This window comes from Streptomyces sp. NPDC088246, assembly GCF_044741025.1.
In the GTDB taxonomy this organism is placed as follows: Bacteria; Actinomycetota; Actinomycetes; order Streptomycetales; family Streptomycetaceae; genus Streptomyces.
The window spans coordinates 5,354-115,709 of the sequence record NZ_JBIURV010000012.1; the positions used below are offsets into that span (position 1 = coordinate 5,354).

The following is a 110,356-nucleotide window of genomic DNA, read 5'->3' on the forward strand; positions in this document are numbered from 1 at the left end:
CTTCGACACGACCGGAGGCCCGAAGGCGGAGCCCCCGGTTCGGGAAGAGGCGGGCAGGGGAGAGGCCCTGCGCGGCGACACCCCCGTCTCCGAGGCCATGCCCACCCCCGACACGACCGGAGGCCCGAAGGCGGAGCCCCCGGTTCGGGAAGAGGCGGGCAGGGGAGAGGCCCTGCGCGGCGACACCCCCGTCTCCGAGGCCACGCCCACCCCCGACACCACAGCCCCCACGGACACCCACGACCAGCCCGAGCCCCCGGCCCAGGACCCCGCACCCGAGCCGGCCCCCGACCGCCCCGCCGGAGGCGATACCGCGTGAACGACGCACTGGACGTCGCCCTCCGGCTCGTCATCGTCTTCGCCGTGTTCATGGTCCTCCCCCTCGTCGTGGGGCAGACCGAGCACAAGGTGATGGCCCATATGCAGGGCCGCCTCGGACCCATGTACGCGGGCGGCTTCCACGGCTGGGCCCAGCTCGTCGCGGACGGCGTGAAGTTCGCGCAGAAGGAAGACATCGTCCCGGCCGAGGCCGACCGCCGTATCTTCCAGCTCGCGCCGGCCGTCGCGCTGCTCCCGTACCTCCTCGTGCTCGTCGCCATCCCGATCGGCCCCAGCGAGGGCGCGGTCGGACAGCTCGTCGACGCGGGCATCTTCTTCGTGCTCGCCGTGATGGGCGTCGGAGTGCTCGGCTCGCTGATGGCGGGCTGGGCCTCGGCCAATAAGTTCTCCCTCCTCGGGGGCCTGCGCACCGCCGCCCAGCTGCTCGCGTACGAACTGCCGATGCTGCTCGCCGCCGCCTCCGTCGCGATGGCGGCAGGCACCGTCTCCCTCCCGGGCATCCTCAACGCCTTCGAGTGGTGGTGGCTGCCCTGGCAGATCGTCGGCGCCCTGGTCTTCTTCGTGGCCGGACTCGCCGAACTGCAGCGCCCGCCGTTCGACATGCCGGTCGCCGACTCGGAGATCATCTTCGGCGCGTACACCGAGTACACCGGCCTCCGTTTCGCGCTGTTCCTGCTCGCCGAGTACGCCGGCATCGTCGTCCTGTGCGGACTGACCACCGTCCTCTTCCTCGGCGGCTGGCACGGCCCGTTCGGCGCCGACGGACTCGGCTGGGTCTGGACGCTCCTCAAGGCCGCGGTCCTCGCCTTCGTCGTCATCTGGCTGCGCGTGAGCTACCCCCGGCTCCGGGAGGACCAGCTGCAGAAGCTCGCCTGGACCACCCTCATCCCGCTCGCTCTCGCGCAGATCGCGCTCACCGGCATCGTGAAGGTGGCGATCAACTGATGGCTGCATCGCTCCCGCCGTCATCGCGGCCCCGCATCCCCGGCTCAGGCCTGGCCAAGGGCCTGGCCGTCACCCTGCGGACGATGACGAAGAAGACGGTCACCGCGCAGTACCCGGACGTCCAGCCCGAGCTTCCGCCCCGCTCCCGCGGTGTCATCGCCCTGTTCGAGGAGAACTGCACGGTCTGCATGCTCTGCGCCCGTGAGTGCCCGGACTGGTGCATCTACATCGACTCCCACAAGGAGACGGTGCCCGCCGCCACCCCGGGCGGGCGCGAGCGCAGCCGCAACGTCCTCGACCGCTTCGCGATCGACTTCTCACTCTGTATGTACTGCGGTATCTGTATCGAGGTGTGTCCCTTCGACGCACTGTTCTGGTCGCCGGAGTTCGAGTACGCGGAGACGGACATCCTCGAACTCACTCATGAGCGCGACAAGCTCCGCGAATGGATGTGGACGGTGCCGGAACCGCCCGCACTCGACCCTGGCGCCGAGGAGCCGAAGGAGATTGCCGCCGCCCGCAAGACGGCGGAGAAACTCGAAGCCCAGCGCGCCAAGGAGGCGCAGGAAGCCCAGCAGGCCCAGCAGGCCGAAGAGACCCAGCAGGTTCAGAGGGAAGAAGAGGGGGAGGAGTGACACTCGCAGCCGCCGCGGCCCACTCCGCCCACTCCGGCTTCCTCTCCCCGACCGGCATCGAGATCGCTTTCGTCCTCGTCGGCATTGCCACTCTCGGCGCAGCCCTCGTCACGGTCACGACCAAGCAACTGGTGCATGCCGCGCTCTGGCTGGTCGTGGCGCTCGGCGGTCTCGCCGTCGAGTACCTCCTGCTCACCGCGGAGTTCATCGCCTGGGTGCAGGTACTGATCTACGTCGGTTCCGTGGTCGTTCTCCTTCTCTTCGGGCTGATGCTCACCAAGGCCCCCATCGGCCGCTCCCCGGACGCCGACTCGGGTAACCGCTGGGCGGCCCTCGGTGTGGCGGTCGCCGCCGCCGGCACGCTCGTCTGGGTCGTCGTCGACGCCTTCCGTGCCACCTGGATCGACCTGGACGGACCGGCCCAGGGCTCCACCGAGGTGACCGGCGCCTTCCTCTTCCGGCACTGGGTGCTGCCGTTCGAAGCACTCTCCGTCCTGCTGCTCGCCGCCCTCGTCGGCGCGATCGTCCTGTCCCGCAAGCGCAGTAAGGAGCAGAGCTGATGCACCTCGCCTATCCCGCCGTGCTCGCCGCCCTCCTCTTCTGCACCGGGCTGTACGGAGTGCTCGCCCGACGCAACGCGATCCTGGTCCTGATGTCCGTCGAGCTGATGCTCAACGCCGTCAACCTCAACCTGGTCGCCTTCGACGTCTGGCTCCGCGACACCCTGCACTCCGGCCAGGCCCTCACCCTCTTCACCATCGCCATCTCGGCGGCGGAGATCGGGATCGGCCTGGCGATCGTCCTCGCCGTCCACCGCAACCGCGGCAGCTCGGACGTCGACCGCCTCCGCGACACTGCCGAGACCGACGCCGCCGAAACCCTCCCCGACGACGCGGCCGACGAGACCCACGGCACTGAAGACCAGGCCACTGCTCCGGCAGGGAAGGCAAAGAAGGCAGAGGCCACCGCGTGACCACCACGACCCTCGCCGTCCTCGTCCCCCTCCTTCCGTTCCTGGGCGCCGCGGCCGGTCTCCTGCTCGGACGCATCGCCCCCGGATACGTACGCCCCCTCGCCGTACTGCCCACCCTCGCCGCGTTCGTGCTCGCCGTCGTCGTCGCCTCGGACCAGGGCGGCGGCCGGGCCATCGACGCTGCGACCAGGCTCACCCCCACCGGCTCGGTCCCGATCGACCTCGCCCTGCACCTCGACGGTTTCGCGGTCCTCGTCGCCGTCCTGGTCGGGCTCGTCGCGACCTGTGTGCAGATCTACTCGACCGCCTACCTGCGCGACGACCCCCGCTACCCCTCGTACGCGGCTCTCGTCTCCCTCTTCACCGCCGCGATGCTGCTCGTCGTCTACTCCGGCGACCTGATGGTGCTCCTGGTCGGCTGGGAGATCATGGGCATCTGCTCGTACTTCCTCGTCGGCCACTACTGGGAGACGCCCGAAGCGCGCGCCGCCTCCCTCAAGGCCTTCCTGGTAACCAAGCTCGGCGACGTCCCCTTCCTGATCGGTCTGTTCGCGCTCGCCGCAGATACCGGCACGTTCCGCATCACCGGCATCCTGGGCGCCGTCGCGAACGGCGGCCTGGACCACCCCACCGTCGTAGCCCTGCTGCTCCTCGCGGGTGTCGCGGGCAAGTCCGCGCAGTTCCCCCTGCACACCTGGCTGCCCGACGCGATGGCCGGCCCCACCCCCGTCTCCGCGCTGATCCACGCCGCGACGATGGTCGCCGCCGGTATCTACTTCGTGGCCCGGCTCCTTCCCGTCTTCGCCCAGTCCGGCGCGGCCCTCGTCGTCCTCGCCGTCATGGCGGCGATCACGATGATCGGCTCGGGACTCGCCGCCCTCGCCCAGGACGACATCAAACGCGTCCTCGCCTACTCGACGATCGGCCAGCTCGGTTACATGTCCGGCGCGCTGGCCGTCGGCGACCGCGGTGCCGCCGTCTTCCACCTCCTCTCCCACGGTGCGTTCAAGGCCGTCCTCTTCCTCGCGGCGGGCGTCGTCATCCACGCCGCCGGGACCAACTCGCTGGCCGCCATGTCCCGTATGGGCGGCCTGGTCAAGCGCATCCCGGACGCCTACTGGACGATGACCGTCGCCCTCCTCGCGCTCGCCGCCATCCCGCCGTTCGCCGGCTTCTTCTCCAAGGAAGCCGTCCTCGTCGCCGCCGAGCACACCGCATTCGGGGAACGGCACGTCGCCCCGGCCGCCGCCGGCTGGACCGTCCTCGTCGCCGGACTGCTCGCCGCCGTCCTCACCGCCGCGTACGCCACCCGCCTCTGGCTCCTCGCCTTCCGGGGCCGCGGCGCCGAGGCCCCCGACCACGGCAGGCAGCCCGTCGCGATGACCGCCGTCCTCTGGGTGCTCGCCGTCCCCACCATCGCCTTCGGACTGACCGTCGGCGCGATCACCGACTGGTTCGACGGCCACAGCCTCACCCCGTCCGTGACCACCGCTGTCCTCTCCACGGGCGTCGGCCTCGTCGGCGGCCTCGTCACCTACGGCGCCTGGCGCCACACCTCGGCGCTCGCCGCCCGCACCCCCGTCGGCACCGTCGTCGCCCACCCCGACGCCGAACCCGCCCTCGTCGAGGCCCAGGCCCTCTCGGCGCACACCGCCGCCTACGGCGCCTACGGCGACGCCCCCGACCCGGCCGACCCCGGCCGCCTGCTGCTCGGCCGGCTCCACCGCCACGCCGCCGCCGGCTTCCACCTGGACGCCCTGTACACGACCCTGTTCGTCCGCCCCGTCCAGGCCGCGGCGAGCCTCGTCCGTTTCCTGGACCGCGAGGTCGTCGACACCTACGTACGGGGCTCCGGCACCGGCGCACGCTGGCTCGGCACCGCCGTCCGCCGCGCCCAGACCGGCAATGTGCAGACCTACCTCAGCGCACTGCTCGCCGGTTCCCTGGTCCTGGCGATCGCCGCCGTCGTCTTTGCCAACGTCAACGCCGGGTCGTGAGCCATGATCGATATCAGCGAATCCGTGATGCACTTCCTTCTCGCGTTCATCGTCGTCGCCCCGCTCATCGGCGCCGTGGCCGCCCTTCTGCCGGCCCCGCCCGGACTGAAGGGAACCAGCCCCGACCAGGCCGTGCTCCGCCACGGCGTGACCGTCACCGGTGCGATCCTCATCGCCGCGATCGTGCTGGCCGCCGGCTTCGACCACGACCACCCGTCGAAGATGCAGGCCACCACCGACATCAGCTGGATCCCGGCGCTCGACGTCCGCATCCACCTCGGCATCGACGGCATCTCGCTCCCCCTTCTCGTACTGACCGCGCTGCTGACCTTCCTCTGCGCGCTCTACAGCTACTTCAAGATGCAACATCAGCGGCTGACGCCGCGGGCTGAAGGCCCCTCCCCGAAGGCCTTCGTCGCACTCATCCTCGTCCTGGAGTCCGGCACCCTCGCGACCTTCGCCGTCCTCGATCTGCTGCTGTTCTTCCTGGCGTTCGAGATGGTGCTCATCCCGATGTACTTCCTCATCGCCCGCTGGGGCGGTGCGCAGAAGCAGGCTGCCGCCTGGAAGTTCATCCTCTACACGCTGCTCGGCTCGGTGATCATGCTGCTGGGCCTGCTCCTCATCGGACTGAAGAGCGGCACCTTCGACATGGTGGCACTCGCCACTGACAACGGCCGTGGGCTCACCTCGTCCGTGCAGGTCATCGCCGTTCTGGCGATCGGCATCGGGCTCGCCGTGAAGACCCCGATGTGGCCCCTGCACAGCTGGCTCCCGGACGCCCACACCGCCGCCCCGACCGTCGGCTCGGTCCTGCTCGCGGGCGTCCTGCTGAAGATGGGTACGTACGGATTCGTCCGCATCCTGCTCCCCATCACCCCCGACGGCATGCACACCTTCGCGCCCTACCTCGCTGCCTTCGCGGTCGTCGGCATCGTCTACGGATCGCTCGCCTGCCTGGCGCTGGCCCGCCCAGGCTCCAAGGGCGACCTCAAGCGCCTGATCGCGTACTCCTCCGTCGGGCACATGGGCTTCGTACTCCTCGGCATCGCGAGCATGACCCCCACCGGAGTCAACGGCGCGCTCTTCGCCAACATCGCCCACGGTCTCATCACCGGCCTGCTCTTCTTCCTGGTCGGCGCGGTCAAGGAGCGGTACGGCACCGCCGACCTCGACACCCTCTCCGGCGCCACCGGGGCCGCGCTCTACGGCCGCGCCCCCCGCCTCGGCGGCCTCCTCGCCTTCGCCGCCGTCGCCTCCCTGGGCCTGCCCGGGCTCGCCGGGTTCTGGGGCGAGATGCTCGCCCTGTTCGGCTCCTTCGACCCCGCCGACGGCCTCAGCCGCCCCGCCTTCCTCACTTTCATGTCGATCGCCGCGTTCGGCACCCTGCTCACCGCCGCGTACATGCTGATCGTCGTACGCCGGGTCTGCATGGGTGAGAAGCGGGCAGAGCCGCAGCAGCTCGCCGACATCCAGACGTACGAATTGGCCGCCTGGACCCCGCTCGTCGCCCTCACCGTTCTCGCCGGACTGTGGCCCGCCGTCCTCCTCGGCCTCACCGACCCGGCCGTGCAGAAGCTCCTCGCAGGAGGCAAGTCGTGACCACAGCCGTCGTCACCCCGGGCGTCGTCACCACAGCGGCCGACAGCACCACCAGCCTCGTCCAGTCCGTCGACTGGCTCGCGATCGCGCCCCCGGTCGTCGTCGCGGCCGTCGCTCTGATCGTCCTGGTCGCCGACCTCTTCCTCCCCGCAGAGCGCAAGCAGCTCCTCGGCTGGGTCACCATGGCCGGACTCGTCGCCGCACTCGCCCTTCTCGTCCCACTGCGCGACGGAGACCACTCCACCTTCTGCCTCACCGCGGCAACCACCGGCACCGGTGCCCCCGGGGCCTGCAGCTACACCGCCGACCACTTCGCCCTCGTCATCCAGGCACTCGTACTCGGCGGCGCCCTGCTGACCGCCCTGCTCTCCCTCGGCGACATCCGTAGGTTCCCCGCGGGCGAGTTCTGGTTCCTCCTGCTGTCCTCCGCGTCCGGCGCCGCGCTCCTGCCCGCCGCCCGCGACCTCGCCACCCTCGTCGTCGCCCTCGAACTCGCCTCGCTGCCCGCCTTCGCCCTCGTCGGCATCAAGCGCGGCGACAGGCGCTCCTCCGAAGCCGCGCTGAAGTTCTTCCTCTCCTCCGTCGTCGCGACCGCCGTCATGCTGCTCGGCGTCAGCTTCGTGTACGCCACCACCGGCACCCTGCACCTCACGGAGATCGCCGCCCGGCTCGACGACGTACCCGGTCAGCTCGACACCCTCGCCCAGGCGGGTGTGGTCCTCACCCTGGTCGGCTTCGCCTTCAAGACGGCCGCGGCGCCCTTCCACTTCTGGGTTCCCGACACCTACGTCGGCGCACCCCTGCCGGTCGCCGCCTACCTCTCGGTCGTCGGCAAGGCGGTCGGCTTCTCCGGGCTCATCCTCGTCACCGTGATCGCGTTCCCGGCGTACGCCGACGTCTGGGGACCGGCCCTCGCCGTCCTCGCCGCGCTCACCATGACGACCGGCAACGTCGCCGCCCTGCGCCAGAACGCCACCCGCGCCCGCAGCGCCGTGCGCCTGCTCGCCTGGTCGTCCGTCGCCCAGGCCGGCTACCTCCTGGTGCCGATCGCCGCCGCCGCGTACTCCAGCGACGAGCACATCGGCTCCACCGTCGCGTACGCCCTCATGTACGCCGTCGTGAACCTCGGCGCATTCGCGGTCGCGGCCCTCGTCGCGCGTACGAACCCCGGAAACCGGATCTCCGACTACCGCGGCCTGTACGCCACCCGCCCCCTGACCGCCCTCGCGATGGCCTTCTTCCTGCTCTGCCTGGCCGGCCTGCCGCCCGGCATCGTCGGCCTCTTCGCCAAGGTCACGGTCTTCTCCGCGGCCGTCGACGCGGGACTCGGCTGGCTCGCCGTCGTCATGGCCGTCAATGTCGTGATCGCGCTCTACTACTACCTGCAGTGGACCGCGGCGCTCTTCCGCGCTCCGGAAGAGACCGCGGCGGACGAGGCCGCACCCGCCCCCACCAGGCACCGCGTCCCGGCCTCCCTCACCGCCGCGATCGCCCTCACCGCAGTCGTCGGCGTCGTACTCTCCGGTGCCCCGCAGACGGTCCTCAGGTTCGCCGCCGTCAATCTCTTCTGATGTACGCAAGATCGGTTTGCCCGGGACGGCCCGTACAGGGCAAGGTCATGCCCGCACATCCCCACGAACGTACGCATGTCCCAGAGGAGCAAGAGCAGTGCTGAACGGGTTCAAGGACTTCATCCTGCGCGGAAACGTCATCTCCATGGCCATCGGGCTGGCCGTCGGAGCCGCGTTCACCGCAGTCGTCACCGGATTCAGCACCGCCTTCATCACCCCGCTGATCGGCCTCGCAACCGGTTCCGTCGGAGACTTCAGCGCGGCGGAGTTCTCGATCGAGGGCGCCATCTTCCCGTACGGGAAGTTCCTCGCCGCCGCCATCGCCTTCCTGATCACCGCGGCGGTGCTCTACTTCTGCGTCGTCGTCCCCATGACGAAGGTCCAGAACCGCTTCTCCAAGGCGGACGAGAAGGTCGACATCAAGGCCGCCGTGCGCGACTGCCCCCGCTGCTACACCGAGATCCCGGCCATCGCCTCCCGCTGCGCCCACTGCACCAGCGAGATCAAGCCGGACCCCGAGGCCCTCGCACTCGCCGGCCTCCCCGCCCAGCGCTGAGCCGCCCGGCGCCGACCGGCACACGCAGATCCCTCCACCCGTACGGCCCAGGGCCTGATCCGGCCGCCAATGCCGGACAGGCCCTGTCCCCGCGGCCGCGCGCACAAGGGAACTAGCTCTCCTCGCCTGGCGTTGACCAGTACGGGAGGCTCCACTGAGGGAGTGGAGACCACCAAGCAAAGGGTTCCCCTGCCGCACCACTTGGAGGGCGTACCGTGCACCGCCGGCACAACGGGCTGAGAACCGCCGTACTCCTCGGGGGCCTGTCCGCACTCATCATCGTCATCGGAAGCTTCTTCGGACGTACAGGCCTGATCGTCGCGCTCCTCGTAGCCGTCGGCACCAACGCCTACGCGTACTGGAACAGCGACAAGCTGGCGCTCAGGGCCATGCGCGCCCGCCCCGTCAGCGAATTCGAGGCGCCACAGCTCTACCGCATGGTCCGCGAGCTCTCAACAGCAGCCCGCCAGCCCATGCCCCGGCTCTACATCTCCCCGACACAGGCGCCCAACGCCTTCGCCACCGGCCGCAATCCGCGCAACGCGGCGGTCTGTTGCACCGAGGGCATCCTGCAGATTCTGGACGAGCGAGAGCTGCGCGGAGTCCTCGGCCACGAGCTGAGCCATGTCTACAACCGCGACATCCTGATCTCGTCCGTCGCCGGAGCGCTCGCCTCCGTCGTCATGTTCCTGGTCAACTTCGCCTGGCTGATCCCGGTGGGCCGGTCCGACGACGACGAGGGCCCCGGCATCCTCGGCATGCTGCTGATCATGATCCTCGGCCCGCTGGCCGCCTCCGTCATCCAACTGGCCGTAAGCCGCTCCCGCGAATACGAGGCGGATGCCTCGGGCGCCCAGCTGACCGGCGACCCACTGGCCCTCGCCAGCGCCCTGCGGAAGCTCGAAGCCGGTACGAAACAGCTCCCTCTGCCCCCCGAGCCGAGGATCGAGACCGCGAGCCACATGATGATCGCGAATCCTTTCCGCCCCGGCCAGGGCATCTCCAAGATGTTCTCGACACACCCGCCGATGGCGGAGCGCATCGCACGCCTGGAGCGGATGGCAGGTCGTCATCAGTGAGGACGATCCGTGCGGACGCCCCTAGGAGACCGCTGAAGATCTTGCTCCGGCCGCCCGGCTCATCCCGGATTGCCGGTAAATGTCAATCGCCATGAACCAGGGCAAGTCGGGCACGACTTCAAGATCTTCAGGACACTTCTAGTGGAAGTCGGAGAAGAGCAGACCGAAGAAAATCCACAGGGGGATACCGAGCACAGCGAGCACAGCGATCGCCAGCCCGGCCAGGCAGCCGCACCCCGTCAGCCGGTTGCTGGTCCTCGCGTACTCATCGTCGTCCCCCACACCGTCATCGAACCGCATCCCCTGCCAGGGCACGACGACAGCTCCCAGGACCTGTCTGACAGATGCTCATGGGGCCCGACGCGTCTGCACGGCAGCAGATGTGTGCGCCCCGAGCGCGCCAGCGGTCGTCAATGTCGACGCGTTGACCGGCGGGAGGGCGGCGGCAGGGCATGCGGGTGACAATGACGAGCACTGCGGCGCGGACCGGCCGCGCGAACGAGGACTTCACCGGCGCCCTGCCGACGGCAGCGGTGCTGATCGACGGCGCCGGCATCTCCGGTACCGAATCGATCTGCCGGCACGGCGTGGCCTGGTACGCCGGCCGTCTGGGAGGCAGCCTCCTCGGCCTCCTGTCACTCGTACGGGACCGCAGTCTTCCGGCGCTGCTCGCCGAGGCCATCAAGCAGGTGACGGACGATCACCGGGACACCTGCGACGTCGCCGACCCCATCAGTCCGTCGGCAACCGTAGCCGTCCTGCGCCTGTACGACGGCCTCATCGAGTACGTGGTGCTCGGTGACTCGACCCTCGTGCTCGACAGAGCAGACGGCGGGCCGCTCGTCGTCTCCGATCCCCGGGAGGTCGTCATCAGCCGGCCGTACCGGTCCGCGCTCGAGGCCGCCACCGAGGGGACCGATGAGTACCACCGAGTCCTCCGGGACCTGCGCGCCAACCGGAACCAGCCGGGCGGCTTCTGGGTGGCCAAGGACGACCCACGGGCGGCGGACGAGGCGATCACCGGAAGCTGTCCGATCTCCGAGCTGACCGGTGCCGTCCTGCTCAGCAATGGAGCCAGCCGCATCGTGGACCGGTTCCGGCTCGCCGACTGGCCGGAGGTCATGACGGTCCTGGCGTCGAGCGGACCCGCCGAAATCATCCGCCGTGTCCGACAGGCGGAGGCCCGCCACGCGGTGGCGGCGGACGACGCGACGATCGCACACTGCACCGGCCTCGGCGAGGCCTGACCGCCGCCGGCGGAGTGCGCCCGGCTGCCTGGCGTGGTAGCACCTACTGCCGTCGGCGCCCCTGGGGGCTGTGATGGACGGCCTGGGGCCTGGCCGATCATCGATCCTCAGCGAGGTGATGCCGAACGGATTCGCTCCTCGACTCTCCGGATCGGGCCACAAGCCCTATTCGGTTCCGTCTGTCCGTCGCCAGGACCGATACTGGCTCTGAGCAGCGCTGACAAGTGGAACTCATGGGAGGCTAGTGATCATGAAGCTTCTGCAGTTGATCCTGAACGTCTTGTGGGTGGTGTTCTGTGGGTTCTGGATGGCCCTTGGGTACCTGCTCGCTGCAATCATCTGCTTCGTGTTGATTGTGACAATTCCATTTGGCATTGCCTCCTTGAGGATCGCGGGCTACGTGCTGTGGCCGTTCGGGCGGACCACCGTGGAGCGGCCCGACGCGGGGGCGCCCTCATGCGTCGGCAACGTGATCTGGCTCGTCTTCGCCGGGTGGTGGCTCGCACTGGGGCACCTGATCACGAGCATCCCGCTGTTCGTGTCGATCATCGGAATCCCCTTCGGCTGGGCAAACCTGAAGATGATCCCCATCTCGCTCATGCCGCTGGGCCGAGAGGTGGTCACGACCGACGAAGCGTTCGGAGCACGGTGACGTCGAAGGTCTCTCGCTGCTCATCGCGGTACCCAACAGCCCCCGGCATCAATGCCGGGGGCTGTCGTATTCCCGAACCCCACGCCTGGCCGGCCGCCCGGGGCCAGGACCTCAGCCGGGGCGAATGGCGGTGCAACTGATGGTCAGTCGACGGAGGGGGAGGTCTCTTCCGGCGTCTCCATGCCAACGTCTGTTCTCCACTCTGGGGACTGCGCGTTGGGCGTGGACACATCCGGTTCACCGCCGATCTACGAGGTGGAGTGCACGTCCTGTCACGAGAGCTGCGACGCATCCAACGATGCAGATCCTGCCGGGCGAGACCAGCCGTGCATCCGGCATGCGCGGGAGACGGACCACACGAGGTCAGTGAGTCAGCCGGGGTGAAGCCGAATGGGCATTCCTCGTAGTCAGGCTTCGCGATGACGGGAGGTGGGGCGACGCGTCTGCTCTGTAGGCGTCGAACCTGGCCGTTGCGCATGCGACGGTCAGGCAACGTCTGATTGAAACCCGATGCGGGCAGTCGAGACCTGTCCCTGATCACTCATGCTTCCTGGCGCTGAGGGCGTGACTTCGCGATGGCGTCGGGGCAGGGGCGTCACACGTCAGTCGTTCTCCTACCATGTCGGCGGCGGACGCGGACGCCGGCGATCAGGAGGGCGGTACACAGCAGGAGGATCCCCGGGACCAGCGTTTTGAGCTCGACACCGCCGGACGCTTCGGCGTCCACGGCTGCTGCCGGGGAAATGCCGTGGGTGTGCGGGAACTTGATCTTCGCGTGGAACTTCTTGACGATCAGTCCGCTTTTCAGTTCAAGGGTGGCCTTCCAGGGGCCGTCGGCTACTTGGTCGGTTACCGGAATCCTCACCGGCTCGGACTGACGGGGTGCCAGGCTTGTGCCCAGCTGTACCTGGTAAGGCCCCGCGCTCAGACTCCCCGACACCGAAGAGAGCTTCAGGGTGCCGGACAGATCCAGAGCGCGGCCCCCGGTGTTGAAGACCTGGGCACGCACGATCGCGCGCCCATCCGAGCCGCGTTCGGCCGTCATCGTGCGCGCGGTGAAGTTCGGGGCCGGAGGGTTGTGACCGCCGACTGACAGATACACCCTGATGCCGGTACGGCTCACCAGCGCGACGCCGCCCCCTTCACCGCCGGTGACTTGCGCCCAGACCACGGCATACCTCTCGCCCGGGGCCGCGTCTTTGGGCACTGCGATCGTCACGGTGTCGCGGGCGGTGTCGTGGGCGGGAACATCGAGCGTCCTGTGTTTCAGCGTCGTCCAGGTCGAGAGGTCATTCCTCGTGGTTCCGGCTGCCCCCACGAAGGAGCCGTGTGTGATGGTGGCGGCGGCCGGATACACATCGACGTGCAGGGTGGAATCGGTGGTGTTCAGCACTTCGATGCGGCGGTGCACGATTGTGCCCGGCGTCAGATTGTCGACGATGTAGTGCCGTGCTCGCGGATCGTCGATCAGGTCGGCCGGGATATCCACGAGACGCACGCCTACGCTCCCCCGGCCGGAGTCCGGCGATCGTTCCTGAGCCGCTGCGTCGGCCGCAGGGGAAGCGGCGCCGGTGGTCGCGATGAATACCGCGGCCACCAGAGCCGACACGGAAATGAAACTGCGCATGACGGGGACCCCCCCTGGTGATTTCGGTGCTGTGATCAGGCCACGGAATGGGTGATCGTCGAGCTGTAGGTGCCGGCCAGGGCGTCCGCCGGGACCGTGACGGAGATGGTCGGGTTCCAGACGGCGGTGTTGATCCCGGATACCGAGGTAGCGGTCTGCACGGGGCCCGGCGGGTACAGGGGATTCAGGTTGCTGGCGTTGACGGTGGCGGTGCCGGTGACTGTGGCAGATGGAGTGTTGTAGCTGCTGGAGCCGGGGGCGGAGACCGAGATGTTCTGGGGCCCCGTGAAGTCGGTTCCGTTCGCGGTGACGACCCAGCCCGTCGTACCGCCCCGATTGTCCGTCACGGTGACGTTCCCGAGCTGTGCGCTGACCGTCTGGGGGGAACTGCTGGCGGCGACCGTTCCCAGACTCACAGGCCCTGTCGGCACGGTGATGTCGATGGTGCCGGTGGTGACCGAGAGCGTCACCGGAGTGGTTCCGCTCTGATCGGCCGATGCCGGTAGGGGGTAGGCCAGAGCCGTCGCCAGGCCGACTGCGAGTGAAGCGGCCGCGATACTTCTGCGCATCTTGATCCTCCATCGGGGGGTCACAGGTGCAGGTGTAATTCACCTCCCCTCCGCTATCGGCAGAAGACCGCGTTCATGATCGCCCTCTTTGCCATTTTCACCGAATCGGCTCATTCGCTCTTTAGGATGCTTTTTACGACACTCCGCGGCTTTGCCCAGTGGGCCGTGTTGTGAGCTGCCAGGGGGGACGCGGGATGGCCCAACTGCCACACCGTCCCGTTCCATGGGCCGTGTGCTCAGGTGATGTCCCGGCAAACAGCGTGAACATGTCCGCGCCGATCCGCGAACGGGCCCCGGACGGGGAGGAGTCCGTCGACGCGCAGTATCTCGCCCACCGTCGGAGCGCGACCGAGGAGGGCGAGTGGCCGTGGCCGGAGGGCGTGCTGCCGATATGCAGCCCGGGCTGTGGGATGTACTCCTGCGTGGACTGCCGCAGCGAACACACCACGGTGCTGCTCTTCGAGCCGAACGCCGACGAGCCGGAGCACGCCTGGTACGTGGACCAGCCCGGCCTCGCCCGGTGGCTGCGCAGCTGGCTGGACGGCACCGCGTGGTACTCCGAGGAGTCCGAGGACGAAGGGGCCGACATGGCGCCCTGGCCGGATTTCAGCGCCCGCGTATGACCCATGGACGGGCAGGTGTGCCCCGTTCGCGGACCGCGCACCGCAACCGCCCGACCGGCAGGAACGTCTTGGATTCCAAGACCGAGTGACGGGTAGGTTCGCACGCATGAGCATCATTGGCTGGATCATTCTCGGACTGCTTGCCGGCGCCATCGCCAAGGTCCTGCTCCCGGGCCGAGACCCGGGCGGCCTGGTCGGCACCACCCTCATAGGGATCATCGGTGCCTTCCTCGGCGGCTGGATATCGTCGCGCTTCCTCGACCGACCGATCTCCAACGACTTCTACGACACGGCCACTTGGGTCGCGGCCATCGGCGGTTCGCTGGTCCTGCTGATCGTCTACCGGCTGCTCTTCGGGAACTCCCGCGAACGCCGCTGACGTCCGTCAGCGCCTGGCGTGCCCAACCCGGTCTCGCGCAGGGTCAGATTGAGCCGGCCACGGCTGATCCCCGTCGCAGGACCGGCCGTCCCCGGACGGACCTTCGGTACACCGTGGAACGCGAAGCGTGAAGGCCCGCCGAAGACGAACAGGTCACCGGAGGCCAGCTCCACATCCGTATAGGGCTTTCCGCGGTTCTCCGTGTTCCCGAAGCGGAAGACACAGGTGTCGCCGATGCTGAGTGACACCACCGGAGCGCCGGACCGCTCCTCCTTGTCCTGGTGCATGCCCATCCGCGCCGCGCCGTCGTAGAAGTTGATGAGGGCGGCGTCCGGCGCGTACATCCGGGCCGTGCTCTCGTCCCCGTACGCCTCTGCCAGCGCCTCCCGCCCCAACTCCGCCAGCCAGACGGGAAAATCGGCGACCCGCGCACCGTTCACATCGTCGGCCGTGCGTGAATACCGGTACGGCTGCCAGTGCCACCCCAGGCAGACCGTCTGTACGGACATCACCCCGCCACCCGGCACCACCGTGTGCCGCAACGGCACGGGCCCGCGCACCCATTCCCGGCAGGCCGCCACCAACTCCCGTTGGCGCTCCGGCGGAAGCCAATCGGGCACATGCACGGCCCCCGGCGCGACGACGGCCCGCGACCTCGGAAAGAGCCCGGACATGTCAGCGCACCGCCAGGGCGCCTTCCAGCCCCAGAAGCTGTTCCTTGCGCTCCAGGCCGCCCGCGTACCCCCGCAAGGTGCCGTCCGCGCCGATCACCCGATGGCACGGCCGCACGACCAGCAGGGGATTGCGCCCGATCGCCGTACCCACGGCCCGCACGCCCGCCCCGGGCGTACCGATCCGTTCGGCGATCTGCCCGTACGACACGGTCTCCCCGTACGGGACAGTGTCCAGCGCCGCCCAGACCCGGCGCTGGAAGGCGGTGCCCAGGCCGTCCGCGTACACGATGTCGAAGTGGGTCAGCCGCCCCTCGAAGTACTCCCGCAGCTGTGCGGCGATACCCGCGAAGGCTTCCGGCGCGTGGATCCACCCGTCCTGGACGACTGCGGCGCCCTTCTGGCCGGGCAGCGAGAGCGAGGCGAGCGCGACTTCGCCATCCGTGCCGGTGGCCTCCTCGCCGACCAGCAGCAGCTCACCCAGCGGGCTGTCGACCGTTGCGTGCATGGTCATGACTCGTCCCTCTCCTTGCCCGTCATGCCGGAAATCGACAGGATCGTCGTCCGGCATGGACAAGTCTGCGTCCCCCGCTCCGCCGCGACCGGCGGTATTCGGACATCGCGTCCCGGGTGCGGGGCAGAGCGGCGCATCCCGCTCCGTACCACCCCGCGCCCGGAAGACGCACGGCCTGCCGGAGGCCTACCGGTAGTTCACGAACTGCACGGCGAAGTCGAAGTCCTGGCCCTTCAGCAGCGCCTGCACGGCCTGCAGATCGTCCCGGCTCTTCGAGCTGACCCGCAGTTCATCTCCCTGGACCTGCGCCTTGACGCCCTTCGGGCCTTCATCGCGAATGATCTTCGCCACCTTCTTGGCGTTCTCCTGGGAGATGCCTTCCTCGATCGTGGCGAAGATCTTGTACTCCTTGCCGGACAGCTGCGGCTCGCCCGCGTCCAGAGACTTCAGCGAGATGCCGCGCTTGATCAGCTTGGACTGGAAGATGTCGAGGATCGCCTTGACCCGCTCCTCGCCGTTCGCCTCCATCAGGATCTTCTCGCCGGACCAGGAGATCGAGGCGCCGGTGCCCTTGAAGTCGTAACGCTGCGAGATTTCCTTGGCGGCCTGGTTGAGGGCGTTGTCGACCTCCTGCCGCTCGACCTTCGAGACGATGTCGAAACTGGAGTCGGCCATGACGTGTGGCTCCTTGTATCGGGGGTGCTGGGAAACGGGGTGCATACGGGCGGTTGCGGGCCTGCCGGCCCCGCGCCGCCGATCAAAGCCTAGCCACCCACGCCCGATCGGGCCGCTGATCAATCCAGTGGCGTAGCACCCCCGGGCATCGGGTATCGTTTACGTCGTTGCCACGGAGCATCGCCGAAAAGCGGTTCTCACGGCAGCAATCCCCGGCGGTGTGCCCGAGTGGCCAAAGGGAGCAGACTGTAAATCTGCCGGCTCAGCCTACCCAGGTTCGAACCCTGGCGCCGCCACATAGCAAGGCCCCTGTCCCAGGACAGGGGCCTTCTTTGTTTCTGATGCGAGGGGTCGTGAAGAGGCTCGTGAACATGGAACCTGTGCTGGTCAGCGCCTGTCTGCACGGCGTGCCCTGCCGCTTCGACGGCCGCGGCAAGGCCTCCGCCGCAGTGACCGAGGCCATCGGGGACCGCCACCCCGTCGCCTTCTGTCCCGAGGTCGCGGCGGGACTGCCCACCCCGCGCCGTCCCGCCGAGATCGTCGGCGGCGACGGCCACGACGTGCTGGACGGTCGCGCCCGCGTCGTCGACGACACCGGGCACGATGTGACGGAGAAGTTCGTGGACGGCGCCCGGCGAGCGCTGGAGGCCGCGCGCAGGGCCGGGTGCACCGAGGCGCTGCTGATGGCGCGCAGCCCTTCCTGCGGGCGCGGCACGGTCTATGACGGTACGTTCACGGGCGAACTCCGCGAGGGCGACGGCGTCACCGCCGCCCTGCTGGAGCGCCACGGCATCACGGTCCGCCCGGCGCCGGGCGGCTGAACCGTGGCGGCGGGCCGCCGCCACGGACCAGGCGTGCAGTCGTCAGAAGGCCGAACCAACGGCTCAGTTCCCCGCCACGTCCTTCACGGCGACCGACACCGGCATGTTCCCCGAGATGAGTTCCAGGGTCAGCCCTGCCGTCGCCGGGGTCTCCAGCAGCTCCAGCAGCGCCGCCGCCACATCGTCGCGCGGCACCGGTCCGCGGCCGGTCGAGGCGGTCAGGAGGACCATCCCGGTGCCCGCGTCGTTCGTCAGCATTCCGGGGCGCAGGATCGTCCAGTCGAGTGCGGTCCTGGAGCGCACGTACGCGTCCGCGGCGCCCTTCGCCCGCAGGTAGGCGTCGAAGACCTCGTCGCCCGGGTGGTCGGGGTCGGCGCCCATCGACGAGACCACCACGTAGCGCCGTACGCCTGCCCGTTCCGCCGCGTCCGCGAACAGCACCGCCGCGCCGCGATCCACCGTCTCCTTGCGTTCCGGGCCGCTGTTCGGGCCCGCACCGGCCGCGAAGACCGCCGCGTCGGCGCCGCGCAGCACCTGTGCCACCTCCTCCACGGAGGCCGATTCGAGATCCAGGACGACCGGCTCGGCGCCTGCCGCCCGGAGGTCCTCGCTCTGTTCCGGATTCCGGATGACGCCTACGGCCTCGTCCCCGCGCGCGGCGAGCAGCCGCTCCAGCCGCAGCGCGATCTGACCATGTCCACCTGCGATGACAATGCGCATGGTCACGACCGTACGCCGCGGCGGGCCCACGCGCTCAGGGCCCGCCGCAGGGACCGGAATCCGGCCGGGCCTGGCGGGGCAGACCGAGGGCGACGACGGTCTCCGAGTCGCAGTACTCGCGCACCGCACTCGTCCGCGTCACGACCCGGCCGCGATGCACCACGACCCGGCTGTAGGCGAGCGACAGCACGCCCGAGAGCTGCTCCCCGCGTACGGCGAGCAGCTCGGCCGGGAAGCCGGCCTCGACCCTGACCTCGGGCAGCCCCATCGCCTTCCTCGCGACCGAGGAGACCGCCTCGTACGCCTCATCGGCCCGCATCCCGCTCTGCGAGGCCAGCAGGTAGGCGGCCTCCAGCGGATCCCCGCGGCCCACAGGGTTTGCGACGTCCCGCAGCGCTCCGCTGCCCGCCGCGACCCGTACTCCGGCCGCACGCAGCAGCCGTACGGGGGCGGTGCCCCGGCCTTCCACCCCGCAGCAGCCGCCCTGGGGGAGGCAGATCACCGTCACTTCGGCCGCGGCGAGCTGGTCGGCGGCGCGGGCCGCGGCCTGAGGGGGAAGCCGCGAGAGGCCGGCGCACGGGCCGATGGAGACGCCGGGCCGTAGCCCGCCCGCCATGGCGGCCAGTCGGCCGAGCCGGGCCGGATCGCCACCGTCCGTGTGCAGATCGACGGGGCAGCCCTGTTCGGCGGCGATCTCCAGGACGGCTTCCGCGTACCCCGCCGGATCCGGGTCGAGGTCGGGGCAGCCGCCGACCGCGCCGGCCCCCATCTTCACGGCGTCACGCAGCATGGCCAGGTTGTCGGCGCCCGCGACGCCGGTGAGCAGTCGGGGTACGGCGACGGGGGTCAGCTCGGCGAGTCCGCGGAGCGAGCGGCGCGCCTGCAGTACGGCTTCGAGGGAGGTGAGGCCCTGGACGTCCCCGATCCGCACGTGTGCGCGCAGCGCGGTGGCGCCGTGCCCGAGCTGCAGCAGGGAAGCCTCGGTGGCACGGCGCTGGATGTCCTCCCGGCGGTGCGACACGGGTCCCGGACCGTCGGGGCCCGCACCGTGGGCGGTGAGCGCGGTGTCGCTGTGGGCGTGGGGCTCGGCGGGGGCAGGGAGCAGCAGATAGCCACGCAGGTCCACCCGTGGACCCGGTGCGGTCAGGCTGCCCGCGGTGCCGACGGCCTCGATGCGGCTGCCGCCGAGCCGTACGTCCACGATGCGGCCGTCGGTGAGACGGGCGCCGCAGAGCACCAGGGTGCCGGTCTCGGCGGTGGCGGGGCTGCTGGTCGCATCGGCCGCGTCGGCGGCGTCGTCGTCCGGCCGCCGCGGCTGGCTGTCGGGCATCGCGCTCCTGGGAAGGGGTACAAGATCACGCAGAGTGAGTCGAGCCTAGGGGCGTGTTCGGTCCGGTTCGAGGAGGAGCGAAATAGTCGTACCGGTGTGGCCCTGAGGGGTATCCGGGGCACGGGTGTACGGCTGGGGCCGCGGTGGCTCGACCGGTGACCGAGGCGCTGTTCAAGTGGCTGGTGGGCGGGCCGGAAGGCCGCCGGTCGGGGGATCGGCGGTGGCTCGATCAAGGGTGCAGGTCGGGGCTTCGAAACGGATTTGGGCGATCGGCGACCGACCGTGTAATGTCTTCATCGCTCGCCCCAATAGCTCAGTCGGTAGAGCGTCTCCATGGTAAGGAGAAGGTCTGCGGTTCGATTCCGCATTGGGGCTCTGGTGATCGGGAAACCCCGCTTCGGCGGGGGGACTCATCATCAAAGCGGTGTAGCTCAGTCGGTAGAGCAAGCGGCTCATAATCGCTGTGTCACCGGTTCAAGTCCGGTCACCGCTACTTACGGTAGCCGATTGTGGGGTCGGTCCTTCGATCGGCTACTCTTTTTTGCGTTCATCCGTTCATCCGTCCGTCCAAGGAGCACTCACGTGGCTGCCACCGACGTCCGCCCGAAGATCACGCTGGCCTGCGTGGAGTGCAAGGAGCGGAACTACATCACCAAGAAGAACCGGCGTAACAACCCGGACCGTCTTGAGATGAAGAAGCACTGCCCGCGCTGCAACTCTCACACTGCGCACCGCGAAACGCGCTGAAACAGGCTCGTACACGAGGCCGTCCCCACTGGGGGCGGCCTCGTGTCGTTGTATGGAGGCTGTCCTTCGGCCTTTTCAACTTTCATCAGGAGGTAGCGAGCTCATGGCGCTCGACCAGTCCTTCGTGGGGCGGATCTATCCGCCCACCCCGCCGTACGAGGTCGGCCGGGAGAAGATTCGCGAGTTCGCCGAGGCGGTGGGCGACACGAATCCGGTGTACGTCGACCCCGAGGCCGCCAAGGCGCTCGGCCACAGCGATGTGATCGCGCCGCCGACGTTTGTCTTCTCGATCACCTTCAAGGCCGCGGGGCAGGTGGTGCAGGACCCGCAGCTGGGCCTGGATTACAGCCGCGTGGTGCACGGTGACCAGAAGTTCGCCTATGTGCGCCCCGTGCGTGCGGGGGACCGGCTGACGGTCACCTCGACGATCGAGGGCATCAAGTCCCTGGCGGGCAACGACGTCCTGGACATCCGTGGCGAGGTCCACGACGAATCCGGTGAGCACGTCGTGACCGCGTGGACGAAGCTGGTGGCGCGCGCCGCCGAGGAGGCGTGATGACGGCGAAGGTTGCTTACGAGTCGGTCGAGGTCGGTACGGAGCTGCCGGCGCAGTCCTTCCCGGTGAGCCGGGCGGCGCTGGTGCAGTACGCAGGCGCTTCCGGTGACTTCAACCCGATCCACTGGAACGAGAAGTTCGCCCGCGAGGTCGGACTGCCGGATGTGATCGCGCACGGCATGTTCACCATGGCCGAGGCGATCCGGGTGGTCACGGACTGGGTCGGCGACCCGGGTTCGGTCATCGAGTACGGGGTGCGGTTCACCAAGCCGGTTGTCGTGCCGAACGACGACAAGGGCGCCCTGATCGAGGTCGGCGCCAAGGTGGCCGCCCTGCTGGACGACAAGCAGGTGCGGGTGGACCTGACGGTCATGAGCGAGGGCAAGAAGGTGCTGGGCATGTCCCGTGCGGTGGTGCAGCTCGGCTGAGGCCGTCGAGTGCGGGTGAGGGGCACTGTCCATAGGGCGGTGCCCCTTACGCGTTTCTTGCACCTGCCCTTCCCGGCGTACCGGTTGACGAAGTTAGTGATTGAGTACTAACTTCGTGGCATGGCAAGGATGACTGCGGAAGAGCGGCGCGAGAGCGTCATTCGCGCGGCGATCACCGAGTTCGCCCGAGGCGGTTACGCCGCCACCTCCACCGAGGCGATCGCCAAGCGCGTCGGCGTCTCGCAGCCGTACCTGTTCCGCCTCTTCCCCAACAAGCAGGCCATGTTCCTCGCCGCCGCCGACCGCTGTCTCGCGGACACCCGGAAGGTTTTCTCCGATGCGGCCGAAGGGCTTGAGGGTGAAGAGGCGCTTCATGCCATGGCCACCGCGTATCAGCGTCTGATCGTCGACGATCCGGACAAGCTGCTCATGCAGATGCAGATGTACGCGGCCGTCGCGGCGGCCGAGGCCTCGGGGGATCACGAGTTCGGCGAGTCGGCTCGCGCCGGCTGGCTGCAGATGTGGGACGAGATCCATCCCGTGCTCGGCGCCGATGTCAGTGAGACGACGACGTTCCTCGCGTACGCCATGCTCGTCAACACGCTGACCTCGCTCGGCTTCCCGGCCGGCCACAGGGTCTGGTCGGGGTTCTACGACTCGGCCAGGCCGATCGCCTGAACAGTGCGACCCGGGTTCTGCCCGGTTTTCTGCCCAGAGAAGTTAGTAATTGATAACTAACCCACAGGGGGAGCAGTGAACCAGCACACGACAGGCCGCTCAGGAGCGGTCTGGGCCCTTGTCATCACCAGCGTCGCCGGATTCATGGCGGCCCTCGACAACCTCGTCGTCACCACCGCCCTGCCCTCCATCCGCAAGAGCCTCGGCGGCGAACTGGCGGAGCTCGAATGGACGGTGAACGCGTACACCCTCACCTTCGCCGTCCTGCTGATGTTCGGGGCTGCCCTCGGCGACCGGTTCGGCCGGCGCCGGCTCTTCCTCGCCGGGCTCACCGTCTTCACCGGCGCCTCCGCCGCGGCAGCGCTCTCGCCCGGGATCAACGAACTGATCGCCTTCCGGGCCGTCCAGGGCGTGGGTGCGGCCATCATGATGCCGCTGACGCTCACGCTGCTCACGGCCGCCGTGCCGCCCGCACGCCGCGGTGCCGCGCTCGGCATCTTCGGTGCCGTCACCGGACTGGCCGTGGCCAGCGGACCGCTGATCGGCGGCAGCCTCACCGAGCACCTGTCCTGGCAGTGGATCTTCTGGCTGAACGTTCCGATCGGTCTGGTCCTGCTGCCGCTGGCGCGGCTGCGCCTGACGGAGTCGTACGCGCCGGACTCACGGCTCGACATACCCGGCACGCTCCTGGTCAGCACCGGACTCTTCGGCATCGTCTACGGCCTGGTCAACGCCAACTCCGACGGCTGGACCAGCCCCACCGTCCTCACGGCCCTGTTCGCCGGCGCCGCGCTCATCGGCGGATTCATCCACCACGGCTTCCACGCGAAGAACCCGATGCTGTCCATGCGGCTCTTCCGCAGCCGTGCGTTCTTCGGGATCAACATGGCCGGCCTGCTGATGTTCCTCGGGATGTTCGGGTCGATCTTCCTGCTCAGTCAGTACTTCCAGGGCGTGCTGGGCTACTCGCCCACCGAGGCCGGTCTGCGGATGCTGCCCTGGACCGGAATGCCGATGCTGGTCGCGCCCGTCGCGGGGGTGCTCTCCGACCGGTTCGGCGGCCGCCCCGTGGTCGTGACCGGGCTGGTTCTCCAGGCGGTCGGCCTCGCCCTCTTGGCGATGGTCATCGGGCCCGACGCCTCGTACTCCTCGCAGCTGCCCGGCCTGATCGTCGGCGGCGTCGGCATGGCTCTGTACTTCGCGCCCGCCGCCAGCCTCGTGATGTCCAGCGTCCGCCCCGCCGAGCAGGGCATCGCCTCCGGTGCCAACAACGCCCTGCGCGAGGTCGGCGGAGCCCTCGGGGTCGCCGTGCTCGCCACGGTCTTCTCCTCGCAGGGCGGCTACGACTCCGCGCAGTCCTTCACGGACGGGACCGTTCCTGCGGTGTGGACAGGTTCCGGTGTCGTGGCGCTGGCCGCCCTCGTCGCCCTGCTCATCCCGGGCCGCCGCAACGCCTCGGCCCCGGAGCCCGAGGCGGCCGAGGGGCGCGTCTCCGTCGCCGCCTGAGCCACGGCTGCGCGCGTGCGGTCCGTGGCCCCGCCCGAGCGGCGGCGCCGCGGACCGTACTCTTGTCCCCGTGCAGGAACTCCACGACGCCCCCCTCGCCCCCCTGACCACCTTCCGGCTCGGCGGCCCCGCCGCCCGCCTTCTCACGGCGACGACCGACGCCGAGGTGATCGAAGCCGTGCGCGAGGCCGACGAGAGCGGCACCCCGCTCCTCGTCATCGGCGGCGGCAGCAACCTGGTCATCGGCGACAAGGGCTTCGACGGCACCGCACTGCGCATCGCGACCGAGGGCTTCGCCCTGGACGGTACGACGCTGGAACTGGCCGCCGGGGAGGTCTGGACGGACGCCGTCGCCCGCACCGTCGAAGCCGGTCTCGCAGGCATCGAGTGCCTGGCCGGAATTCCGGGCTCCGCGGGGGCGACACCGATCCAGAACGTGGGCGCCTACGGCCAGGAAGTGTCCTCCACCATCACGGAGGTCGTCGCCTATGACCGGTACACCCGCGAAACGGTCATCATCCCGAACGCCGAGTGCGCATTCTCGTATCGGCACAGTCGCTTCAAGGTCGAACCCGACCGCTTCGTGGTGCTGCGTGTCCGCTTCGAGCTGGAAGAGGCGGGTGGTCTGTCCGCGCCCCTGAAATACCCCGAAACGGCCCGCGCCATGGGCGTCGAACAGGGCGAGCGCGTGCCCGCCGCGGCCGCCCGCGAAACGGTGCTCAGGCTCCGCGCCGGCAAGGGCATGGTGCTGGACCCGGAGGACCACGACTCCTGGTCGGCCGGTTCCTTCTTCACCAACCCGGTCCTGGAGGAGGCGGAGTACGAGGCGTTCCTCGCCCGTGCCAAGGACCGGCTCGGCCCCGAGGTGACGCCCCCCGCCTTCCCCGCGGGCGGGGGACGCACCAAGACCTCCGCGGCCTGGCTCATCGACAGGGCCGGTTTCACCAAGGGCTACGGCACAGGGCCGGCCCGTATCTCCACCAAGCACACCCTCGCGCTCACCAACCGCGGCGGCGCGACCACCGAGGACCTTCTCGCGCTCGCCCGTGAGGTCGTCGCCGGGGTGCACGAGGCATTCGGCGTCACGCTCGTCAACGAACCCGTGACGGTCGGCGTCAGCCTGTAGAAGGCGCGTGGCTCAGTACGCCACGCCCACGCCCTGCTTCACCGCGGCCGGATCGTCGATGAGTGCCAGCATCGCGTGTGCCACATCGGCCCGTGAGATGGTCCGGCCTCCGCGGGGGCTGCTGCCGAAGGCCGTCCGGTACTTCCCCGTCAGCGGCCCGTTGGTGAGCTTCGGCGGCCGTACGGACGTCCAGTCCGTCGCACTCCTGGCCAGCGCGGCCTCCATCCGCGTCAGGTCCCCGTAGACCTCCTTGAGGATCGCCCCGACCACCTTGCGGAGCATCCGGTCCAGCAGCGGGTCGTCGGCGGGCCGGGGGCCGACCGGGGCCGCGCTGACCACGAGCAGCCGCCGCGTCCCCTCGGCCTCCATCGCCTGCAGCACCGACCGTGTCAGCCGCTCGGCGACACCGTCGGCCTTCCGGCCGCGCGAGCCGAGCCCGGAGAGCACCGCGTCCCGGCCCGCGACCGCCTCGCGCAGCGCCTCCGGATCGTCGATGCGCGCCGCGGCGTGGACCTGTACATCCGAGAGCGGGACGGGCAGCCGCGCCGGATCGCGGACCACCGCGGTCACCTCATGGCCCGCCGCCACCGCCTGGCGGACGATCTCCTGGCCGACACCGCCCGTCGCACCGAACACTGTGATCCTCATTGCGCACCCTCCCAGGGTGGGTAAGTATTCACTCACCTCTACAGTGAGTGGATACTCACCGCATCGTCAAGCTTCATTGGAGTGCACATGGAGCAGAAGCCGGCCCGCGTCCGCATAGTCGATGCCGCCCACCAGCTGATGCTCACCATCGGCCTGGCCCGCGCCACCACCAAGGAGATCGCCCGAGCCGCCGGCTGCTCGGAGGCCGCGCTCTACAAGCACTTCCCGAGCAAGGAGGAGCTGTTCGTGGCCGTACTCAAGGAACGGCTGCCCAAGCTCAACCCGCTGCTGAAGCGACTCATCGTGTCACCGGGGGCGGGGGAGCGGACCGTCGAGCAGAACCTCACCGAGATCGCCCGCCAGGCCGCCCTCTTCTACGAACAGAGCTTCCCGATCGCCGCCTCGCTGTACGCCGAGCCCAGGCTCAAGGAACGCCACAACGCGGCGATGAGGGAGCTGGGTACCGGCCCCCACATGCCCATCCGCGGCCTGGACGCGTATCTGCGCTCCGAACAGGCCGCCGGGCGGGTGCGGGCCGACGCGGACACCTACGCGGCCGCGTCGCTGCTCCTGGGCGCCTGCGCGCAGCGGGCCTTCGCCTACGAGGCCACGGAGGACGGAGGACCGCCGCAGTCCCTCGACGCGTTCGCCGCGTCCGTGGCCGGGGCACTGATACGAGGACTCGTGGCGTAGACCGCCCCCAACGCCGGTCGGTCTCAGCCCGCCGGCTTCGACAGCCAGTCGTCGATGCCCGTCAGGAGCTCGGTCCGAACCGCGGCCGGAGCCGCGGAGCCCCGCACCGACTGCCGGGCCAGTTCCGCGAGCTCCTCGTCCGTGAACGCGTGGTGGCGCCGTACGAGGTCGTACTGCGCGGCCAGCCGGGAGCCGAAGAGCAGCGGATCGTCCGCGCCCAGCGCCATCGGCACCCCGGCCTCGAACAAAGTGCGCAGGGGTACGTCTGCGGGCTTCTCGTAGACGCCCAGCGCCACGTTCGACGCCGGGCACACCTCGCAGGTCACTCCCCGCTCCGCCAGCCTGCGCAACAGCCGGGGATCCTCGGCGGCCCGTACGCCGTGCCCGATCCGGGCCGCGTCGAGATCGTCCAGACAGTCCCGCACGCTCGAAGGGCCGGCCAGCTCGCCGCCGTGCGGGGCCGCCAGCAGACCGCCGTCGCGGGCGATGGCGAAGGCCCGGTCGAAGTCCCGGGCCATCCCGCGCCGCTCGTCGTTGGAGAGCCCGAATCCGACCACGCCCCGGTCCGCGTACCGCACCGCGAGCCGGGCCAGGGTCCGGGCGTCCAGCGGGTGCTTCATCCGGTTCGCCGCGATCACCACCCGGATCGGCAGACCGGTCTCGCGCGACGCGCTGTCCACCGCGTCCAGGATGATCTCGATCGCCGGGATCAGCCCGCCGAGAAGCGGGGCGTACGAGGTGGGGTCGACCTGGATCTCCAGCCAGCCGGAGCCGTCCGCGACGTCCTCCTGGGCCGTCTCGCGCACGAGCCGCCGGATGTCCTCGGGGGTCCTCAGGCAGGACCGGGCGATGTCGTAGAGCCGCTGGAAGCGGAACCATCCGCGCTCATCCGTGGCCCGCAGCCTGGGCGGCTCGCCGCCGGTCAGGGCCTCCGGCAGATGCACGCCGTACTTGTCGGCGAGTTCGAGCAGGGTCGTGGGCCGCATCGACCCGGTGAAATGCAGGTGCAGGTGGGCCTTGGGCAACAGCCGGACGTCACGATCCATGTCCGATCACCTTCTGTAGCTGCTACGCTCCGCACTGTGCCGAAAGGCATCGGGCAGGGCTTGTCCGTCACGAGGCCGATCATCAGGCCGAATGAGAAGCCCCCAGTTGTCGGGGGAGGAGTCACTCGAAGATCCTGCCGCAAGGATCTCTGCCCAGGCAGCCGGATTCATCGAACGAGCGCTTGCCTGAACGCATAAGCGGGCTCCCGGCTCAGCCGGGAGCCCGCTTATGCGCAACACGAACGTCAGGCCTTGGCCTCGCCCAGCAGCTTCTGGAGCCGCGAGACGCCCTCGACGAGGTCGTCGTCACCCAGGGCGTACGAGAGCCGCAGGTAGCCCGGCGTGCCGAAAGCCTCGCCCGGTACGACCGCGACCTCGGCCTCGTCCAGGATCAGCGCCGCCAGCTCGACCGAGGTGGCCGGGCGCCTGCCGCGGATCTCCTTGCCGAGCAGCTCCTTGACCGAGGGGTACGCGTAGAACGCGCCCTCGGGCTCCGGGCACAGCACGCCGTCGATCTCGTTGAGCATCCGGACGATGGTCTGCCGTCGCCGGTCGAAGGCGGCACGCATCTCGGCGACCGCGTCCAGGCTCCCGGAGACGGCGGCCAGCGCTGCGACCTGGGCGACGTTGGAGACGTTGGACGTGGCGTGCGACTGCAGGTTGGTCGCGGCCTTGACCACGTCCTTCGGGCCGATGAGCCAGCCCACGCGCCAGCCGGTCATCGCGTACGTCTTGGCGACGCCGTTGACCACGATGCACTTGTCGCGCAGCGCGGGAACGAGTGCGGGCAGCGAGGTGAACTTCGCGTCGCCGTAGACCAGGTGCTCGTAGATCTCGTCGGTGAGCACCCACAGGCCGTGCTCGACGGCCCACTCGCCGATCGCCTTGGCGTCGGCCTCGCTGTACACCGCACCGGTCGGGTTCGACGGGGAGACGAACAGGACGACCTTCGTACGCTCGGTGCGCGCGGCCTCCAGCTGCTCGACGGAGACCCGGTAGCCGGTCGTCTCGTCGGCCACGACCTCCACCGGGACACCGCCGGCCAGCCCGATCGACTCGGGGTAGGTGGTCCAGTACGGCGCCGGGACGATGACCTCGTCGCCCGGGTCGAGGATCGCGGCGAACGCCTCGTAGATGGCCTGCTTGCCGCCGTTGGTCACCAGGATCTGGGAGGCGTCGACCTCGTAGCCGGAGTCGCGCAGCGTCTTCTCCGCGATGGCGGCCTTGAGCTCCGGGAGCCCTCCCGCCGGGGTGTAACGGTGGTACTTCGGGTTGCGGCACGCCTCGACCGCGGCCTCGACGATGTAGCCGGGGGTCGGGAAGTCGGGCTCACCGGCCCCGAAGCCGATCACCGGACGGCCGGCGGCCTTGAGGGCCTTGGCCTTGGCGTCGACGGCGAGGGTGGCGGACTCGGAGATGGCACCGATGCGGGCGGAGACCCGGCGCTCGGAGGGAGAAGTTGCAGCGCTCATGGCCCCCATGGTCCCAGACCGTGATCCCTGTCGGCACAGGGGTTTCAGGGACCGGACAGGACTCGGACAGCATGTGGACAACATGCGACGAGGAGTTGTCGGGAGCTATCTGTTCGACGCCGGGCCGCTGAACACGTACACTCACCTGTCGTTGGCCTTCACCAGCCGCACCGTTCCTGCACCCGGAGCATCGGGGAAGATGCGGTAGGTTGGTGGAAACCACAAAGGGTCGTAGCTCAATTGGTAGAGCACTGGTCTCCAAAACCAGCGGTTGGGGGTTCAAGTCCCTCCGGCCCTGCTACACACTCCTCCGCCAGGATGTGTGCGCATGTACGTACTTCAATGCACCGCCGTGCGGCTCCACCGGGCGCGGCACGGCCATGACCCGGAATCAGGTGAGAAGCGTGACGGACGCCGTGGGCTCCATCGACATGCCTGATGCCGAGGATGAAGTGCCCGAGTCGAAGAAGAAGGCCCGGAAGGGCGGCAAGCGCGGTAAGAAGGGTCCTCTGGGCCGCCTCGCGCTGTTCTACCGCCAGATCGTCGCCGAGTTGCGCAAGGTTGTCTGGCCGACTCGAAATCAGCTGACGACATACACCACCGTGGTGATTGTCTTCGTCGTCGTCATGATCGGTCTGGTGACCGTGATTGACTTCGGGTTCCAGCGGGTCGTGAAGTACGTCTTCGGCTGATCCCGCGGAGGGCGCCTCATGGGCGCCCCTTTCGCATGTTCCACCCATTTGTATCCAGGAAGAAGCAGCCACCGTGTCTGACCCGAACCTGAACGACGCCGTTGAGCCGACGGCGGGCGCCTTCGAGTCCGCCGAGGACGAGCTCGACATCGTCGAGGCGGCGGACGCCGAGGAGCCGGACCAGGCTGAAGCTGCCGACGCCGCCGCAGGTGAGCCCGCCGAGCAGGCGGCCCTGCACACCGAGGACGACGACGAGGCCGCCGAGGCCGACGCCGGTTCCGAGAGCGACGACGAGGAAGCCGAGGCCGACGACGAGGAAGCCGGGGAAGAGGCCGAGCCGGCCGCCCCCGTCGACGCCGTCACAGCCCTGCGCGAGGAACTGCGCGGCCTTCCCGGCGAGTGGTACGTCATCCACACGTACGCCGGTTACGAGAAGCGCGTGAAGGCCAACCTGGAGCAGCGCGCCGTCTCGCTCAACGTCGAGGAGTTCATCTACCAGGCCGAAGTGCCCGAGGAAGAGATCGTCCAGATCAAGAACGGCGAGCGCAAGAACGTCCGCCAGAACAAGCTCCCGGGCTATGTCCTGGTGCGCATGGACCTGACGAACGAGTCCTGGGGCGTCGTCCGCAACACCCCCGGTGTCACCGGCTTCGTGGGCAACGCCTACGACCCGTACCCGCTGACGCTCGACGAGATCGTCAAGATGCTCGCCCCGGAGGCCGAGGAGAAGGCCGCCCGCGAGGCCGCCGAGGCCGAGGGCAAGCCGGTTCCTTCCCGCAAGGTCGAGGTGCAGGTGCTCGACTTCGAGGTGGGCGACTCGGTCACCGTCACCGACGGCCCGTTCGCGACGCTGCAGGCGACGATCAACGAGATCAACGCGGACTCGAAGAAGGTCAAGGGTCTCGTCGAGATCTTCGGCCGCGAGACGCCGGTCGAGCTCAGCTTCGACCAGATCCAGAAGAACTAGCGGCTTCCCGCCAGTTTCTGGACACATGCCTACCCAGCAGGTCAGACCGGCTTCACAGCCGGTCTGACCTGCTCGGTTTTTGGTCGCGCAGCTATACCCGTTATCGTTGTGCGGTATGCCTCCATCCGGATGACCGGACGGCGGCGAAAAACTCTCACTAGGACCCGGAGAGAGCAATGCCTCCCAAGAAGAAGAAGGTCACGGGGCTTATCAAGCTCCAGATCAACGCCGGTGCGGCCAACCCGGCCCCGCCGGTCGGCCCCGCGCTCGGCCAGCACGGCGTCAACATCATGGAATTCTGCAAGGCCTACAACGCCGCGACCGAGTCGCAGCGTGGCATGGTCGTGCCGGTGGAGATCACGGTCTACGAAGACCGTTCCTTCACCTTCGTCACCAAGACTCCGCCGGCCGCGAAGCTGATCCTCAAGGCCGCGGGCGTGGAGAAGGGCTCCGGCGAGCCGCACAAGACCAAGGTCGCCAAGCTGACGGCTGCCCAGGTCCGTGAGATCGCCACGACGAAGCTCCCCGACCTGAACGCCAACGACCTCGACGCCGCGTCGAAGATCATCGCTGGCACCGCCCGTTCCATGGGCATCACGGTCGAAGGCTGATTCAGCCCCTCACGTCCTCAGTGGTAGGGCCAAGCGCTGGCCCGCACCACGACTCCACACCCTGAAACCACAGGAGTAGAAGTGAAGCGCAGCAAGAACCTCCGCGCTGCGGACGCCAAGATCGACCGGGCGCGCAACTACGCCCCGCTCGAGGCCGTCCGTCTCGCCAAGGAGACCGCCTCCACCAAGTTCGACGGCACCGTCGAGGTCGCGTTCTGCCTGGGTGTTGACCCTCGCAAGGCCGACCAGATGGTCCGTGGCACCGTGAACCTCCCGCACGGCACCGGCAAGACCGCCCGGGTCCTGGTCTTCGCGACCGGTGACCGTGCTGCGGCCGCGGAAGCCGCGGGCGCCGACATCGTCGGCGCCGACGAGCTCATCGACGAGGTGGCGAAGGGCCGTCTGGACTTCGACGCCGTCGTCGCCACCCCGGACCTCATGGGCAAGGTCGGCCGCCTCGGCCGGGTGCTCGGTCCGCGTGGTCTGATGCCGAACCCGAAGACCGGCACCGTCACCCCCGATGTCGCGAAGGCTGTCAACGACATCAAGGGCGGCAAGATCGAGTTCCGCGTCGACAAGCACTCGAACCTGCACTTCATCATCGGCAAGGCCTCGTTCGACGACACCAAGCTGGTGGAGAACTACGCAGCGGCGCTGGAGGAGATCCTCCGTCTGAAGCCGTCCGCCGCCAAGGGCCGCTACATCAAGAAGGCCACCCTGGCCACCACGATGGGCCCCGGCATCCCGCTGGACGCCAACCGCACCCGTAACCTCCTCGTCGAGGAGGACCCGGCCGCCGTCTGAGCCTCAGCGCTCGGCAGCAAGCCGCGTCACGTGTGACATGGACGGGCCCCGCAACCTTTCGAGGTGCGGGGCCCGTCCTCGTATCCGTATGTAACCGGTGGCTGTGTCGGAGCTGTGCGTTAGCGTGAGGCTTCGAGAGCCGAACGAGGGGTGGAAGCGGACATGAGGACCAGTACCGTGCGACGTTTGAGTCTGTCGATAGCGGCGGCGGCGGCGCTGACGTCGGTCGCGGCCTGCGGGGGATCGGACGGCAGCGGCGCCAGCCGCGGCAGCGCCGTGGTGAAGGCCGACCCCATCGCCGCGTTGCGCGACGTGCAGAAGAAGACCGGTGGGGAGAACTCGGCGAAGGTCGAGGGCACCACCCAGATGGGCACCACCATGTCCATGAAGCAGAGCGGCACCATCGACTGGACCGACGGTCTCACCGGCACCATGGAGATCACGTACACCGGCGGCAGCATGGCGGACGCCATGAAGCAGAACGGTGGCAGCGGCACGATGCAGGCCCGCTATTTCAAGGACGGCTACGTCGTCAACATGGGCGAGGCCTTCGCCAAGCAGGCCGGCGGCAAGCACTGGATCAGCTACGGCTACGCCGACCTCGCCAAGCTCGCGGGCGCCTCCGGCGAGGCGATGAAGCAGCAGATGCAGAACACCACCCCCGACCAGGGTGTGAAGTCCCTGCTGGCCTCCGGTGACGTGAAGAAGGTCGGCCAGGAGGACGTACGCGGGGTCTCCGCCACGCACTACTCCGGCACCGTCGACGTCGCCGAACTGACCGCGAAGAACTCCGCGCTCGATGCCGACCAGCTCGCTCAGCTGAAGAAGCAGCTGAGCGACGCCGGGATCACCACGGAGAAGGTCGACATCTGGGTCGACGAGAACAACCTGCTGGTCAAGAAGACCGAGCGCGGCCAGATGAAGACCGGCGAGCTCAATTCGACGGTGTACTACAGCGACTACGGCACCAAGGCCTCGGTCGAGAAGCCCCCGGCCGGCGACACGGTCGACTTCACCGATCTCGTGAAGCAGCAGGGGGCCGGTTCGGGCACGAACTAAACCTCCCGCACCGCCCGAAGAGGGACGGATTTGCTCGGCGCGACCCCGGTCGCGTACTCTCCTACAGAAGCCAAAGACCGCTGGTCGTTGCTGTGCTCTCGCAAGAGGGAACAGCAACCGAAGGATCCGTTGAGTACGGGCGACCTGCGCAGGTGACTGTGGAAAGCTCCCGGACTTCGTTCGGTCGAGCTACGCCCTGGCGCCTGCGCCGGGGCGTTTCGTCTTTCCCGGCCCCTTCTGAGCGGTCCTCATCACCCGGAAGGAGGCCGACGCTCATGGCAAGGCCCGACAAGGCTGCCGCGGTAGCCGAGCTCGCGGATCAGTTCCGCAGCTCGAACGCCGCTGTGCTGACCGAGTACCGGGGTCTCACCGTGGCACAGCTCAAGCAGCTGCGCCGTTCGCTCGGTGAGAACGCCCAGTACGCCGTGGTGAAGAACACGCTGACCAAGATTGCGGCCAACGAGGCCGGGATCAACACGCTGGACGACCTGTTCGCAGGTCCGACGGCGGTTGCCTTCGTCACCGGTGACCCGGTGGAGTCGGCGAAGGGTCTTCGTGACTTCGCCAAGGACAACCCCAACCTCATCATCAAGGGCGGTGTCCTTGACGGTAAGGCGCTGACCGCGGATGAGATCAAGAAGCTCGCGGACCTCGAGTCCCGCGAGGTTCTGCTCGCCAAGGTGGCCGGTGGAATCAAGGCGTCGATGGCCAAGGCCGCGGCGACTTTCCAGGCCCCGCTGTCGGAGTTCGTCCGCACCGCGGACGCGCTTCGCGCCAAGGTCGAGCAGGGCGGTGCCGGTACGCCGGCTCCCGCCGACGCCGAGGTGGCGGAGTAACCCTCCGCTCCACGGCTCGCAGCGGGCCCGTACGCCCGCCTTCATATACACCCGGCACCTGCCGACTTAGTGGAAGGACGCCATCATGGCGAAGCTGTCCCAGGACGAGCTGCTCGAGCAGTTCGAGACCCTGACCCTCATCGAGCTCTCCGAGTTCGTCAAGGCGTTCGAGGAGAAGTTCGACGTCAAGGCTGCCGCTCCGGTCGCCGTTGCCGCCGCCGGTGGCGCTGCCGCCGCCGCTGAGGCCGTCGAGGAGCAGGACGAGTTCGACGTCATCCTCACGGGCGCCGGCGAGAAGAAGATCCAGGTCATCAAGGTCGTGCGTGAGCTGACCTCGCTGGGTCTGAAGGAGGCCAAGGACCTCGTCGACGGCACCCCGAAGCCGGTCCTCGAGAAGGTCGCCAAGGAGGCCGCCGAGAAGGCTGCCGAGTCCCTCAAGGCCGCCGGCGCTTCCGTCGAGGTCAAGTGACTCAGGGAGTCTGCTGACTCCTTCTGACTGCCTGTGCCGCACGGCACGGACGTCAAAACGCGAAGGGCGATCACCCATCCGGGTGGTCGCCCTTCGGCGTACCCGCAGCGGCTGCCTTGCTCTTCCGGCGGCGACGAGTATGGTGATCTTCGCCGTTGCCTCTGGGGGGCGGCCGGACGGCGCCGGGAGGCGGTCGGGTGAGGACCGCGCGGGGCTGTCCCGGCAGGGGGGCCTTGACGAACCGCACGCGGCGCGCAATTCTCAGGACGCGTCGTCACATCGATCCGAATCCGAGGCATGGATCGTGGGCGAAGAGGGCAGTAAAGAAGAGCGCACCGCGCGCAAGGACTATCCATAGGTGTTGAGAACAGCTGTTGAGAGCAACGTGGGTCTCTGAGAACCCCGACTGGACATCAGTGTGCCGTTTGGCTACACTGACCCTTTGCGCTGCCTGTTAGCTGCCTCCTGCCCGTCACCAGGGGCATGCCCACGCTTGAGCACCGATGGCCGATCCTCCCTGACCTGGGATTTCTGTCTCCGTGTCCAACTTGGGACCGGTACGCGCGTAGTGAGTCCGAGCCCTCGGAAGGACCCCCTCTTGGCCGCCTCGCGCAACGCCTCGACCGCGAATACGAACAACGGTGCCAGCACCGCCCCGCTGCGCATCTCTTTTGCAAAGATCAAGGAGCCCCTCGAGGTTCCGAACCTCCTCGCGCTGCAGACCGAGAGCTTTGACTGGCTCCTCGGCAATGCCGCCTGGAAGGCTCGCGTCGAGGCTGCTCTGGACAGTGGACAAGACGTCCCCACCAAGTCCGGCCTGGAGGAAATCTTCGAGGAGATTTCACCGATCGAGGACTTCTCCGGGTCGATGTCGCTTACGTTCCGCGACCACCGCTTCGAGCCCCCGAAGAACTCGATCGACGAGTGCAAGGAGCGCGACTTCACATTCGCCGCCCCGCTCTTCGTCACGGCCGAGTTCACCAACAACGAGACCGGCGAGATCAAGTCCCAGACGGTCTTCATGGGCGACTTCCCGCTCATGACCAACAAGGGCACCTTCGTCATCAACGGCACCGAGCGTGTCGTCGTGTCGCAGCTGGTCCGCTCGCCGGGTGTCTACTTCGACTCCTCCATCGACAAGACGTCCGACAAGGACATCTTCTCCGCCAAGATCATCCCGTCCCGGGGTGCCTGGCTGGAGATGGAGATCGACAAGCGCGACATGGTCGGTGTCCGCATCGACCGCAAGCGCAAGCAGTCCGTGACCGTTCTCCTGAAGGCTCTCGGTTGGACCACCGAGCAGATCCTCGAGGAGTTCGGCGAGTACGAGTCCATGCGCGCCACCCTGGAGAAGGACCACACCCAGGGCCAGGACGACGCGCTGCTCGACATCTACCGCAAGCTCCGCCCGGGCGAGCCGCCCACGCGCGAGGCTGCTCAGACGCTGCTCGAGAACCTCTACTTCAACCCGAAGCGCTACGACCTCGCGAAGGTCGGCCGCTACAAGGTGAACAAGAAGCTCGGCGCCGACGAGCCGCTGGACGCCGGCGTTCTCACCACCGACGACGTCATCGCGACCATCAAGTACCTGGTCAAGCTGCACGCCGGTGAGACCGAGACGGTCGGCGAGTCCGGTCGTTCGATCGTCGTCGAGACCGACGACATCGACCACTTCGGCAACCGTCGTCTGCGCAACGTCGGCGAGCTCATCCAGAACCAGGTCCGTACGGGTCTGGCCCGTATGGAGCGCGTCGTGCGTGAGCGCATGACGACCCAGGACGTCGAGGCGATCACGCCGCAGACCCTGATCAACATCCGGCCGGTCGTCGCCTCCATCAAGGAGTTCTTCGGTACCAGCCAGCTGTCCCAGTTCATGGACCAGAACAACCCGCTGTCGGGTCTGACGCACAAGCGTCGTCTCTCGGCTCTGGGTCCCGGTGGTCTGTCCCGTGAGCGGGCCGGCTTCGAGGTCCGTGACGTGCACCCGTCCCACTACGGACGCATGTGCCCGATCGAGACCCCTGAAGGCCCGAACATCGGTCTGATCGGTTCGCTCGCCTCGTACGGCCGCGTCAACGCGTTCGGCTTCATCGAGACGCCGTACCGCAAGGTCGTCGACGGTCAGGTCACCGACGAGGTCGACTACATCACGGCCGACGAGGAAGACCGCTACGTCATCGCTCAGGCGAACGCGACCCTCTCCGAGGAACTGCGTTTCGTCGAGCCCCGCGTCCTGGTCCGCCGCCGTGGCGGAGAGGTCGACTACGTGCCCGGCACGGACGTCGACTACATGGACGTCTCGCCGCGCCAGATGGTGTCCGTCGCCACCGCGATGATCCCCTTCCTGGAGCACGACGACGCCAACCGTGCCCTCATGGGCGCGAACATGATGCGTCAGGCGGTGCCGCTGATTAAGTCGGAGGCCCCGCTCGTCGGCACCGGCATGGAGTACCGCTGCGCCACCGACGCCGGTGACGTGCTCAAGGCCGAGAAGGACGGTGTGGTCCAGGAGGTCTCCGCGGACTACATCACCGTCACCAACGACGACGGCACGTACACCACGTACCGCATCGCCAAGTTCATGCGCTCCAACCAGGGCACCTCGGTCAACCAGAAGGTTGTCGTCTCCGAGGGCGACCGGGTCGTCGCCGACCAGGTCCTCGCCGACGGTCCGGCCACCGAGAACGGTGAGATGGCCCTCGGCAAGAACCTGCTCGTGGCGTTCATGCCGTGGGAGGGTCACAACTACGAGGACGCGATCATCCTGTCGCAGCGCCTCGTACAGGACGACGTCCTTTCCTCGATCCACATCGAGGAGCACGAGGTCGACGCCCGTGACACCAAGCTCGGCCCGGAGGAGATCACCCGGGACATCCCGAACGTCTCCGAAGAGGTCCTCGCCGACCTCGACGAGCGCGGCATCATCCGTATCGGTGCCGAGGTCGTCGCCGGTGACATCCTCGTCGGCAAGGTCACGCCCAAGGGTGAGACCGAGCTGACCCCCGAGGAGCGCCTGCTCCGCGCGATCTTCGGTGAGAAGGCGCGCGAGGTGCGCGACACCTCGCTGAAGGTGCCGCACGGTGAGATCGGCAAGGTCATCGGCGTCCGCGTCTTCGACCGCGAAGAGGGCGACGAGCTGCCGCCGGGCGTGAACCAGCTGGTCCGCGTCTACGTCGCGCAGAAGCGCAAGATCACCGATGGTGACAAGCTCGCCGGCCGTCACGGCAACAAGGGCGTCATCTCGAAGATCCTCCCGATCGAGGACATGCCGTTCCTGGAGGACGGCACCCCGGTCGACATCATCCTCAACCCGCTGGGTGTCCCGTCCCGAATGAACCCGGGACAGGTCCTGGAGATCCACCTCGGCTGGCTCGCCAGCCGCGGCTGGGACGTCTCCGGCCTCGGTGACGAGTGGGCCAAGCGCCTGCAGGCCATCGGCGCCGACCAGGTCGCCCCCGGCACCAACGTCGCCACCCCCGTCTTCGACGGTGCGCGCGAGGACGAGATCTCCGGTCTCTTCGAGGCCACGATCCCGAACCGCGACGGCGACCGCCTGGTCCAGCCCTCCGGCAAGGCCAATCTGTTCGACGGCCGCTCCGGTGAGCCGTTCCCGGACCCGGTTTCGGTCGGGTACATGTACATCCTCAAGCTGCACCACCTCGTCGACGACAAGCTGCACGCTCGTTCGACGGGCCCGTACTCCATGATCACCCAGCAGCCGCTGGGTGGTAAGGCTCAGTTCGGTGGACAGCGCTTCGGTGAGATGGAGGTGTGGGCCCTTGAGGCTTACGGCGCCGCATACGCCCTCCAGGAACTGCTGACGATCAAGTCCGACGACGTGACCGGCCGCGTGAAGGTCTACGAGGCGATCGTCAAGGGCGAGAACATCCCCGAGCCCGGCATTCCCGAGTCCTTCAAGGTGCTCATCAAGGAAATGCAGTCGCTCTGCCTCAACGTGGAGGTGCTGTCCTCGGACGGCATGTCCATCGAGATGCGCGACACGGACGAGGACGTCTTCCGCGCGGCGGAGGAGCTCGGTATCGACCTGTCCCGGCGCGAGCCGAGCAGCGTCGAAGAGGTCTGACGGGTTGGCCGGCCGGATCCTCGTGATCCGGCCGGCTCTCCCCGGACCCGTTCAGACCATTGCTGAAGTGCCCCGATTTCTCGCGTGACGCGAGGGGGCTCGAACCCCCGAAAGAGGGATTGACGACAAGTGCTCGACGTCAACTTCTTCGACGAGCTGCGGATCGGCCTTGCCACCGCGGACGACATCCGGACCTGGTCCCACGGCGAAGTGAAGAAGCCGGAGACCATCAACTACCGCACGCTCAAGCCCGAAAAGGACGGACTCTTCTGCGAGAAGATCTTCGGTCCGACCCGGGACTGGGAGTGCTACTGCGGCAAGTACAAGCGTGTCCGCTTCAAGGGCATCATCTGTGAGCGTTGTGGCGTCGAGGTCACGCGCGCCAAGGTGCGCCGTGAGCGCATGGGCCACATCGAGCTTGCCGCTCCCGTCACCCACATCTGGTACTTCAAGGGCGTCCCGTCGCGCCTCGGCTACCTGCTCGACCTCGCGCCGAAGGACCTCGAGAAGGTCATCTACTTCGCCGCGTACATGATCACGTTCGTGGACGAGGAGCGCCGTACGCGTGACCTGCCCTCGCTGGAGGCGCACGTCTCCGTCGAGCGTCAGCAGGTCGAGAACCGTCGCGACGCCGACCTCGAGGCCCGCGCCAAGAAGCTCGAGACCGACCTGGCCGAGCTCGAGGCCGAGGGTGCCAAGGCCGACGTGCGTCGCAAGGTGCGCGAAGGTGCCGAGCGTGAGATGAAGCAGCTGCGCGACCGTGCGCAGCGCGAGATCGACCGTCTCGACGAGGTGTGGAGCCGCTTCAAGAACCTCAAGGTCCAGGACCTGGAGGGCGACGAGCTGCTCTACCGCGAGCTGCGTGACCGCTTCGGCACGTACTTCGACGGCTGCATGGGTGCCGCTGCTCTGCAGAAGCGCCTGGAGTCGTTCGACCTCGACGAGGAGGCCGAGCGCCTCCGCGAGATCATCCGTACCGGCAAGGGCCAGAAGAAGACCCGTGCGCTCAAGCGCCTCAAGGTCGTCTCCGCGTTCCTGCAGACCAGCAACAAGCCCAAGGGCATGGTGCTCGACTGCGTGCCGGTCATCCCGCCGGACCTGCGTCCGATGGTGCAGCTGGACGGTGGCCGCTTCGCGACCTCCGACCTGAACGACCTGTACCGCCGTGTGATCAACCGCAACAACCGCCTCAAGCGTCTCCTTGACCTCGGCGCCCCCGAGATCATCGTGAACAACGAGAAGCGGATGCTGCAGGAGGCCGTCGACGCGCTGTTCGACAACGGCCGCCGCGGTCGCCCGGTCACCGGTCCCGGTAACCGCCCGCTCAAGTCCCTCAGCGACATGCTGAAGGGCAAGCAGGGTCGTTTCCGTCAGAACCTTCTCGGTAAGCGTGTGGACTACTCCGCGCGTTCCGTGATCGTCGTCGGTCCGCAGCTGAAGCTGCACCAGTGCGGTCTGCCCAAGGCCATGGCGCTGGAGCTCTTCAAGCCGTTCGTGATGAAGCGCCTGGTCGACCTGAACCACGCGCAGAACATCAAGTCGGCCAAGCGCATGGTCGAGCGTGGCCGCACCGTGGTGTACGACGTCCTCGAAGAGGTCATCGCCGAGCACCCGGTGCTGCTGAACCGTGCACCGACCCTGCACCGCCTCGGCATCCAGGCCTTCGAGCCGCAGCTCGTCGAGGGCAAGGCCATCCAGATCCACCCGCTCGTCTGCACCGCGTTCAACGCGGACTTCGACGGTGACCAGATGGCCGTGCACCTGCCGCTCTCCGCGGAGGCGCAGGCCGAGGCCCGCATCCTGATGCTGTCCTCGAACAACATCCTGAAGCCGGCCGACGGTCGTCCCGTCACCATGCCGACCCAGGACATGGTGCTGGGCCTGTTCTTCCTCACCACGGACGAGGAGGAGCGCAAGGTCGTCGGCCAGGGCCGTTCCTTCGGTTCCACGGCCGAGGCGATCATGGCCTTCGACGCCCGCGAGCTGTCGCTCCAGGCGAAGGTCGACATCCGCTTCCCGGTGGGCACCATCCCGCCGCGTGGCTGGGTGCCGCCGGTCGCCGAGGAAGGCGAGCAGGAGTACCAGCAGGGCGACACGTTCCGGCTGCGTACGTCCCTGGGCCGCGCGCTCTTCAACGAGCTGCTGCCCGAGGACTACCCGTTCGTCGACTACTCCGTCGGCAAGAAGCAGCTCTCCGAGATCGTCAACGACCTCGCCGAGCGCTACCCCAAGGTCATCGTGGCGGCGACGCTCGACAACCTGAAGGCGGCGGGCTTCTTCTGGGCGACCCGTTCCGGTGTCACCGTGGCCATCTCCGACGTCGTGGTCCCCGAGGCCAAGAAGGCGATCGTCGCCGGCTACGAGGCGCAGGACGAGAAGGTCCAGAAGCAGTACGAGCGCGGTCTGATCACCAAGGACGAGCGCACGCAGGAACTCATCGCGATCTGGACCAAGGCGACCAACGAGGTTGCCGAGGCGATGAACGCGAACTTCCCCAAGACGAACCCCATCTTCATGATGGTTGACTCGGGTGCCCGAGGAAACATGATGCAGATGCGTCAGATCGCCGGTATGCGTGGTCTGGTGTCCAACGCCAAGAACGAGACGATCCCGCGTCCCATCAAGGCGTCCTTCCGTGAGGGCCTCACCGTTCTGGAGTACTTCATCTCCACGCACGGTGCCCGTAAGGGTCTGGCGGACACCGCCCTGCGTACCGCCGACTCGGGTTACCTGACCCGTCGTCTGGTGGACGTCTCGCAGGACGTGATCATTCGCGAGGAGGACTGCGGCACCGACCGTGGCCTCAAGCTGAAGATCGCCGTCAAGGGTGCGGACGGTGTGCTCCGCAAGACGGAGGACGTCGAGACCTCGGTCTACGCCCGCATGCTCGCCGAGGACGTCGTCGTCGACGGCAAGGTCATCGCACCTGCCAACGTCGACCTCGGTGACGTCCTGATCGACGCCCTGGTGGGCGCCGGCGTCGAGGAGGTCAAGACCCGTTCGGTCCTGACCTGTGAGTCCGCGGTCGGCACCTGTGCCTTCTGCTACGGACGCTCGCTCGCCACCGGCAAGCTGGTCGACATCGGTGAGGCGGTCGGCATCATCGCCGCCCAGTCCATCGGTGAGCCCGGTACCCAGCTGACGATGCGTACCTTCCACACCGGTGGTGTGGCCGGTGACGACATCACCCAGGGTCTGCCCCGAGTCGTCGAGCTCTTCGAAGCCCGTACGCCCAAGGGTGTCGCCCCGATCTCGGAGGCGGCCGGCCGCATCCGTATCGAGGAGACCGAGAAGACCAAGAAGATCGTCGTCACCCCGGACGACGGCAGCGACGAGACGCCGTTCCCGATCTCGAAGCGTGCCCGTCTGCTCGTGGGCGAGGGCGACCACGTCGAGGTGGGCCAGAAGCTCACCGTGGGTGCCACCAACCCGCACGACGTGCTGCGCATCCTCGGTCAGCGCGCGGTCCAGGTCCACCTGGTCGGCGAAGTCCAGAAGGTCTACAACTCGCAGGGCGTGTCGATCCACGACAAGCACATCGAGATCATCATCCGGCAGATGCTGCGCCGTGTGACGATCATCGAGTCCGGCGACGCGGAGCTGCTGCCGGGCGAGCTCGTCGAGCGGTCGAAGTTCGAGACCGAGAACCGTCGTGTGGTCACCGAGGGCGGTCACCCCGCCTCCGGCCGTCCGCAGCTGATGGGTATCACCAAGGCCTCGCTCGCCACCGAGTCGTGGCTGTCGGCGGCGTCCTTCCAGGAGACGACCAGGGTTCTGACCGACGCGGCGATCAACGCCAAGTCGGACTCCCTGATCGGCCTCAAGGAGAACGTCATCATCGGTAAGCTCATCCCGGCCGGTACGGGTCTGTCCCGCTACCGCAACATCCGGGTCGAGCCGACCGAGGAGGCCAAGGCCGCGATGTACTCGGCCGTCGGCTACGACGACATCGACTACTCGCCGTTCGGCACGGGCTCCGGCCAGGCCGTTCCGCTGGAGGACTACGACTACGGTCCGTACAACCAGTAAGCGAGTCGCTTGATCGACCGGAGGGCGGTCACCCCGTTGTGCACGGGGTGGCCGCCCTCCGGCGTGTGCCAGCAGGCGTAAAGTCGATCCCGTCACGCATGGGGGAAGCAGGGGGAGATGCTTGTGTCGTATCCGTCGAGGCAGCCCGACCGGCTGTCCGCGCAGAGCCCGTCGATGCTGGCCTCGCACGCGGAGCGCGAGCGCGCTGTCGATGTGCTGCGGGCCGGTTTCGCGGAGGGGCGTCTTGAGAGCGACGAGTTGGAGAAGCGGGTTGCGCGGGCCCACGCGGCCCGTACGGTCGGGGAGTTGACCCTTCTCGTCGGAGACCTGCCGCAGGGTCCCGCGTTCGCCCAGCCCGCACCCGCCGGACATCCCGGCGCCGCGGTGCCGGCGACCTTCCTGTCCGCGCCGCAGCCCAGGACGAACGGCAAGGCCAAGGGTGCGCTGCTGTTCGGCGTACTGGCTCCGGTGACCGTGGTGACGGGCGTGCCCGCGGTGGTTCTCGGGCACATGGCCCGCAAGGAGATACGCCGCGGCGACGAGCAGGGCGACGGCCTGGCGGTCGCCGGGCTCTTGCTGGGCTGGGTGTCGATCGTCGGCTGGACGTTGCTCTTGGCAGGGTTCGTCGCAGCGGTGCTCGTCACGCGCTGAGACGGCCGACGCACGGCGTGTACCGGTGCATGGCATTTGTTTTGACCGGAGTGGATGCGATAGGTACGCTCAGACCTTGTGCCTGGGGTGTGCCTGGGCTCGTGTGCGTGTCCTCAACCGCATGGCGAGTCCGTCAGTGGCCACCGCAATCTGCGCCCCCTTCTGCCTTGCGGCAGGGGCCCGCAGTATTCGACACACCCGACCGCGTGGGTCGGTGACGTTCCAGGTTAGTTTCACGAACGGCACACAGAAACCGGAGAAGTAGTGCCTACGATCCAGCAGCTGGTCCGGAAGGGCCGGCAGGACAAGGTCGAGAAGAACAAGACGCCCGCACTCGAGGGTTCGCCCCAGCGCCGCGGCGTCTGCACGCGTGTGTTCACGACCACCCCGAAGAAGCCGAACTCGGCACTCCGTAAGGTCGCGCGTGTGCGTCTGACCTCCGGTATCGAGGTCACGGCCTACATCCCGGGTGAGGGACACAACCTGCAGGAGCACTCCATCGTGCTCGTGCGTGGTGGCCGTGTGAAGGACCTGCCGGGTGTTCGTTACAAGATCATCCGCGGCTCCCTTGACACTCAGGGTGTCAAGAACCGCAAGCAGGCCCGCAGCCGCTACGGCGCCAAGAAGGAGAAGTAAGAATGCCTCGTAAGGGCCCCGCCCCGAAGCGCCCGGTCATCATCGACCCGGTCTACGGTTCTCCTCTTGTCACCTCGCTGATCAACAAGATCCTGCTCAACGGCAAGCGTTCCACTGCCGAGCGGATCGTGTACGGCGCCATGGAAGGCCTCCGCGAGAAGACCGGCAACGACCCGGTCATCACGCTGAAGCGCGCGCTTGAGAACGTCAAGCCCTCGCTCGAGGTCAAGTCCCGCCGTGTCGGTGGCGCCACCTACCAGGTGCCGATCGAGGTCAAGCCCGGTCGCGCCTCCACCCTCGCGCTGCGCTGGCTCGTGGGTTACTCCCGCGCCCGCCGCGAGAAGACCATGACCGAGCGCCTCATGAACGAGCTGCTCGACGCCTCCAACGGTCTTGGCGCTGCCGTCAAGAAGCGCGAGGACACCCACAAGATGGCCGAGTCCAACAAGGCCTTCGCGCACTACCGCTGGTAGTCGCTACCCACATCGAGACCGAGAGAAGATTGAGCCTTATGGCCACCACTTCGCTTGACCTGGCCAAGGTCCGCAACATTGGGATCATGGCCCACATCGACGCGGGCAAGACGACCACCACTGAGCGGATCCTGTTCTACACCGGCGTTTCGTACAAGATCGGTGAAGTCCACGACGGCGCTGCCACGATGGACTGGATGGAGCAGGAGCAGGAGCGCGGCATCACGATCACGTCCGCCGCGACGACCTGTCACTGGCCGCTCAATGATGTTGACCACACCATCAACATCATCGACACCCCGGGTCACGTCGACTTCACCGTCGAGGTGGAGCGTTCGCTCCGCGTCCTCGACGGCGCTGTCACCGTGTTCGACGGTGTGGCGGGCGTCGAGCCCCAGTCCGAGACTGTCTGGCGTCAGGCGGACCGCTACGGCGTGCCGCGTATCTGCTTCGTCAACAAGCTCGACCGCACGGGTGCCGAGTTCCACCGCTGCGTCGACATGATCGTCGACCGCCTCGGTGCGGTCCCGCTCGTCATGCAGCTCCCCATCGGCGCCGAGGCCGACTTCAAGGGCGTCGTCGACCTCGTGTCGATGAAGGCCTTTGTGTGGCCGGAAGAGGCCGCCAAGGGTGAGATGTACGACACGGTCGACATCCCGGACACCCACATCGAGGCAGCTCAGGAGTGGCGCGGCAAGCTGCTCGAGGCCGTCTCCGAGAACGACGACCAGATGATGGAGCTGTACCTGGAGGGCGTCGAGCCCACCGAGGAACAGCTGCACGAGGCGATCCGTCGGATCACCCTCGCATCGAAGGGCAGTGCCGACTCGGTCACCGTCACCCCGGTGTTCTGTGGCACGGCGTTCAAGAACAAGGGCGTCCAGCCCCTGCTCGACGCGGTCGTCCGCTACCTGCCTTCCCCCCTGGACGTCGAGGCCATCGAGGGCCACGACGTCAAGGACCCCGAGGTTGTCATCAAGCGCAAGCCCTCGGACGACGAGCCGTTCTCCGGCCTGGCGTTCAAGATCGCGAGCGACCCGCACCTCGGCAAGCTCACCTTCGTCCGGATCTACTCCGGCCGCCTCGAGGCCGGCACCGCGGTGCTGAACTCGGTCAAGGGCAAGAAGGAGCGCATCGGCAAGATCTACCGCATGCACGCGAACAAGCGTGAGGAGATCTCGTCGGTGGGCGCGGGCGACATCATCGCCGTCATGGGCCTGAAGCAGACCACCACCGGTGAGACGCTGTGTGACGACAAGAACCCGGTCATCCTGGAGTCCATGGACTTCCCGGCGCCGGTCATTCAGGTCGCCATCGAGCCCAAGTCCAAGGGCGACCAGGAGAAGCTGGGTGTCGCCATCCAGCGCCTCTCCGAGGAGGACCCGTCCTTCCAGGTGCACTCCGACGAGGAGACCGGCCAGACCATCATCGGTGGTATGGGCGAGCTTCACCTCGAGGTGCTCGTCGACCGCATGAAGCGCGAGTTCCGCGTCGAGGCGAACGTCGGCAAGCCGCAGGTCGCGTACCGCGAGACGATCCGCAAGGCCGTCGAGCGCATCGACTACACGCACAAGAAGCAGACTGGTGGTACCGGCCAGTTCGCGAAGGTGCAGATCGCCCTTGAGCCCATCGAGGGTGGCGACGCGTCCTACGAGTTCGTCAACAAGGTCACCGGTGGCCGCATCCCCCGTGAGTACATCCCCTCGGTGGACGCGGGTGCTCAGGAGGCCATGCAGTTCGGCATCCTGGCCGGCTACGAGATGGTGGGCGTCCGCGTCACCCTTCTCGACGGTGGTTACCACGAGGTCGACTCCTCCGAGCTCGCCTTCAAGATCGCCGGTTCGCAGGCGTTCAAGGAGGGTGCCCGCAAGGCGTCCCCCGTGCTCCTCGAGCCGATGATGGCCGTCGAGGTCACCACGCCCGAGGACTACATGGGCGATGTCATCGGCGACCTCAACTCCCGCCGTGGCCAGATCCAGGCCATGGAGGAGCGCAGCGGCGCTCGCGTCGTGAAGGGCCTCGTGCCCCTCTCGGAGATGTTCGGCTACGTCGGAGACCTCCGCAGCAAGACCTCGGGTCGCGCAAGCTACTCGATGCAGTTCGACTCCTACGCCGAGGTTCCGCGGAACGTCGCCGAGGAGATCATCGCGAAGGCCAAGGGCGAGTAACTCTCCCGAGCTCACGCTTTAGGCTTGTCACCGGAGCCTGGTGGGGCATTCGTCGCAGAGCGCAAGCAATGCGGTGAATGCCCCCGGCCCCGGCATCCCAGCAAAGATCACCTGGCGCCGATGAAGCAAGGCGTACAGAACCACTCCACAGGAGGACCCAGTGGCGAAGGCGAAGTTCGAGCGGACTAAGCCGCACGTCAACATCGGCACCATCGGTCACATTGACCACGGTAAGACGACCCTCACGGCCGCCATTACCAAGGTGCTGCACGACGCGTACCCGGACCTGAACGAGGCCTCGGCCTTCGACCAGATCGACAAGGCTCCCGAGGAGCGCCAGCGCGGTATCACGATCTCGATCGCGCACGTCGAGTACCAGACGGAGTCGCGTCACTACGCGCACGTCGACTGCCCGGGTCACGCCGACTACATCAAGAACATGATCACGGGTGCGGCGCAGATGGACGGCGCCATCCTCGTGGTCGCCGCCACCGACGGCCCGATGCCGCAGACCAAGGAGCACGTGCTCCTGGCCCGCCAGGTCGGCGTTCCGTACATCGTTGTCGCCCTGAACAAGGCCGACATGGTGGACGACGAGGAGATCCTGGAGCTCGTCGAGCTCGAGGTCCGTGAGCTCCTCTCCGAGTACGAGTTCCCGGGCGACGACCTTCCGGTCGTCAAGGTCTCGGCGCTCAAGGCTCTTGAGGGCGACAAGGAGTGGGGCCAGACCGTCCTCGACCTGATGAAGGCCGTCGACGAGTCGATCCCGCAGCCCGAGCGCGACGTCGACAAGCCGTTCCTGATGCCGATCGAGGACGTCTTCACGATCACCGGTCGTGGCACCGTCGTCACCGGTCGTATCGAGCGTGGTGTCCTGAAGGTCAACGAGACCGTCGACATCGTCGGTATCAAGCAGGAGAAGACCACCACCACGGTCACCGGCATCGAGATGTTCCGCAAGCTGCTCGACGAGGGCCAGGCCGGTGAGAACGTCGGTCTGCTCCTCCGTGGCATCAAGCGCGAGGACGTCGAGCGCGGCCAGGTCATCATCAAGCCCGGTTCGGTCACGCCGCACACCGAGTTCGAGGCCCAGGCCTACATCCTGTCGAAGGACGAGGGTGGCCGTCACACCCCCTTCTTCAACAACTACCGCCCGCAGTTCTACTTCCGTACCACGGACGTGACGGGCGTTGTGACCCTTCCCGAGGGCACCGAGATGGTCATGCCGGGCGACAACACCGTCATGAACGTCACGCTGATCCAGCCGGTCGCCATGGAAGAGGGCCTGAAGTTCGCCATCCGTGAGGGTGGCCGGACCGTGGGCGCCGGCCAGGTCACCAAGATCGTCAAGTAATTACCTGACTGTCTGACCTGGTTGCTCCGCACAGAGCACCAAGAAGGGCCCCGGCCCGCCGCGCAAGCGGTGGACCGGGGCCCTTCGGCGTCGACCGACGTCATGCGGGCCCCGAGTCAGCCCACGGTGTCCCGTCGAGTTGCGGGGGCTCGTGGCGTGTCCGGGCGTCGGGTTCGGCCCGTGGTGCGGCTGCCGCCACGTCGGGCCGGGCGGCCGACGCGGTGGCGAGGACCTCGTCCCCGTGGGCGGCCCGGGCCACGACCTCGACGCCGGGTTCGCGCGTCAGTACGGAGACCAGTCCCTCCCGTACGACCGTCATGTCCTCGGCGATCATCACCTTGAGCGTGATCAGAGGATGACAGCCGCTGTCCTTCGGCCTGTGCCCGCCTGCGTCGTCAGGCCGGCCGGGGGCGCCAGAGCCAGGGGTGGGCGTCGATCCCCAGCGCCACCACCACCGCCGGCCGCCCGTCCCTGCCGACATGCAGCGCGGGCCCGTCCAGCGCCACCGGCCCGCGCTCGCGTACGGAGATCCCTTGGGACGTACGGAGCTGGATCAGGCCCTTCTCGGTGCGGCCGAGCAGCACCGGGCCGCGCGGCGACCCCGCGGCGGACACCGGCCCGTACCCGTCGAAGCCCACCCGGTCCTTGATCAGCCGCCCGTACCCGTCGATGCCGGTCTCGTCAGCCGTCTCCCCGGTCATCACGGTCGTCAGGCGGGCCTTCGCCGCCGCGCGGTAGAACAGTTCGACGGTCCCGTCCGCACGGGCCAGTGCGGCCGGGCCGTCCCCCGGCACCGGTACGCCGCTGATCTGGGTGCGTGCGGTGACCTCGTCCCCGGGCGCGTCCTGGGTCCAGTGATGCACCGCGTAGCGGCCCGCCGCGAAGACATGGACACGTCCCGCGTCGTCCACCACAGCGGTCAGCCCGTCCTGGACCTCGCCCCCGCCGGTGTCCCGCCACCCGCTCCACCGGCCGTCCGTGTCCCGTACCCGGGTGCTGAGGCCCTTCTCCGCGTTCCGTACGAAGAGATGGACCCGCCCGTCGGGTGCGGCGACCACGACCGGGAGACCGATCCGGCGCCCGGCGTCATGGGCGCGCTCCGGGTTCCCCAGCCCCTGCCAGGGACGGAAACCGCCGCCCGGAGAGCGCTGCTCCAGCGCGACGATCTCGCGCTCGTTGTCCGCCCCGTGCCCGCTGAGCGCCGCGAACCGCAGTCCGAAGAGCAATTGCCGCCCGTCAGGCAGGGTCGCGCTGCCCAGGATCGGGGCGAGCGGGCCGCCGCCGAGGTCGTCCGGCGTGTCCCACACCCCGCTGCCCGGGGCGCTCTCGCGCCAGCGCACCGCCCGCAGCCCCAGCACCCCGTATGCGACGAGCCTGCCGTCCGGGTCGGTGGCGACGGCGGGCCGAGGGCCCGGGTATCGGTAGTGGGTGGACCGTACCCAGCCTTTCCGGTTGGTCAGCGGCCGGTTGCCGCCCACGCCGTAGTCCCCGCAGCCCGCGGAGTTGCCGCAGCGCCAGTGGATCGAACCCCCGTACGGCACCAGGTGCGAGGCCTTCTCCGCCAGCACGGCGGGCGGCAGATTCTTCGGCCAGTGCCGGTTGTAGTAGCCGCGGAACGCCGTGGTGGCGAAGCTCGGCACCTCACCGCCGTCCTCGGTGGCCTGAGCCACCCACCGGATCAGCGCCGTCCAGGTGAACAGCGCGGCCGCGGTGTGGTCGGGGTGGTCGGAGTAGCCCGGCTGCTCGCTGTCCCGGCGGCGGACGAGTTCGCTGCTGTGCTGGACGTCGGGGTCCGGGTCCATGGTGTGCACCGTGCTGGGCCGGAACCGGTCGAACAGCCCGACCAGGACGTCGATCAGCCCGTCGTACGTGTACGAACCGGCCCGCTTCAGCGGGGAGTTGTCGGCGACGACGGTCGGCAGGACGAGCCTTCGGTCCTGCCAGAGGCTGGGCAGCCCGAGACGCCCGTACGAGGTGTGCATGGCGGTGTTGATGAAGATCAGCTCGACCTTGCGGCCGCCGTTGCTGAGGCGGTTGATCTCGGCGCGGTGGTTGCCGTGCAGGTCGATGACGGACTTCTGCCAGTCCGTGAACCTGTCGAGGCCCAGCAGCGTCGCGTATGCCTGCCGGAGCCCCTGATGGCGGGAGGAGGAGTACGCGGCCTTGTCGGGGGCGGGCTGCGGGCGGCCGGGCGCGCGGTTGATGCCGGTGGCCTCGCCCGCGGTCAGATAGACACAGACCAGCGGCGTTCCGGTGTCGAGGGCCTGTTGCGTGTCCGGGTTCATGAAGTACAGGTCGTCGTCCGGGTGGGCGAGGATCTGCATCATCAGGGCCTGGTGCGAGGTGCTGATCGGCAGGCCGGGCGTCGGGTCCGCGGTGGGGTTGCGGCGGCGGGGCGGCGAAGGCGCGGTGCAGGCGCTCAGGACTGCCGGGCTCATCGCACCGGCCGCCGCCATCAGCAGAGTGCGCCGCGACACTCCCGTGCGAGATGCGCGCAGCGCAGGTTCGTCCGTCACACCGTGCTCCGTCCACTTCCCCCGCAGCGGGCGGCTGTGCGGCCCTGTGCTGCGTACCGAATCCGTGCAGACGGCGGCGGGGGGCCGACCGCTGCTGCGGGGGGATAGACGGAGATTCCCAGGGGTGGGTTGCCTGGGTTTCTACGGGTGTGGGCCGAGGGGCCCGGACGGCCTAGCGTGTGGGTGTGCGCACCATGAACACGTCGATCGGGTCCTGTCGTTCCTCGGTGAACCCGTGCCGTTCATAGAGCGCGCGGGCAGCGCTGCCCTGCAGTACGTCCAGGCGCACGGTCACGCCTTCCTCGTCGGCCCGCGCGAGCAGCGAGCGCAGCACGGCGGTGCCGATGCCGCGGCCCTGGAGGGCGGGGGAGAGGTAGAAGTTCTCCAGCCACAGCCCGTCCTCGACCGGCCGCAGGGTGACGCAGCCCGCGAACCTGCCGTCCGCGACGACGACCGAGGTGTACTCCGGTGCGTAGACGTCCCGCAGCCGCTGCCGTACGCGGTGCTCGTCGTAGCGCCCGAGCCGCTCCAGGTCGGGGCGCATCACGGTGGCCCTGAGCCCGGCTATGACCTCGACGTCCTCCGGTTCGGCGGGGCGCAGAGCCCAGGCCGCAATGGCGCTCTCGTTCACGGCTGGATTCTCCCAGGCGGGTTGCCGCCGGTTTCCGTCACCGCAGCTCCGGCGCCGCGCCCCGGCCCGTCCGGCGCAGGCCCGCCTCCGGGATGCCTCGCAGCAGCCGGGCGCCGATCTCCGCGAGCCGGGCCTCGTCCGGCGGGGTCCGTCCCAGGCCGATGGCGTACTGGATGCGGGACGCGTCCGCGCCGAACGGGCGGGGCCAGGCGTGGGCGTCCGGGGAGCCCGCTTCGGCGAGAGCGGCGAGCAGGGCCAGGAGCCGGCCCCGGAAGCGGCCCTCGTCGGGGCCAGGGCGTACGGAGACGATCGCCCAGGCGGCGTGACGGAGGTGCAGGGGCGGCGGGGCGCAGAGCAGGGCGTGCGGTACGGGGTCGGAGACGGCGGCGGACTCCAGGATTTCCCAGGCGCGGAAGAGTTCCCCGGCGATGAGGTCGCGGCCTGTGGGGGAGACCTGCGAGGTGCAGGAGCGGACGGGGGCGGTCGGAGTCAGCACGGTGAGGGGGAGTTCGCCCGCCTCCCCGGAGCCGACCGGCCGGTTCCAGTCCCACGCGGCCCAGGTTGCGAAGAAGTGCCGGAGCAGGGGGAGCGGCGGCAGATCACCGGCCTCGTGGGCGGTGCGGGCCGCCAGTACGGACCAGGCGAGGCCGGGCAGTCCGCCGCACGGTGCGGAGTCCAGGCCGCGTGCCCGGGCCCAGGCCTTCACCTCGCGCGCGAGGCGGGTGAACGCGGCCCGGTGCGGGTCCGCCGCCGCGAGCACCGCGTCCGCGTCGCTCACCGCGCTGAGCGCCGTGGCCGCCGCCTCGCCCAGTTCGCTGCGGCGGGCGACCGCCACGTCCGGGGAGAGGTCACCGGTCGCGACGATCACCAGGTCGACCCGGAGCCCGTCGAGGCAGAAACGCAGACCGGGTACGCGCGCACCGGTCACCTCGCGCAGACCGACGGCCTCCGGCAGGGCAGCGGTCAGCCGCTCCCGTATCCCCGGGAGACCCCCGTCACCGGACAGCGCCGCGACCAGGTCCACATCGGCGCCGGGCAGCGCACAGCCCATCCGCCGCGAGCCGACCGGATGGACGCGGCCCTCGGGCAGGGCGGCGGCCACCCGGCGGACGATCTCTGCCGCGTCGGCCTCCGGTCCGTCCGCCGCCGCCCCGGACAGTTCCACCCGTACCCCGAAGTGGTCCGACACGTACAGCCCGTCCGGCGTCGGTACGTCGCCCAGCAGCGCCGCCGACACGGGCCGCAGCCGCTCCGAGCGGACCAGCACCCGGTCCAGCCGGGACACACGCCCCGTCAGTGAGGAGACGGCGGCCAGCGGATTGACGGACGGATCGAAGGTCGGCGTCCGGTCGCCCGCGCCGTGCACCCGGCTCCAGGCGTCCGCCATCCCCAGCCGGTCCTGCGGGGTGTCCCCGCCGTCGTTGAAGTCGCCGAGCAGCGTCACATCGCCCTCGACTGCCGCCAACCCCGTTGCCAGATCGGCCAGTTCGGCATCGCGCCGACCGGCGCCATTCGCCGAGTGGTCGCTGCTGAGATGGGTGACGGCGACCGTGACCGGTCCTTCCGCGGTCTCCACGACGACGGCCGCGACCGCCTTGTGCGGGCCGAGGGCATGCAGGCCCGCCTCCCGCACGGGGACTCTGCTGAGCAGCAGCAGACCGCAGTCGGCGACATCCCGGCCGGCCGGGTCCGACCAGAGGATGTAGCTCTCGCGGACCCAGGGCGTGGCCAACAACAGGCCGAGCAGGGCGGGTTCGGCCTCCTGGAGAGCGATGACATCCGCGTCCGCCGCGCGCAGGGCGTCGAGGAGCAGCGGCCGGCGCCGGGCGGTGTCGATGCGGTCGCTGTCGTAGCGGTCCCAGAGGGTGTTCCAGGTCAGCAGCGCCAGGGAAGCGGACTGCGCGGTCGCCGGTGCGTCCTCGGGCACGGGTGTCCAGGCGGCCTCCGCCACGGAGTACGCGTGCGGCGTGCGGGAGACGAAGTACGGGGACGGCAGCCGGCGCGGGGCGCGCACCCGCCCGGCGTCCGTCGCGTCGATCCGGTCCACGCCCGAGGACCGGTCCCACACCAGCTCACCGTCCGCCTCGAAGAACAGCACCCGGTGCCAGGGGATGTCCCCGCCGGGCGTGAAGCGGGGCAGCGGCACCCGCTTGGGCACGGTCCCGCGCTGCGCCACGCCCAGTACGAAGCGCGCCGGGTCGAACCGGGCGTCCCAGCGGACCCGGTGGTAGATCTCCTCGCTGGTACGCATCTACGCCCTGTCCTCCACGGTTCCGCTCGCGCCGATGTACCAGGTGCGGTGTGCCTGGCCGGGGTACGGGGGCACGAATCTGTGCAGCTGCGAGGTCAGTACCTCGGCCGGTACGGGGTGGCTGCGACGCCCGTTGCGGCGGATCAGCTCCGCCTCGCCGACCAGGGCCACGGCGTGGGTGAGCAGCGCGTCCCTGCGCCGGGCGACCGCGTGCACCAGGGAGCGCTGGTGCGCGTTGAGCGAGGTGGCGTCCCAGACGACCGTGGAGCCCGCCGTGAGCGCCGCGTCCAGCCGGTCGAGCCCCTCGCGCAGTACGTCCCCGTTGGCCTTCTGGTCGGCGCGCGAACCCCGGGCCAGGCGCAGATCGTCGAGCGAGAGGTAGGTGTCGACGCCGGGCAGCGCACGCCCGAAGGTGCTCTTGCCGCTGCCGGACGGGCCGACCAGATGGACCAGGCGCGGGAAGTCCCCGGCCCGCCACCGCCAGGTCGCGGCGACCGCCTCCTCGGCGGTGGTGACCCGGCCCAGGGCATACGCCTCACGGGCCTGCGCCCGGCAGCGGTCGGCGCTCTCCGGGTCCAGCCCCGCGAAGGCCTCCCGCAGCCCGGCCGGTTCCGCCAGGCCCTCCGCGTGCAGCGCCGACCACTCCACCTGCTCGCGCGCCCCGGCGGTGTCCGCCACCGTGGCGGCCAGCGCGTGCAGCAGCGGCAGATCGGCGGCGAACGACATCCGGACCAGCCCGGTGCGGCGCTCCTCGTCCGGGTACGGGCGGTGCAGCGCGGGGTGCAGTCCGACGAGGTCCGCGACGCGGCGGGCGAGCGGCATCCCCAGCGCCGGTGCCAGCGCGGGCACGAGTCCGGTGCGGCGGGAACGGTGCAGCAGCGCGGCCAGCACCCCGGTCAGCCGGTCCTCGCCCGTCCGGCCCAGTGCGTCGAGGGCGTCGCCCATCGCGCGGGCGGCCCCGGCATCTCCCGCGTCCGTGCCTGCGGCGGTGGCCAGGGCCGCCGCGTCGACCGGCGCTCCGGACCGTACGGCCCACAGGGCGGCGGCCGGGCCGAGCCCGTTCTCCACGACGCGGGCGTGCATCCAGTGCGTATCGGTCTGTACGTGGCCGGGCCGCACCCACTTCGCCACCCGGCGCCCGAAGTCCGGTGCGTCGAAGCCGTCCGCGGGCCGTACGACGTACCCCTCCTGCCGTCCGGTGTCCGGCCTCAACGCCCGCAGCGCCTTCTCGGCCCGCGCGTCGAACACTCCGCGCCACAGCACCGGCGGCACCGGAATCCCCAGCTCGCGCAGGAGGACGACGGTCCGGTCCCAGCCCAGGCAGTGCTCCCCGTCCCAGACGGAGAAGCCGTAGAAGAAGCTCTCCAGGCCGTCGTACGGGATCGAATGGCGCGCGAACATGTTCTCCCCGCACACCCGCCACCCCTCGGGTATACGGGCCCCGATACGGCTCTGCAGCGCCTTCACCCACCCCCGCGAGGGGTGATGGGCGGAATCGAGCGAGCGGGCGTGGAGTCCGTCGGCGTAGAGCGTGGTGTTCTCGCCGTCCAGCTTCTCGGTGACGACGACCTCGCGACCGGTCAGTCCGGAGAGGTCCGCGATCCGTACGTCGTCCGAGGTGGCCCCCGGGGACCAGGGCAGATGCGCGGTGCGCGGATAGTGCGTACGCATGATCGATGCCCCTGATGACGACGGCGTGCCCGGCCGGTCACTGTAGGGGCGGGGGCGCAGGACGCTCGACCGAATTACGATGAGCGGTGCCCGGCACGGCTCCCGGTGCGCGCCCGCGTTTGACCCGGCGATCACGCGGGGTAAGATCCTCCGCCCGATTGGCCAGGCTCACGCCCCGTATGGCACACTGACCAGGTTGCTCGGTTGAGTGTCAATGCTGCGCGCCTCCCGCCGGGAGGACCGGAAGCGAGTCCCACAGTACTCGTCGACCCCTTGCGGGTCGGACGTACGGGAATCTTTCGGGAAGCGTCAGTGGGGCACAGGCCAGGCACCCGGTGGGTGTTCCGCCCCCGGTCTCGCGGTCCTCGGGCCCGCACCCCCTTGGTTGGGAAATCCTTCGGGAGATCTGCGTAGAGGGGATGCGACACGCCCGACCGCGTGGGTCGGAGACGGAGTCCTTAGAACCCCCGGGTTCCAGAGCGTTACGAGAGACAGGACTACTAGTAGCCATGGCGGGACAGAAGATCCGCATCCGGCTCAAGGCCTACGACCACGAGGTCATCGACTCCTCGGCGAAGAAGATCGTCGAGACGGTGACCCGCACTGGTGCGTCGGTCGCGGGCCCGGTGCCGCTGCCCACTGAGAAGAACGTGTACTGCGTCATCAAGTCGCCGCACAAGTACAAGGACTCGCGCGAGCACTTCGAGATGCGCACGCACAAGCGCCTCATCGACATCCTCGACCCCACGCCGAAGACGGTTGACTCGCTGATGCGTCTCGACCTGCCGGCGGGCGTCGACATCGAGATCAAGCTCTGAGGTGACGCGCGAGATGGCTAAGAACATTAAGGGCGTCCTGGGCGAGAAGCTCGGCATGACCCAGGTCTGGGACGAGAACAACCGGGTCGTCCCGGTGACCGTCGTCAAGGCCGGGCCCTGCGTCGTCACCCAGGTCCGCACCAACGACAGCGACGGCTACGAGTCGGTCCAGATCGCCTTCGGCGAGATCGACCCGCGCAAGGTGAACAAGCCCCTCAAGGGCCACTTCGCCAAGGCCGACGTGACCCCGCGCCGCCACCTGGTGGAGCTCCGCACCCCTGACGCCAGCGAGTACACGCTGGGCCAGGAGGTCACTGCCGAGGTGTTCGAGTCTGGCGTCAAGGTTGACGTCACGGGCAAGAGCAAGGGCAAGGGCTTCGCCGGTGTGATGAAGCGTCACAACTTCAAGGGTGGCAAGGCGTCCCACGGTGCCCACCGTGTGCACCGCATGCCCGGCTCCATCGGTGGCTGTGCCACCCCCGGCCGTGTCTTCAAGGGCATGCGCATGGCGGGTCGCATGGGCAACGAGCGTGTCACCACCCAGAACCTGACCATCCACGCGGTTGACGCGGAGAAGGGTCTGCTCCTCATCAAGGGTGCAGTCCCCGGTCCGAACGGCGGCCTCGTCCTGGTCCGTACCGCGGCCAAGGGGGCTTGAGGTAATGAGCACCATTGACATCCTTTCGCCGGCAGGCGACAAGGCCGGTACCGTCGAGCTCCCCTCGGAGATCTTCGACGCGAAGACCAGCGTTCCGCTGATCCACCAGGTCGTTGTCGCACAGCTGGCAGCTGCCCGTCAGGGCACGCACAAGACCAAGACCCGCGGCGAAGTCCGTGGTGGTGGCCGCAAGCCGTACCGCCAGAAGGGCACCGGCCGCGCGCGCCAGGGTTCGACCCGTGCGCCGCAGTTCGCCGGCGGTGGCGTCGTCCACGGCCCGCAGCCGCGTGACTACTCGCAGCGGACCCCGAAGAAGATGAAGGCCGCCGCCCTGCGCGGTGCCCTCTCCGACCGGGCACGCCACTCCCGTATCCACGTCGTCACCGGCGTGGTCGACGGTGCAGTCTCCACGAAGGCCGCGAAGACGCTGTTCGGCAAGATCTCGGAGCGCAAGAACCTGCTCCTGGTCGTCGACCGCGCCGACGAGGCCGCGTGGCTGTCCGCCCGCAACCTGCCCCAGGTGCACATCCTGGAGCCGGGCCAGCTGAACACGTACGACGTGATCGTCTCTGACGACGTGGTCTTCACCCAGGCCGCCTTCGAGTCCTTCGTGTCTGGCCCCCAGACCGCTGAGACCGAAGGGAGCGACGCCTGATGAGCGAGGCGACCGTTACCAGCAAGACCTACTCGGACCCGCGCGACGTTCTCGTCAAGCCGGTTGTTTCCGAGAAGAGCTACGCGCTGCTCGACGAGAACAAGTACACGTTCATCGTCGCGCCCGGCTCCAACAAGACCCAGATCAAGCAGGCCGTGGAAGCGGTCTTCTCGGTCAAGGTCACCGGGGTCAACACGATCAACCGGCAGGGTAAGCGCAAGCGCACCAAGACCGGTTTCGGCAAGCGCGCTGACACCAAGCGCGCCATCGTGACCCTCGCCGAGGGCGACCGTATCGACATCTTCGGCGGCCCGACCTCCTGACGGAGGTCGAGTCGTCCGGAATCGGACGAGGACTGAGAAATGGGTATCCGCAAGTACAAGCCGACGACCCCGGGCCGTCGTGGCTCCAGCGTCGCCGACTTTGTCGAGATCACGCGGTCCACGCCGGAGAAGTCGCTGGTCCGCCCCCTGCACAGCAAGGGCGGCCGTAACAACGCCGGTCGTGTGACCGTTCGCCACCAGGGCGGTGGCCACAAGCGCGCCTACCGAGTGATCGACTTCCGTCGTCACGACAAGGACGGCGTGCCGGCCAAGGTCGCGCACATCGAGTACGACCCGAACCGCACCGCGCGCATCGCGCTCCTGCACTACGCGGACGGCGAGAAGCGCTACATCATCGCGCCGCGTGGCCTGACGCAGGGCGACCGTGTCGAGAACGGCCCGGCCGCCGACATCAAGCCCGGCAACAACCTGGCGCTGCGCAACATCCCGGTCGGTACGACCATCCACGCCATCGAGCTGCGGCCCGGCGGCGGCGCGAAGTTCGCCCGTTCCGCGGGTGCCTCCGTGCAGCTGCTGGCGAAGGAGGGCACCATGGCCCACCTTCGTATGCCGTCGGGTGAGATCCGCCTGGTCGACGCCCGCTGCCGCGCCACCATCGGTGAGGTCGGCAACGCCGAGCAGTCGAACATCAACTGGGGCAAGGCCGGCCGCATGCGCTGGAAGGGCGTCCGCCCGACCGTCCGCGGTGTCGCGATGAACCCGGTTGACCACCCGCACGGTGGTGGTGAGGGCAAGACCTCCGGTGGTCGCCATCCGGTCTCGCCGTGGGGACAGAAGGAGGGTCGTACTCGCTCGCCGAAGAAGGCATCGAGCAAGTACATCGTCCGCCGCCGCAAGACGAACAAGAAGCGCTAGGAGCGGGTTTAGATGCCGCGCAGTCTCAAGAAGGGGCCCTTCGTCGACGGCCACCTCATCAAGAAGGTGGACGTACAGAACGAGGCAGGCACCAAGAACGTCATCAAGACCTGGTCCCGTCGCTCGATGATCATCCCGGCCATGCTGGGTCACACCATCGCGGTGCACAACGGCAAGATCCACGTCCCGGTGTTCGTCACCGAGTCGATGGTCGGCCACAAGCTCGGCGAGTTCTCGCCGACTCGCACCTTCCGCGGCCACGTCAAGGACGACCGGAAGTCGAAGCGCCGCTAGCGCGGGGTGGAAACGACTATGACTCACACCGAAGGGACAACCATGGAAGCCAGGGCCCAGGCGCGGTACATCCGCGTCACGCCCATGAAGGCCCGCCGAGTGGTGGACCTCATCCGTGGCATGGATGCCACGGAGGCTCAGGCGGTCCTGCGTTTCGCCCCGCAGGCCGCGAGCGTGCCGGTTGGCAAGGTGCTGGACAGCGCCATTGCCAACGCCGCACACAACTACGACCACCCCGACGCCTCTTCGCTGGTCATCAGCGAGGCGTTTGTGGACGAGGGTCCGACCCTGAAGCGGTTCCGTCCGCGTGCTCAGGGCCGTGCCTACCGGATCCGTAAGCGGACCAGCCACATCACCGTGGTCGTCAGCAGCAAGGAAGGAACCCGGTAATGGGCCAGAAGGTTAACCCGCATGGGTTCCGGCTCGGCATTACCACGGACTTCAAGTCCCGTTGGTACGCCGACAAGCTGTACAAGGACTACGTCAAGGAAGACGTTGCCATTCGTCGCATGATGACGAAGGGCATGGAGCGGGCCGGCATCTCGAAGGTCGAGATCGAGCGCACCCGCGACCGCGTCCGCGTTGACATCCACACCGCCCGCCCGGGCATCGTCATCGGTCGCCGTGGCGCCGAGGCCGACCGCATCCGTGGCGAGCTGGAGAAGCTGACCGGCAAGCAGGTCCAGCTGAACATCCTCGAGGTCAAGAACCCCGAGGTGGACGCTCAGCTGGTGGCCCAGGCCGTCGCCGAGCAGCTCTCCTCCCGCGTCTCCTTCCGTCGTGCCATGCGCAAGAGCATGCAGAGCTCGATGAAGGCCGGCGCCAAGGGCATCAAGATCCAGTGCGGTGGCCGCCTCGGCGGCGCCGAGATGTCCCGCTCGGAGTTCTACCGCGAGGGCCGTGTGCCCCTGCACACGCTCCGCGCGAACGTCGACTACGGCTTCTTCGAGGCCAAGACGACCTTCGGCCGCATCGGTGTGAAGGTCTGGATCTACAAGGGCGACGTCAAGAACATCGCCGAGGTCCGCGCCGAGAACGCTGCTGCCCGCGCTGGCAACCGCCCGGCCCGTGGCGGCGCTGACCGCCCGGCCGGCCGTGGTGGCCGCGGTGGCGAGCGTGGCGGTCGCGGTCGCAAGCCGCAGCAGTCCGCGCCGGCAGCCGAGGCCCCCAAGGCCGAGGCTCCCGCCGCCGCTGCTCCGGCTGAGAGCACCGGAACGGAGGCCTGACCGAAATGCTGATCCCCCGTAGGGTCAAGCACCGCAAGCAGCACCACCCGAAGCGCAGCGGTATGTCCAAGGGTGGCACGCAGGTTGCGTTCGGCGAGTACGGCATCCAGGCGCTGACCCCGGCGTACGTGACGAACCGCCAGATCGAGGCAGCTCGTATCGCGATGACCCGCCACATCAAGCGTGGCGGCAAGGTCTGGATCAACATCTACCCGGACCGCCCCCTGACGAAGAAGCCTGCCGAGACCCGCATGGGTTCCGGTAAGGGTTCTCCCGAGTGGTGGATCGCGAACGTCAAGCCCGGTCGGGTGATGTTCGAGCTGTCCTACCCGAACGAGAAGATTGCTCGTGAGGCGCTTACCCGCGCTGCTCACAAGCTTCCGATGAAGTGCCGGATCGTTCGGCGCGAGGCAGGTGAGTCGTGATGTCGGCCGGTACCAAGGCGTCCGAGCTGCGCGAACTGGGCGGCGAGGAGCTTCTCAACAAGCTCCGCGAGGCCAAGGAAGAGCTGTTCAATCTCCGCTTCCAGGCGGCGACGGGCCAGCTCGAGAACCACGGTCGGCTCAAGTCCGTCCGTAAGGACATCGCCCGGATCTACACCCTGATGCGCGAGCGCGAGCTGGGCATCGAGACGGTGGAGAGCGCCTGATGAGCGAGAAGACTGTGACTGAGACGAACACCGACCGCGGTTTCCGCAAGACCCGTGAGGGTCTGGTCGTCAGCGACAAGATGGACAAGACCGTCGTCGTCGCTGTCGAGGACCGTGTCAAGCACGCGCTGTACGGCAAGGTCATCCGCCGTACGAACAAGCTCAAGGCGCACGACGAGCAGAACGCCGCAGGCGTCGGCGACCGCGTCCTCCTGATGGAGACCCGGCCGCTGTCCGCCACGAAGCGGTGGCGCGTCGTCGAGATCCTCGAGAAGGCCAAGTAATTCCTGAGGGGCATTCCCCTCAGGCAAGTTCCGCCAGGCTCGGTGGGGGTCCGCTCCGGTAACGGAGTGGCCCCCGCCGGGAACCGGCAGACGATCAGGAGATAGACGTGATCCAGCAGGAGTCGCGACTTCGCGTCGCCGACAACACGGGTGCGAAGGAAATCCTCACCATCCGTGTTCTCGGTGGTTCGGGTCGCCGCTACGCGGGCATCGGTGACGTCATCGTCGCCACCGTCAAGGACGCGATCCCCGGTGGCAACGTGAAGAAGGGTGACGTCGTCAAGGCCGTCATCGTTCGCACCGTCAAGGAGCGTCGTCGTCAGGATGGCTCGTACATCCGCTTCGACGAGAACGCCGCCGTCATTCTGAAGAACGACGGCGACCCCCGCGGCACCCGTATCTTCGGCCCGGTGGGCCGTGAGCTGCGCGAGAAGAAGTTCATGAAGATCATCTCGCTCGCGCCGGAGGTGCTGTAAGCATGAAGATCAAGAAGGGCGACCTGGTTCAGGTCATCACCGGTAAGGACAAGGGCAAGCAGGGCAAGGTCATCGTGGCCTACCCCGCTCAGGACCGCGTCCTCGTCGAGGGTGTCAACCGGGTCAAGAAGCACACCAAGGCCGGTCAGACCGCTCGCGGTTCGCAGACCGGTGGCATCGTCACGACCGAGGCCCCCATTCACGTGAGCAACGTTCAGCTCGTCGTGGAGAAGGACGGCAACAAGGTCGTCACGCGCGTCGGTTACCGCTTCGACGACGAAGGCAACAAGATCCGCGTTGCCAAGCGGACGGGTGAGGACATCTGATGGCTACCACCACCACTCCGCGTCTGAAGACGAAGTACCGCGAGGAAATCGCCGGCAAGCTGCGTGAGGAGTTCTCGTTCGAGAACGTCATGCAGATTCCCGGTCTGGTCAAGATCGTGGTCAACATGGGTGTGGGCGACGCCGCCCGCGACTCCAAGCTGATCGATGGCGCCGTGCGCGACCTCACCACGATCACCGGCCAGAAGCCGGCCGTCACCAAGGCCCGCAAGTCCATCGCGCAGTTCAAGCTGCGCGAGGGCCAGCCGATCGGCTGCCACGTCACCCTTCGTGGTGACCGGATGTGGGAGTTCCTGGACCGTACGCTGTCGCTCGCGCTGCCGCGTATCCGTGACTTCCGTGGCCTGTCGCCGAAGCAGTTCGACGGCCGTGGCAACTACACCTTCGGTCTCACGGAGCAGGTCATGTTCCACGAGATCGACCAGGACAAGATCGACCGGGTCCGGGGCATGGACATCACCGTGGTCACCACGGCGACCAATGACGACGAGGGTCGTGCCCTCCTTCGTCACCTCGGCTTCCCGTTCAAGGAGAACTGACCGTGGCGAAGAAGGCTCTGATCGCTAAGGCCGCCCGTAAGCCGAAGTTCGGCGTTCGCGGGTACACCCGCTGCCAGCGCTGCGGCCGGCCCCACTCCGTCTACCGCAAGTTCGGCCTGTGCCGCGTGTGCCTTCGTGAGATGGCTCACCGTGGCGAGCTGCCGGGCGTGACCAAGAGCTCCTGGTAATTCTCCTTCGCCCTCTGGGCGTTGGGAATTGACGGAAGCTCTCGGTAAGCATCTGGTCGGCAGGAGCCCGCCCTCACATGCCGTAGGCTTGTGGGGTTGGGCGCCTGCCGCCCTAGACCGACTTACTACGCCGTAGGTCCCCGCACCGCACCCGTCCCGCCACTGAGTGGGGAGAGGGATGGCGCATACAGGAAACCCCGGCGAGAGAGGCCGAAGGCCAATTCATGACCATGACTGATCCCATCGCAGACATGCTCACGCGTCTGCGTAACGCGAACTCGGCGTACCACGACTCCGTCGTGATGCCGCACAGCAAGATCAAGTCGCACATCGCGGAGATCCTCCAGCAGGAGGGCTTCATCACCGGCTGGAAGGTCGAGGACGCCGAGGTCGGCAAGAACCTCGTCCTCGAGCTGAAGTTCGGCCCGAACCGCGAGCGCTCGATCGCCGGCATCAAGCGAATCTCGAAGCCGGGTCTGCGTGTATACGCAAAGTCCACCAACCTGCCGAAGGTCCTCGGCGGCCTGGGCGTGGCGATCATCTCCACGTCCCACGGTCTCCTGACCGGCCAGCAGGCCAGCAAGAAGGGCGTAGGTGGGGAAGTCCTCGCCTACGTCTGGTAGTCGGGAACGGAGGAATAGCTCATGTCGCGAATCGGCAAGCTCCCCATCCAGGTTCCCGCCGGTGTGGACGTCACCATCGATGGCCGTACGGTCGCAGTGAAGGGCCCCAAGGGCACCCTCTCGCACACCGTTGCGTCGCCGATCGAGGTCACCAAGGGTGAGGACGGCGTTCTGAACGTCGTCCGCCCGAACGACGAGCGTCAGAACAAGGCCCTTCACGGCCTGTCCCGCACGCTGGTGGCGAACATGATCACCGGTGTGACCCAGGGATACACCAAGGCGCTCGAGATCAGTGGTGTCGGTTACCGCGTCCAGGCGAAGGGCTCCAACCTGGAGTTCGCCCTGGGCTACAGCCACCCGATCCTGATCGAGGCCCCGGAGGGCATCACCTTCAAGGTGGAGTCCCCCACGAAGTTCTCCGTCGAGGGCATCGACAAGCAGAAGGTCGGCGAGACCGCGGCCAAGATCCGCAAGCTGCGGAAGCCTGACCCGTACAAGGCCAAGGGCGTCAAGTACGCCGGCGAGGTCATCCGCCGCAAGGTCGGAAAGGCTGGTAAGTAGCCATGGCATACGGCGTGAAGATCGCCAAGGGCGACGCCTACAAGCGTGCCGCCCTCAAGCGTCGCCACATCCGCGTCCGCAAGCACATCTCCGGTTCGCCGGAGCGTCCGCGCTTGGTCGTGACGCGGTCCAACCGCCACATGGTGGCTCAGGTCATCGACGACATCGCGGGCCACACGCTCGCGTCGGCGTCGACCCTGGATGTCTCCATCCGTGGTGGCGAGGGCGACAAGAGCACCCAGGCCAAGCAGGTCGGCGCCCTGGTCGCTGAGCGTGCCAAGGCCGCAGGCGTCGAGGCCGTCGTGTTTGACCGCGGTGGTAACCAGTACGCCGGGCGGATTGCCGCTCTGGCTGACGCCGCCCGTGAAGCCGGGCTGAAGTTCTAAGCCCCGGTTCCTACGCACAGCGGACGTAACAGAGAGAGGTAAATCCAATGGCTGGACCCCAGCGCCGCGGAAGCGGTGCCGGTGGCGGCGAGCGGCGGGACCGGAAGGGCCGTGACGGCGGCGCAGCTGCCGCCGAGAAGACCGCGTACGTTGAGCGCGTTGTCGCGATCAACCGCGTCGCCAAGGTTGTGAAGGGTGGTCGTCGCTTCAGCTTCACCGCGCTGGTCGTGGTGGGCGATGGTGACGGCACCGTCGGTGTCGGCTACGGCAAGGCCAAGGAAGTTCCCGCGGCCATTGCCAAGGGCGTGGAAGAAGCCAAGAAGAACTTCTTCAAGGTTCCGCGTATCCAGGGCACCATTCCTCACCCGATCCAGGGCGAGAAGGCTGCGGGCGTCGTCCTGCTGAAGCCTGCTTCCCCCGGTACCGGTGTTATCGCCGGTGGCCCGGTGCGCGCCGTTCTGGAGTGCGCCGGCGTTCACGACATCCTGTCGAAGTCGCTCGGCTCCGACAACGCGATCAACATCGTGCACGCGACCGTGGCGGCCCTCAAGGGCCTGCAGCGTCCCGAGGAGATCGCGGCTCGCCGTGGTCTGCCCCTCGAGGACGTCGCCCCCGCGGCTCTGCTTCGTGCACGTGCGGGAGCGGGTGCGTAATGGCTCGCCTCAAGATCACGCAGACGAAGTCGTACATCGGCAGCAAGCAGAACCACCGCGACACCCTTCGTTCGCTCGGGCTCAAGCGCCTGCACGACGTGGTTGTCAAGGAGGACCGCCCCGAGTTCCGCGGAATGGTGCACACCGTCCGCCACCTCGTGACGGTTGAGGAGGTCGACTGACATGGCGGAGAACAAGCCGCTGAAGGCCCATGACCTCCGGCCCGCCCCGGGCGCCAAGACCGCCAAGACCCGTGTGGGTCGTGGTGAGGCGTCCAAGGGTAAGACCGCCGGTCGTGGCACCAAGGGCACCAAGGCCCGTTACCAGGTTCCGGAGCGCTTCGAGGGTGGGCAGATGCCCCTCCACATGCGTCTCCCGAAGCTCAAGGGCTTCAAGAACCCGTTCCGCACCGAGTACCAGGTCGTGAACCTGGACAAGCTCGCGACGCTCTACCCCGAGGGTGGAGAGGTCACCGTGGCCGACCTGGTCGCCAAGGGTGCGGTGCGCAACAACCACCTCGTCAAGGTCCTCGGACAGGGCGAGATCTCCGTGGCGCTGCAGGTTTCGGTTGACGCCGTCTCCGGCTCCGCCAAGGAGAAGATTGCCGCCGCCGGCGGCACCGTCACCGAGCTCGTCTGAGACAACTCGATGGCCTGAACATCCGACCGGGGATGCCTCTCATTTGGGGCATCCCCGGTTGGTCGTTCCTAGGTGGGCATGGTCGCCGGTAAGGTGGCGTGCGTTGTTGTGTGGTAACCCCCCGGGCGCCTGCCCGGGGACCTTTGACTGTTACGTATTCGTCGATCCTCAAGACCGTCACCTCTACGCATTGCGCGGGGGTCGCAGGAGGCACCGTGCTCACCGCGTTCGCCCGGGCGTTCAAGACGCCCGACCTGCGCAAGAAGCTGCTCTTCACGCTCGGCATCATCGTGCTCTACCGGCTCGGGGCACACATCCCGGTACCGGGAGTGAACTACGAGAACGTCCAGACCTGTGTTGATCAGGCCAGCAAGGGCAACAACAGCCTCTTCGGCCTGGTGAACATGTTCAGCGGTGGTGCACTGCTGCAGATCACGATCTTCGCGCTCGGCATCATGCCGTACATCACGGCCAGCATCATTCTTCAGCTGCTGACCGTGGTGATTCCCCGACTCGAGGCGCTCAAGAAGGAGGGGCAGTCCGGGCAGGCGAAGATCACGCAGTACACGCGTTATCTGACCGTCGCGCTCGCCATCCTCCAGGGCACCGGCCTGGTGGCCACCGCCACCAGTGGCGCGCTGTTCAGCGGCTGCCCGGTCGCCGACCAGATCGTGCCGAACCAGTCGATCTTCACGACCATCGTCATGGTGATCACGATGACCGCGGGTACCGCGGCCGTCATGTGGCTCGGTGAGCTCATCACCGACCGCGGCATCGGCAACGGCATGTCGATCCTGATGTTCATCTCGATCGCCGCCAGCTTCCCCGGCGCCCTCTGGGCCATCAAGACCAGCGGCAAGCTGGCCGACGGCTGGATCGAGTTCGGCACCGTCATCCTGATCGGCTTCGTGATGGTGGGCCTCGTCGTCTTCGTCGAGCAGGCCCAGCGCCGTATCCCGGTGCAGTACGCGAAGCGCATGATCGGCCGCAGGTCGTACGGCGGTACCTCGACGTACATTCCGCTGAAGGTGAATCAGGCGGGTGTGATTCCCGTCATCTTCGCTTCTTCGCTGCTCTACATCCCGGCCCTGATCGTCCAGTTCTCCAACTCCACTGCGGGCTGGGCGACCTGGATCAAGGACAACTTCGTCAAGGGCGACCACCCGTACTACATCACGGCGTACTTCCTGTTGATCGTCTTCTTCGCCTTCTTCTATGTGGCGATTTCGTTCAACCCCGAGGAAGTCGCCGACAACATGAAGAAGTATGGTGGCTTCATCCCGGGTATCCGGGCTGGTCGACCTACTGCCGAGTACCTGAGCTACGTGCTCAACAGGATCACTTGGCCGGGCTCGCTGTACCTGGGTCTGATCGCTCTCGTGCCGACGATGGCGTTGGCAGGCTTCGGTGGTGCCAACCAGAACTTCCCGTTCGGCGGGACAAGCATCCTCATCATCGTGGGTGTGGGTCTGGAGACCGTGAAGCAGATTGAGAGTCAGCTCCAGCAGCGCAATTACGAAGGGTTCCTCCGCTGATGCGAATCGTCCTCGTCGGGCCGCCCGGTGCCGGCAAGGGAACGCAGGCTGCGTACCTTGCCAAGAACCTGTCGATTCCGCAGATCTCCACGGGCGATCTCTTCCGTGCCAACATCAGCCAGGGCACCGACCTTGGCAAGCAGGCCCGCGCCTTCATGGACGCGGGGCAGTTGGTGCCGGACGAGGTCACCATCGGGATGGCCAAGGACCGCATGTCCCAGCCGGACGCCGAGAACGGCTTCCTGCTGGACGGCTTCCCGCGCAATGTGGGTCAGGCCGAGGCTCTTGACGCCATGCTCAAGGACGAGGGCACCAAGCTGGACGCGGTCCTGGACCTGGAGGTCCCCGAGGACGAGGTGGTCAAGCGCATCGCCGGCCGCCGGATTTGCCGGAACGACGGCTCGCACGTCTTCCACGTGACGTACAACCCGCCGAGGACCGAGGGCGTCTGCGACACCTGCGGCGGCGAGCTGTACCAGCGCGACGACGACACCGAGGACACGGTTCGTACTCGGCTGGAGGTCTACCACACGCAGACCGAGCCGATCATCGACTACTACAGGGCCCAGAACCTGGTGGTCACCATCTCCGCGCTCGGCAAGGTCACCGATGTGACCGAGCGGGCGATGGAGGCTCTCAAGTCCGCCAAGGACTGAGAGAAAACCCCGCAGTACTTGTGCAGTCGGCCGCGGCGTCCATGGGCGCCGCGGCCGACTGTTTGCGCCGTATCGTTGAGTACGGCCGCACCCGTCACCGTTCCATGCAGTCCGACGCAGAGAGGCGCCGCGCAATGGTGCAGATCAAGACCCCCGAGCAGATCGCGAAGATGCGTGAGGCGGGGCTGGTGGTCGCTGCCATTCACGCGGCCACCCGCGAGGCGGCGGTCCCCGGCGCCACCACGCTGGACCTGGACCAGGTCGCCCGCAAGGTGATCGCCGATCACGGTGCGAAGTCGAACTTCCTCGGGTACGGCGGGTTCCCCGCGACCATCTGCACCTCGGTCAATGAGGTCGTCGTCCATGGCATCCCGGACGACAAGACCGTCCTCAAGGACGGCGACATCATCTCCATCGACGCCGGCGCGATCGTCGACGGCTGGCACGGCGACGCCGCATACACGGCCTTCGTGGGCACCGGTCACGCTCCGGAGCTGATCGAGCTCTCGCGGGTCACCGAGGAGTCCATGTGGGCCGGTATCGCCGCGATGAAGGTGAACAACCGCCTCGTCGACATCTCGAAGGCGATCGAGTCCTACATCCGCCGCCAGCCCCGCCCCGCCACCGGCAAGTACGGGATCATCGAGGACTACGGCGGCCACGGCATCGGTACCGAGATGCACATGGACCCGCACCTGCTGAACTATGTCGCCCGCAAGCGCGGCAAGGGCATCAAGCTCGTGCCCGGCGTCTGCCTGGCCATCGAGCCGATGGTCTCGCTCGGTACGGCGCAGACCGAGGTGCTCCAGGACGACTGGACCGTGATCACGACGGATGGCACCTGGTCCTCCCACTGGGAGCACTCGATCGCCCTCACCGAGCAGGGCCCGCTGGTCCTGACGGCCCCCGACTGCGGCAAGGCGAAGCTGGCCCAGTACGGGATCGAGGCCGCGCCGGACCCCCTGGGCTGATCATCCGCCCGGCGGACGGAGTGCGCGCAGCCGGCCGAAGTCTGCCGCCCTGGCGCCGAGCCCGCGAGGGCTGTGCGAAGGAGGGGCCGGGACCGGGGCGGCGCCGGACCCTTCCTCAAGGTCCTTCAGGACCAGGGGAGGCCCCCCATGGGCCGATTTGACCCCCTTGTGGAGGTCTAAGGATCTCCCGGGGTGGGCAAACTTGACGGATTCGTCTTTTGGAGTCCGCTGACGTAGACTGACTCGTCGGCTCTCGTGCATCCGTGTGTCCACATGTCCACATGTGATGCCGAAAGTCGATCAAGGTAGCCGATTCGAAAGGCGAAGCGTGGCCAAGAAGCAAGGTGCCATCGAAATTGAGGGCACCGTGATCGAGTCCCTCCCGAACGCCATGTTCAAGGTGGAACTCCAGAACGGTCACAAGGTCCTCGCGCACATCAGCGGCAAGATGCGGATGCACTACATCCGAATCCTTCCGGATGACCGGGTCGTCGTGGAGCTCTCCCCGTACGACCTGACGCGTGGCCGGATCGTCTACCGCTACAAGTAGATCTTGCCCGCACCCCGCTTCGGCGTGGTGATGGCACTGACCCGGAGAACCTGACATCCCATGAAGGTCAAGCCGAGCGTCAAGAAGATCTGCGACAAGTGCAAGGTGATCCGCCGTCACGGTCGGGTCATGGTCATCTGCGACAACCTGCGCCACAAGCAGCGCCAGGGCTGACGCACGACCCCCTGCATCTCGCAGTACTTCGCGCGACGCACGTAATACGTACATACGCAGAGTCCGTCCAAGCTTCGGTTGACGACACCTCCGGCGGGGGCCGGGGACCCGGGCGTACCACCTCTCGTCACGAGAGGTCGGCGATCGGGAGCGGCACTGCGGAAGACCCCCGAAATAACAACTGGAGCCATTGAATGGCACGCGTTTCAGGTGTTGACATCCCGCGCGAAAAGCGCGTGGAGGTTGCCCTCACCTACGTCTTCGGTATCGGGCGCACCCGGTCCAAGGAGATTCTCGCCACCACTGGCGTGAACCCCAACACTCGCGTTCGCGACCTGGCCGAAGAGGACCTGGTCAAGATCCGCGAGTACGTGGACGCCAACCTCCGCACCGAGGGTGACCTTCGTCGCGAGATCCAGGCCGACATCCGCCGCAAGGTCGAGATCGGCTGCTACCAGGGCCTGCGTCACCGCCGCGGCCTGCCGGTCCACGGCCAGCGCACCAGCACGAACGCTCGTACCCGCAAGGGCCCGCGTCGCGCGATCGCCGGTAAGAAGAAGCCGGGCAAGAAGTAGTCCTCAGCGGACGCACTGCGGGCGTCCGGGACACCGGCCATCCGCAGCAACCAGCGGTCTTCGCTGTAGGACCGATCACCTCCCCTCTCCATCTGGAGTCAAGACATGCCCCCCAAGGGTCGTCAGGGCGCAGCCAAGAAGGTGCGTCGCAAGGAAAAGAAGAACGTCGCTCACGGCCACGCGCACATCAAGAGCACGTTCAACAACACGATCGTCTCGATCACGGACCCCTCGGGCAACGTGATCTCCTGGGCCTCCGCCGGCCACGTCGGCTTCAAGGGCTCGCGCAAGTCCACCCCCTTCGCCGCGCAGATGGCCGCCGAGTCGGCCGCCCGCCGCGCGCAGGAGCACGGCATGCGCAAGGTTGACGTCTTCGTCAAGGGTCCGGGCTCCGGCCGCGAGACCGCGATCCGTTCGCTCCAGGCCACCGGCCTGGAGGTCGGTTCGATCCAGGACGTCACCCCCACTCCGCACAACGGATGCCGGCCGCCCAAGCGTCGCCGCGTCTGATTCCGTCTGAAGCAACGGAGACAACTGGAAAATGGCGCGATACACCGGGGCCGACTGCAAGCGTTGCCGTCGGGAGAAGCAGAAGCTGTTCCTCAAGGGCAGCAAGTGCGAGAGCGCGAAGTGCCCGATCGAGATCCGTCCTTACCCCCCGGGTGAGCACGGACGCGGGCGCACCAAGGACAGCGAGTACCTTCTTCAGCTTCGTGAGAAGCAGAAGTGCTCGCGGATCTACGGTGTTCTTGAACGACAGTTCGTGAACTACTACAAGGAAGCGAACCAGAAGACCGGCAAGACCGGTGAGAACCTTCTGCGCATCCTTGAGACCCGCCTCGACAACGTGGTCTACCGGGCAGGCTTCGCCAAGTCCCGCGACCACGCCCGTCAGCTGGTGCGTCACGGACACATCGCCGTGAACGGCACGAAGACCGACATTCCGTCGGCCCGCGTCGCTGCGAACGACGTCATCGAGGTTCGCCAGAAGTCCAAGGCCCTGACCCCCTTCCAGGTGGCCCAGGCCGAGGCCGGCGAGCGCACCGTACCGGCGTGGCTCGAAGCCGTGCCGTCGACGATGCGGATCCTCGTGCACTCCCTGCCCGAGCGCCAGGCGATCGACACCCAGGTGCAGGAGCAGCTGATCGTCGAGCTCTACTCCAAGTAGGAGCTCGTGGGTCCGGGCGGTACGGCTCTTTCGGGTCGTGCCGCCCGTACCCTTGTCAGTATCTGGGGGCGTCAAATAGTGGGCGCCCACGACTGAAGGAACGCAACATGCTTATCGCTCAGCGTCCGTCGCTGACCGAAGAGGTCGTTGACGAGTTCCGCTCCCGGTTCGTCATCGAGCCGCTGGAGCCGGGCTTCGGCTACACCCTCGGCAACTCTCTTCGCCGTACGCTCCTCTCCTCGATCCCCGGCGCTGCTGTCACCAGCATCCGGATCGACGGTGTCCTGCACGAGTTCACCACCGTGCCGGGTGTCAAGGAGGACGTCACCGACCTCATCCTCAACATCAAGCAGCTGGTCGTCTCCTCGGAGCACGACGAGCCGGTCGTGATGTACCTGCGCAAGCAGGGTCCCGGCCTGGTCACCGCTGCTGACATCGCCCCGCCGGCCGGCGTCGAGGTCCACAACCCGGACCTGGTCCTGGCCACGCTGAACGGCAAGGGCAAGCTGGAGATGGAGCTGACCGTCGAGCGCGGTCGTGGCTACGTCTCCGCCGTCCAGAACAAGCAGGTGGGCCAGGAGATCGGCCGTATCCCGGTCGACTCCATCTACTCGCCGGTGCTCAAGGTCACGTACAAGGTCGAGGCGACCCGTGTCGAGCAGCGCACCGACTTCGACAAGCTGATCGTCGACGTCGAGACCAAGCAGGCCATGCGTCCCCGTGACGCCATGGCTTCGGCCGGTAAGACCCTGGTCGAGCTGTTCGGTCTGGCGCGCGAGCTCAACATCGACGCCGAGGGCATCGACATGGGCCCGTCCCCGACGGACGCCGCGCTCGCTGCCGATCTGGCGCTGCCGATCGAGGAGCTCGAGCTCACGGTCCGTTCGTACAACTGCCTCAAGCGTGAGGGCATCCACTCCGTGGGTGAGCTCGTGGCTCGTTCCGAGGCCGACCTGCTCGACATCCGCAACTTCGGTGCGAAGTCGATCGACGAGGTCAAGGCGAAGCTGGCCGGTATGGGCCTGGCGCTCAAGGACAGCCCGCCCGGATTCGACCCGACGGCCGCGGCCGACGCCTTCGGCGCCGACGACGACGCGGACGCCGGTTTCGTGGAGACCGAGCAGTACTGAAACGCCTCCGGCTGGGGTGCTCGGGTTTAGTCGGGTGCCCCGGGCCGGAGTGAGGCTTTGTCCTCAATCGCCGGACGGGCTTGAGTCTGGCTCGGGCGTGAGGCTTTGTCCTCAAACGCCGGACGGGCTTGAGTTTCGCTCGGGCGTGAGGCTTTGTCCTCAAACGCCGGACGGGCTTGAGCCTGGCTCTTGCCTGTTCGGATCTGATCTTCTGTGTGGCGTCCGCTGCACGGGAACTGACACCGGTACCTGATACGGCCGGTGCAGCACACAAGGAGAAAAACCATGCCGAAGCCCGCCAAGGGTGCCCGTCTGGGCGGCAGCGCTGCGCACGAGAAGCTTCTTCTCATCAACCTTGCGAAGGCGCTGTTCGAGCACGGCCGCATCACCACGACCGAGGCCAAGGCCCGCCGCCTGCGTCCGGTCGCCGAGCGTTTCATCACCAAGGCGAAGAAGGGCGACATCCACAACCGTCGCCTGGTGCTGCAGTCGATCACGGACAAGGGCATCGTGCACACGCTCTTCACCGAGATCGCCCCGCGGTACGAGAACCGCCCCGGTGGTTACACCCGCATCACCAAGATCGGCAACCGTCGTGGCGACAACGCCCCGATGGCCGTCATCGAGCTGGTCGAGGCGCTGACCGTGGCCCAGCAGGCCACCGGTGAGGCCGAGGCCGCGACCAAGCGTGCGGTCAAGGAAGACGCCCTCAAGAAGGACGAGGCCCCGGCCGAGTCCGCCGAGGTCGTCGAGGACGCCAAGCCGGCCGAGGCCGACGCGGAGTCCAAGGACGCCTGAGCGTTCTGAGACCACTGGACGGGCCCGCATCACCCTTCGGGGCGGTGCGGGCCCGTTCCGTATGTACTGGCAGAAAAGGATCCTTCGGTGAGTGACGAGGTAGAGCCCGGCTTCGTACGGGTGCGGCTGGACCTGGCGTACGACGGCAAGGACTTCTCCGGCTGGGCCAAGCAGACCGGCAGGCGGACCGTCCAGGGGGAGATCGAGGATGCGCTGCGGACCGTGACGCGGTCCTCGCGGACGTACGACCTGACCGTCGCCGGTCGCACCGATGCCGGGGTGCATGCCCGGGGCCAGGTCGCCCATGTCGATCTGCCGGACGAGGTGTGGGCCGAGCACGCGGACAAGCTGCTGCGGCGGATGGCCGGACGGATGGCGCCCGATGTACGGATCTGGCGGATCGCGGAGGCTCCGGCCGGGTTCAATGCCCGGTTCTCGGCGCTGTGGCGTCGTTACGCGTACCGTGTCGCCGATCGTCCCGGTGGGGTGGATCCGCTGTTGCGCGGTCATGTGCTGTGGCACGACCGGCCGTTGGACATCGACGCCATGAACGAGGCGGCGGCCCGGATGGTCGGGGAGCACGACTTCGCGGCGTACTGCAAGAAGCGCGAGGGTGCGACGACCATCCGTACGCTGCAGAAGCTGAGTTGGGTACGGGACGAGCCGTCCGGGATCATGACGGCGACCGTGCAGGCCGACGCGTTCTGCCACAACATGGTGCGGGCGCTGATCGGGGCGGCGCTGTTCGTCGGGGACGGGCGCCGTCCGGCCGAGTGGCCGGCACAGGTGCTGGCGGCGCGGCTGCGGGACCCCGGCGTGCACGTGGTGCGTCCGCACGGGCTGACGCTGGAGGAAGTGGCTTACCCCGCCGACGAGTTGCTGGCCGCACGCTCCAAGGAGGCGCGCAACATGCGCACGCTTCCCGGGGGCGGTTGCTGCTGAGAGCCGCGGGCGGGATTCCCGTTCACTCAGGGGCCGGTGCCGCTCCACCGGCGGCCAGGCGCCGCTGTCGCCAGGCGCCCGTCAGCCGGGCCGCCACGTACAGGGCCGAGATCGTGACCACCGTCGCGCCGGCCGGACTGACGTCGGAACCCAGCCAGCCGCGGACCGCGGACGCCGTGAACAGCAGCAGGGCCAGGACACGGACCAGCCACCAGCGTGGTGAGCGGTGCTCATGGCCGTCCGGGGACGAGGGATGTTCACCGTCCTCGGCGGCCATCGTGGACCGCATGCCGGCCAGCAGGCCGCGGCGGGTGAGGACCCGGGCATCGGGGAGGGTGTCGAGGACTTCCGGCCGGTCGCCGAAGCCCGGGGGCAGCGGGGGCAGGGACAGGGCCGCCAGGAGGTCGGACTGGTGGCGGGGCGGGTTGCCCGTGGAGCGGAGGATGTGGGTCAGCGGGCGGGGATCGGCGAGGGCGAAGGCGCGGGACAGGGCCTCGGCCGTGGCGGTGACCGCGGCGTGGTCGGGGGCCGGGGACGTGGCGTTCCACTCGTGGGTGGCCAGGGGCCTGCCCTTGAGGAACAGGGTGAGCCCGCAGCGCTCGGGCATGCGGCGCAGGACCAGCGTGGGCCACTTCTCGCCGGTGGTGAAGTTGTCGGCCGCCGTGGTCAGCGGGTCCTCCGTGGAGAGGATCGAGCGTTTGGCGTGCCGGGCTTCCGGGACGGCCTCGACGTAGGTGTGCGTGGCGGTGGCCGGGGCGGTGCGGAGCGAGACGCCGCACATCAGTGCCGCCTGTGCCACGTCCGCCGGGCGGGCCGCCGCTATCGCGACCGCGCACGGGGCGCCCGGCGCCCAGGCAGGGGGCGTGCGGGGCTGCGGGGGGCGGCCGAAGAACGGGGTCCGGGTCGCCACGTGGATACGGACGCCCGAACGGGTCTCCAGGAACTCCTGGCGCGGGTCGTCGCCGAAGTGCGCCCAGGGGTACTTGGTGGCATGGACGCCGATACTGCGGAACGCGTCCAGCGCTTCGTCCCAGCGCTCCGTACGCAGCAGCATCAGGGCCAGGTGGTTGCGGAAGCCGGCCGCCTCGTGGCTGCCCGGTTCGTACGCGGCCGAGAGGTCCAGTGCGCGGGCGACCGCCGCCGCGACGCGGGGCGCGTACGGGTCGGGGCCGGCGGGTGTGCCGGGGGAGGGGGACAGGACCACGTACTCCAGCGCCGCGGACAGCGGCAGCGCGTGCAGTTTCGAACCGGGCGGGGCCGTATCGGCCGCGCTCTCGGCGAAGCCGAACATCTCCTCGTGCGACCCGCACCACTTCGCGCACAGGTACTGGAGGGCCGCGGCATGGCATCCGTAGTGGTGCGGGTCGCGTGCCAGGGCCTGCGCCCAGTACTCGTCGAAGACATCGCGCGGGGCCTGGCTGCCCCTGGCATGGGTCAGGGCGATGCGCCACGGCACGGGGTCGGCGGGGTTGAGCTCGGCCGCCCTGCCGATCACCGGGGCCGCGTCCTCCAGCAGCGCGAAGAAGGCCCGGAACTGCTCGCGCGAGACATGCTTGGCGCGTTCTGCCGTACGTATCTCCCAGGCCCGGTCGATACAGAGGTCCGCCCGGACCAGAGCCGCGTCCGGGTCCCCGGGGGATTCGGCCAGCCAGGCGTCCAGCCAGCCGGGGTTGTGCAGGGCGGCCTCGGCGAGACGGGACACGTAACCGTCCCTCAACTCCCACTGCGTGTGCTCACGGGTCCCGGCGAGCAGTTCGCGAGCGGGGCCGTGGTCGCCCTCGGCGGCCGAGGTCAGGGCGGTGCGGAGTGCGGCGTCCGGGGCGTCGACGACCACGGCCTCGTCCGGCGGCAGATCGGCGCCGATGGCCGCGCTGTGGCGCAGCACGCGGGGCAGGGCGAGGAGGAACGGAAGGCGCACGAGATCCCCGCCGTGTCAGGCGGCGGGTGCGGTGGCCGCCGCCGATGCCTGGAGCTCGCCGCGGTGGTGGATCTGACGGAACGTGAAGTTCGTCAGGTCGTCACCGGTGGTGAAGGCGTTCTTGTCGGCCTTGGTGACGTTCTTGCCACTGGTGTACCCGGTGATGGCGAAGTAGGCATAGCGGCCGTAGGAGTTGGCGGTAAGGCGGCAGACCGATCCGGTGGGGCAGAAGGCCGGCACACCCGCGCCGCTCAGTGTGGCGATGCTGCCGCTCGACTGCTGGGCCGCCTTCTTCGCCCGGGCTTCCGTCTCGAAGACCGCGAGGCCGACGGTGACGGCGACGCCGTCCTTGCTGTATGTGGCCCGGATGACCTGGTCGCAGCCGTTGTTGACGAGGATCGAGCCGAGCGCGCCCTTGGTGGTGGCGGCGCAGTTCTTCGTCTGCTGCGTCGCGCCCCTGGCGTAGACGCGGTCGCCCATCGTCAGCTTCTTGCCGGGGAAGAACGCGTCGACGGTGATCGGCGCCCTGTCCTTCTTGACGTCGGATATGTAGTCCTTCGGGTCCGGCGGGGGCGGTGGTGCCACCGAGGAGAAGGACGGCTCGGGCTCGGCGGTGTTGTGCGGCAGGTCGGTCGGTGCCGGCAGCTCGCTCGCGTTCTTGCCGGAGCCGGTGGCGCTCTTGTTGTTGGTCGAGATGACCGCCGTCGCCACGATGGCGCCGACCGCCGCGGTGGCGAGCACGCCGCCGCCGATCAGCAGCCACTTCTTGCGGCGGCCGCGCGCGGCGGACTCGTCGGCCAGCGCTGCCCAGTCCGGAGTCTGTGTGCCCCCGGGCCCCCAGGAGGGTTCCCCTTGCCCAAAGCTCATGCGGCGAATCCTAGACGGAACATAAACCGGTTGGGCCAGGGCTTCGCGGCCCGTGACAATGCTGTGCATGGGACATCTTGAAGCAGGCCATCTGGAGTACTACCTACCGGACGGGCGGGTGCTGCTCGGCGATGCTTCGTTCCGGGTCGCGGACGGGGCCGTGGTCGCCCTCGTGGGGGCGAACGGCGCCGGGAAGACCACGTTGCTGAGGCTGCTCGCCGGGGAGCTCCAGCCGCACGGCGGGTCCGTGTCGGTGAGCGGCGGGCTCGGGGTGATGCAGCAGTTCGTGGGCTCCGTGCGGGACGACCGTACGGTCCGGGATCTGCTGGTCTCCGTCGCCCAGCCGCGCATCCGGGAGGCGGCGCAGGCCGTCGACAAGGCCGAGGAGCTGATCCTCACTGTCGACGACGAGGCCGCGCAGATGGCGTACGCGCAGGCCCTCAGCGACTGGGCGGAGGCCCGTGGGTACGAGGCCGAGACCGTCTGGGACATGTGCACCATGGCCGCGCTCGGTGTCCCGTACGAGAAGGCGCAGTGGCGCGAGGTGCGCACGCTGTCCGGCGGTGAGCAGAAGCGGCTGGTGCTGGAGGCGCTGCTGCGCGGGCCCGACGAGGTGCTGCTGCTCGACGAGCCGGACAACTACCTCGACGTGCCCGGCAAGCGGTGGCTGGAGGGGAAGCTCAAGGAGACCCGTAAGACGGTCCTCTTCGTCTCGCACGACCGGGAGCTGCTGTCCCGGGCCGCGGAGAAGATCGTCAGCGTGGAGCCCGGTCCGGCGGGCAGCGACGTGTGGGTGCACGGCGGCGGTTTCGACACGTACCACGAGGCCCGCAAGGACCGGTTCGCCCGGTTCGAGGAACTGAAGCGACGCTGGGACGAGAAGCACGCCCAGCTGAAGAAGCTGGTGCTCAGCCTTCGGCAGGCGGCGTCCGTCAGCCACGAGCTGGCCTCGCGCTACCAGGCGGCGCAGACCCGGCTGCGGAAGTTCGAGGAGGCCGGACCCCCGCCGGAGCCGCCGCGCGAGCAGGACATCAAGATGCGGCTGCGCGGCGGCCGGACCGGCGTACGGGCGGTGACCTGCAAGGGGCTGGAGCTGACCGGGCTCATGAAGCCGTTCGACCTGGAGATCTTCTACGGGGAGCGGGTCGCCGTCCTCGGCTCGAACGGCTCAGGGAAGTCGCACTTCCTGCGGCTGCTCGCGGGCGAGCCGGTGGCGCACACGGGGGAGTGGAAGCTCGGGGCGCGTGTCGTACCGGGTCACTTCGCGCAGACGCACGCCCATCCGGAGCTGCTGGGCCACACGCTCGTCGAGATCCTGTGGACCGAGCATGCCAAGGACCGCGGCGGGGCGATGTCCGTGCTGCGGCGGTACGAGCTGGAGAGGCAGGGGGACCAGCCGTTCGAGAAGCTGTCCGGCGGGCAGCAGGCACGGTTCCAGATCCTGCTCCTGGAGCTGGCCGGCACGACGGCACTGCTGCTGGACGAGCCGACGGACAACCTGGACCTGGAGTCGGCCGAGGCCCTGCAGGACGGTCTTGAGGCGTACGAGGGGACAGTGATGGCCGTCACGCACGACCGCTGGTTCGCGAAGTCCTTCGACCGGTATCTGGTGTTCGGCTCGGACGGCGTCGTACGGGAGGCGACGGAGCCGGTGTGGGACGAGCGGAGGGTGGAGCGGGTGCGGTGAGGGGTCGGTGGGGGCGCCGGGGCGGCGCTCACCCGTCCGGGTGAGCGGTCCAGGAAGAGCCGACGTGTCCGATGCGTGGAGTCGCGGTGTCGGAGCAGGCGCGGGAGCGGATCGTTTCGTGTGGTGATCCGGATGTGTTGGGTCACTGGCTCGACCGGCCGTTGGCCGCCGAGGTCGCCCCAGGAGGGTGCTGAAGATCTTGGCCGGGCTCGCGACGCCCGGCACGCACATCTGCGGCGTTGCCGAAACGCCCTGATAGCTCCTTCCCCGAGCTCTCAGCTTCGTTCGAGCAGGGGAGACCCATTCGAGGACACTCCGGCGCCTTGCAGCTGCACGCACCGAACGCCGCTCCCTGATCCGGCCAAGACCTTCAGCACCCTCCGAGGACTTGCCCGCGGCGGCCGAGGCCTGGCTTCGAGGCGCCTGAACGCCGGGCTTCGGGGCGGCCGGAAGCCTGGCAGGGCCGGGATCCGGGGGCTGTTTTGACCCGCGCGGGGGAGCGACGGTATTCTTCTGGTTTGTTATGCGTATTGGCTTGGTCGTTCTCACGCGAGGGGCCCTTACGCCGGTCCACCGGGCCGATGACCAGCGGCAGGCACTCGGGTTGCGTCCCCGCAGCGCCGCCAAGGCTGGTGTGATCGTCCGGGTGGCCTTGTCAGGACTCACTCACTGAAGAAGCGAAGGCTACGACCGTGCGTACGTACAGCCCCAAGCCCGGCGATGTGACGCGCCAGTGGCACATCATTGACGCGCAGGACATCGTCCTGGGCCGTCTGGCCACCACGGCTGCGAACCTCCTCCGCGGCAAGCACAAGGCGATTTACGCCCCCCACATGGACATGGGCGACTTCGTCATCATCATCAACGCCGAGAAGGTTCACCTCTCCGGCAACAAGAAGACCCAGAAGATGGCGTACCGCCACTCCGGGTTCCCGGGTGGTCTCCGCTCCGTCCGTTACGACGAGCTGCTCGCCAAGAGCCCCGAGAAGGCTGTCGAGAAGGCCATCAAGGGCATGATCCCCAAGAACAGCCTGGGCCGTCAGATGCTCTCGAAGCTCAAGGTCTACGCGGGCGACCAGCACCCGCACGCTGCTCAGCAGCCGGTCCCGTTCGAGATCACCCAGGTCGCGCAGTAGTTCCGGCCTCCCCCTAAGACCAAAAGAAAGATCTGAGGAGAATCGTGGCCGAGACCACTGTTGAGAACCCCGTCGAGGGCACCGAGGGCGAAGAGGTTTTCGCTGAGGTGACCACCTTCGAGTCCGAGGTTCCCGTCGAGGGCGAGTACACCAGCGAGTCGCTGGCCTCCCGCTTCGGCGACCCGCAGCCCGCCGCCGGCCTTGGCCGTCGGAAGAACGCCATCGCCCGCGTCCGGATCGTTCCGGGCACCGGTAAGTGGAAGATCAACGGTCGCACCCTTGAGGACTACTTCCCCAACAAGGTGCACCAGCAGGAAGTCAACGAGCCCTTCAAGGTGCTCGAGCTCGACAACCGCTACGACGTCATCGCCCGCATCTCGGGTGGCGGCGTCTCGGGTCAGGCCGGCGCCCTGCGCCTCGGTGTGGCCCGTGCGCTGAACGAGGCGGACGTGGACAACAACCGCGCCCCGCTGAAGAAGGCCGGCTTCCTCTCCCGCGACGACCGTGCGGTCGAGCGCAAGAAGGCCGGTCTCAAGAAGGCCCGTAAGGCCCCGCAGTACAGCAAGCGCTAAACCGCCTGCTCATTTGCTTTACACGTTCGCCCCGGCGGCACACCTTGTGCTTGCCGGGGCGTTCGTCTATCGGCACCCCCGGGCGTATAACGGCATAAGACGTTCATACGCTTGCATACGCAGCGTTGTGTTGCGCTGCCCGGCGACGGACGCGCCGCATCGTGTTGCTGCGTTGCGTCGGTTTGCTTTGGTTTGGTTTGCGGTTTCGGAGCATCTTCGGAGGACACCAGTGGGACGACTCTTCGGCACGGACGGTGTGCGCGGTGTCGCCAATGCGGATCTGACGGCTGAGCTGGCGCTCGGTCTCTCGGTCGCTGCGGCGCATGTGCTTGCCGAGGCGGGCACCTTTGAGGGGCATCGGCCGACAGCCGTGGTGGGACGCGACCCACGTGCGTCCGGAGAGTTCCTGGAGGCCGCCGTCGTGGCAGGCCTCGCCAGTGCGGGCGTGGACGTCCTGCGGGTCGGTGTGCTGCCCACCCCTGCGGTGGCGTACCTCACCGGCGCGCTGGGCGCCGACCTCGGTGTGATGCTCTCCGCCAGCCACAACGCCATGCCGGACAACGGTGTCAAGTTCTTCGCCCGTGGCGGTCACAAGCTCGCCGACGAGCTGGAGGACCGGATCGAGACGGTCTACGAGCAGCACCGCACCGGTGAGCCCTGGGCGCGTCCGACGGGCGCCGGGGTGGGCCGGGTCACCGACTACGCCGAGGGCTTCGACCGGTACGTCGCCCATCTCATCGCCGTCCTCCCGAACCGGCTCGACGGGCTGAAGGTCGTCCTCGACGAGGCACACGGCGCGGCCTCCCGGGTCTCGCCCGAGGCCTTCGCACGGGCCGGCGCCGAGGTGATCACGCTCGGTGCCGAGCCGGACGGTCTGAACATCAACGACGGCTGCGGCTCCACCCACCTGGATCTGCTGAAGGCCGCAGTCGTCGAGCACGGCGCCGACCTCGGCATCGCGCACGACGGCGACGCCGACCGCTGCCTGGCCGTGGACGCCACGGGCGCGGAAGTCGACGGCGACCAGATCCTGGCCGTGCTCGCCCTCGCCATGCGCGAGGCCGGGCAGCTGCGCAAGGACACCGTGGTCGGCACGGTCATGTCCAACCTCGGCTTCAAGATCGCGATGGAGCGGGAGGGCATCCAGCTCGTCCAGACCGCCGTCGGCGACCGTTACGTACTGGAGTCGATGAAGGCCGAGGGCTACGCGCTGGGCGGCGAGCAGTCCGGTCATGTCATCGTCCTGGACCACGCCACGACCGGCGACGGCACGCTGACCGGCCTGATGCTGGCGGCCCGGGTCGCGGCCACCGGCCGTACGCTCGCCGAGCTGGCCGGGGTCATGCAGCGGCTGCCCCAGCTGCTGATCAACGTCCCCGACGTCGACAAGTCCCGGGTCGAAACCTCCCCGGAGCTGGCCGCGGCGGTTGCCGAGGCCGAGCGCGAGCTGGGCTCCGCCGGGCGCGTACTGCTGCGCCAGTCGGGCACGGAGCCGCTGGTACGGGTGATGGTCGAGGCGGCCGACATCGACCAGGCACGGGCGGTCGCCGAGCGGCTGGCCGATGTGGTGAAGTCCGCACTCGGTTAGGACCTCTCCGGGCCTGGCCGGCCTGTGGTCGGCTGGGCCCGCAGCCGGCAGGTCCCGGCTCGGCGGGGCCGTTCGCCGGACCGGACGGGTCCGGTTGTGTCGGCCGCGCCGCTCGCTATTCGCCGGACGGGCTCGCAATGGAGCCCGTCCGGCGGCGGTGCGCCGCCCACAGGGTCTTCTGGACCAGCAGCGTCAGTGTCCCGGCGACCACGATCCCGCCGAGGTTCGCCAGCAGCTGGGCCGTGGAGCCCGACATCTGGCTGTAGTCGCTGTAGCTGAATGCCACCGCCGCATTGGCCGCGGCCGGCACGGTGGTCACCGAGATGGCGACGCCGATCAGCGCACCGGACTTCGCCGAGGTGAGCGACAGCGTCCCGGCGATCCCGGCCAGGAACGCCACCACGAACGACATCGCGTCCGGCTTCCAGATGAACGCCGTGTTGGGCCGGGCCGCCTCGATCATCGAGCGGTTGAACAGCCCGAAGGCCTCCATCAGCCAGGCGAACCCGGCGGTCATTATCATCGCGACGGCGAAGCCGCCGATCAGCGCCACCAGCGACCGCCACACCAGTCGCGGAGCGCGCTGCACCAGGGCCGTGGAGATCCCGGCAAGCGGCCCGAACTCGGGACCGACCGCCATCGCGCCCACGATCAGGATCGCGTTGTCGAGCATCACACCGCAGGCGGCGAGCATCGTCGCGACCGCGAGGAACGCCACATAGGTGACGCTGAACGTCGACTCCTCGTGGGTCGCCTCCGTCAGCTCCTCCCACAGCACCGCGTCCGCGCCCTCGCCCGGCGCCTCCTCCTCGGCCTTGTCGGCGTGCGCGGAGAGCGTCAGGTCCATGTTCTCGACGGTGATCGAACCGGACTTGTCGATACCGAGCCCGCGCAGCGCGCTGATCAGCTCGTCGCCCGCCTCGCGGGCCACATCGCACAGCACCATGTCGCCCGCCGGGTCACGGGCGACCCCGGACATCACCACGAGATGCGTCGTACCGACGGTGCTCTCCAGCAGGTGCACCACCTCGTCCGTACGGTCGGCGGGGACGATCAGGCGCAGATGCAGCACGCGGCCACTCCCAGGAGGCTCGGAGAATCAGAGTTTGCGCAGGGACAGCCGCTGGACCTTGTGGTCCGGCCCCTTGCGCAGCACCAGAGTGGCACGGCCCCGGGTGGGCGCGACATTCTCCACCAGGTTGGGCTTGTTGATGGTCCGCCACATCGTCGCCGCGTACTCCATGGCCTCCTCCTCGGAGACCTGGGTGTACTTGCGGAAGTAGGAGAACGGGTTCTGGAACGCCGTCTCGCGCAGTTTCCGGAACCGGTTGAGATACCAGGTCTCGATGTCCTCGGTCCGCGCGTCCACGTACACACTGAAGTCGAAGTAGTCGGCGAGCCCGACCCTGGTCCGCCCGTCCTTTCCGGGCAGCGCGGGCTGAAGCACGTTGAGCCCCTCGACGATCAGGATGTCGGGGCGGCGTACGGTGAGCCGCTCGCCCGGCACGATGTCGTAGATCAGATGCGAGTAGACGGGCGCCGTCACCTCGTCCTTGCCGGCCTTGATGTCGGCGACGAAACGGGTCAGGGCACGCCGGTCGTACGACTCGGGGAACCCCTTGCGCGACATCAGCCCGCGCGACCGGAGTTCCTTCATCGGCAGCAGGAACCCGTCCGTGGTGACGAGCTCCACCCGGGGATGCTCGGGCCAGCGGGCCAGCAGCGCCTGGAGGATACGGGCGCTGGTGGACTTGCCCACCGCGACACTGCCCGCGACCCCTATGACGAACGGGGTGCCCCGCTGCGCACCGTGCCCGTTGCCCGCGTCCCCGAGGAAGGTGTTCAGGGCGCCGCGCAGGCCCGAGGTGGCCTGGACATAGAGGTTGAGGAGCCGGGAGAGCGGCAGGTAGACGTCCCGTACCTCGTCGAGGTCGATGACGTCGCCGAGCCCGCGCAGCTGCTCCACCTCGTCGGCGGTCAGCGGCAGCGGAGTCTTGTCGCGCAGGGCGCTCCACTCGGCGCGGGACAGGTCGACGTACGGCGTCGACGCGTGCTCGGTGCGTCGGTGGGTGCTCCGTGGCGGCGAAGTGATCACGTGTTCATTGTTGCGGGAGTTCTGACGCAGTGGGGGGTGGGGTCGGTCACGTGGGGCCTGGCTGCTGGGCCGGTGGGCTGACATCCGGCAGCGACATGATGCACCCGCTGGTACCTGCCGCTGTCGGTGGGGCCGGTGTCCGCACCGAGCGGGATGCCCAGCGCCTCGGCGACCTCCTGGTACCCGAGGTCGGCCCAGGCGACGAGCAGCAGCACATGGCGGTCGCCGGGCGAGAGCGAGGCGAGCGCCCCGGCCAGCGGCGCCTGCGCGGCGATCCGGTCGTCGGAACGGTCGCTCCAGGACGCGGCCACCGGGTCATGGCCGGTACGGGCCAGGGCCCGCAGTCCCCTCTCCTCGCTGCGTCGCTGCTTGCCGATGAGGTTCGCGGCGATGCCGTACAGCCAGGGGCGGGCGTTGCGATGCGTGCGGTCGTATCGGCGCCGGGAGCGGAAGGCGATGAGAAAGGTCTCCGCCGTGATGTCGTCCGCCGCGCCCTCCCCGAGGCGGCGGGCGGCATAGCGGTGGATGTCCGGGGCGTGGCGGTCGTAGAGCCCGGCGAAGATCTCGGGATGCTCCAGCGACTGCGCGACGACCTCGGCATCGTCGTCGGGGCTGGCTGGTGGTCCGGTCACATCGGCTCCTGGGGGCTCGGCGGGTGAGCGTGTCACCCCTTGTTGCCCGCAGGGCGCGGAAAGGTTCACAGGATTTTGGAGCGCCTTGGCGCGAGGACTCCGGTGCGGCGGTCCGGTGCCATGCCGGTGTCGACCGGTCGCGGGCCGGCGGCACCGCAGGCGGTTCTCCCGGCACACCCCACCACGGGGTGTGCCGGGAGAACCGCCGTGCGAGCCGCGGGGTCAGACGTCCCGCTTGCCGCGGCCCCTGCGCAGGGCGATGAGCAGGACCAGCGGCGGGACGATCAGCAGCCAGATCAGGATGATCGTGACCGCGTCCGGGTTCGGTTCCTCCAGCTCCATGAGCATGGCCACCGTGGCGATCAGGCCCCAGATCGTTGTCGTGATGCCGGACAGCCAGATGAGGACCGTCCGGGCCAGCCGTGCGCCCTTGGACCGGGGTCTGCCGCCCGGGCGTTCGCCCTGCCGTTGGGGGCGGGGGATGCGGTCCGGGTCGCGGGGCGGCATGCGGATCACTGCCGAGGGCGGTACGCCCGCGTCGATCAGGGCCAGGCGGTCCGGTGTGAGGCCCTTGTGGAGCGTGGGCTCGACGCGGATCTGGAAGCCATCGAGGCCCGTGAGGTGGCGGCCGCCGTCCGGGTGGACGAGCAGGGCCGCGCACGCGTCGTACCGGACGACGACCGTGCCGGAGGCGGTGGCCAGGGACACGGCTTCGGGGGACACCGTCAGCAGGACGGAGTCGTCCTCCAGCGAGCTGTGCCGGCTGCCCGCGCTCGTCCTGGTCCAGCTGGACCATTGGGGGGCCTCGGTGAAACCGGCCCAGTCGGCGCCCCGGCCGGGGACCTGGAGCAGTGCCGTGGAGTGCAGCTCGCGGGCGACCTCGCGCAGGTCGTCGAGGGTGACGGCGGCGATTTCGGCCAGGTGCTCGTCGGGGGTGAGGTTGCGATGCCCGGTCAACAGGTTCAGGGCGTACGAGGGCAGCCGGGACGCGCCGACGTCCGGGGCGTCGTACTGCTTGAGGAACTTGGCGCGGGCCGAGTCGAGTTCGGACTGCTCGATGCTGCCGGACCGCAGGCGGGCCAGTGCGTCGACGAAGCCGCCGACCACCGCGCCGTGCTTCTTCGGGAGCGCGTCGGCGAAGGCGGTGATGGTCGCGAAGCCGTTGTCGCGGGGGCTGTACCCGGCGTCGGCGGTGTACGAGTAACCGCCCTTCTGGCGCAGGTCCGTGAAGAGCGCGCGGCTGAGCACCTCGGTGAAGAGCGACGCCGCTGTCGAGCGCCGGACGATGCCGTCCAGAACGACGCCGCCGCTGTCGCCCGTGATGTACGCGGGCGTGACGGGGAGCGCCGATGTCGGGGCGGGCAGCGGCTGCGGCACGCCTGCCGGGAGGGCGAGGTCGAGGCCCTCCGGCACGGTGTCGGCGGTGATCCACAGGACGGCGTTGTCACGGGTGAAGCGGGTACGCGCCCAGTCGCGTACGGCCTCGGCCGTCAGATGCCAGGTGCCGAGTTCGCTGTAGCTGCTGAGCCCGTAGCCCTGGGCACCGTAACGCCACAGCGGCAGCTGGTGGTTGGGGCCGGCGCTGCGGCCCGCCGCCTCGGTGCGCAGGATCTCGCGCTCGGTCTCCAGCCGCTCCACCGGCAGATCCCGCAGGGCCGCGCAGACACCGTTGAGGTAGGTGGTGACCTCCGCAGGGGTGCCGGTGACGTGGAAGAGCGTGTACGTGGCGGCGGTGGCGCCGTTGTAGTGCAGGTCGGACACACCGTGGCGGTGCAGAGCGAGGTGTTCGACGAGGTGCGTGATGCCGGAGGTGGCGAGGGTCTCGTCGGCGACTCCGACGCGGAAGAAGAGGCCCGCGGTGACCGGGCCGGGGGCCGCGGCGAGCACCGTACGGATGCCGTCGACCTCGGTCTCACGAATGTGCGGGTCGGGGGCCGTGCCGGGTCTGTGCGCGGAGATTTCCTGGGACATCGGCTCAGCCCTTCGACAGTGCGGTCTTGCGGTGCTTGAGGAATTGAACCTCTTTGTCACCGGTGTAGCCCCAGGGCGTTGTGGTGGCCTTGTCGCCGAGGGTGCGGAAGAACGGCGCGGCTTCGCGGTGGTGGCCGCCCAGGCTCAGCGCCCCGGCGAAGTCGTTGTGGTCGCCTATCCAGTGGAAGCCGGGCCGGTAGTCGGGGTGCTGTACGGAGAGGGCTGCGGCGGCCAGGATGTCGTCCCGGACCTCGGTCGAGCGCAGGTAGTCGTTGTGGCCGTTCTCGGCGCTGTCCAGCCAGCGCTCCAGGTGCAGCTCGGCGATGAGCCGGCCCGCGTGGCTGCCCGGGGGCGCCGACTCCAGGCAGGCGCGCGCGAACCCCTGCGCCTCCTCCCAGCTGCCGCCCCACTTGGGGCACAGCTGCTGGAGCAGCAGGGTCTGCCCGTGGATGTGGTGCGGGTGGTGCTCGGCCAGCCGGTCGTACCGACGCCGAGCCTCGCTCTGTCCGAGTTCGAGCCCTCGTGCGCTGTTCAGCCGGGTTGTCCAGGCCAGCGCATACGTGGGGTGCTCGGCGCACACGTCGATGAGCAGCTTCTCCGCGCGCCGCAGCCACTCGTGGAACTGCCGGAACTGGTCGCGCGAGACGTGTTCGGCGCGGTAGGAGCTGCGGATGTCCCAGCCGACGCCGATGTACCGAATGGCCAGCAGCGTCCGGGCGAGGGCGGAACCGGGGTGCTCGGCGACGGCTCGCTCCAGGAAGCGCTCGGAGGAGCTGAGGTCGTAGAAGATGCCTGAGGCGATCGCCCGGTCGTCCTCGTGGTCGAGGAAGTCGAAGAACGCCTCGGTGGACGTCCAGTCGTCGTTGCGTACGGCTGCCCGGAGATCGGCGAGCGAGGGGATGTTGACGCACGGGTCGAACTCCGCGCGTATCGGGGGAGCGGTGGGAGGCAAGACAATCCTCGGAGCGGACGCGACCGGCTGCCGTACGGGCTCGGTGTTCCGAGCGCGCGTGGGCACGCAGGTGGGACGGAAAGAAAGCGGTCGGGCGAACGCGTGTGCGTGGGGTGCACGCGAAGAAAACGCAGGTTAGCAGCCCGTACTGACAGCGAGACACCGACTTCCGTGGGCCGGGACCGGGCCGCCCATGGCTACTCCATGGCTACCCCGTGGCTACCCCGTGAGCGACAGCCCGCTCTCGCAGTCGTGGCAGTTGCCGGGGGTGGGTGAGCGGAAGGCGCGGTCGCAGTGGTCGCAGTTCTGGAGTGGGGTGGGTTGGTGGGTGGGGGTGGTTGGGGGTGGGAGGAGGTGGGTGAGGCGGTGCCGGAGGAGTTTGGCGGGGTGTCTGAGGGGGTGGGGGAGGTCGTTGGTGAGGGTGTGGCGGATGGTGGTGGGTGTGGCGCCTCGTTCGAACCAGGTGGCTACGGCGGGGGCGAGGTCGTGGATGTCGCGTTCGGTGAGGGTGAGCTGGGGTGTGTTGTGGTGGAGGTCGGTGAGGAGGGTGATGGCGGCGTGGTGGCGTTGGGGGAGGGGGTTGTCGGGTTGAGGGAGTGGCGGGAGTGGGGGTTTGGGTGCGGTGCGGGCGGGGACGTGGGGCGGCTGCTCGGGTGGCGGGGGTACGGGGGCTGGGGCCACCGGGGCCGGGGCCGGGGCCGGGGCTGGGTGGCTGGGCTTGGGGCGTCGTTTGGGTGCGGTGACGGGGCGGGCGTTGGTGGAGCCCGGCTGGTTGTAGGAGCAGGTGCGGGTGATGACGCGGCCGTTGGGAAGGCGTTCGCGGGTGCGGCGCAGGTAGCCGTGGGTTTCCAGTTCGCGTAGTGCGGCGGCGATGCGGGCTTCGCTGTCCGGGAAGCGTTCGGTGAGAGGTTTGATCCCGACCTTCGTCCCGGCGGGGAGCGACTGGATATGGGTGGCGAGGCCGATCGCGAGGAGGGAGAGCTCACGGTGCTGGGCGAGGTGGTTGCCGACCACGGTGAAGTGGCTGGTGTGGCGGGAGTTGATGTGCATGACGCCGGACGAGGGCGTGGCGTCCCCGGGAACGGGAGACGGGGCGCGCAAGGGCGCGCTAACCTGCTGGGTATCCATCGGGAAGGCTCTTCTTCCTCGGTGGTCAGGCCCTCGATCGGGATTGCGAGTCCCGGCCGGGGGCCGACGCATGTCTGTGGTTGTGAGGGCGAGCATATGCCTGCCAACCGATCAGAAATCCAGTCGAGTTGGTGATCCTCACTCGTGTGAGTGACGGGCTTCTGCGTGTGCCCCTGCGTGAGACCGGGGGTTGGGTTGGGTTGGGAAGTTTCTTCTCTCCAAAGCCTTAAAAGCCTTTTACGTCGGGGCCCGCCGGGTCGCGGTCCACCGGGACGTGGCAGACCGGGTCGCGACTGTCACGATCCGGTGAGGGCCACCTCCGCCCAGACGGTTTTGCGCGGGAAGGGGCCGACCTGCACGCCCCACCGGATGGCGATCGCCTCGACGAGCAACAGCCCGCGACCCGCCTCGGAGTCGTCGTTCCGCTCCGGTACTCGGGGCAGCACGTCCCCGCGAGCATCGGCGACCTCGATACGGAGCGTGTCCCCGGTGACGGTCAGCATGATGTGGAAGTCCCGCCCCGGCACGTACCCGTGCAGCGCGGCGTTGGACGCCAGTTCGGCGATGACATGTCCGGCGTCCTCCAGCGGCAGCCCCCAGGAACGGAGTTGCTCGGTCGCGAGGAGCCTGGCGAGTCGGGCACCTCGACGGGTGGCGGAGAGCTGCACGGCGAACTGGCCGCTGCGGGCACGCGGTTGGGTGATTTCTCGGTTCACGTCACTCAGCGTGGCCGGAGATGCCTACTCTGAACAGCAATGACGTGCGTACGGACAGTGACTGTCCAGCGGTTGTACGGGTCTGTCCATCCGGTACGGCGTCCAACGCGAAACGGTGCGGGCACGGGTGGAGGCGGGTGTCGTATGGCGAGCGAGGACGACCGGGACAACGGAGACAACACGGCGGACGGCCCTGACTGGGAGTTCGACGTCGAGGACGACTCGGGCGCGGTGATCGCGGCGGTCGGCCGGCAGATCCGGTTGTGGCGTGAGGCGGCCGGCCTGCGTGCGGCAGAACTGGGCAGGGCGATCGGCTACGGGGAGAACCAGGTCTACAAGGTGGAGGCCGGGAAGCGCATCCCCAAGCCGGAGTTCCTCGACAAGGCGGACGAAGTCCTGGGTGCGGGCGGCAAGCTCGCCGCGATGAAGAAGGACGTGGCGGAGGCGCGGTACCCGAAGAAGGTCCGTGACGTAGCGAAGTTGGAGTCGGGGGCGGTCGAGATGGGCGCGTACGCCGGCGATGTCGTGGACGGCCTCCTACAGACGGAGGAGTACGCCCGCGCTTTGTACAGGGAGCGGCGTCCCCTGTACACCGAGGACCAGATGGATCGCCTGGTTGCCGGGCGCATGGCTCGCCAGTCGGTGTTCGAGCGACGCCCTGCCCCGCTGCTGACGTTCGTCCAGGAAGAGGCGACGCTGAGGCGGCCGACCGGAGGCAAAATGGTGTTGCGCAGGCAGCTCGAACACCTGCTGGAGCTGAGTGCGTTGAGGCATGTCGAGATCCAGGTCATGCCGACGGATACGGAGGAGCATGCAGGGCTGGCCGGCTCGCACCGGGTGCTTAAGCTGAGTGATGGAACGGCTGTGGGGCTCAACGAGGTTCAGCTCACCAGCCGACTGATCGCTGATCCGAAGGAAGTCCAGATCCTTGAGATGCGGTACGGCCTGGTCCGATCCCAGGCGCTCACGCCTCGGTTGTCGCGGATCTTCATCACGAAACTGCTGGGAGAGACATGAGTGCCAAGCCCTCGGCCGGGGAGCTGCCCGGGCTGACGTGGTTCAAGAGTAGCTACAGCACCAACGATGGCCCCTCCTGCGTCGAGGTGGCGGAGACCGCGAGCACGATCCACGTACGCGACTCCAAGAACCTGCCGGGCGGTCCCCAGCTCGGTTTCGCGCCCTCGGCGTGGGAAGACTTCGTGACGTACGCGTCGGGAAGCTGACCCACCGGGGAGACGTATGGACACCGAACTGACCTGGTTCAAGAGCAGCTACAGCACCAACGACGGCCCTGAGTGGGTCGAGGTGGCGGCAGTCGCGAGCGCGATCCATGTACGCGACTCCAAGAACATCCCCGGCCCGCACCTCGGCTTTGCGCCGCGCGCCTGGGCTGAGTTCGTCACGTACGCCTCCGGCAACTGACCACCGCGCCCACCAGCGCCCGCCCCGCTCCCGGTCGTCCTGGGGGCGGGGCGGTCACGGTGCCGACAGAGCCTCTGACTTGACTGCCGTCACCGCCACGCCGCGAGCACGTCTTCGGGACCCCAGTGGGCGGCCAGCCCCTCCGCTGCCGCACCTGTCGGCGGCCGGCGGCTGACCGCGATCAGGGCCGCGCCTTCCGCGCCCGGCACCTGCTGTACCGCTGATGCGAGCTCCGTAAGATCCCGTACACCAAAGGGTGTCTCGTCACGCCACTTCACCGATCCGGCGAAGAAGAGGCGACGCGCCACAGGCTGTGCGTCCGCGCCGATGAGGTCGATCTCAGGGTTGTTCTGGCGGTTCCACCAACCGCCCACCTCGGTCGCCTCGGGGAACAGACCGTCCGGCACTCTGCGGGCCAGTGCCTCCCTGATCACCGGCTCCACCGCACGGCCTCGCCAGGACGGCCACGACCGCTGAATTCGTGCAGCCGATACGTCCCCTCTGCCTCTCTCCGCCTGCGCAACGGCGTTCTCCAGATGCGCCAGCCAGAAGCGCAGGTAGGTGTCGGCGATCCGGTAGCGCTTGAGTTTCGGGGCGGCCCGGATGGACAACGGAAGCTCCGCGGCCACGATCTTCTTCGCTTCGATGAGTTCGGTCAGTATCGGGGCGAGCGTGCCGTGCGCCAGTGGACGTCCATCGACTCCTCCCGTACTTGCGGCGATACCGGAGAAGGTCCGCTCACCGGAACCGATCGCACGCAGCACCCTGCCGGCCTGCAACCGTGCGGGAAACTCCGCCGCGAGGGAACGCTCGCCCGTCGTCAGCAGCACCGATGAAGGGTCCTCCACCTGACGTGCCAGATAGTCGGCCACCGACTCACCGGTCCGCCAGTCGGTCACGACCTCGGGGAAACCTCCGGTGACCAGGTACGCGTCCAGCGCGCCCGCGGCATCGAGTGCGGTGGAATCCTGCACGTCCGCAGGGTTGAGCGGACCCACGGTGTACTGGCCCGCTCGCCCGTAGAAGGGATGCTCGTACGACGTCAGCCGGTCCATCATCGCGAGATCGGAGCCGAGGATCAGCAGGAGCACGGGCTTCGCGGACAAGTGCATGTCCCAGGCGGTTTTGAGTGCCGCATCGAATCCCGCATCGGCCTCGGCCAGCCAGGGGACCTCGTCCAGCACGAGAATGACCGGCTCGTCCGCAGGCAGTGTCGCAGCCACCGCGGCAAGCGTCCGGACCCAGTCCTCGGGAGCGGCGTCCTGTCCCAGGGCGGCCCCGTGTTCCCTCATGCCGTGCGCCCCGGCGACCGCGTCGAACAGTGCCCGCCGGGCCAGTGGCGCGGGCTGGCCGCGGGTCGCCTGGAAGAACACGTACGGCAGTCCCGACCGTGCACAGAACTCCTGCGCCAGCCGGGTCTTGCCGATCCGTCGCCGCCCCTTGATCACCAGCGCCTGCCCCGCGCTGCCGCCTGTAGCGGTCCTGACCTTGTCCAGCCAGGATCCGAGGATGCGCAACTCGCGACTGCGTCCGGTGAAGGCCATCAGCATCCCTGAAGTAGGAGTGGTTCAAAGTATGTGTCATTCCTACTTTACGGCTCGCGGTCAGGCCCTGCCTGAGCTCGCTGTCCCAAGCCCCTGAAGGCGCGGTGCGGACGTCGTGGCCGCTGAGCGAGATGGGCCCCGCCCGAGGCGGCGTGGTGCCGCGCCCGGAACGACGGGCGCGGCCGGCGGGTCCCCACCGTTCCGATTTGCGGCTCGGGAGCCCGGCCGCACTCTGGACTGGGGGCCCGGCAGTACATCCGAGAGGACAACACGCATGCCCACGGTGACCACACGTGACGGTGTCGACATCTTCTACAAGGACTGGGGCCGCGGCCGCCCCGTCGTCTTCATCCATGGCTGGCCCCTGAGCGGGGACGCCTGGCAGGACCAGCTCAAAGCGGTCGCGGACAACGGGTTCCGCGGCATCGCCCACGACCGTCGCGGTCACGGCGGCTCCACCCCGGTCTGGGACGGCTACGACTTCGACACCTTCGCGGACGACCTCAACGACCTGATCACCCAACTGGACCTGCGGGACGTCACGCTGGTCGCGCACTCGATGGGCGGCGGCGAACTCGCCCGCTACATCGGCCGCCACGGCACCGACCGGATCAGGTCCGCGGTGCTGCTCTCGGCGATCTGTCCGCTGATGCTCCAGGGCCCCGACAACCCCGAGGGCGTACCGCAGCCGGTCTTCGACGGCATCAAGAACGGCATCCTCGCCGAGCGTTCGCAGTTCTGGAAGGACACCGCGGTCGCCTTCTTCGGCGCCAACCGCGACGGCAACAAGGTCACACGGGGCAACCAGGACGCCTTCTGGTCCATGGCCATGGCCGAGACCATCGAGGGCGGCGTCGCCTGCGTCGACGCCTTCGCGGCCACGGACTTCCACGAGGACCTGAAGAAGTTCGACATCCCCACGCTCGTCGTGCACGGTGACGACGACCAGATCGTCCCCATCGACGCCACGGGCCGCAAGACCGCCCAACTCATCCAGGACGCGACCCTCAAGGTGTACGAAGGCGGCCCCCACGGCATCGCCGTCGTCCCGGGCTACAAGGAGAGGTTCAACAAGGACCTCCTGGAGTTCCTCAAGCGCTGAACCACAGGGGGTGTCCCGTACACGGCAGGGTTCGCCGAATCCGTCGGCAATCTTTTCGAGCCCTGCCGATATGCAGTGAAGCGTGGCGGCGGCAAGGGCTACATCACGCCGAATAAGCGGGGCGCCGTGCGGAGCGGCCGGATGGTGACGGGTGGGACCCTGCCACGCCGTGATTTCGGGCGCCGAATTCCGCCCGGGGCGTTGATCGCGTGGCGCGGGCGGCAGGAGAAGCTTCTGTCCACGGGGGCGGATTCCGTCGTTCCGAGCGCACGAGGGCCCGTACTGCCCCGTTCTTGTCGCCTGGACGGGGCCGTTTCGTTGTTCTTCCGGTTGGCTGAAAACGGGCTCCCCGATCAGTGGTGCCGCAGTGAAAAGTGAGCACGAGAGAGCCGAACAGGCACTCGGGTATTCCAATCATTTGTTCGCTTCACTGACCCTTTGGGGGTACACATGCGCACCGAAATGATTCTCGCCAACGACGTCTCCGCCGACCTGGACCTCGACCTCCGCATCTCGGAGGTCTCCGACGAGACCCAGGAGTTCGGCGCCGGTACGTACTCCTCGCCGAGCAGCTACGCGATCGGCACCCGTTGTCCCATCTGCTGCTGACGCAGCACACGCGTCGGCTCGACCGGCGCGGGACCCGGCTGAAGTGAGGCGAGGCGAAGCGGGCTCAGCCCGCTTCGCCTCGCCGTACCACCGCATCGCATTCCCGTACCGCCGCACCATGGGGGGCTGCCGACGTGCGACCAGACCTGGAACCGGACCTGGACCTCTTCGAGGTCCGCGAGCCGGTGCTCGTGCGGATGGCGAGTGCGCCGCGCGACCGCGCCGAACCCCGCATCGACCCCGACGACCCCGTTCCGGGGCTCCGCCGCCTGGCCGACGACCCGCTGCTCCGCCAGGCCGTCGAGGTCGCCAGCGGCAGCCTCTCCCTCAGCCTCCAGCGCCTCGCCACCGCCGAGGGCGCCGCCGCCCTCGGCCGGAAGCGGACCCTCAGTGCGGCCAGGACCCTCACCCGGTACGCGCGCCGCGCCGGCGGCCGGCCAACCCCCTTCGGCCTGTTCGCGGGCGTCGGCCGGGCCGCCTTCGGCCCCGCCGCCAAGGCCGCGCTCACCGGCCCCGGCGAGGTGTCGGTCCGGCTCGACGGCCTCTGGCTGCACCGCCGGGTGCTCGGCTGGCTCGCCGTCCCCGAGGTCCGCCGCCGGACCGATGTCGTCCTGAACGACCTGTGCGTCCGGCGCGACGGCCGGATCACCCTGCACACCGGCGAGCGCGAGATCTCGGTCCGGGACAACGCGCTGGTCGCCGTCGTCCGCGAGGCCGCCGCGCGGCCCGTCCCGTACGGGAAACTCGTCGACGACCTGAGCGCCCGCTTCCCCTCCGTCGAGCAGGGCCGCATCGACGGCCTTCTCGCGGGTCTCGTCCAGCACGGCTTCCTGCTCACCTCCCTCACGCCGTACCGCATCGACGCCGGACTCCTCGACCGCATCGAGGCCGCCGTCGACGGGGTCGTACCGGGCGCCGCCGAAGGACTGCGCGCCGTCCGCGCCGCCGCCACCACCCACGAGGCGGACCCGCCCGGCCGGGGCCGGGACTCCTGGCGCGCGCTGCTCGCGGCCGTCCGCACCCTGGACGGCGACGACGCGGACAGCGGCCGACGGCCCCCCGTCCATGTGGACCTGCGGATGCCCGCCGACATCGTGCTGCCGGAGACGATCGGCGAGGAGGTGCGCCGCTACGCCGCCGCGATCTGGGCGATGACCCCGCAGTGGACCACGCTCGCGTACCTGCGGGACTACCGCGACCGGTTCATCGAGCGGTACGGAACCGCCTCCGCCGTCCCGCTCGCCGACCTCGTCGACCCGCACCGCGGCCTCGGTCTGCCGCCCGAGTACGGCACCCCCGCGCCCGCCCACTCACGCGTCGGCCCCGGCGAGGACGCCGACCGCCCCCGCCGCGCCGCGATCGCCGAACTCACCCAGCAGGCCATCCTCGACGGCGGCGACATCGAACTCACCGACGCCGACGTGGCGCGCCTGGCCAAGGCCGTCGGGCAAACCCCCGGGGGCCGCGCGCCGCGCACCCTCGAACTCTGCTTCCAGATCCTCGCCGACAGCCAGGAGGCCATCGACCGGGGCGAGTTCCTGCTCCTGGGCAGTCCGCACATCGGCTCCTGGACGGCCGGCGCGACCGCGGGCCGCTTCGCCGCCGTCGCCGGTCTCACCGACGAACTCGCCGAGCTGGCCGCGGGCCCCGCCCCCGGACCCGCCGACGAGGACGTGCTCGTGGCCCAGGTCGACCTCATGCCGACCGACCCGCGCTCGCTGAACATCGTGCAGGTGCCGCCGCTGCTGCCGTACCGCATACCGGTCGGCGTCGCCGACGACCGCGGCGACCCGCACTGCCTGGACTGGCGGACCCTCCTCGTCGCCGTGGGCGAGGACGGGCTGCGGCTGCTGCACGGGCCGACCGGCCGCCAGGTCGTCCCCGTCTTCCCGCACATGCTGGCCCTCGACGCTCAGGCCCCGCCCGTCGCCCGCTTCCTCTCCGACCTCGCCGCGGCCCGGCCCCGGGTCTGGTCCGGCTGGGACTGGGCGGGGCTCGACGTCCTCCCGTACCTCCCGCGCGTCCGCTACGGCCGTGTGCTGACCTCGCCGCGCCGCTGGCTCGCGGGGCGCCGGCTGATGGATGCGGCACGCTCGGGGAGCACGTCCGTATGGGAGGAGGGGCTGCGCGAGTGGCGCCGCCGGGGCCGGGTACCCGACCGGATCCAGATCGCCCGCAACGACCAGATGTTCCCGATCGACCTGCGCGAGCCGTGGGACCAGGGGCTGCTGCGCGCCGAACTGACCGCCAGGGAACCCCGGTTCCAGCTGTACGAGGACCTCACCGCGGACGGCGCCGGGCTCGGCTGGAACTCCGGGTACAGCACCGAGATCGTCGTCCCGCTCGTCCGCGCCGCGCGTACCCCGGCGGCCGACGCGCCGGGAGAGGCCGCACCGGCGCTCGCCAAGTCCCCGCTCCGGTACGCGCCCACGGCGTTCCACCTGCCCGGCGAGGACTGGCTGACCGTCAAGCTGTACGCCGAGCAGACCGCCCACGACACCCTGCTCGCCGAACACCTTCCCGTGCTGCTGACCGACATCGACGCGGACATCGACCGGTGGTTCTTCCTGCGCTACCGCGACCCCGACCCGCATCTGCGGCTACGTCTCCACGGCGACCCGGCCGCACTGAACGGACGGGTCCTGCCCGCCGTCGCCCGGCACGTGCGGCGCCTGGCCGAATCAGGCGCGGTACGGGGGATGACGGTGGACGTGTACCGCCCGGAGACCGACCGCTACCTCGGTCCCGCCGCACAGGAGGCCGTCGAGAGGCTTTTCCTGACGGACAGTCAGTCCGCGCTGGTCCAGCTCCGGGCCCGCCGCGCCGGTGCGGCGGCCGTGCCCGACGACGTCCTCGCGGCCGCCGGGCACGCGGTGCTGCTGGACTCGCTCGGCGACTGGGACTGGTGCGCCTGGGCGGTCCACATGTTCACCAAGGGCCCCGACCACGAGGTCTACCAGCGCCATCGCGCCCTGGCCGACCGGCTGATCTGCCCCGGAGACATCCCCGGCGACACCGCCCGCCGCGCCGCGGCCGAACTCCGTGTCCCCGCGCTCGCGGAGCTGTGGGCAAACGCGCCCGAACCGGCGGCCTACGGAAAGCTGGTGCTGGCCGCCTCGGAGGCCGACCGCGACGAGGCCGTGCTGTCGCTGCTGCACATGCGGCACAACCGGCTGTTCGGCATCGACCAGGCGGCGGAGGCCCGTGCCTACGCGGTCCTGCGCGGAGCCGCCCGAACCGGTATCGCCCGCCGCGAACACGCGGCCCGTTCCACCGCCGCAGCCGTCAGGAGCGCCCGATGACCGCCCTCGACCGAACCGGACTGCGCGAGCGCGCCGGACAGGTGTCGGAGCAGATCCTCGACCGGCTGGCCGACCCCGCCGCCACCGTGGCCGCGACCCGGATCCCGGCCGAGGCCAACGACACCGGCGAGACCGAGGCCATCTGGGCCGAGATGACCCTCGGCAGCGGCAGCCCCGGACTGGCCATCGCCTTCAGCGGCGCCACCCGTCCCGGCACCGACCGCACCGCCCGCGCGCACGGGTACCTCGCGGCCGCCACCTCGGCCGCGGCCCTCGGGGACACCACCCCGAGCGGCATCTTCAAGGGGCCGGGGGCCCTCGCCTTCGCCGTCCTGATCGCCCACCGCACCACGGGTGGCTACGTCTCCGCGCTCCAGCGGCTCGACGGATACCAGCGGGACCTGGTCCGCAGCGCGCTGCCCGCCGTCCCGGAGAACTCCCCGCTGCCCACCATCGGGCACTACGAGGTGGTGCGCGGGATGACAGGGGTGGGCCGCTACCTGCTGGCCCGCGCCGAGACCTGCGGTGAGGAACTGGAGACCACGCTCACCTACCTGACCCGCCTCTCGCTGGGCGAGGTGGAGCACCGCGGCCACAAGGTGCCGCGGTGGTGGGCCCTGGACGCGCCCCGGATCGGCTCGGAGGACCAGCTGCCCGACGGCCACCTCAACCTCGGGATCTCGCACGGGGTCGCCGGGCCGCTCGCGCTGCTGTCGCTCGCCTGGCGGCAGGGGGTTCGCGTACCGGACCAGCGGGAGGCCATCGAGTCGTCCGTCGAACTGCTCACCCGGTGGGCGGTGCGCGACGAACACGGGCTGTACTGGCCCCCGTACCTGAGCCTCACCGAGTGGCTGGCGGGCCCCGGCGCCTTCGCCGCCCCCGCCGGACGGCCCGCCTGGTGCTACGGCGCCCCCGCGGTCTCCCGCGCGCTGCAACTGGCCGGGCTGGCACTGGACCGCGCGGACTGGACCGGCACGGCGAAGGCGTCCGTGGAGCGGCTGCTGACGCTGACCCCGGACCGGTGGGGCATCGACGACAACGCGCTGTGCCACGGCTGGGCGGGGGCCCTGCACCAGCTCGGGCGGCTCAACGAGCACTTCGGCGACGGCCGGATCGAGGAGGTCCGCGACCGGATCGCGGCCCCGCTGGTCGACGCCTTCGACCCGGAGCTGCCCTTCGGCTACCGCTTCACCATGACGAAGGTGCCGTACGGGTCGGACGTCTCCGGGTACCTCGACGGGGCGGCGGGCCTGGCCCTGGCCCTCGACGCGTACTCCGCAGGGGGCTCCCCCTCGGACTGGGACATGCCGCTGCTGCTGGCCTGAGACGACGTGGTGCCGACGGCGTTCCCTGCCGCCTTGTTCACCTTCTGCGACGATGCGAAGAAGAGGGGAGAGCGACCAGGAAGGGAACGGTATGTGCGGAATCGTCGGATATGTCGGTGGGCAGTCGGCGCAGGACGTCGTCGTCGCGGGTCTCAAGCGCCTCGAATACCGGGGCTACGACTCGGCGGGAATCGCCGTCCTCGCGGACGGCGGGCTGGCTGCCGCCAAGAAGGCCGGGAAGCTCGTCAATCTGGAGAAGACGCTGGCCGAGGCGCCGCTCCCGGCCGGGACCACCGGGATCGGGCACACCCGCTGGGCCACTCACGGGGCCCCCACCGACACCAATGCCCACCCGCACCTCGACAATGCGGGCCGCGTCGCCGTCGTGCACAACGGGATCATCGAGAACTTCGCCGTCCTGCGCGCCGAACTCGCCGAGCGGGGCCACGATCTGGCCTCCGAGACCGACACCGAGGTCGTCGCCCATCTCCTTGCCGAGGCGTTCTCGTCCTGTGCGGACCTGGCGGAGGCGATGCGGCAGGTCTGCCGGCAGCTGGAGGGCGCCTTCACCCTTGTCGCCGTGCACGCGGACGCGCCCGACGCGGTGGTCGGGGCCCGGCGCAACTCGCCGCTCGTGGTGGGGGTGGGGGAGGACGAGTCGTTCCTGGCCTCCGACGTGGCCGCGTTCATCGCGCACACCCGCTCCGCGATCGAGCTGGGGCAGGACCAGGTGGTGGAGCTGCGCCGGGAAGGTGTCACGGTCACGGACTTCGACGGGCGGCCCGCCGAGGTCCGTAAGTACCACGTGGACTGGGACGTCTCCGCAGCCGAGAAGGGCGGTCACGCCTCCTTCATGCTCAAGGAGATCGAGGACCAGCCCAAGGCCGTCGCCGACACGCTCCTCGGGCGGATCGACGGCGCGGGCCGGCTCCATCTCGACGAGGTACGGATCACGCCCCGCGAGCTCCGGGAGGTCGACAAGGTCGTCATCGTCGCCTGCGGTACCGCGTTCCACGCAGGGATGATCGCCAAGTACGCCATCGAGCACTGGACCAGGATTCCCTGCGAGACCGAACTGGCCAGCGAGTTCCGCTACCGCGACCCGATCCTCGACCACCGCACCCTCGTCGTCGCGATCTCCCAGTCCGGCGAGACGATGGACACCCTGATGGCCCTGCGGCACGCCCGCGAACAGGGCGCGAAGGTCCTCGCCATCTGCAACACGAACGGCTCCACCATTCCGCGGGAGTCCGACGCCGTGCTCTACACGCACGCCGGGCCCGAAGTCGCCGTCGCCTCCACCAAGGCGTTTCTCACCCAGCTCGTCGCCTGCTACCTGGTCGCCCTGTATCTCGGACAGATCTGCGGTACGAAGTGGGGCGACGAGATCCGGACCGTCATCCGCCAGCTCTCCGAGATCTCCGGGGCGGTCGAACGGGTCCTTGCGACCATGGAACCCGTACGCGCACTCGCCCGCTCCCTCGCCGACCACGACACCGTGCTCTTCCTGGGCCGCCATGTCGGCTATCCCGTAGCCCTGGAGGGCGCGTTGAAGCTCAAGGAACTCGCGTACATGCACGCCGAGGGCTTCGCCGCCGGTGAGCTCAAGCACGGGCCGATCGCGCTCATCGAGGACGATCTGCCGGTCGTCGTGGTCGTGCCCTCACCGCGCGGCCGGTCGGTGCTGCACGACAAGATCGTGTCGAACATCCAGGAGATCCGGGCCCGCGGCGCCCGCACCATCGTCATCGCCGAGGAGGGAGACGAGGCGGTCGTCCCGTACGCCGACCATCTGATCCGGATTCCCGTTACGCCTACGCTGCTTCAGCCGCTGGTGTCGACCGTGCCGCTTCAGGTATTCGCCTGCGAACTGGCGACGGCCCGCGGCAACGACGTGGACCAGCCGCGCAATCTGGCGAAGTCCGTGACCGTGGAGTAGCGAGCAGTGAAGGAACAGGCGTGATCATCGGGGTCGGGATCGATGTGGCGGAGATCGAACGGTTCGACGCGGCGCTGGAGCGTACGCCGCAGATGGCCGACCGGCTCTTCCTGAAGAGTGAGTTGCTGCTGCCCAGCGGCGAGCGGCGCGGTATCGCCTCGCTCGCCGCGCGGTTCGCCGCGAAGGAGGCCCTCGCGAAGGCGCTCGGCGCACCGAGCGGCCTGCTCTGGACGGACGCCGAGGTGTACGTCGAGGACAGCGGGCAGCCCCGGCTGCGGGTGATCGGCACGGTCGCCGCGCGCGCGGCCGAGCTGGGCGTACGGCACTGGCATGTGTCGCTCAGCCACGACGCGGGGGTGGCGTCGGCCGTGGTGATCGCGGAGGGTTGAGCACATGCGTACTGCGTACAGCGTTCAGACCGTAAGGGCCGCCGAGCGGGCCCTGATGGCCAAGCTGCCCGAGGGCGCCCTGATGCAGCGCGCCGCGGCGGGACTCGCGGCGGCCTGCGCCGATGTGCTGCGGCGGCGCGGCCGGGTGTACGGGTCCCGGGTCGTCCTGCTCGTCGGCAGCGGCGACAACGGGGGCGACGCGCTGTACGCGGGCGCCCGGCTGGCCCGCCGCGGCGCGGGCGTGCGCGCTGTGCTCACCTCGCCGGGGCGCGCCCATGAGGGCGGGCTCGCGGCGCTGCTCGCGGCGGGCGGGCGCGTGGCGGAGGGGGACGCGGCGACGAGCGCCTGGGGCGGGCACATCGATCTCGTCGTGGACGGGATCACCGGCATCGGCGGGCGCGGCGGGCTGCGCGCGGAGGCCGCCGAGCTGGTGCGGGCCTTCGAGGCGACCGGTGCGGCCTTCGTCGCCGTCGATCTGCCCAGCGGGGTCGAGGCCGACACCGGTGAGGTGCTCGGCGACGCCGTGCGTGCCGACGCGACCGTCACCTTCGGTACGCACAAGCCGGGGCTGCTCATCGACCCGGCCGCCGACCTGGCGGGTGCCCTGCACCTCGTCGACATCGGGCTCGGGTCCGAGCTGCCCGGCGTACCCGACCTGGAGGCCCTGCAGTACGCGGACATCGCCGCACTCCTGCCGGCTCCCAGCAACGAGAGCGACAAGTACCGGCGTGGTGTCGTCGGCATCGTCGCCGGGTCGGCGCGGTACCCGGGGGCGGCGGTGCTGGCCGTCTCCGGGGCGCTGCGGGGCGGTGCCGGAGCCGTGCGGTACGTCGGTCCCGGCGCCGGAGCGGTGATCGCGCGCCATCCGGAGACGCTGGTCCACGCGGGGCCGCCGTCGAAGGCCGGGCGGGTGCAGGCATGGGTCGTCGGGCCCGGGCTCGGTGACGGTACGGAGGCCGTCGAGGCGGTCCGTGGCGTGCTGGCCGCGGACGTTCCGGTGCTCGTCGACGCGGACGGGCTGCGGCTGCTCGACGCCACCGCCGTACGCTCGCGCACCGCGCCGACCGTCCTCACCCCGCACGCCGGTGAGGCCGCGGCCCTGCTCGGCGTCCCGCGCGAGGAGGTCGAGGCGGGGCGGCTCGCCGCCGTACGGGAACTGGCAGCCCGCTACCGCGCCACGGTGCTGCTCAAGGGGTCGACGACCCTGGTCGCCACCGACACCGCAGACACTCCCGTACGGGTCAATTCGACCGGCACCTCCTGGCTGGCCACGGCCGGCAGCGGCGACGTCCTCTCCGGCCTGACCGGCTCCCTGCTGGCCGCGGGCCTCGCCCCGCGCGACGCCGCGTCCGTCGGCGCGTATCTGCACGGCCTGGCCGCCCGCCACGCCTCGAACGGCGCTCCCGTCGCCGCGCAGGACGTCGCGGAGGCGATCGCGGCGGCGTGGCGGGACGTACGGGCCTGAGTGATCCTGGGCGCAGGCAGACGCCGGCACGGGCTGACAGGGGTCGACAGAGGAGGGCCGATCGTGGGCAACAGCAGCGATGTGCGTGTACGCCGGGTGTACGACCCGCAGGAGGACGGCGACGGCACCCGCGTCCTCGTCGACCGGCTCTGGCCGCGCGGCGTGGCGAAGGACCGGGCCGGGATCGACAAGTGGCTCAAGGACGTCACCCCGTCGAACGAGCTGCGCGCCTGGTACCACGAGGACCGCACGGGCACCCGCTACGACGACTTCGTCGACCGCTACCGCGCCGAGCTGGCCGACCCCGCCCACACGGCGGCCGTCGGGGAGCTGGTGGAACTGGTCCGCGCGGGCGGCCCGGTGACGCTGGTCACGGCGGTCAAGGACGTACCGCACAGCCATGTCCCGGTCCTCGTCGACCATCTGGAACACGAGCTGCGCCACCACTGAGGTGTACACACCCGGCACGGCGGGCGACCCCGGCTGCGGGCCCTTCCCGACCCGCCGCCCGAGGGTCCTGTCGTACGCCTCTGAGAGACTGGGCGCGATGAACGAGACAGCGTCCTTGAGAGCCCGTGCCGAGATCGACCTCGCCGCATTGCGCGCCAACGTGCGTGTACTGCGCGCGCGGGCGGCCGGCGCGCAACTCATGGCCGTCGTCAAGTCCGATGCGTACGGGCACGGGGCGGTGCCCTGCGCCCGGGCCGCGCTGGAGGCCGGGGCGACCTGGCTGGGCACCGCGACGCCGCAGGAGGCGCTCGCCCTGCGGGCGGCTGGGCTCGGCGGCCGGGTGATGTGCTGGCTGTGGACGCCGGGCGGCCCCTGGCGCGAGGCGATCGAGGCCGGTATCGATGTGTCGGTGAGCGGGATGTGGGCTCTGCGCGAGGTCGTCGCCGCGGCCTCGGAAGCCGGTATTCCGGCCCGTGTCCAGCTCAAGGCCGACACCGGCCTCGGGCGCAACGGCTGCCAGCCCGCCGACTGGCCGGAGCTGGTCGCCGCCGCCCGCACCGCCGAGGACGCGGGCACTGTCAGGATCACCGGCCTCTGGTCCCACTTCGCCTGCGCCGACGAGCCCGGCCACCCCTCCATCGCCGCCCAGCTGAACGCGTTCCGGGACATGGTCGCGTACGCGGAGAAGGAGGGCGTCGACCCCGAGGTGCGCCACATCGCCAACTCCCCGGCGACGCTGACGATCCCCGAGGCGCACTTCGATCTCGTACGGACCGGGATCGCGATGTACGGCATCTCGCCCAGCCCCGAGCTGGGCACCCCGGCCGACTTCGGGCTGCGCCCCGTCATGACGCTCGTCGCGTCGGTCGCCCTGGTCAAGCAGGTGCCGGCCGGTCACGGGGTCAGTTACGGACACCACTACACGACCACCGCCGAGACCACCCTGGGCCTGGTGCCGGTCGGCTACGCGGACGGCATTCCGCGCCATGCCTCCGGCCGTGCGCCCGTCCTGGTCGGCGGTGTGCGGCGGCGGATCGCGGGCCGGGTGGCCATGGACCAGTTCGTCGTCGACCTCGACGGGGACGAGATCGAGGTGGGCAGCGAGGCGGTGCTCTTCGGCCCGGGGGACCGGGGCGAGCCGAGCGCCGAGGACTGGGCGCAGGCCTGCGACACGATCGCGTACGAGATCGTCACCCGGATCGGCAGCCGTGTGCCGCGCGTCCATCTGAATGGAACCCCGGCCGAGTCCTGACCGATCAAGCGCCCCTGACCAGGCACGATCTGAGCACGACCGGAACAGACCGGCCCTGACCTGACGGATACGACCGACGAGGAGCGCGGCACGGTGAGCGAGATCGGTGCGGGGGACGCGGTGACGACGGCCGCTACGGCGGTCGGCTGGCGCCGGGCAGGGATCGCTGGAGCCGCCATAGGTGTGATCGCGGCAGGTGCGGCCGCCGGTGTCGCGGTCGAGCGGCTGACCGTGGGCCGTGGCATGCGCAGAAGGGCGAGGCTGGCGCTGGACGCCTCGGGGCCGTACGGCTCGCTGCGCGGGCTGCCGGGCCGGGCCGCGGCCGACGACGGCACCGAGCTGTACTACGAGGTCGACGAGGTCGAACCGGACGGCGGCACGGGGGCCGGGGGCGGCGAGAGCGGTACCAGCGACTCCGCTACCGCCACGGGGGCCGGAACGCGCCGCCGCCGGCTCTTCGGCCGCAAGGCACCCGCGCCCGTCACCGTCGTCTTCAGCCACGGCTACTGCCTCAGCCAGGACTCCTGGCACTTCCAGCGGGCGGCGCTGCGCGGTCTGGTCCGCACCGTCCACTGGGACCAGCGCAGCCACGGCCGCTCCGAGCGGGGCAGGGCCCAGGCGGACGGGGTGACGGTCGGTATCGACCAGCTCGGCCGTGATCTGAAGGCGGTCATCGACGCGGCCGCCCCGGAGGGCCGGCTGGTGCTGGTGGGGCACTCGATGGGCGGCATGACGATGATGGCGCTCGCCGAGCAGTACCCCCAGCTCATCCGGGACCGGGTCGCCGCCGTCGCCTTCGTCGGCACATCGAGCGGAAAGCTCGGCGAGGTCAGTTTCGGGCTGCCGATCGCGGGCGTGAACGCCGTGCGGCGGGTGCTGCCGGGGGTGCTCAGGGCGCTCGGTTCCCAGGCCGAGCTGGTGGAACGGGGCCGGCGGGCGACCGCCGATCTCTTCGCCGGGCTGATCAAGCGGTACTCGTTCGGTTCGCGGGACGTCGACCCGGCGGTCGAGCGGTTCGCCGAGCGGCTCATCGAATCCACCCCGATCGATGTGGTCGCCGAGTTCTACCCGGCCTTCACCGAACACGACAAGAGCCACGTCCTGCCCGCGTTCCGTGACCTCCCGGTGCTGATCCTGGCGGGCGACAAGGACCTGGTGACGCCCAGCTCGCACAGCGAGGCCATCGCGGACCATCTCCCGGAGGCGGAGCTGGTCATCGTCCCGGACGCCGGTCATCTGGTGATGCTGGAACACCCGGAAACGGTGACGGACCGGCTGGCGGACCTGCTGGTACGCGTCGGGGCGGTGCCGGCAGCGGCTAACGTTGGCGGGCATGGAAGCACCGCACAACAGCCTGGCGGCTGAGGTGGACGAGGGCGCCGCGCCGGGCACCGTCACCGTGAGCCTCGCCGTCGAGTCCCCCGAACAGATGCAGGCCCTCGGCCGCCGGATCGCGGGTGTACTGCGCCCCGGTGACCTCGTGATGCTCACCGGTGAGCTCGGCGCCGGAAAGACGACGCTCACCCGGGGGCTCGGCGAGGGCCTCGGGGTGCGTGGAGCCGTCACCTCTCCCACCTTCGTGATCGCCCGCGTCCACCCGTCGCTGACCGGCGGTCCCGCGCTGGTCCACGTCGACGCGTACCGCCTGGGCGGCGGGCTGGACGAGATGGAGGACCTGGACCTCGATGTGTCGCTGCCGGAGTCGGTGGTGGTCGTGGAATGGGGCGACGGCAAGGTCGAGGAGCTGTCGGAGGACCGGCTGCAGGTGCTGATCCACCGCGCGGTCGGCGACACGGACGATGAACGGCGCTCGGTGACGCTGGTGGGGATCGGGGCGCGCTGGGCGGCACTGCGCGAGGCGCGAGGGACGCTGGAGGCCTGAGCGCGGGTGCGCTTTCCGACGGCGTGTCGGCAAATTGTTGCGCCGGGCGGGGCGGGCGTGGTCACATGGATGGCGAGAGCGGGTTAGGTCTGCCTAACCGCGCCTTCCATCGGAGCCTCAGGAGGCATCCATGACGACGCCCGCCGAACGTGAAGTGCCGCCGCCGCCATCGATGAGAGACCTGCTGGCGGCTTGCGCCGCGGCCACGGCGGTCTCGACGCCGCCACCGCCGTCCACCGACCGGGCCCCGGCCGTTGTCCCGCCCTCCGGCGCCGACCACGCCGAGTCCGCCCTGGAGCGCCGGGCGGGCTGAAGGGATGGGCGGCACGCGGCAGGGGGTACGCAATCCGTGTGGGTGGAATTTCGAGCCCGTCCGGCGACCGAGGACACCGTGGCCTGCCGGCTACGGGAGGACGACGACCTTCGTGAGCACGGTCGCGAACGCCCACATCGCATCCCCGTCGGCCCGGGACATCCGCACGCCGCCCGTCTTCAGCGACGGATCAGGGCTCTCCATCGAGCCGTCCAGCGCCGCGCTGAATCCCACGGCCACGCCGTCCGCCATCGCGAACCGCACCACGTGCTCGATCATCACGCCGTCCGAGCCCCTGGTGGCGGGCCCCGAGCGCGTACCCACCCGGTACGTCCCGGGCGGCGGCTTCAGCGCGCTCGGCATGACCGCGAAGGTCCTGGTCACAGCCCCGGCCTCGTCGACGAGCCACACCTGACGGTCCTCCAGGGCGTACACCACACGCTTCCCGGAACCGGAGACGGCAGGGAGCGCGGCCGGAGGTTTCTTGGCCTTCGGCTTGTCATGGGCGACGGCAGGGGCGCTGCTGGAAACCTTCGGCTTGGGGGCGGCGACGGTGTCGGGGGCGTTCGCCGATGCCTGGTAGGCCAGGAAACCGACCGCGGCGAGAGCCGCCGCAGTGAGCCCGGCCACGATTCCCGAGCTGCCCCTAGCCACCGTGCGCGCCCCTTTCGCTTCCGTATGTAGTACAAGCGTTTACGTCGTACCCGCGTGTACACGGTGACGGTAGCAGCCGGGGCCGGTCGCACCAGGACGCCGTACGGGACGCCGTGCCCGGTCGGAGGAGCCGTAGGCTGTTTGCGTGCTCTTGCTCGCCGTGGATACCGCCACCCCCGCCGTCACCGTCGCCCTTCACGACGGGACCTCCGTCATCGCCGAGTCCGGCCAGGTCGACGCCCGAAGGCACGGGGAGCTGCTGCTGCCCGCCGTCGACCGGGTCCTCGCCGAGGCCGGGGTGAAACTCGACGCCGTGACGGACGTGGTCGTGGGCGTCGGGCCCGGACCGTACACCGGGCTGCGGGTCGGCCTGGTCACGGCCGCGACCTTCGGCTCCGCGCTCTCCGTACCCGTGCACGGGCTGTGCACCCTGGACGGTCTCGCGTACGCCGCCGGGCAGGGCGGCCTGGAAGGCCCGTTCGCCGTCGCGACGGACGCCCGCCGCAAGGAGGTCTACTGGGCGAGGTACGACGACTTCCGTACGCGCGCCACGGAGCCCGCTGTCGACCGGCCCGCCGACATCGCCGAGCAGCTCGCCGGACTTCCCGTCGTCGGGGCGGGCGCGGTGCTCTACCCCGAGGCGTTCCCGGACGCCCGGGGCCCCGAGCACGTCCTTGCCGGTGCGCTGGCCGCCCTCGCCGCCGAGCGTCTCGCCACGGGCGCGGAACTGCTGCCGCCGCAGCCGCTCTACCTCCGCAGGCCCGACGCCCAGGTCCCGAAGAACTACAAGGTGGTCACCCCGAAGTGACGACCACGACTGCCGTACTGCGCGAGATGCGCTGGTGGGACATCGATCCGGTGCTGGAGCTCGAACACGAGCTGTTTCCGGACGACGCCTGGTCGGCCGGCATGTTCTGGTCCGAGCTGGCGCACTCCCGCGGCCCGCAGGCCACCCGCCGCTACGTCGTCGCCGAGGACCCCGTCACCGGCCGGATCGTCGGCTACGCCGGGCTCTCCGCGGCCGGTGACCTCGCCGACGTACAGACGATCGGTGTCACCCGCGACCACTGGGGCGGCGGCCTCGGCTCCGAACTCCTCACCGATCTGCTGAAGCACGCCACGGCCTTCGAGTGCGCCGAAGTGCTCCTCGAGGTCCGCGTCGACAACACCCGGGCGCAGAAGCTGTACGAACGCTTCGGCTTCGAACCGATCGGCTTCCGACGCGGGTACTACCAGCCGGGCAACATCGACGCACTCGTCATGCGCCTCCACGTACACGAACACGATCACGTGCAAGAGCTCGCACAGGGAACAGAGACTGACTGATGGCTGACGAACCGCTCGTACTCGGCATCGAGACCTCCTGCGACGAGACCGGCGTCGGCATCGTCCGCGGTACGACGCTGCTCGCCGACGCCGTCGCGTCCAGCGTCGACACGCACGCCCGCTACGGCGGCGTCGTCCCCGAGATCGCCTCCCGTGCGCACCTGGAGGCGATGGTCCCCACCATCGAGCGCGCCCTGAAGGAGGCCGGGATCAGCGCCCGCGACCTCGACGGCATCTCCGTCACCGCGGGCCCCGGGCTCGCGGGCGCGCTGCTCGTCGGCGTCTCGGCGGCGAAGGCGTACGCGTACGCGCTGAACAAGCCGCTCTACGGGGTCAACCACCTCGCCTCGCACATCTGCGTCGACCAGCTGGAGCACGGCCCGCTGCCCGAGCCGACGATGGCGCTGCTGGTCAGCGGCGGCCACTCCTCGCTGCTGCTCGCGCCGGACATCACCAATGACGTACGGCCGCTGGGCGCGACCATCGACGACGCGGCGGGCGAGGCCTTCGACAAGATCGCCCGGGTGCTGGACCTCGGCTTCCCCGGCGGTCCGGTCATCGACCGGCTGGCGAAGGAGGGCGACCCGAAGGCGATCGCGTTCCCGCGCGGTCTGAGCGGCTCGCGCGATCCCGCGTACGACTTCTCCTTCTCCGGTCTGAAGACCTCGGTGGCCCGCTGGATCGAGGCCAAGCGTGCGGCGGGCGAAGAGGTGCCGGTACGGGATGTGGCCGCGTCCTTCCAGGAGGCCGTGGTGGATGTGCTCACCCGAAAGGCCGTCCGGGCCTGCAAGGACGAGGGCGTCGACCATCTGATGATCGGCGGCGGTGTCGCGGCCAACTCACGGCTGCGGGCGCTGGCCGAGGAACGGTGCGAGCGGGCCGGCATCCGGCTGCGGGTGCCGCGGCCGGGGCTGTGCACGGACAACGGGGCGATGGTCGCGGCGCTGGGCGCGGAGATGGTGGCCCGGGGCAGGCCGGCGTCGGATCTGGAGCTGTCCGCAGACTCCTCGCTGCCGGTGACCGACACCCACGTCCCCGGTGCCCACGCGCACGACCACGACCATGTGCACGAGATCAGCAAGGGCAATCTCTACTCATGAGCGGTACGACCGTTGCGCTGATGTGGGAGGCCCGCGCCGCCGACGGCAGGGGCTCCGAACTCCTGGAGTGGGCGCGCGCCCGGTCGGCCGAGCTGGCCCGCGAGCCGCTGCGCCGCGAGCTGCTGCGCGCCCCGCAGGACCGGGTCCTGGTCATCACCTGGTGGGAGGGGGCGTACGGCGACGAGCTGCCCGAACTCCCCGAACCGGACGCCGAGTTGATCACTCGTCCGGTGCACCGCTGGCGTTTCGAGTCCCTGGGGGCCGTCGGGTCCCTCGGCTGATCAGCCCCTCGATGATCGCGTCGAGTTCCTCCGCCACTTCGTAGTCGGCTGCGTACTCGCGCCATCGGTCCCTGACCTCCGTCAGCCGGGGCAGCGCGGCCGCGTCCTCCTCGGTGATCATCTCGGGGAAGTACCGCCTGCCCGGCGGGTTCTCCGCGCGGCGCTCGGCCGCCCTGCGGAAGACCAGGTCGCCGTAGACGTAACTCCAGATCGTCCGGTACGCGCGTACCGCCTGGGCGGGGGAGAGGCCGCAGGCGAGCGCGGAGTCGATGATCTCCTCGACCATCCACAGCGCGTTCTTGTCGGTGAGCTCGCCCAGCGCCAGGACGTCCAGCACCCAGGGGATCCGCGCCAGGATGCCGTGCATGTGCACCGCCACCGCGAGCAGCCGCTCGCGCGGTTCCTCGGGCAGTTCGGGGCGCGGGAAGGCGGCCGCGGTGCCCGACAGGGTGAGCATCAGCAGCTCGTCCTTGTCCTGCACATAGTGGTACAGCGCCATCGGCGTGGAGCCGAGCTCCTTCGCCACCCGTCGCATGCTCAGGGCGTCCAGGCCCTCTTCCTCGATGATCCGGCGCGCGGTGGCGACCATCGCGTCCGGGTCGAGCCTGCGCGGCCGTCCGACGGACCGTTTCGCCGCCGTCCGCTTCTTCGCTGTTCCTGATGCCTTTTCTGTCCCTGACACCCGGGCATTGTCTCCCGTTCCCTTGCGGCGACTAATTTCTATACGCGTATAGTAATGGCTCGACCGAGTGACCGCGAGGGAAGGGGAAGTCATGAACGACCAGTCAAGGCAAGTGCGTTGGCTGCTGATGGTGGCTCTCATCGTGCAGTTCATGGTGGCGTTGGACATGTCCGTGGTGAACGTCGCGCTGCCGGACATGCGACGCGATCTCGGCTTCACCGCGGAGGGGCTCCTCTGGGTGGTGAACGCCTATGCGCTGGCGTTCGGCGGGCTGTTGATGCTCGGTGGGCGTCTCGCCGATCTGATCGGCAGCAGCCGGGTCCTGACGGCGGGCCTGGTGCTCTTCGGCGTGGCGAGCCTGGCCGGGGGACTCGCATGGTCGCCCGGTGGGCTGATCGCCGCACGGGCGGTCCAGGGGATCGGTGCGGCCGCGCTCGCCCCGGTCGCCTTCGCCCTGATCGCCATCGCCTTCCCGGCCGGGCCCGCCCGCTCCCGTGCCCTGGGGCTGTGGGGCATGGCGGGTGCGGCGGGCGGAGCGGTGGGCGTGCTCGCCGGCGGGGTGCTCACCGATGCGGCGAGCTGGCGTGCGGTGATGCTGGTGAATGTGCCGATCGTGGTGTTCGCGCTGGTGGGATCCGTACGCTCCGGGCTGGAGAGCCGCCCCGCCCGGACCGGCGCCCGGCTCGATGTGGCCGGAGCGCTGCTGGCAACCGCCGGTACAGCCCTGCTGGTCCTCGGGCTCGTACGCACATCGAGCCACCCATGGGGGTCGGCACAGACGCTGAGCACACTCGGTGCCGCCGTGCTCCTGCTGGCAGCTTTCGCCGCCGTCGAGCTGCGGGCCGGGACTCCGCTGCTGCGCCTCGGTCTGCTGAAGGGGAGGCCGGTCCTGACCGCGAATCTCTTCTGCCTGCTGCTGAGCTCGGGGCAGTTCGCCGCGTTCTACTTCGCCTCGCTCTACATGCAGCAGGTGCTCGGTTACGGGCCGACCGCCGCCGGTGCCGCGTTCCTGCCGTTCTCGGCGGGCGTCGTAGCGGGC

The 110,356-nt window shown here is 69.1% G+C and carries 119 protein-coding genes, 4 tRNA genes and 1 pseudogene (1 of these 124 only partly in view); 96 read left to right on the forward strand and 28 right to left on the reverse strand.

Annotated elements, in window-relative coordinates:
- The 10 genes and pseudogenes from ACIPEK_RS18080 to htpX all read left to right on the forward strand — a co-directional run.
- Positions 1-319 (forward strand): annotated as a pseudogene (locus tag ACIPEK_RS18080) (hypothetical protein); the annotation flags it as partial.
- Positions 316-1,284, forward strand: coding sequence for an NADH-quinone oxidoreductase subunit H (locus ACIPEK_RS18085; protein ID WP_383074371.1), 969 nt, complete (start codon positions 316-318; stop codon positions 1,282-1,284). The pseudogene ACIPEK_RS18080 and the gene ACIPEK_RS18085, both read left to right, overlap by 4 nt.
- Entirely contained in the window at positions 1,284-1,919 is a 636-nt protein-coding gene (locus ACIPEK_RS18090) for a NuoI/complex I 23 kDa subunit family protein (protein ID WP_401996940.1), read from the forward strand. The genes ACIPEK_RS18085 and ACIPEK_RS18090 overlap by 1 nt, the downstream gene beginning before the upstream one ends.
- Positions 1,916-2,479, forward strand: a complete 564-nt coding sequence (locus ACIPEK_RS18095) for an NADH-quinone oxidoreductase subunit J (protein ID WP_383074373.1) — start codon at positions 1,916-1,918, stop codon at positions 2,477-2,479. Before ACIPEK_RS18090 ends, ACIPEK_RS18095 begins: the two co-directional genes overlap by 4 nt.
- Positions 2,479-2,892: an NADH-quinone oxidoreductase subunit NuoK gene (gene nuoK / locus ACIPEK_RS18100; protein ID WP_401996943.1), complete on the forward strand. Its 414-nt coding sequence runs from the start codon at positions 2,479-2,481 to the stop codon at positions 2,890-2,892. The genes ACIPEK_RS18095 and nuoK overlap by 1 nt, the downstream gene beginning before the upstream one ends.
- Positions 2,889-4,889, forward strand: a complete 2,001-nt coding sequence (locus tag ACIPEK_RS18105) for an NADH-quinone oxidoreductase subunit L (RefSeq protein WP_401996946.1) — start codon at positions 2,889-2,891, stop codon at positions 4,887-4,889. Before nuoK ends, ACIPEK_RS18105 begins: the two co-directional genes overlap by 4 nt.
- A 27-nt stretch (positions 4,890-4,916) precedes the next feature.
- Positions 4,917-6,491: a NuoM family protein gene (locus tag ACIPEK_RS18110; protein WP_401997331.1), complete on the forward strand. Its 1,575-nt coding sequence runs from the start codon at positions 4,917-4,919 to the stop codon at positions 6,489-6,491.
- Complete coding sequence (locus ACIPEK_RS18115) at positions 6,488-8,062, forward strand: NADH-quinone oxidoreductase subunit N (RefSeq protein WP_401996949.1); 1,575 nt, start codon at positions 6,488-6,490, stop codon at positions 8,060-8,062. The genes ACIPEK_RS18110 and ACIPEK_RS18115 overlap by 4 nt, the downstream gene beginning before the upstream one ends.
- 97 nt (positions 8,063-8,159) lie before the next feature.
- Entirely contained in the window at positions 8,160-8,618 is a 459-nt protein-coding gene (mscL, locus tag ACIPEK_RS18120) for a large conductance mechanosensitive channel protein MscL (RefSeq protein ID WP_327273543.1), read from the forward strand.
- 215 nt (positions 8,619-8,833) lie between these two features.
- Positions 8,834-9,697 carry a zinc metalloprotease HtpX gene (gene htpX, locus ACIPEK_RS18125; protein ID WP_401996952.1) on the forward strand — a complete coding sequence of 288 codons (864 nt, stop codon included), beginning with the start codon at positions 8,834-8,836 and terminating at the stop codon, positions 9,695-9,697.
- A 138-nt stretch (positions 9,698-9,835) separates the two neighbouring features.
- Here htpX and ACIPEK_RS18130 read toward each other — a convergent pair whose 3' ends face one another.
- Positions 9,836-9,979 carry a hypothetical protein gene (locus tag ACIPEK_RS18130; RefSeq protein WP_401996955.1) on the reverse strand — a complete coding sequence of 48 codons (144 nt, stop codon included), beginning with the start codon at positions 9,977-9,979 and terminating at the stop codon, positions 9,836-9,838.
- Positions 9,980-10,161: 182 nt separating this feature from the next.
- On the opposite strand from ACIPEK_RS18130, the gene ACIPEK_RS18135 reads away from it, so the two are divergent.
- Complete coding sequence (locus ACIPEK_RS18135; protein ID WP_401996958.1) at positions 10,162-10,944, forward strand: integrase; 783 nt, start codon at positions 10,162-10,164, stop codon at positions 10,942-10,944.
- Between the two features lie 250 nt (positions 10,945-11,194).
- Entirely contained in the window at positions 11,195-11,596 is a 402-nt protein-coding gene (locus ACIPEK_RS18140; protein WP_383074384.1) for a YccF domain-containing protein, read from the forward strand.
- Positions 11,597-12,191: 595 nt separating this feature from the next.
- Here the strand turns inward: ACIPEK_RS18140 and ACIPEK_RS18145 are convergent.
- Together ACIPEK_RS18145 and ACIPEK_RS18150 are read right to left on the reverse strand one after the other, a co-directional pair.
- Positions 12,192-13,094, reverse strand: a complete 903-nt coding sequence (locus tag ACIPEK_RS18145) for a hypothetical protein (RefSeq protein WP_401996961.1) — start codon at positions 13,092-13,094, stop codon at positions 12,192-12,194.
- A gap of 164 nt (positions 13,095-13,258) precedes the next feature.
- On the reverse strand, positions 13,259-13,792 hold the full coding sequence (locus ACIPEK_RS18150) for a hypothetical protein (protein WP_401996964.1): 534 nt from the start codon (positions 13,790-13,792) through the stop codon (positions 13,259-13,261).
- Between the two features lie 266 nt (positions 13,793-14,058).
- Here ACIPEK_RS18150 and ACIPEK_RS18155 point away from each other — a divergent pair, with 266 nt between their 5' ends.
- Both ACIPEK_RS18155 and ACIPEK_RS18160 read left to right on the forward strand, forming a co-directional pair.
- On the forward strand, positions 14,059-14,415 hold the full coding sequence (locus tag ACIPEK_RS18155; protein ID WP_401996967.1) for a hypothetical protein: 357 nt from the start codon (positions 14,059-14,061) through the stop codon (positions 14,413-14,415).
- 106 nt (positions 14,416-14,521) lie between these two features.
- Positions 14,522-14,794, forward strand: a complete 273-nt coding sequence (locus tag ACIPEK_RS18160; protein ID WP_093897216.1) for a GlsB/YeaQ/YmgE family stress response membrane protein — start codon at positions 14,522-14,524, stop codon at positions 14,792-14,794.
- Here ACIPEK_RS18160 and ACIPEK_RS18165 read toward each other — a convergent pair.
- The 3 genes from ACIPEK_RS18165 to ACIPEK_RS18175 all read right to left on the reverse strand — a co-directional run bounded on the left by ACIPEK_RS18165 (position 14,755) and on the right by ACIPEK_RS18175 (position 16,654).
- Positions 14,755-15,468, reverse strand: a complete 714-nt coding sequence (locus tag ACIPEK_RS18165) for an alpha-ketoglutarate-dependent dioxygenase AlkB family protein (RefSeq protein ID WP_401996970.1) — start codon at positions 15,466-15,468, stop codon at positions 14,755-14,757. The genes ACIPEK_RS18160 and ACIPEK_RS18165 overlap by 40 nt on opposite strands.
- 1 nt (position 15,469) lies before the next feature.
- Positions 15,470-15,979 (reverse strand): methylated-DNA--[protein]-cysteine S-methyltransferase, encoded by a 510-nt coding sequence (locus tag ACIPEK_RS18170; RefSeq protein WP_401996973.1) that lies wholly within the window; start codon positions 15,977-15,979, stop codon positions 15,470-15,472.
- A gap of 186 nt (positions 15,980-16,165) precedes the next feature.
- Positions 16,166-16,654: a YajQ family cyclic di-GMP-binding protein gene (locus ACIPEK_RS18175; RefSeq protein WP_030926258.1), complete on the reverse strand. Its 489-nt coding sequence runs from the start codon at positions 16,652-16,654 to the stop codon at positions 16,166-16,168.
- Positions 16,655-16,868: 214 nt separating this feature from the next.
- Between ACIPEK_RS18175 and ACIPEK_RS18180 the strand changes: the two genes are divergently transcribed.
- Both ACIPEK_RS18180 and ACIPEK_RS18185 read left to right on the forward strand, forming a co-directional pair.
- Positions 16,869-16,950: transfer RNA gene (locus ACIPEK_RS18180), tRNA-Tyr, on the forward strand.
- A 75-nt stretch (positions 16,951-17,025) separates the two neighbouring features.
- Positions 17,026-17,475 carry a DUF523 domain-containing protein gene (locus tag ACIPEK_RS18185; protein WP_401996976.1) on the forward strand — a complete coding sequence of 150 codons (450 nt, stop codon included), beginning with the start codon at positions 17,026-17,028 and terminating at the stop codon, positions 17,473-17,475.
- Positions 17,476-17,538: 63 nt separating this feature from the next.
- Here the strand turns inward: ACIPEK_RS18185 and ACIPEK_RS18190 are convergent, their stop codons facing one another.
- Together ACIPEK_RS18190 and ACIPEK_RS18195 are read right to left on the reverse strand one after the other, a co-directional pair.
- Positions 17,539-18,195, reverse strand: a complete 657-nt coding sequence (locus tag ACIPEK_RS18190) for an SDR family oxidoreductase (protein ID WP_401996980.1) — start codon at positions 18,193-18,195, stop codon at positions 17,539-17,541.
- Positions 18,196-18,229: 34 nt separating this feature from the next.
- Positions 18,230-19,525, reverse strand: a complete 1,296-nt coding sequence (locus tag ACIPEK_RS18195) for an amidohydrolase family protein (RefSeq protein WP_401996983.1) — start codon at positions 19,523-19,525, stop codon at positions 18,230-18,232.
- A 302-nt stretch (positions 19,526-19,827) separates the two neighbouring features.
- Here ACIPEK_RS18195 and ACIPEK_RS18200 point away from each other — a divergent pair.
- The 8 genes from ACIPEK_RS18200 (at position 19,828) to ACIPEK_RS18235 (ending at position 24,566) form a co-directional block, all read left to right on the forward strand.
- Positions 19,828-19,900 (forward strand) — tRNA-Thr (locus ACIPEK_RS18200).
- A 45-nt stretch (positions 19,901-19,945) separates the two neighbouring features.
- A tRNA-Met gene (locus ACIPEK_RS18205) sits at positions 19,946-20,018 on the forward strand.
- An 89-nt stretch (positions 20,019-20,107) separates the two neighbouring features.
- Positions 20,108-20,272, forward strand: coding sequence for a 50S ribosomal protein L33 (gene rpmG / locus ACIPEK_RS18210; protein WP_003956487.1), 165 nt, complete (start codon positions 20,108-20,110; stop codon positions 20,270-20,272).
- Positions 20,273-20,375: 103 nt separating this feature from the next.
- Complete coding sequence (locus ACIPEK_RS18215) at positions 20,376-20,828, forward strand: MaoC family dehydratase N-terminal domain-containing protein (protein WP_093897220.1); 453 nt, start codon at positions 20,376-20,378, stop codon at positions 20,826-20,828.
- Positions 20,828-21,256 carry a MaoC family dehydratase gene (locus ACIPEK_RS18220; RefSeq protein ID WP_401996986.1) on the forward strand — a complete coding sequence of 143 codons (429 nt, stop codon included), beginning with the start codon at positions 20,828-20,830 and terminating at the stop codon, positions 21,254-21,256. The genes ACIPEK_RS18215 and ACIPEK_RS18220 overlap by 1 nt, the downstream gene beginning before the upstream one ends.
- 129 nt (positions 21,257-21,385) lie before the next feature.
- A complete protein-coding gene (locus ACIPEK_RS18225; protein WP_401997334.1) occupies positions 21,386-21,934 on the forward strand; it encodes a TetR/AcrR family transcriptional regulator in 549 nt (182 codons plus the stop codon).
- 75 nt (positions 21,935-22,009) lie between these two features.
- The gene (locus tag ACIPEK_RS18230; RefSeq protein WP_401996989.1) at positions 22,010-23,440 is read left to right on the forward strand and encodes an MFS transporter; all 1,431 of its coding nucleotides are present in this window, start codon (positions 22,010-22,012) and stop codon (positions 23,438-23,440) included.
- 70 nt (positions 23,441-23,510) lie between these two features.
- Positions 23,511-24,566: a UDP-N-acetylmuramate dehydrogenase gene (locus tag ACIPEK_RS18235; RefSeq protein WP_401996992.1), complete on the forward strand. Its 1,056-nt coding sequence runs from the start codon at positions 23,511-23,513 to the stop codon at positions 24,564-24,566.
- 12 nt (positions 24,567-24,578) lie between these two features.
- Here ACIPEK_RS18235 and ACIPEK_RS18240 read toward each other — a convergent pair whose 3' ends face one another.
- Positions 24,579-25,214, reverse strand: coding sequence for an NAD(P)-dependent oxidoreductase (locus tag ACIPEK_RS18240; RefSeq protein ID WP_383074410.1), 636 nt, complete (start codon positions 25,212-25,214; stop codon positions 24,579-24,581).
- Between the two features lie 87 nt (positions 25,215-25,301).
- On the opposite strand from ACIPEK_RS18240, the gene ACIPEK_RS18245 reads away from it, so the two are divergent.
- Positions 25,302-25,907 (forward strand): TetR/AcrR family transcriptional regulator, encoded by a 606-nt coding sequence (locus ACIPEK_RS18245; RefSeq protein WP_401996995.1) that lies wholly within the window; start codon positions 25,302-25,304, stop codon positions 25,905-25,907.
- A gap of 23 nt (positions 25,908-25,930) precedes the next feature.
- Here ACIPEK_RS18245 and ACIPEK_RS18250 read toward each other — a convergent pair whose 3' ends face one another.
- The gene (locus ACIPEK_RS18250; RefSeq protein ID WP_401996998.1) at positions 25,931-26,953 is read right to left on the reverse strand and encodes an adenosine deaminase; all 1,023 of its coding nucleotides are present in this window, start codon (positions 26,951-26,953) and stop codon (positions 25,931-25,933) included.
- 245 nt (positions 26,954-27,198) lie between these two features.
- The gene (locus ACIPEK_RS18255) at positions 27,199-28,425 is read right to left on the reverse strand and encodes a pyridoxal phosphate-dependent aminotransferase (protein ID WP_401997001.1); all 1,227 of its coding nucleotides are present in this window, start codon (positions 28,423-28,425) and stop codon (positions 27,199-27,201) included.
- A gap of 225 nt (positions 28,426-28,650) precedes the next feature.
- Here ACIPEK_RS18255 and ACIPEK_RS18260 point away from each other — a divergent pair.
- The 15 genes from ACIPEK_RS18260 to tuf all read left to right on the forward strand — a co-directional run bounded on the left by ACIPEK_RS18260 (position 28,651) and on the right by tuf (position 47,258).
- Positions 28,651-28,723: transfer RNA gene (locus ACIPEK_RS18260), tRNA-Trp, on the forward strand.
- A 106-nt stretch (positions 28,724-28,829) separates the two neighbouring features.
- Positions 28,830-29,117: a preprotein translocase subunit SecE gene (gene secE / locus ACIPEK_RS18265; RefSeq protein ID WP_362195896.1), complete on the forward strand. Its 288-nt coding sequence runs from the start codon at positions 28,830-28,832 to the stop codon at positions 29,115-29,117.
- Positions 29,118-29,190: 73 nt separating this feature from the next.
- On the forward strand, positions 29,191-30,084 hold the full coding sequence (gene nusG / locus ACIPEK_RS18270) for a transcription termination/antitermination protein NusG (RefSeq protein ID WP_401997003.1): 894 nt from the start codon (positions 29,191-29,193) through the stop codon (positions 30,082-30,084).
- A 176-nt stretch (positions 30,085-30,260) separates the two neighbouring features.
- A complete protein-coding gene (rplK, locus tag ACIPEK_RS18275; protein WP_006126872.1) occupies positions 30,261-30,695 on the forward strand; it encodes a 50S ribosomal protein L11 in 435 nt (144 codons plus the stop codon).
- 81 nt (positions 30,696-30,776) lie between these two features.
- On the forward strand, positions 30,777-31,499 hold the full coding sequence (gene rplA / locus ACIPEK_RS18280) for a 50S ribosomal protein L1 (RefSeq protein ID WP_351265502.1): 723 nt from the start codon (positions 30,777-30,779) through the stop codon (positions 31,497-31,499).
- A gap of 162 nt (positions 31,500-31,661) precedes the next feature.
- Positions 31,662-32,558: a hypothetical protein gene (locus ACIPEK_RS18285; RefSeq protein ID WP_401997007.1), complete on the forward strand. Its 897-nt coding sequence runs from the start codon at positions 31,662-31,664 to the stop codon at positions 32,556-32,558.
- A 275-nt stretch (positions 32,559-32,833) separates the two neighbouring features.
- Positions 32,834-33,394, forward strand: a complete 561-nt coding sequence (gene rplJ / locus ACIPEK_RS18290) for a 50S ribosomal protein L10 (RefSeq protein ID WP_327273523.1) — start codon at positions 32,834-32,836, stop codon at positions 33,392-33,394.
- A gap of 85 nt (positions 33,395-33,479) precedes the next feature.
- The gene (gene rplL, locus ACIPEK_RS18295; protein ID WP_030914109.1) at positions 33,480-33,863 is read left to right on the forward strand and encodes a 50S ribosomal protein L7/L12; all 384 of its coding nucleotides are present in this window, start codon (positions 33,480-33,482) and stop codon (positions 33,861-33,863) included.
- Between the two features lie 598 nt (positions 33,864-34,461).
- Entirely contained in the window at positions 34,462-37,947 is a 3,486-nt protein-coding gene (gene rpoB / locus ACIPEK_RS18300; protein ID WP_383074425.1) for a DNA-directed RNA polymerase subunit beta, read from the forward strand.
- Positions 37,948-38,076: 129 nt separating this feature from the next.
- The gene (locus ACIPEK_RS18305) at positions 38,077-41,976 is read left to right on the forward strand and encodes a DNA-directed RNA polymerase subunit beta' (RefSeq protein WP_383074427.1); all 3,900 of its coding nucleotides are present in this window, start codon (positions 38,077-38,079) and stop codon (positions 41,974-41,976) included.
- Between the two features lie 117 nt (positions 41,977-42,093).
- Positions 42,094-42,627: a DUF1707 and DUF4190 domain-containing protein gene (locus tag ACIPEK_RS18310; protein ID WP_401997013.1), complete on the forward strand. Its 534-nt coding sequence runs from the start codon at positions 42,094-42,096 to the stop codon at positions 42,625-42,627.
- 264 nt (positions 42,628-42,891) lie between these two features.
- Complete coding sequence (rpsL, locus tag ACIPEK_RS18315; protein ID WP_003948652.1) at positions 42,892-43,263, forward strand: 30S ribosomal protein S12; 372 nt, start codon at positions 42,892-42,894, stop codon at positions 43,261-43,263.
- A 2-nt stretch (positions 43,264-43,265) separates the two neighbouring features.
- Entirely contained in the window at positions 43,266-43,736 is a 471-nt protein-coding gene (rpsG, locus tag ACIPEK_RS18320; protein ID WP_093897234.1) for a 30S ribosomal protein S7, read from the forward strand.
- Positions 43,737-43,774: 38 nt separating this feature from the next.
- Entirely contained in the window at positions 43,775-45,904 is a 2,130-nt protein-coding gene (gene fusA / locus ACIPEK_RS18325) for an elongation factor G (protein WP_327273519.1), read from the forward strand.
- A 160-nt stretch (positions 45,905-46,064) separates the two neighbouring features.
- Positions 46,065-47,258 carry an elongation factor Tu gene (gene tuf / locus ACIPEK_RS18330; protein WP_327273518.1) on the forward strand — a complete coding sequence of 398 codons (1,194 nt, stop codon included), beginning with the start codon at positions 46,065-46,067 and terminating at the stop codon, positions 47,256-47,258.
- Positions 47,259-47,358: 100 nt separating this feature from the next.
- On the opposite strand, the gene ACIPEK_RS18335 is transcribed toward tuf, so the two are convergent.
- The 5 genes from ACIPEK_RS18335 to ACIPEK_RS18355 all read right to left on the reverse strand — a co-directional run bounded on the left by ACIPEK_RS18335 (position 47,359) and on the right by ACIPEK_RS18355 (position 54,327).
- Positions 47,359-47,592, reverse strand: coding sequence for a hypothetical protein (locus ACIPEK_RS18335; RefSeq protein WP_401997016.1), 234 nt, complete (start codon positions 47,590-47,592; stop codon positions 47,359-47,361).
- Between the two features lie 61 nt (positions 47,593-47,653).
- Entirely contained in the window at positions 47,654-49,714 is a 2,061-nt protein-coding gene (locus ACIPEK_RS18340) for a PIG-L family deacetylase (RefSeq protein WP_401997337.1), read from the reverse strand.
- A 232-nt stretch (positions 49,715-49,946) separates the two neighbouring features.
- The gene (locus ACIPEK_RS18345; protein WP_401997019.1) at positions 49,947-50,405 is read right to left on the reverse strand and encodes a GNAT family N-acetyltransferase; all 459 of its coding nucleotides are present in this window, start codon (positions 50,403-50,405) and stop codon (positions 49,947-49,949) included.
- A gap of 37 nt (positions 50,406-50,442) precedes the next feature.
- Positions 50,443-52,656 (reverse strand): poly(A) polymerase, encoded by a 2,214-nt coding sequence (locus tag ACIPEK_RS18350; protein WP_401997022.1) that lies wholly within the window; start codon positions 52,654-52,656, stop codon positions 50,443-50,445.
- Positions 52,657-54,327, reverse strand: a complete 1,671-nt coding sequence (locus ACIPEK_RS18355; protein WP_401997025.1) for an RNA ligase family protein — start codon at positions 54,325-54,327, stop codon at positions 52,657-52,659.
- Positions 54,328-54,836: 509 nt separating this feature from the next.
- On the opposite strand from ACIPEK_RS18355, the gene rpsJ reads away from it, so the two are divergent.
- The 32 genes from rpsJ (at position 54,837) to truA (ending at position 73,018) form a co-directional block, all read left to right on the forward strand.
- On the forward strand, positions 54,837-55,145 hold the full coding sequence (rpsJ, locus tag ACIPEK_RS18360) for a 30S ribosomal protein S10 (RefSeq protein WP_003948644.1): 309 nt from the start codon (positions 54,837-54,839) through the stop codon (positions 55,143-55,145).
- A gap of 13 nt (positions 55,146-55,158) precedes the next feature.
- On the forward strand, positions 55,159-55,803 hold the full coding sequence (rplC, locus tag ACIPEK_RS18365; RefSeq protein ID WP_031080467.1) for a 50S ribosomal protein L3: 645 nt from the start codon (positions 55,159-55,161) through the stop codon (positions 55,801-55,803).
- Positions 55,804-55,807: 4 nt separating this feature from the next.
- On the forward strand, positions 55,808-56,458 hold the full coding sequence (gene rplD, locus ACIPEK_RS18370; RefSeq protein WP_093897249.1) for a 50S ribosomal protein L4: 651 nt from the start codon (positions 55,808-55,810) through the stop codon (positions 56,456-56,458).
- Positions 56,458-56,781, forward strand: a complete 324-nt coding sequence (gene rplW / locus ACIPEK_RS18375) for a 50S ribosomal protein L23 (RefSeq protein ID WP_014154589.1) — start codon at positions 56,458-56,460, stop codon at positions 56,779-56,781. The genes rplD and rplW overlap by 1 nt, the downstream gene beginning before the upstream one ends.
- 39 nt (positions 56,782-56,820) lie before the next feature.
- Complete coding sequence (gene rplB / locus ACIPEK_RS18380; protein ID WP_093773282.1) at positions 56,821-57,657, forward strand: 50S ribosomal protein L2; 837 nt, start codon at positions 56,821-56,823, stop codon at positions 57,655-57,657.
- Positions 57,658-57,669: 12 nt separating this feature from the next.
- The gene (gene rpsS / locus ACIPEK_RS18385; protein ID WP_023539342.1) at positions 57,670-57,951 is read left to right on the forward strand and encodes a 30S ribosomal protein S19; all 282 of its coding nucleotides are present in this window, start codon (positions 57,670-57,672) and stop codon (positions 57,949-57,951) included.
- Between the two features lie 42 nt (positions 57,952-57,993).
- Entirely contained in the window at positions 57,994-58,341 is a 348-nt protein-coding gene (gene rplV, locus ACIPEK_RS18390) for a 50S ribosomal protein L22 (protein ID WP_073733141.1), read from the forward strand.
- A complete protein-coding gene (rpsC, locus tag ACIPEK_RS18395; protein WP_030914139.1) occupies positions 58,341-59,177 on the forward strand; it encodes a 30S ribosomal protein S3 in 837 nt (278 codons plus the stop codon). The genes rplV and rpsC overlap by 1 nt, the downstream gene beginning before the upstream one ends.
- Positions 59,178-59,182: 5 nt before the next feature.
- Positions 59,183-59,602 carry a 50S ribosomal protein L16 gene (gene rplP / locus ACIPEK_RS18400; RefSeq protein ID WP_014047785.1) on the forward strand — a complete coding sequence of 140 codons (420 nt, stop codon included), beginning with the start codon at positions 59,183-59,185 and terminating at the stop codon, positions 59,600-59,602.
- Positions 59,602-59,826, forward strand: coding sequence for a 50S ribosomal protein L29 (rpmC, locus tag ACIPEK_RS18405; protein ID WP_124716937.1), 225 nt, complete (start codon positions 59,602-59,604; stop codon positions 59,824-59,826). Before rplP ends, rpmC begins: the two co-directional genes overlap by 1 nt.
- Positions 59,826-60,110: a 30S ribosomal protein S17 gene (gene rpsQ, locus ACIPEK_RS18410; protein WP_030977953.1), complete on the forward strand. Its 285-nt coding sequence runs from the start codon at positions 59,826-59,828 to the stop codon at positions 60,108-60,110. Before rpmC ends, rpsQ begins: the two co-directional genes overlap by 1 nt.
- A gap of 107 nt (positions 60,111-60,217) precedes the next feature.
- Positions 60,218-60,586, forward strand: a complete 369-nt coding sequence (gene rplN / locus ACIPEK_RS18415) for a 50S ribosomal protein L14 (protein WP_003966950.1) — start codon at positions 60,218-60,220, stop codon at positions 60,584-60,586.
- A gap of 2 nt (positions 60,587-60,588) precedes the next feature.
- Positions 60,589-60,912: a 50S ribosomal protein L24 gene (rplX, locus tag ACIPEK_RS18420; RefSeq protein WP_003966949.1), complete on the forward strand. Its 324-nt coding sequence runs from the start codon at positions 60,589-60,591 to the stop codon at positions 60,910-60,912.
- The gene (gene rplE, locus ACIPEK_RS18425; protein WP_093897251.1) at positions 60,912-61,469 is read left to right on the forward strand and encodes a 50S ribosomal protein L5; all 558 of its coding nucleotides are present in this window, start codon (positions 60,912-60,914) and stop codon (positions 61,467-61,469) included. The genes rplX and rplE overlap by 1 nt, the downstream gene beginning before the upstream one ends.
- A gap of 2 nt (positions 61,470-61,471) precedes the next feature.
- Positions 61,472-61,657 carry a type Z 30S ribosomal protein S14 gene (locus tag ACIPEK_RS18430; protein WP_003948630.1) on the forward strand — a complete coding sequence of 62 codons (186 nt, stop codon included), beginning with the start codon at positions 61,472-61,474 and terminating at the stop codon, positions 61,655-61,657.
- Positions 61,658-61,881: 224 nt separating this feature from the next.
- On the forward strand, positions 61,882-62,280 hold the full coding sequence (rpsH, locus tag ACIPEK_RS18435) for a 30S ribosomal protein S8 (RefSeq protein ID WP_037688013.1): 399 nt from the start codon (positions 61,882-61,884) through the stop codon (positions 62,278-62,280).
- Positions 62,281-62,301: 21 nt separating this feature from the next.
- Positions 62,302-62,841: a 50S ribosomal protein L6 gene (gene rplF, locus ACIPEK_RS18440; RefSeq protein WP_030914145.1), complete on the forward strand. Its 540-nt coding sequence runs from the start codon at positions 62,302-62,304 to the stop codon at positions 62,839-62,841.
- Between the two features lie 2 nt (positions 62,842-62,843).
- Positions 62,844-63,227 carry a 50S ribosomal protein L18 gene (gene rplR, locus ACIPEK_RS18445; RefSeq protein WP_093540756.1) on the forward strand — a complete coding sequence of 128 codons (384 nt, stop codon included), beginning with the start codon at positions 62,844-62,846 and terminating at the stop codon, positions 63,225-63,227.
- Positions 63,228-63,274: 47 nt separating this feature from the next.
- Positions 63,275-63,880: a 30S ribosomal protein S5 gene (gene rpsE / locus ACIPEK_RS18450; RefSeq protein WP_030914151.1), complete on the forward strand. Its 606-nt coding sequence runs from the start codon at positions 63,275-63,277 to the stop codon at positions 63,878-63,880.
- Entirely contained in the window at positions 63,880-64,062 is a 183-nt protein-coding gene (gene rpmD / locus ACIPEK_RS18455) for a 50S ribosomal protein L30 (RefSeq protein ID WP_018550611.1), read from the forward strand. Before rpsE ends, rpmD begins: the two co-directional genes overlap by 1 nt.
- Position 64,063: 1 nt before the next feature.
- A complete protein-coding gene (gene rplO, locus ACIPEK_RS18460) occupies positions 64,064-64,519 on the forward strand; it encodes a 50S ribosomal protein L15 (protein WP_018550610.1) in 456 nt (151 codons plus the stop codon).
- Positions 64,520-64,734: 215 nt separating this feature from the next.
- On the forward strand, positions 64,735-66,054 hold the full coding sequence (secY, locus tag ACIPEK_RS18465) for a preprotein translocase subunit SecY (RefSeq protein ID WP_401997031.1): 1,320 nt from the start codon (positions 64,735-64,737) through the stop codon (positions 66,052-66,054).
- Entirely contained in the window at positions 66,054-66,710 is a 657-nt protein-coding gene (locus ACIPEK_RS18470) for an adenylate kinase (protein WP_383074451.1), read from the forward strand. Before secY ends, ACIPEK_RS18470 begins: the two co-directional genes overlap by 1 nt.
- Positions 66,711-66,844: 134 nt before the next feature.
- Entirely contained in the window at positions 66,845-67,681 is an 837-nt protein-coding gene (gene map, locus ACIPEK_RS18475; protein ID WP_327273498.1) for a type I methionyl aminopeptidase, read from the forward strand.
- Between the two features lie 328 nt (positions 67,682-68,009).
- Positions 68,010-68,231 (forward strand): translation initiation factor IF-1, encoded by a 222-nt coding sequence (gene infA, locus ACIPEK_RS18480; RefSeq protein ID WP_003956442.1) that lies wholly within the window; start codon positions 68,010-68,012, stop codon positions 68,229-68,231.
- Positions 68,232-68,291: 60 nt separating this feature from the next.
- On the forward strand, positions 68,292-68,405 hold the full coding sequence (gene rpmJ / locus ACIPEK_RS18485) for a 50S ribosomal protein L36 (protein ID WP_003956441.1): 114 nt from the start codon (positions 68,292-68,294) through the stop codon (positions 68,403-68,405).
- A gap of 194 nt (positions 68,406-68,599) precedes the next feature.
- On the forward strand, positions 68,600-68,980 hold the full coding sequence (rpsM, locus tag ACIPEK_RS18490) for a 30S ribosomal protein S13 (RefSeq protein WP_018519286.1): 381 nt from the start codon (positions 68,600-68,602) through the stop codon (positions 68,978-68,980).
- Between the two features lie 105 nt (positions 68,981-69,085).
- On the forward strand, positions 69,086-69,490 hold the full coding sequence (rpsK, locus tag ACIPEK_RS18495; protein WP_003956432.1) for a 30S ribosomal protein S11: 405 nt from the start codon (positions 69,086-69,088) through the stop codon (positions 69,488-69,490).
- A gap of 31 nt (positions 69,491-69,521) precedes the next feature.
- Positions 69,522-70,148, forward strand: a complete 627-nt coding sequence (gene rpsD / locus ACIPEK_RS18500; RefSeq protein WP_401997035.1) for a 30S ribosomal protein S4 — start codon at positions 69,522-69,524, stop codon at positions 70,146-70,148.
- 107 nt (positions 70,149-70,255) lie between these two features.
- On the forward strand, positions 70,256-71,278 hold the full coding sequence (locus tag ACIPEK_RS18505) for a DNA-directed RNA polymerase subunit alpha (protein ID WP_003966937.1): 1,023 nt from the start codon (positions 70,256-70,258) through the stop codon (positions 71,276-71,278).
- 285 nt (positions 71,279-71,563) lie between these two features.
- A complete protein-coding gene (rplQ, locus tag ACIPEK_RS18510; protein ID WP_327273496.1) occupies positions 71,564-72,076 on the forward strand; it encodes a 50S ribosomal protein L17 in 513 nt (170 codons plus the stop codon).
- 87 nt (positions 72,077-72,163) lie between these two features.
- Positions 72,164-73,018, forward strand: coding sequence for a tRNA pseudouridine(38-40) synthase TruA (gene truA, locus ACIPEK_RS18515; protein ID WP_401997038.1), 855 nt, complete (start codon positions 72,164-72,166; stop codon positions 73,016-73,018).
- A gap of 22 nt (positions 73,019-73,040) precedes the next feature.
- Here the strand turns inward: truA and ACIPEK_RS18520 are convergent, their stop codons facing one another.
- Positions 73,041-74,936, reverse strand: a complete 1,896-nt coding sequence (locus ACIPEK_RS18520) for a hypothetical protein (RefSeq protein WP_401997041.1) — start codon at positions 74,934-74,936, stop codon at positions 73,041-73,043.
- A 15-nt stretch (positions 74,937-74,951) separates the two neighbouring features.
- On the reverse strand, positions 74,952-75,803 hold the full coding sequence (locus ACIPEK_RS18525) for a hypothetical protein (RefSeq protein ID WP_401997044.1): 852 nt from the start codon (positions 75,801-75,803) through the stop codon (positions 74,952-74,954).
- 58 nt (positions 75,804-75,861) lie between these two features.
- Here ACIPEK_RS18525 and ACIPEK_RS18530 point away from each other — a divergent pair, with 58 nt between their 5' ends.
- The 4 genes from ACIPEK_RS18530 to glmM all read left to right on the forward strand — a co-directional run bounded on the left by ACIPEK_RS18530 (position 75,862) and on the right by glmM (position 80,786).
- Entirely contained in the window at positions 75,862-77,490 is a 1,629-nt protein-coding gene (locus ACIPEK_RS18530; RefSeq protein WP_401997340.1) for an ABC-F family ATP-binding cassette domain-containing protein, read from the forward strand.
- A 692-nt stretch (positions 77,491-78,182) separates the two neighbouring features.
- Complete coding sequence (gene rplM, locus ACIPEK_RS18535) at positions 78,183-78,626, forward strand: 50S ribosomal protein L13 (protein ID WP_072486702.1); 444 nt, start codon at positions 78,183-78,185, stop codon at positions 78,624-78,626.
- A 44-nt stretch (positions 78,627-78,670) separates the two neighbouring features.
- Complete coding sequence (gene rpsI / locus ACIPEK_RS18540; RefSeq protein ID WP_030914197.1) at positions 78,671-79,198, forward strand: 30S ribosomal protein S9; 528 nt, start codon at positions 78,671-78,673, stop codon at positions 79,196-79,198.
- Between the two features lie 229 nt (positions 79,199-79,427).
- Entirely contained in the window at positions 79,428-80,786 is a 1,359-nt protein-coding gene (gene glmM / locus ACIPEK_RS18545) for a phosphoglucosamine mutase (protein WP_401997047.1), read from the forward strand.
- Positions 80,787-80,901: 115 nt separating this feature from the next.
- On the opposite strand, the gene ACIPEK_RS18550 is transcribed toward glmM, so the two are convergent.
- The 7 genes from ACIPEK_RS18550 to ACIPEK_RS18580 all read right to left on the reverse strand — a co-directional run bounded on the left by ACIPEK_RS18550 (position 80,902) and on the right by ACIPEK_RS18580 (position 88,280).
- Entirely contained in the window at positions 80,902-81,858 is a 957-nt protein-coding gene (locus tag ACIPEK_RS18550) for a DUF389 domain-containing protein (RefSeq protein ID WP_401997050.1), read from the reverse strand.
- A 27-nt stretch (positions 81,859-81,885) separates the two neighbouring features.
- Complete coding sequence (gene coaA, locus ACIPEK_RS18555) at positions 81,886-82,881, reverse strand: type I pantothenate kinase (protein ID WP_383074467.1); 996 nt, start codon at positions 82,879-82,881, stop codon at positions 81,886-81,888.
- Complete coding sequence (locus ACIPEK_RS18560) at positions 82,878-83,513, reverse strand: RNA polymerase sigma factor (RefSeq protein ID WP_401997054.1); 636 nt, start codon at positions 83,511-83,513, stop codon at positions 82,878-82,880. Before ACIPEK_RS18560 ends, coaA begins: the two co-directional genes overlap by 4 nt.
- Positions 83,514-83,735: 222 nt before the next feature.
- On the reverse strand, positions 83,736-85,484 hold the full coding sequence (locus ACIPEK_RS18565; RefSeq protein ID WP_401997057.1) for a M16 family metallopeptidase: 1,749 nt from the start codon (positions 85,482-85,484) through the stop codon (positions 83,736-83,738).
- 4 nt (positions 85,485-85,488) lie between these two features.
- Positions 85,489-86,436, reverse strand: a complete 948-nt coding sequence (locus tag ACIPEK_RS18570) for a hypothetical protein (RefSeq protein WP_401997060.1) — start codon at positions 86,434-86,436, stop codon at positions 85,489-85,491.
- Between the two features lie 219 nt (positions 86,437-86,655).
- Entirely contained in the window at positions 86,656-87,564 is a 909-nt protein-coding gene (locus tag ACIPEK_RS18575; protein ID WP_401997063.1) for a helix-turn-helix domain-containing protein, read from the reverse strand.
- A 296-nt stretch (positions 87,565-87,860) separates the two neighbouring features.
- Positions 87,861-88,280 (reverse strand): ATP-binding protein, encoded by a 420-nt coding sequence (locus tag ACIPEK_RS18580; protein WP_401997066.1) that lies wholly within the window; start codon positions 88,278-88,280, stop codon positions 87,861-87,863.
- Between the two features lie 144 nt (positions 88,281-88,424).
- Here ACIPEK_RS18580 and ACIPEK_RS18585 point away from each other — a divergent pair, with 144 nt between their 5' ends.
- The 3 genes from ACIPEK_RS18585 to ACIPEK_RS18595 are packed head-to-tail and all read left to right on the forward strand — an operon-like array spanning position 88,425 to position 89,702.
- Positions 88,425-89,297 carry a helix-turn-helix domain-containing protein gene (locus tag ACIPEK_RS18585; protein WP_401997069.1) on the forward strand — a complete coding sequence of 291 codons (873 nt, stop codon included), beginning with the start codon at positions 88,425-88,427 and terminating at the stop codon, positions 89,295-89,297.
- Positions 89,294-89,503, forward strand: coding sequence for a DUF397 domain-containing protein (locus tag ACIPEK_RS18590; RefSeq protein ID WP_401997072.1), 210 nt, complete (start codon positions 89,294-89,296; stop codon positions 89,501-89,503). The genes ACIPEK_RS18585 and ACIPEK_RS18590 overlap by 4 nt, the downstream gene beginning before the upstream one ends.
- A 16-nt stretch (positions 89,504-89,519) precedes the next feature.
- On the forward strand, positions 89,520-89,702 hold the full coding sequence (locus ACIPEK_RS18595) for a DUF397 domain-containing protein (RefSeq protein WP_401997074.1): 183 nt from the start codon (positions 89,520-89,522) through the stop codon (positions 89,700-89,702).
- Positions 89,703-89,791: 89 nt separating this feature from the next.
- Here ACIPEK_RS18595 and ACIPEK_RS18600 read toward each other — a convergent pair whose 3' ends face one another.
- Positions 89,792-91,246 (reverse strand): ATP-binding protein, encoded by a 1,455-nt coding sequence (locus ACIPEK_RS18600; protein WP_401997077.1) that lies wholly within the window; start codon positions 91,244-91,246, stop codon positions 89,792-89,794.
- Between the two features lie 274 nt (positions 91,247-91,520).
- On the opposite strand from ACIPEK_RS18600, the gene ACIPEK_RS18605 reads away from it, so the two are divergent.
- The 12 genes from ACIPEK_RS18605 (at position 91,521) to ACIPEK_RS18660 (ending at position 105,274) form a co-directional block, all read left to right on the forward strand.
- The gene (locus tag ACIPEK_RS18605; RefSeq protein WP_401997080.1) at positions 91,521-92,348 is read left to right on the forward strand and encodes an alpha/beta fold hydrolase; all 828 of its coding nucleotides are present in this window, start codon (positions 91,521-91,523) and stop codon (positions 92,346-92,348) included.
- A gap of 450 nt (positions 92,349-92,798) precedes the next feature.
- Positions 92,799-92,957, forward strand: coding sequence for an SCO0268 family class II lanthipeptide (lanA, locus tag ACIPEK_RS18610; protein WP_376284049.1), 159 nt, complete (start codon positions 92,799-92,801; stop codon positions 92,955-92,957).
- A gap of 197 nt (positions 92,958-93,154) precedes the next feature.
- On the forward strand, positions 93,155-96,259 hold the full coding sequence (locus ACIPEK_RS18615; protein WP_401997343.1) for a lantibiotic dehydratase: 3,105 nt from the start codon (positions 93,155-93,157) through the stop codon (positions 96,257-96,259).
- The gene (locus ACIPEK_RS18620; RefSeq protein ID WP_401997083.1) at positions 96,256-97,584 is read left to right on the forward strand and encodes a lanthionine synthetase C family protein; all 1,329 of its coding nucleotides are present in this window, start codon (positions 96,256-96,258) and stop codon (positions 97,582-97,584) included. Before ACIPEK_RS18615 ends, ACIPEK_RS18620 begins: the two co-directional genes overlap by 4 nt.
- 91 nt (positions 97,585-97,675) lie before the next feature.
- Positions 97,676-99,523: a glutamine--fructose-6-phosphate transaminase (isomerizing) gene (glmS, locus tag ACIPEK_RS18625; RefSeq protein WP_401997086.1), complete on the forward strand. Its 1,848-nt coding sequence runs from the start codon at positions 97,676-97,678 to the stop codon at positions 99,521-99,523.
- 20 nt (positions 99,524-99,543) lie between these two features.
- Positions 99,544-99,912, forward strand: a complete 369-nt coding sequence (locus tag ACIPEK_RS18630; RefSeq protein ID WP_093897275.1) for a holo-ACP synthase — start codon at positions 99,544-99,546, stop codon at positions 99,910-99,912.
- A gap of 4 nt (positions 99,913-99,916) precedes the next feature.
- Entirely contained in the window at positions 99,917-101,377 is a 1,461-nt protein-coding gene (locus ACIPEK_RS18635) for an NAD(P)H-hydrate dehydratase (protein WP_401997090.1), read from the forward strand.
- A gap of 63 nt (positions 101,378-101,440) precedes the next feature.
- A complete protein-coding gene (locus ACIPEK_RS18640) occupies positions 101,441-101,827 on the forward strand; it encodes a DUF488 domain-containing protein (protein WP_401997093.1) in 387 nt (128 codons plus the stop codon).
- 97 nt (positions 101,828-101,924) lie between these two features.
- Positions 101,925-103,079, forward strand: a complete 1,155-nt coding sequence (gene alr, locus ACIPEK_RS18645) for an alanine racemase (protein WP_401997096.1) — start codon at positions 101,925-101,927, stop codon at positions 103,077-103,079.
- A 93-nt stretch (positions 103,080-103,172) separates the two neighbouring features.
- Positions 103,173-104,444, forward strand: coding sequence for an alpha/beta fold hydrolase (locus ACIPEK_RS18650; protein WP_401997099.1), 1,272 nt, complete (start codon positions 103,173-103,175; stop codon positions 104,442-104,444).
- A complete protein-coding gene (tsaE, locus tag ACIPEK_RS18655) occupies positions 104,413-104,961 on the forward strand; it encodes a tRNA (adenosine(37)-N6)-threonylcarbamoyltransferase complex ATPase subunit type 1 TsaE (RefSeq protein WP_401997102.1) in 549 nt (182 codons plus the stop codon). The genes ACIPEK_RS18650 and tsaE overlap by 32 nt, the downstream gene beginning before the upstream one ends.
- A 130-nt stretch (positions 104,962-105,091) precedes the next feature.
- Positions 105,092-105,274 carry a hypothetical protein gene (locus ACIPEK_RS18660; RefSeq protein WP_383075954.1) on the forward strand — a complete coding sequence of 61 codons (183 nt, stop codon included), beginning with the start codon at positions 105,092-105,094 and terminating at the stop codon, positions 105,272-105,274.
- A gap of 90 nt (positions 105,275-105,364) precedes the next feature.
- Here the strand turns inward: ACIPEK_RS18660 and ACIPEK_RS18665 are convergent, their stop codons facing one another.
- Positions 105,365-105,928: a hypothetical protein gene (locus tag ACIPEK_RS18665; RefSeq protein ID WP_401997106.1), complete on the reverse strand. Its 564-nt coding sequence runs from the start codon at positions 105,926-105,928 to the stop codon at positions 105,365-105,367.
- Positions 105,929-106,073: 145 nt separating this feature from the next.
- Here ACIPEK_RS18665 and tsaB point away from each other — a divergent pair, with 145 nt between their 5' ends.
- From tsaB to ACIPEK_RS18685, 4 genes are read left to right on the forward strand one after another with little or no spacing between them, the layout of a single operon-like run.
- Positions 106,074-106,736, forward strand: a complete 663-nt coding sequence (tsaB, locus tag ACIPEK_RS18670; protein WP_401997109.1) for a tRNA (adenosine(37)-N6)-threonylcarbamoyltransferase complex dimerization subunit type 1 TsaB — start codon at positions 106,074-106,076, stop codon at positions 106,734-106,736.
- Positions 106,733-107,254 carry a ribosomal protein S18-alanine N-acetyltransferase gene (rimI, locus tag ACIPEK_RS18675; RefSeq protein ID WP_383075948.1) on the forward strand — a complete coding sequence of 174 codons (522 nt, stop codon included), beginning with the start codon at positions 106,733-106,735 and terminating at the stop codon, positions 107,252-107,254. The genes tsaB and rimI overlap by 4 nt, the downstream gene beginning before the upstream one ends.
- Complete coding sequence (tsaD, locus tag ACIPEK_RS18680; RefSeq protein ID WP_401997112.1) at positions 107,254-108,354, forward strand: tRNA (adenosine(37)-N6)-threonylcarbamoyltransferase complex transferase subunit TsaD; 1,101 nt, start codon at positions 107,254-107,256, stop codon at positions 108,352-108,354. The genes rimI and tsaD overlap by 1 nt, the downstream gene beginning before the upstream one ends.
- On the forward strand, positions 108,351-108,635 hold the full coding sequence (locus ACIPEK_RS18685; RefSeq protein WP_093893478.1) for a hypothetical protein: 285 nt from the start codon (positions 108,351-108,353) through the stop codon (positions 108,633-108,635). The genes tsaD and ACIPEK_RS18685 overlap by 4 nt, the downstream gene beginning before the upstream one ends.
- Here ACIPEK_RS18685 and ACIPEK_RS18690 read toward each other — a convergent pair.
- A complete protein-coding gene (locus ACIPEK_RS18690; RefSeq protein WP_383075944.1) occupies positions 108,574-109,317 on the reverse strand; it encodes a TetR/AcrR family transcriptional regulator in 744 nt (247 codons plus the stop codon). The genes ACIPEK_RS18685 and ACIPEK_RS18690 overlap by 62 nt on opposite strands.
- Positions 109,318-109,408: 91 nt before the next feature.
- On the opposite strand from ACIPEK_RS18690, the gene ACIPEK_RS18695 reads away from it, so the two are divergent.
- On the forward strand, positions 109,409-110,356 hold the 5' portion of the coding sequence (locus tag ACIPEK_RS18695; protein ID WP_401997116.1) for an MFS transporter. It continues 549 nt past the right edge of the window; only the first 948 of its 1,497 coding nucleotides appear in the window; the start codon lies at positions 109,409-109,411; its stop codon lies beyond the right edge, outside the window.

What these genes read in the sequence shown, in the direction of transcription:
- ACIPEK_RS18090 (WP_401996940.1), top strand. Translation starts at nt 1,284, where the DNA reads ATGGCTGCATCGCTCCCGCCGTCATCGCGGCCCCGCATCCCCGGCTCA.
- nuoK (WP_401996943.1), top strand. Translation starts at nt 2,479, where the DNA reads ATGCACCTCGCCTATCCCGCCGTGCTCGCCGCCCTCCTCTTCTGCACC.
- ACIPEK_RS18110 (WP_401997331.1), top strand. Translation starts at nt 4,917, where the DNA reads ATGCACTTCCTTCTCGCGTTCATCGTCGTCGCCCCGCTCATCGGCGCC.
- ACIPEK_RS18135 (WP_401996958.1), top strand. Translation starts at nt 10,162, where the DNA reads ATGACGAGCACTGCGGCGCGGACCGGCCGCGCGAACGAGGACTTCACC.
- ACIPEK_RS18140 (WP_383074384.1), top strand. Translation starts at nt 11,195, where the DNA reads ATGAAGCTTCTGCAGTTGATCCTGAACGTCTTGTGGGTGGTGTTCTGT.
- ACIPEK_RS18150 (WP_401996964.1), bottom strand. Translation starts at nt 13,792, where the DNA reads ATGCGCAGAAGTATCGCGGCCGCTTCACTCGCAGTCGGCCTGGCGACG.
- ACIPEK_RS18155 (WP_401996967.1), top strand. Translation starts at nt 14,059, where the DNA reads ATGTCCGCGCCGATCCGCGAACGGGCCCCGGACGGGGAGGAGTCCGTC.
- ACIPEK_RS18160 (WP_093897216.1), top strand. Translation starts at nt 14,522, where the DNA reads ATGAGCATCATTGGCTGGATCATTCTCGGACTGCTTGCCGGCGCCATC.
- ACIPEK_RS18165 (WP_401996970.1), bottom strand. Translation starts at nt 15,468, where the DNA reads ATGTCCGGGCTCTTTCCGAGGTCGCGGGCCGTCGTCGCGCCGGGGGCC.
- ACIPEK_RS18170 (WP_401996973.1), bottom strand. Translation starts at nt 15,979, where the DNA reads ATGACCATGCACGCAACGGTCGACAGCCCGCTGGGTGAGCTGCTGCTG.
- ACIPEK_RS18175 (WP_030926258.1), bottom strand. Translation starts at nt 16,654, where the DNA reads ATGGCCGACTCCAGTTTCGACATCGTCTCGAAGGTCGAGCGGCAGGAG.
- ACIPEK_RS18185 (WP_401996976.1), top strand. Translation starts at nt 17,026, where the DNA reads ATGGAACCTGTGCTGGTCAGCGCCTGTCTGCACGGCGTGCCCTGCCGC.
- ACIPEK_RS18190 (WP_401996980.1), bottom strand. Translation starts at nt 18,195, where the DNA reads ATGCGCATTGTCATCGCAGGTGGACATGGTCAGATCGCGCTGCGGCTG.
- ACIPEK_RS18195 (WP_401996983.1), bottom strand. Translation starts at nt 19,525, where the DNA reads ATGCCCGACAGCCAGCCGCGGCGGCCGGACGACGACGCCGCCGACGCG.
- ACIPEK_RS18215 (WP_093897220.1), top strand. Translation starts at nt 20,376, where the DNA reads ATGGCGCTCGACCAGTCCTTCGTGGGGCGGATCTATCCGCCCACCCCG.
- ACIPEK_RS18220 (WP_401996986.1), top strand. Translation starts at nt 20,828, where the DNA reads ATGACGGCGAAGGTTGCTTACGAGTCGGTCGAGGTCGGTACGGAGCTG.
- ACIPEK_RS18225 (WP_401997334.1), top strand. Translation starts at nt 21,386, where the DNA reads ATGACTGCGGAAGAGCGGCGCGAGAGCGTCATTCGCGCGGCGATCACC.
- ACIPEK_RS18240 (WP_383074410.1), bottom strand. Translation starts at nt 25,214, where the DNA reads ATGAGGATCACAGTGTTCGGTGCGACGGGCGGTGTCGGCCAGGAGATC.
- ACIPEK_RS18245 (WP_401996995.1), top strand. Translation starts at nt 25,302, where the DNA reads ATGGAGCAGAAGCCGGCCCGCGTCCGCATAGTCGATGCCGCCCACCAG.
- ACIPEK_RS18250 (WP_401996998.1), bottom strand. Translation starts at nt 26,953, where the DNA reads ATGGATCGTGACGTCCGGCTGTTGCCCAAGGCCCACCTGCACCTGCAT.
- ACIPEK_RS18255 (WP_401997001.1), bottom strand. Translation starts at nt 28,425, where the DNA reads ATGAGCGCTGCAACTTCTCCCTCCGAGCGCCGGGTCTCCGCCCGCATC.
- rplK (WP_006126872.1), top strand. Translation starts at nt 30,261, where the DNA reads ATGCCTCCCAAGAAGAAGAAGGTCACGGGGCTTATCAAGCTCCAGATC.
- ACIPEK_RS18285 (WP_401997007.1), top strand. Translation starts at nt 31,662, where the DNA reads ATGAGGACCAGTACCGTGCGACGTTTGAGTCTGTCGATAGCGGCGGCG.
- rplJ (WP_327273523.1), top strand. Translation starts at nt 32,834, where the DNA reads ATGGCAAGGCCCGACAAGGCTGCCGCGGTAGCCGAGCTCGCGGATCAG.
- rplL (WP_030914109.1), top strand. Translation starts at nt 33,480, where the DNA reads ATGGCGAAGCTGTCCCAGGACGAGCTGCTCGAGCAGTTCGAGACCCTG.
- ACIPEK_RS18310 (WP_401997013.1), top strand. Translation starts at nt 42,094, where the DNA reads ATGCTTGTGTCGTATCCGTCGAGGCAGCCCGACCGGCTGTCCGCGCAG.
- rpsG (WP_093897234.1), top strand. Translation starts at nt 43,266, where the DNA reads ATGCCTCGTAAGGGCCCCGCCCCGAAGCGCCCGGTCATCATCGACCCG.
- fusA (WP_327273519.1), top strand. Translation starts at nt 43,775, where the DNA reads ATGGCCACCACTTCGCTTGACCTGGCCAAGGTCCGCAACATTGGGATC.
- ACIPEK_RS18335 (WP_401997016.1), bottom strand. Translation starts at nt 47,592, where the DNA reads ATGATCGCCGAGGACATGACGGTCGTACGGGAGGGACTGGTCTCCGTA.
- ACIPEK_RS18340 (WP_401997337.1), bottom strand. Translation starts at nt 49,714, where the DNA reads ATGGCGGCGGCCGGTGCGATGAGCCCGGCAGTCCTGAGCGCCTGCACC.
- ACIPEK_RS18350 (WP_401997022.1), bottom strand. Translation starts at nt 52,656, where the DNA reads ATGCGTACCAGCGAGGAGATCTACCACCGGGTCCGCTGGGACGCCCGG.
- ACIPEK_RS18355 (WP_401997025.1), bottom strand. Translation starts at nt 54,327, where the DNA reads ATGCGTACGCACTATCCGCGCACCGCGCATCTGCCCTGGTCCCCGGGG.
- rpsJ (WP_003948644.1), top strand. Translation starts at nt 54,837, where the DNA reads ATGGCGGGACAGAAGATCCGCATCCGGCTCAAGGCCTACGACCACGAG.
- rplC (WP_031080467.1), top strand. Translation starts at nt 55,159, where the DNA reads ATGGCTAAGAACATTAAGGGCGTCCTGGGCGAGAAGCTCGGCATGACC.
- rplD (WP_093897249.1), top strand. Translation starts at nt 55,808, where the DNA reads ATGAGCACCATTGACATCCTTTCGCCGGCAGGCGACAAGGCCGGTACC.
- rplW (WP_014154589.1), top strand. Translation starts at nt 56,458, where the DNA reads ATGAGCGAGGCGACCGTTACCAGCAAGACCTACTCGGACCCGCGCGAC.
- rplB (WP_093773282.1), top strand. Translation starts at nt 56,821, where the DNA reads ATGGGTATCCGCAAGTACAAGCCGACGACCCCGGGCCGTCGTGGCTCC.
- rpsS (WP_023539342.1), top strand. Translation starts at nt 57,670, where the DNA reads ATGCCGCGCAGTCTCAAGAAGGGGCCCTTCGTCGACGGCCACCTCATC.
- rplV (WP_073733141.1), top strand. Translation starts at nt 57,994, where the DNA reads ATGGAAGCCAGGGCCCAGGCGCGGTACATCCGCGTCACGCCCATGAAG.
- rpsC (WP_030914139.1), top strand. Translation starts at nt 58,341, where the DNA reads ATGGGCCAGAAGGTTAACCCGCATGGGTTCCGGCTCGGCATTACCACG.
- rplP (WP_014047785.1), top strand. Translation starts at nt 59,183, where the DNA reads ATGCTGATCCCCCGTAGGGTCAAGCACCGCAAGCAGCACCACCCGAAG.
- rpmC (WP_124716937.1), top strand. Translation starts at nt 59,602, where the DNA reads ATGTCGGCCGGTACCAAGGCGTCCGAGCTGCGCGAACTGGGCGGCGAG.
- rpsQ (WP_030977953.1), top strand. Translation starts at nt 59,826, where the DNA reads ATGAGCGAGAAGACTGTGACTGAGACGAACACCGACCGCGGTTTCCGC.
- rplX (WP_003966949.1), top strand. Translation starts at nt 60,589, where the DNA reads ATGAAGATCAAGAAGGGCGACCTGGTTCAGGTCATCACCGGTAAGGAC.
- rplE (WP_093897251.1), top strand. Translation starts at nt 60,912, where the DNA reads ATGGCTACCACCACCACTCCGCGTCTGAAGACGAAGTACCGCGAGGAA.
- rpsH (WP_037688013.1), top strand. Translation starts at nt 61,882, where the DNA reads ATGACCATGACTGATCCCATCGCAGACATGCTCACGCGTCTGCGTAAC.
- rplF (WP_030914145.1), top strand. Translation starts at nt 62,302, where the DNA reads ATGTCGCGAATCGGCAAGCTCCCCATCCAGGTTCCCGCCGGTGTGGAC.
- rplR (WP_093540756.1), top strand. Translation starts at nt 62,844, where the DNA reads ATGGCATACGGCGTGAAGATCGCCAAGGGCGACGCCTACAAGCGTGCC.
- rpsE (WP_030914151.1), top strand. Translation starts at nt 63,275, where the DNA reads ATGGCTGGACCCCAGCGCCGCGGAAGCGGTGCCGGTGGCGGCGAGCGG.
- rpmD (WP_018550611.1), top strand. Translation starts at nt 63,880, where the DNA reads ATGGCTCGCCTCAAGATCACGCAGACGAAGTCGTACATCGGCAGCAAG.
- rplO (WP_018550610.1), top strand. Translation starts at nt 64,064, where the DNA reads ATGGCGGAGAACAAGCCGCTGAAGGCCCATGACCTCCGGCCCGCCCCG.
- ACIPEK_RS18470 (WP_383074451.1), top strand. Translation starts at nt 66,054, where the DNA reads ATGCGAATCGTCCTCGTCGGGCCGCCCGGTGCCGGCAAGGGAACGCAG.
- map (WP_327273498.1), top strand. Translation starts at nt 66,845, where the DNA reads ATGGTGCAGATCAAGACCCCCGAGCAGATCGCGAAGATGCGTGAGGCG.
- rpmJ (WP_003956441.1), top strand. Translation starts at nt 68,292, where the DNA reads ATGAAGGTCAAGCCGAGCGTCAAGAAGATCTGCGACAAGTGCAAGGTG.
- rpsM (WP_018519286.1), top strand. Translation starts at nt 68,600, where the DNA reads ATGGCACGCGTTTCAGGTGTTGACATCCCGCGCGAAAAGCGCGTGGAG.
- rpsK (WP_003956432.1), top strand. Translation starts at nt 69,086, where the DNA reads ATGCCCCCCAAGGGTCGTCAGGGCGCAGCCAAGAAGGTGCGTCGCAAG.
- rpsD (WP_401997035.1), top strand. Translation starts at nt 69,522, where the DNA reads ATGGCGCGATACACCGGGGCCGACTGCAAGCGTTGCCGTCGGGAGAAG.
- ACIPEK_RS18505 (WP_003966937.1), top strand. Translation starts at nt 70,256, where the DNA reads ATGCTTATCGCTCAGCGTCCGTCGCTGACCGAAGAGGTCGTTGACGAG.
- rplQ (WP_327273496.1), top strand. Translation starts at nt 71,564, where the DNA reads ATGCCGAAGCCCGCCAAGGGTGCCCGTCTGGGCGGCAGCGCTGCGCAC.
- ACIPEK_RS18525 (WP_401997044.1), bottom strand. Translation starts at nt 75,803, where the DNA reads ATGAGCTTTGGGCAAGGGGAACCCTCCTGGGGGCCCGGGGGCACACAG.
- ACIPEK_RS18530 (WP_401997340.1), top strand. Translation starts at nt 75,862, where the DNA reads ATGCTGTGCATGGGACATCTTGAAGCAGGCCATCTGGAGTACTACCTA.
- ACIPEK_RS18565 (WP_401997057.1), bottom strand. Translation starts at nt 85,484, where the DNA reads ATGTCCCAGGAAATCTCCGCGCACAGACCCGGCACGGCCCCCGACCCG.
- ACIPEK_RS18575 (WP_401997063.1), bottom strand. Translation starts at nt 87,564, where the DNA reads ATGGATACCCAGCAGGTTAGCGCGCCCTTGCGCGCCCCGTCTCCCGTT.
- ACIPEK_RS18585 (WP_401997069.1), top strand. Translation starts at nt 88,425, where the DNA reads ATGGCGAGCGAGGACGACCGGGACAACGGAGACAACACGGCGGACGGC.
- ACIPEK_RS18590 (WP_401997072.1), top strand. Translation starts at nt 89,294, where the DNA reads ATGAGTGCCAAGCCCTCGGCCGGGGAGCTGCCCGGGCTGACGTGGTTC.
- ACIPEK_RS18595 (WP_401997074.1), top strand. Translation starts at nt 89,520, where the DNA reads ATGGACACCGAACTGACCTGGTTCAAGAGCAGCTACAGCACCAACGAC.
- ACIPEK_RS18600 (WP_401997077.1), bottom strand. Translation starts at nt 91,246, where the DNA reads ATGGCCTTCACCGGACGCAGTCGCGAGTTGCGCATCCTCGGATCCTGG.
- ACIPEK_RS18605 (WP_401997080.1), top strand. Translation starts at nt 91,521, where the DNA reads ATGCCCACGGTGACCACACGTGACGGTGTCGACATCTTCTACAAGGAC.
- lanA (WP_376284049.1), top strand. Translation starts at nt 92,799, where the DNA reads ATGCGCACCGAAATGATTCTCGCCAACGACGTCTCCGCCGACCTGGAC.
- ACIPEK_RS18615 (WP_401997343.1), top strand. Translation starts at nt 93,155, where the DNA reads ATGGCGAGTGCGCCGCGCGACCGCGCCGAACCCCGCATCGACCCCGAC.
- ACIPEK_RS18620 (WP_401997083.1), top strand. Translation starts at nt 96,256, where the DNA reads ATGACCGCCCTCGACCGAACCGGACTGCGCGAGCGCGCCGGACAGGTG.
- glmS (WP_401997086.1), top strand. Translation starts at nt 97,676, where the DNA reads ATGTGCGGAATCGTCGGATATGTCGGTGGGCAGTCGGCGCAGGACGTC.
- ACIPEK_RS18635 (WP_401997090.1), top strand. Translation starts at nt 99,917, where the DNA reads ATGCGTACTGCGTACAGCGTTCAGACCGTAAGGGCCGCCGAGCGGGCC.
- alr (WP_401997096.1), top strand. Translation starts at nt 101,925, where the DNA reads ATGAACGAGACAGCGTCCTTGAGAGCCCGTGCCGAGATCGACCTCGCC.
- tsaE (WP_401997102.1), top strand. Translation starts at nt 104,413, where the DNA reads ATGGAAGCACCGCACAACAGCCTGGCGGCTGAGGTGGACGAGGGCGCC.
- ACIPEK_RS18660 (WP_383075954.1), top strand. Translation starts at nt 105,092, where the DNA reads ATGACGACGCCCGCCGAACGTGAAGTGCCGCCGCCGCCATCGATGAGA.
- tsaD (WP_401997112.1), top strand. Translation starts at nt 107,254, where the DNA reads ATGGCTGACGAACCGCTCGTACTCGGCATCGAGACCTCCTGCGACGAG.
- ACIPEK_RS18685 (WP_093893478.1), top strand. Translation starts at nt 108,351, where the DNA reads ATGAGCGGTACGACCGTTGCGCTGATGTGGGAGGCCCGCGCCGCCGAC.